The sequence below is a fragment of the Nitrospirota bacterium genome (genome assembly GCA_040755395.1).
Lineage (GTDB): Bacteria > Nitrospirota > Nitrospiria > Nitrospirales > Nitrospiraceae > DATLZU01.
The window spans coordinates 1-114,042 of record JBFMAX010000007.1 but is presented as its reverse complement, the minus strand read 5'-3'; the positions used below and the strand labels follow the sequence as shown (position 1 = coordinate 114,042).

Annotated in this window: 111 protein-coding genes, 3 tRNA genes and 3 pseudogenes (1 of these 117 only partly in view); 55 read left to right on the top strand and 62 right to left on the bottom strand. The window is 62.7% G+C overall.

Annotated elements, in window-relative coordinates:
• The 3 genes from bioF to AB1555_12255 form a co-directional block, all read left to right on the top strand.
• A protein-coding gene (gene bioF, locus AB1555_12265) for an 8-amino-7-oxononanoate synthase (protein MEW6247462.1) crosses the window boundary here: on the top strand, positions 1-831 show its 3' portion. 363 nt of this gene lie to the left of the window's left edge; 831 of the gene's 1,194 nt are visible here — the last part of the coding sequence; the start codon falls outside the window, past its left edge; it ends in the stop codon at positions 829-831.
• Between the two features lie 235 nt (positions 832-1,066).
• Entirely contained in the window at positions 1,067-2,122 is a 1,056-nt protein-coding gene (locus AB1555_12260; protein MEW6247461.1) for a type IV pilus twitching motility protein PilT, read from the top strand.
• A gap of 62 nt (positions 2,123-2,184) precedes the next feature.
• A complete protein-coding gene (locus AB1555_12255) occupies positions 2,185-3,357 on the top strand; it encodes a PilT/PilU family type 4a pilus ATPase (GenBank protein ID MEW6247460.1) in 1,173 nt (390 codons plus the stop codon).
• Positions 3,358-3,443: 86 nt separating this feature from the next.
• On the opposite strand, the gene AB1555_12250 is transcribed toward AB1555_12255, so the two are convergent.
• From AB1555_12250 to AB1555_12240, 3 genes are all read right to left on the bottom strand, one after another.
• Positions 3,444-4,022, bottom strand: coding sequence for a c-type cytochrome (locus tag AB1555_12250; GenBank protein ID MEW6247459.1), 579 nt, complete (start codon positions 4,020-4,022; stop codon positions 3,444-3,446).
• A 135-nt stretch (positions 4,023-4,157) separates the two neighbouring features.
• On the bottom strand, positions 4,158-5,033 hold the full coding sequence (locus AB1555_12245; protein MEW6247458.1) for a formylglycine-generating enzyme family protein: 876 nt from the start codon (positions 5,031-5,033) through the stop codon (positions 4,158-4,160).
• Between the two features lie 156 nt (positions 5,034-5,189).
• Positions 5,190-5,267, bottom strand: a tRNA-Glu gene (locus AB1555_12240).
• Positions 5,268-5,496: 229 nt separating this feature from the next.
• On the opposite strand from AB1555_12240, the gene glgB reads away from it, so the two are divergent.
• Positions 5,497-7,419: a 1,4-alpha-glucan branching protein GlgB gene (glgB, locus tag AB1555_12235; GenBank protein MEW6247457.1), complete on the top strand. Its 1,923-nt coding sequence runs from the start codon at positions 5,497-5,499 to the stop codon at positions 7,417-7,419.
• A gap of 55 nt (positions 7,420-7,474) precedes the next feature.
• On the opposite strand, the gene AB1555_12230 is transcribed toward glgB, so the two are convergent.
• Positions 7,475-7,942, bottom strand: a complete 468-nt coding sequence (locus AB1555_12230; protein ID MEW6247456.1) for a hypothetical protein — start codon at positions 7,940-7,942, stop codon at positions 7,475-7,477.
• A gap of 134 nt (positions 7,943-8,076) precedes the next feature.
• On the opposite strand from AB1555_12230, the pseudogene ttcA reads away from it, so the two are divergent.
• Positions 8,077-9,022, top strand: a pseudogene (gene ttcA, locus AB1555_12225) (tRNA 2-thiocytidine(32) synthetase TtcA).
• 50 nt (positions 9,023-9,072) lie between these two features.
• Here the strand turns inward: ttcA and AB1555_12220 are convergent.
• On the bottom strand, positions 9,073-9,432 hold the full coding sequence (locus AB1555_12220; protein ID MEW6247455.1) for a hypothetical protein: 360 nt from the start codon (positions 9,430-9,432) through the stop codon (positions 9,073-9,075).
• Between the two features lie 192 nt (positions 9,433-9,624).
• On the opposite strand from AB1555_12220, the gene AB1555_12215 reads away from it, so the two are divergent.
• Positions 9,625-10,050, top strand: coding sequence for a hypothetical protein (locus AB1555_12215; GenBank protein MEW6247454.1), 426 nt, complete (start codon positions 9,625-9,627; stop codon positions 10,048-10,050).
• A gap of 29 nt (positions 10,051-10,079) precedes the next feature.
• On the opposite strand, the gene msrA is transcribed toward AB1555_12215, so the two are convergent.
• Both msrA and AB1555_12205 read right to left on the bottom strand, forming a co-directional pair.
• Positions 10,080-10,637, bottom strand: a complete 558-nt coding sequence (gene msrA, locus AB1555_12210) for a peptide-methionine (S)-S-oxide reductase MsrA (GenBank protein MEW6247453.1) — start codon at positions 10,635-10,637, stop codon at positions 10,080-10,082.
• An 81-nt stretch (positions 10,638-10,718) separates the two neighbouring features.
• Entirely contained in the window at positions 10,719-11,033 is a 315-nt protein-coding gene (locus AB1555_12205) for a PilZ domain-containing protein (GenBank protein ID MEW6247452.1), read from the bottom strand.
• Positions 11,034-11,618: 585 nt separating this feature from the next.
• On the opposite strand from AB1555_12205, the gene AB1555_12200 reads away from it, so the two are divergent.
• The gene (locus tag AB1555_12200) at positions 11,619-12,881 is read left to right on the top strand and encodes a DEAD/DEAH box helicase (protein ID MEW6247451.1); all 1,263 of its coding nucleotides are present in this window, start codon (positions 11,619-11,621) and stop codon (positions 12,879-12,881) included.
• A 33-nt stretch (positions 12,882-12,914) separates the two neighbouring features.
• Here AB1555_12200 and AB1555_12195 read toward each other — a convergent pair whose 3' ends face one another.
• Positions 12,915-13,298, bottom strand: coding sequence for a hypothetical protein (locus AB1555_12195; protein ID MEW6247450.1), 384 nt, complete (start codon positions 13,296-13,298; stop codon positions 12,915-12,917).
• A 461-nt stretch (positions 13,299-13,759) separates the two neighbouring features.
• Here AB1555_12195 and AB1555_12190 point away from each other — a divergent pair, with 461 nt between their 5' ends.
• Positions 13,760-14,434 (top strand): TonB family protein, encoded by a 675-nt coding sequence (locus AB1555_12190; protein MEW6247449.1) that lies wholly within the window; start codon positions 13,760-13,762, stop codon positions 14,432-14,434.
• A gap of 44 nt (positions 14,435-14,478) precedes the next feature.
• Here the strand turns inward: AB1555_12190 and AB1555_12185 are convergent, their stop codons facing one another.
• Positions 14,479-14,898, bottom strand: a complete 420-nt coding sequence (locus AB1555_12185; protein MEW6247448.1) for a hypothetical protein — start codon at positions 14,896-14,898, stop codon at positions 14,479-14,481.
• A 168-nt stretch (positions 14,899-15,066) separates the two neighbouring features.
• Between AB1555_12185 and AB1555_12180 the strand changes: the two genes are divergently transcribed.
• Positions 15,067-15,546, top strand: coding sequence for a hypothetical protein (locus tag AB1555_12180; GenBank protein ID MEW6247447.1), 480 nt, complete (start codon positions 15,067-15,069; stop codon positions 15,544-15,546).
• Positions 15,547-15,594: 48 nt separating this feature from the next.
• Positions 15,595-16,137: a hypothetical protein gene (locus AB1555_12175; GenBank protein MEW6247446.1), complete on the top strand. Its 543-nt coding sequence runs from the start codon at positions 15,595-15,597 to the stop codon at positions 16,135-16,137.
• Positions 16,138-17,417: 1,280 nt separating this feature from the next.
• Here AB1555_12175 and AB1555_12170 read toward each other — a convergent pair.
• The 10 genes from AB1555_12170 to AB1555_12125 form a co-directional block, all read right to left on the bottom strand.
• Positions 17,418-18,026: a TetR/AcrR family transcriptional regulator gene (locus AB1555_12170; GenBank protein MEW6247445.1), complete on the bottom strand. Its 609-nt coding sequence runs from the start codon at positions 18,024-18,026 to the stop codon at positions 17,418-17,420.
• Positions 18,027-18,049: 23 nt separating this feature from the next.
• Positions 18,050-18,259, bottom strand: a complete 210-nt coding sequence (locus AB1555_12165; GenBank protein MEW6247444.1) for a hypothetical protein — start codon at positions 18,257-18,259, stop codon at positions 18,050-18,052.
• A gap of 97 nt (positions 18,260-18,356) precedes the next feature.
• Positions 18,357-18,584 (bottom strand): YtxH domain-containing protein, encoded by a 228-nt coding sequence (locus AB1555_12160; GenBank protein MEW6247443.1) that lies wholly within the window; start codon positions 18,582-18,584, stop codon positions 18,357-18,359.
• A gap of 331 nt (positions 18,585-18,915) precedes the next feature.
• Positions 18,916-19,404, bottom strand: coding sequence for a PilZ domain-containing protein (locus AB1555_12155; GenBank protein MEW6247442.1), 489 nt, complete (start codon positions 19,402-19,404; stop codon positions 18,916-18,918).
• A gap of 431 nt (positions 19,405-19,835) precedes the next feature.
• The gene (locus AB1555_12150) at positions 19,836-21,056 is read right to left on the bottom strand and encodes a hypothetical protein (protein ID MEW6247441.1); all 1,221 of its coding nucleotides are present in this window, start codon (positions 21,054-21,056) and stop codon (positions 19,836-19,838) included.
• A gap of 207 nt (positions 21,057-21,263) precedes the next feature.
• Positions 21,264-22,565, bottom strand: a complete 1,302-nt coding sequence (locus AB1555_12145; protein MEW6247440.1) for an MFS transporter — start codon at positions 22,563-22,565, stop codon at positions 21,264-21,266.
• Entirely contained in the window at positions 22,565-23,302 is a 738-nt protein-coding gene (locus tag AB1555_12140) for a BON domain-containing protein (protein MEW6247439.1), read from the bottom strand. Before AB1555_12140 ends, AB1555_12145 begins: the two co-directional genes overlap by 1 nt.
• Before the next feature lie 40 nt (positions 23,303-23,342).
• Complete coding sequence (locus tag AB1555_12135) at positions 23,343-24,659, bottom strand: MFS transporter (protein ID MEW6247438.1); 1,317 nt, start codon at positions 24,657-24,659, stop codon at positions 23,343-23,345.
• Between the two features lie 32 nt (positions 24,660-24,691).
• Positions 24,692-25,783, bottom strand: a complete 1,092-nt coding sequence (locus tag AB1555_12130) for a glycosyltransferase family 4 protein (GenBank protein MEW6247437.1) — start codon at positions 25,781-25,783, stop codon at positions 24,692-24,694.
• Between the two features lie 39 nt (positions 25,784-25,822).
• Positions 25,823-26,113: a hypothetical protein gene (locus AB1555_12125; protein MEW6247436.1), complete on the bottom strand. Its 291-nt coding sequence runs from the start codon at positions 26,111-26,113 to the stop codon at positions 25,823-25,825.
• A 199-nt stretch (positions 26,114-26,312) separates the two neighbouring features.
• Here AB1555_12125 and AB1555_12120 point away from each other — a divergent pair, with 199 nt between their 5' ends.
• The 5 genes from AB1555_12120 to AB1555_12100 all read left to right on the top strand — a co-directional run bounded on the left by AB1555_12120 (position 26,313) and on the right by AB1555_12100 (position 28,912).
• Positions 26,313-26,726 (top strand): response regulator, encoded by a 414-nt coding sequence (locus AB1555_12120; GenBank protein ID MEW6247435.1) that lies wholly within the window; start codon positions 26,313-26,315, stop codon positions 26,724-26,726.
• Between the two features lie 40 nt (positions 26,727-26,766).
• Positions 26,767-27,450 (top strand): CHASE3 domain-containing protein, encoded by a 684-nt coding sequence (locus AB1555_12115; GenBank protein MEW6247434.1) that lies wholly within the window; start codon positions 26,767-26,769, stop codon positions 27,448-27,450.
• 154 nt (positions 27,451-27,604) lie between these two features.
• Complete coding sequence (locus tag AB1555_12110; GenBank protein ID MEW6247433.1) at positions 27,605-27,925, top strand: PilZ domain-containing protein; 321 nt, start codon at positions 27,605-27,607, stop codon at positions 27,923-27,925.
• A gap of 181 nt (positions 27,926-28,106) precedes the next feature.
• Complete coding sequence (locus AB1555_12105) at positions 28,107-28,430, top strand: PilZ domain-containing protein (GenBank protein ID MEW6247432.1); 324 nt, start codon at positions 28,107-28,109, stop codon at positions 28,428-28,430.
• 170 nt (positions 28,431-28,600) lie between these two features.
• A complete protein-coding gene (locus tag AB1555_12100) occupies positions 28,601-28,912 on the top strand; it encodes a PilZ domain-containing protein (GenBank protein MEW6247431.1) in 312 nt (103 codons plus the stop codon).
• A 143-nt stretch (positions 28,913-29,055) separates the two neighbouring features.
• On the opposite strand, the gene AB1555_12095 is transcribed toward AB1555_12100, so the two are convergent.
• The 3 genes from AB1555_12095 to AB1555_12085 all read right to left on the bottom strand — a co-directional run bounded on the left by AB1555_12095 (position 29,056) and on the right by AB1555_12085 (position 30,953).
• On the bottom strand, positions 29,056-29,445 hold the full coding sequence (locus AB1555_12095) for a response regulator (protein ID MEW6247430.1): 390 nt from the start codon (positions 29,443-29,445) through the stop codon (positions 29,056-29,058).
• A 23-nt stretch (positions 29,446-29,468) separates the two neighbouring features.
• A tRNA-Lys gene (locus tag AB1555_12090) sits at positions 29,469-29,544 on the bottom strand.
• A 95-nt stretch (positions 29,545-29,639) separates the two neighbouring features.
• A complete protein-coding gene (locus tag AB1555_12085) occupies positions 29,640-30,953 on the bottom strand; it encodes an adenylosuccinate synthase (protein MEW6247429.1) in 1,314 nt (437 codons plus the stop codon).
• Between the two features lie 310 nt (positions 30,954-31,263).
• Between AB1555_12085 and AB1555_12080 the strand changes: the two genes are divergently transcribed.
• Positions 31,264-31,339: transfer RNA gene (locus AB1555_12080), tRNA-Ala, on the top strand.
• Positions 31,340-31,507: 168 nt separating this feature from the next.
• Positions 31,508-33,361: an ATP-binding cassette domain-containing protein gene (locus AB1555_12075; GenBank protein MEW6247428.1), complete on the top strand. Its 1,854-nt coding sequence runs from the start codon at positions 31,508-31,510 to the stop codon at positions 33,359-33,361.
• Here AB1555_12075 and AB1555_12070 read toward each other — a convergent pair.
• Positions 33,339-33,710, bottom strand: coding sequence for a PilZ domain-containing protein (locus AB1555_12070; GenBank protein MEW6247427.1), 372 nt, complete (start codon positions 33,708-33,710; stop codon positions 33,339-33,341). The two genes, AB1555_12075 and AB1555_12070, sit on opposite strands and share 23 nt — an antisense overlap.
• A 75-nt stretch (positions 33,711-33,785) precedes the next feature.
• Complete coding sequence (locus AB1555_12065) at positions 33,786-35,078, bottom strand: replication-associated recombination protein A (GenBank protein MEW6247426.1); 1,293 nt, start codon at positions 35,076-35,078, stop codon at positions 33,786-33,788.
• Positions 35,079-35,251: 173 nt separating this feature from the next.
• Between AB1555_12065 and AB1555_12060 the strand changes: the two genes are divergently transcribed.
• A complete protein-coding gene (locus AB1555_12060; protein ID MEW6247425.1) occupies positions 35,252-36,055 on the top strand; it encodes an alpha/beta fold hydrolase in 804 nt (267 codons plus the stop codon).
• A gap of 69 nt (positions 36,056-36,124) precedes the next feature.
• Here the strand turns inward: AB1555_12060 and folE are convergent, their stop codons facing one another.
• The 9 genes from folE to AB1555_12015 all read right to left on the bottom strand — a co-directional run bounded on the left by folE (position 36,125) and on the right by AB1555_12015 (position 45,141).
• Complete coding sequence (gene folE, locus AB1555_12055; GenBank protein ID MEW6247424.1) at positions 36,125-36,772, bottom strand: GTP cyclohydrolase I FolE; 648 nt, start codon at positions 36,770-36,772, stop codon at positions 36,125-36,127.
• The gene (locus tag AB1555_12050; GenBank protein MEW6247423.1) at positions 36,765-37,214 is read right to left on the bottom strand and encodes a 6-carboxytetrahydropterin synthase; all 450 of its coding nucleotides are present in this window, start codon (positions 37,212-37,214) and stop codon (positions 36,765-36,767) included. The genes folE and AB1555_12050 overlap by 8 nt, the downstream gene beginning before the upstream one ends.
• Positions 37,215-37,374: 160 nt before the next feature.
• Positions 37,375-37,695, bottom strand: a complete 321-nt coding sequence (gene erpA, locus AB1555_12045; GenBank protein ID MEW6247422.1) for an iron-sulfur cluster insertion protein ErpA — start codon at positions 37,693-37,695, stop codon at positions 37,375-37,377.
• Between the two features lie 44 nt (positions 37,696-37,739).
• Positions 37,740-38,099, bottom strand: a complete 360-nt coding sequence (locus tag AB1555_12040) for a 2Fe-2S iron-sulfur cluster-binding protein (protein ID MEW6247421.1) — start codon at positions 38,097-38,099, stop codon at positions 37,740-37,742.
• 12 nt (positions 38,100-38,111) lie between these two features.
• Positions 38,112-39,413 (bottom strand): NADH-quinone oxidoreductase subunit NuoF, encoded by a 1,302-nt coding sequence (gene nuoF / locus AB1555_12035; GenBank protein MEW6247420.1) that lies wholly within the window; start codon positions 39,411-39,413, stop codon positions 38,112-38,114.
• 302 nt (positions 39,414-39,715) lie between these two features.
• The gene (locus AB1555_12030) at positions 39,716-40,306 is read right to left on the bottom strand and encodes a urate hydroxylase PuuD (protein ID MEW6247419.1); all 591 of its coding nucleotides are present in this window, start codon (positions 40,304-40,306) and stop codon (positions 39,716-39,718) included.
• Between the two features lie 191 nt (positions 40,307-40,497).
• Positions 40,498-41,436, bottom strand: a complete 939-nt coding sequence (mdh, locus tag AB1555_12025; protein ID MEW6247418.1) for a malate dehydrogenase — start codon at positions 41,434-41,436, stop codon at positions 40,498-40,500.
• A 97-nt stretch (positions 41,437-41,533) separates the two neighbouring features.
• Positions 41,534-41,944: a hypothetical protein gene (locus tag AB1555_12020; GenBank protein ID MEW6247417.1), complete on the bottom strand. Its 411-nt coding sequence runs from the start codon at positions 41,942-41,944 to the stop codon at positions 41,534-41,536.
• Positions 41,945-42,048: 104 nt separating this feature from the next.
• Complete coding sequence (locus AB1555_12015; GenBank protein ID MEW6247416.1) at positions 42,049-45,141, bottom strand: VWA domain-containing protein; 3,093 nt, start codon at positions 45,139-45,141, stop codon at positions 42,049-42,051.
• A 236-nt stretch (positions 45,142-45,377) separates the two neighbouring features.
• Here AB1555_12015 and AB1555_12010 point away from each other — a divergent pair, with 236 nt between their 5' ends.
• Positions 45,378-45,827, top strand: a complete 450-nt coding sequence (locus tag AB1555_12010) for a ferredoxin-thioredoxin reductase catalytic domain-containing protein (GenBank protein ID MEW6247415.1) — start codon at positions 45,378-45,380, stop codon at positions 45,825-45,827.
• Positions 45,828-45,869: 42 nt separating this feature from the next.
• Positions 45,870-47,129: a M28 family peptidase gene (locus AB1555_12005; protein MEW6247414.1), complete on the top strand. Its 1,260-nt coding sequence runs from the start codon at positions 45,870-45,872 to the stop codon at positions 47,127-47,129.
• Positions 47,130-47,206: 77 nt separating this feature from the next.
• Here AB1555_12005 and AB1555_12000 read toward each other — a convergent pair whose 3' ends face one another.
• The 5 genes from AB1555_12000 to AB1555_11980 form a co-directional block, all read right to left on the bottom strand.
• Positions 47,207-47,674 (bottom strand): glycine zipper family protein, encoded by a 468-nt coding sequence (locus tag AB1555_12000; GenBank protein ID MEW6247413.1) that lies wholly within the window; start codon positions 47,672-47,674, stop codon positions 47,207-47,209.
• An 11-nt stretch (positions 47,675-47,685) separates the two neighbouring features.
• Positions 47,686-47,982, bottom strand: coding sequence for a DUF167 domain-containing protein (locus AB1555_11995; protein MEW6247412.1), 297 nt, complete (start codon positions 47,980-47,982; stop codon positions 47,686-47,688).
• A 52-nt stretch (positions 47,983-48,034) separates the two neighbouring features.
• Positions 48,035-48,850 (bottom strand): CbbQ/NirQ/NorQ/GpvN family protein, encoded by an 816-nt coding sequence (locus AB1555_11990; GenBank protein MEW6247411.1) that lies wholly within the window; start codon positions 48,848-48,850, stop codon positions 48,035-48,037.
• A gap of 417 nt (positions 48,851-49,267) precedes the next feature.
• Positions 49,268-52,366: a PAS domain S-box protein gene (locus AB1555_11985; protein MEW6247410.1), complete on the bottom strand. Its 3,099-nt coding sequence runs from the start codon at positions 52,364-52,366 to the stop codon at positions 49,268-49,270.
• Positions 52,363-53,889 carry a phosphatidylglycerol lysyltransferase domain-containing protein gene (locus AB1555_11980; GenBank protein MEW6247409.1) on the bottom strand — a complete coding sequence of 509 codons (1,527 nt, stop codon included), beginning with the start codon at positions 53,887-53,889 and terminating at the stop codon, positions 52,363-52,365. Before AB1555_11980 ends, AB1555_11985 begins: the two co-directional genes overlap by 4 nt.
• A gap of 172 nt (positions 53,890-54,061) precedes the next feature.
• Here AB1555_11980 and AB1555_11975 point away from each other — a divergent pair, with 172 nt between their 5' ends.
• The 13 genes from AB1555_11975 (at position 54,062) to AB1555_11915 (ending at position 68,277) form a co-directional block, all read left to right on the top strand.
• Entirely contained in the window at positions 54,062-54,157 is a 96-nt protein-coding gene (locus AB1555_11975; protein MEW6247408.1) for a diguanylate cyclase, read from the top strand.
• Between the two features lie 2 nt (positions 54,158-54,159).
• Positions 54,160-54,507, top strand: a complete 348-nt coding sequence (locus AB1555_11970) for a GGDEF domain-containing protein (protein MEW6247407.1) — start codon at positions 54,160-54,162, stop codon at positions 54,505-54,507.
• Between the two features lie 882 nt (positions 54,508-55,389).
• The gene (locus tag AB1555_11965; GenBank protein MEW6247406.1) at positions 55,390-57,555 is read left to right on the top strand and encodes a response regulator; all 2,166 of its coding nucleotides are present in this window, start codon (positions 55,390-55,392) and stop codon (positions 57,553-57,555) included.
• Positions 57,556-57,682: 127 nt separating this feature from the next.
• A complete protein-coding gene (locus AB1555_11960) occupies positions 57,683-59,218 on the top strand; it encodes a hypothetical protein (GenBank protein MEW6247405.1) in 1,536 nt (511 codons plus the stop codon).
• Positions 59,219-59,271: 53 nt separating this feature from the next.
• Positions 59,272-59,520: a glutathione S-transferase N-terminal domain-containing protein gene (locus tag AB1555_11955; protein MEW6247404.1), complete on the top strand. Its 249-nt coding sequence runs from the start codon at positions 59,272-59,274 to the stop codon at positions 59,518-59,520.
• 74 nt (positions 59,521-59,594) lie between these two features.
• Positions 59,595-60,755 (top strand): KamA family radical SAM protein, encoded by a 1,161-nt coding sequence (locus AB1555_11950; GenBank protein MEW6247403.1) that lies wholly within the window; start codon positions 59,595-59,597, stop codon positions 60,753-60,755.
• Complete coding sequence (locus AB1555_11945) at positions 60,752-61,906, top strand: 2'-deoxycytidine 5'-triphosphate deaminase (GenBank protein MEW6247402.1); 1,155 nt, start codon at positions 60,752-60,754, stop codon at positions 61,904-61,906. Before AB1555_11950 ends, AB1555_11945 begins: the two co-directional genes overlap by 4 nt.
• Before the next feature lie 11 nt (positions 61,907-61,917).
• Positions 61,918-62,328 carry a hypothetical protein gene (locus tag AB1555_11940; GenBank protein MEW6247401.1) on the top strand — a complete coding sequence of 137 codons (411 nt, stop codon included), beginning with the start codon at positions 61,918-61,920 and terminating at the stop codon, positions 62,326-62,328.
• A 112-nt stretch (positions 62,329-62,440) separates the two neighbouring features.
• Positions 62,441-63,172 (top strand): TIGR04283 family arsenosugar biosynthesis glycosyltransferase, encoded by a 732-nt coding sequence (locus tag AB1555_11935; protein ID MEW6247400.1) that lies wholly within the window; start codon positions 62,441-62,443, stop codon positions 63,170-63,172.
• Complete coding sequence (locus tag AB1555_11930; GenBank protein MEW6247399.1) at positions 63,156-64,052, top strand: TIGR04282 family arsenosugar biosynthesis glycosyltransferase; 897 nt, start codon at positions 63,156-63,158, stop codon at positions 64,050-64,052. Before AB1555_11935 ends, AB1555_11930 begins: the two co-directional genes overlap by 17 nt.
• The gene (locus AB1555_11925) at positions 64,049-66,091 is read left to right on the top strand and encodes a diguanylate cyclase (protein ID MEW6247398.1); all 2,043 of its coding nucleotides are present in this window, start codon (positions 64,049-64,051) and stop codon (positions 66,089-66,091) included. Before AB1555_11930 ends, AB1555_11925 begins: the two co-directional genes overlap by 4 nt.
• A complete protein-coding gene (locus AB1555_11920; protein ID MEW6247397.1) occupies positions 66,088-66,822 on the top strand; it encodes an SDR family oxidoreductase in 735 nt (244 codons plus the stop codon). Before AB1555_11925 ends, AB1555_11920 begins: the two co-directional genes overlap by 4 nt.
• Before the next feature lie 153 nt (positions 66,823-66,975).
• Positions 66,976-68,277 carry an IS1380 family transposase gene (locus AB1555_11915; protein ID MEW6247396.1) on the top strand — a complete coding sequence of 434 codons (1,302 nt, stop codon included), beginning with the start codon at positions 66,976-66,978 and terminating at the stop codon, positions 68,275-68,277.
• Positions 68,278-68,354: 77 nt separating this feature from the next.
• Here the strand turns inward: AB1555_11915 and AB1555_11910 are convergent, their stop codons facing one another.
• The 4 genes from AB1555_11910 to AB1555_11895 all read right to left on the bottom strand — a co-directional run bounded on the left by AB1555_11910 (position 68,355) and on the right by AB1555_11895 (position 71,551).
• A complete protein-coding gene (locus AB1555_11910; protein MEW6247395.1) occupies positions 68,355-69,104 on the bottom strand; it encodes a transglycosylase SLT domain-containing protein in 750 nt (249 codons plus the stop codon).
• Between the two features lie 535 nt (positions 69,105-69,639).
• The gene (locus AB1555_11905) at positions 69,640-70,614 is read right to left on the bottom strand and encodes a hypothetical protein (protein ID MEW6247394.1); all 975 of its coding nucleotides are present in this window, start codon (positions 70,612-70,614) and stop codon (positions 69,640-69,642) included.
• A gap of 224 nt (positions 70,615-70,838) precedes the next feature.
• Positions 70,839-71,162: a glutaredoxin domain-containing protein gene (locus AB1555_11900; protein MEW6247393.1), complete on the bottom strand. Its 324-nt coding sequence runs from the start codon at positions 71,160-71,162 to the stop codon at positions 70,839-70,841.
• Between the two features lie 104 nt (positions 71,163-71,266).
• Positions 71,267-71,551: a BolA family protein gene (locus AB1555_11895; GenBank protein MEW6247392.1), complete on the bottom strand. Its 285-nt coding sequence runs from the start codon at positions 71,549-71,551 to the stop codon at positions 71,267-71,269.
• A 714-nt stretch (positions 71,552-72,265) separates the two neighbouring features.
• Here AB1555_11895 and AB1555_11890 point away from each other — a divergent pair.
• The 4 genes from AB1555_11890 to AB1555_11875 all read left to right on the top strand — a co-directional run bounded on the left by AB1555_11890 (position 72,266) and on the right by AB1555_11875 (position 76,942).
• On the top strand, positions 72,266-72,700 hold the full coding sequence (locus AB1555_11890) for a response regulator (protein ID MEW6247391.1): 435 nt from the start codon (positions 72,266-72,268) through the stop codon (positions 72,698-72,700).
• A gap of 128 nt (positions 72,701-72,828) precedes the next feature.
• Positions 72,829-73,878: an ATP-binding protein gene (locus AB1555_11885; protein ID MEW6247390.1), complete on the top strand. Its 1,050-nt coding sequence runs from the start codon at positions 72,829-72,831 to the stop codon at positions 73,876-73,878.
• Positions 73,875-76,346 (top strand): ATP-binding protein, encoded by a 2,472-nt coding sequence (locus AB1555_11880; GenBank protein ID MEW6247389.1) that lies wholly within the window; start codon positions 73,875-73,877, stop codon positions 76,344-76,346. Before AB1555_11885 ends, AB1555_11880 begins: the two co-directional genes overlap by 4 nt.
• The gene (locus tag AB1555_11875) at positions 76,343-76,942 is read left to right on the top strand and encodes a DUF3365 domain-containing protein (protein MEW6247388.1); all 600 of its coding nucleotides are present in this window, start codon (positions 76,343-76,345) and stop codon (positions 76,940-76,942) included. The genes AB1555_11880 and AB1555_11875 overlap by 4 nt, the downstream gene beginning before the upstream one ends.
• 119 nt (positions 76,943-77,061) lie before the next feature.
• Here AB1555_11875 and AB1555_11870 read toward each other — a convergent pair whose 3' ends face one another.
• Positions 77,062-78,132, bottom strand: a complete 1,071-nt coding sequence (locus AB1555_11870) for an AI-2E family transporter (protein ID MEW6247387.1) — start codon at positions 78,130-78,132, stop codon at positions 77,062-77,064.
• A 140-nt stretch (positions 78,133-78,272) separates the two neighbouring features.
• Between AB1555_11870 and AB1555_11865 the strand changes: the two genes are divergently transcribed.
• A complete protein-coding gene (locus tag AB1555_11865; GenBank protein MEW6247386.1) occupies positions 78,273-79,106 on the top strand; it encodes a 5-formyltetrahydrofolate cyclo-ligase in 834 nt (277 codons plus the stop codon).
• Positions 79,107-79,121: 15 nt separating this feature from the next.
• Here AB1555_11865 and AB1555_11860 read toward each other — a convergent pair whose 3' ends face one another.
• Both AB1555_11860 and AB1555_11855 read right to left on the bottom strand, forming a co-directional pair.
• The gene (locus tag AB1555_11860) at positions 79,122-79,580 is read right to left on the bottom strand and encodes a polymer-forming cytoskeletal protein (GenBank protein ID MEW6247385.1); all 459 of its coding nucleotides are present in this window, start codon (positions 79,578-79,580) and stop codon (positions 79,122-79,124) included.
• Between the two features lie 69 nt (positions 79,581-79,649).
• Positions 79,650-80,330 (bottom strand): outer membrane beta-barrel protein, encoded by a 681-nt coding sequence (locus tag AB1555_11855; GenBank protein ID MEW6247384.1) that lies wholly within the window; start codon positions 80,328-80,330, stop codon positions 79,650-79,652.
• 459 nt (positions 80,331-80,789) lie between these two features.
• Here AB1555_11855 and AB1555_11850 point away from each other — a divergent pair, with 459 nt between their 5' ends.
• Entirely contained in the window at positions 80,790-81,209 is a 420-nt protein-coding gene (locus AB1555_11850; GenBank protein ID MEW6247383.1) for a hypothetical protein, read from the top strand.
• A 532-nt stretch (positions 81,210-81,741) separates the two neighbouring features.
• Here the strand turns inward: AB1555_11850 and AB1555_11845 are convergent.
• From AB1555_11845 to AB1555_11800, 10 genes are all read right to left on the bottom strand, one after another.
• Entirely contained in the window at positions 81,742-82,293 is a 552-nt protein-coding gene (locus AB1555_11845; protein ID MEW6247382.1) for a DUF3106 domain-containing protein, read from the bottom strand.
• Positions 82,290-82,598: a hypothetical protein gene (locus tag AB1555_11840; protein MEW6247381.1), complete on the bottom strand. Its 309-nt coding sequence runs from the start codon at positions 82,596-82,598 to the stop codon at positions 82,290-82,292. Before AB1555_11840 ends, AB1555_11845 begins: the two co-directional genes overlap by 4 nt.
• Before the next feature lie 120 nt (positions 82,599-82,718).
• Positions 82,719-83,090, bottom strand: a complete 372-nt coding sequence (locus tag AB1555_11835) for a hypothetical protein (GenBank protein MEW6247380.1) — start codon at positions 83,088-83,090, stop codon at positions 82,719-82,721.
• Positions 83,087-83,686 carry an RNA polymerase sigma factor gene (locus AB1555_11830; GenBank protein ID MEW6247379.1) on the bottom strand — a complete coding sequence of 200 codons (600 nt, stop codon included), beginning with the start codon at positions 83,684-83,686 and terminating at the stop codon, positions 83,087-83,089. Before AB1555_11830 ends, AB1555_11835 begins: the two co-directional genes overlap by 4 nt.
• A 28-nt stretch (positions 83,687-83,714) precedes the next feature.
• A complete protein-coding gene (locus tag AB1555_11825; GenBank protein ID MEW6247378.1) occupies positions 83,715-84,167 on the bottom strand; it encodes a hypothetical protein in 453 nt (150 codons plus the stop codon).
• Between the two features lie 97 nt (positions 84,168-84,264).
• Entirely contained in the window at positions 84,265-85,113 is an 849-nt protein-coding gene (locus AB1555_11820; GenBank protein MEW6247377.1) for a transporter, read from the bottom strand.
• 77 nt (positions 85,114-85,190) lie between these two features.
• Positions 85,191-85,478 (bottom strand): hypothetical protein, encoded by a 288-nt coding sequence (locus tag AB1555_11815; protein ID MEW6247376.1) that lies wholly within the window; start codon positions 85,476-85,478, stop codon positions 85,191-85,193.
• A gap of 383 nt (positions 85,479-85,861) precedes the next feature.
• Complete coding sequence (locus AB1555_11810; GenBank protein ID MEW6247375.1) at positions 85,862-88,705, bottom strand: EAL domain-containing protein; 2,844 nt, start codon at positions 88,703-88,705, stop codon at positions 85,862-85,864.
• Between the two features lie 145 nt (positions 88,706-88,850).
• Complete coding sequence (locus tag AB1555_11805) at positions 88,851-92,384, bottom strand: PAS domain S-box protein (GenBank protein MEW6247374.1); 3,534 nt, start codon at positions 92,382-92,384, stop codon at positions 88,851-88,853.
• Positions 92,385-92,527: 143 nt separating this feature from the next.
• A complete protein-coding gene (locus AB1555_11800) occupies positions 92,528-94,828 on the bottom strand; it encodes a PBP1A family penicillin-binding protein (GenBank protein MEW6247373.1) in 2,301 nt (766 codons plus the stop codon).
• 212 nt (positions 94,829-95,040) lie between these two features.
• Here AB1555_11800 and AB1555_11795 point away from each other — a divergent pair, with 212 nt between their 5' ends.
• The 11 genes and pseudogenes from AB1555_11795 to AB1555_11745 all read left to right on the top strand — a co-directional run bounded on the left by AB1555_11795 (position 95,041) and on the right by AB1555_11745 (position 103,344).
• Entirely contained in the window at positions 95,041-95,403 is a 363-nt protein-coding gene (locus AB1555_11795) for a hypothetical protein (protein MEW6247372.1), read from the top strand.
• 137 nt (positions 95,404-95,540) lie between these two features.
• The gene (locus tag AB1555_11790; protein ID MEW6247371.1) at positions 95,541-97,016 is read left to right on the top strand and encodes a sensor histidine kinase; all 1,476 of its coding nucleotides are present in this window, start codon (positions 95,541-95,543) and stop codon (positions 97,014-97,016) included.
• Between the two features lie 10 nt (positions 97,017-97,026).
• Positions 97,027-97,689, top strand: coding sequence for a response regulator transcription factor (locus AB1555_11785; GenBank protein ID MEW6247370.1), 663 nt, complete (start codon positions 97,027-97,029; stop codon positions 97,687-97,689).
• A 143-nt stretch (positions 97,690-97,832) separates the two neighbouring features.
• On the top strand, positions 97,833-98,306 hold the full coding sequence (locus AB1555_11780) for a DsrE family protein (GenBank protein ID MEW6247369.1): 474 nt from the start codon (positions 97,833-97,835) through the stop codon (positions 98,304-98,306).
• Positions 98,307-98,322: 16 nt separating this feature from the next.
• Positions 98,323-98,844, top strand: a complete 522-nt coding sequence (locus AB1555_11775) for a TlpA disulfide reductase family protein (protein MEW6247368.1) — start codon at positions 98,323-98,325, stop codon at positions 98,842-98,844.
• A gap of 52 nt (positions 98,845-98,896) precedes the next feature.
• A pseudogene (locus tag AB1555_11770) lies at positions 98,897-99,034 on the top strand (cytochrome c biogenesis protein CcdA).
• A gap of 107 nt (positions 99,035-99,141) precedes the next feature.
• A complete protein-coding gene (locus tag AB1555_11765; protein ID MEW6247367.1) occupies positions 99,142-99,276 on the top strand; it encodes a hypothetical protein in 135 nt (44 codons plus the stop codon).
• A 56-nt stretch (positions 99,277-99,332) separates the two neighbouring features.
• Positions 99,333-100,583: a sulfite dehydrogenase gene (gene soxC, locus AB1555_11760; protein MEW6247366.1), complete on the top strand. Its 1,251-nt coding sequence runs from the start codon at positions 99,333-99,335 to the stop codon at positions 100,581-100,583.
• Positions 100,576-101,181 (top strand): cytochrome c, encoded by a 606-nt coding sequence (locus AB1555_11755; protein ID MEW6247365.1) that lies wholly within the window; start codon positions 100,576-100,578, stop codon positions 101,179-101,181. Before soxC ends, AB1555_11755 begins: the two co-directional genes overlap by 8 nt.
• A 115-nt stretch (positions 101,182-101,296) precedes the next feature.
• Entirely contained in the window at positions 101,297-102,832 is a 1,536-nt protein-coding gene (locus AB1555_11750; protein ID MEW6247364.1) for a DegQ family serine endoprotease, read from the top strand.
• Between the two features lie 47 nt (positions 102,833-102,879).
• Complete coding sequence (locus AB1555_11745; protein MEW6247363.1) at positions 102,880-103,344, top strand: SRPBCC domain-containing protein; 465 nt, start codon at positions 102,880-102,882, stop codon at positions 103,342-103,344.
• 174 nt (positions 103,345-103,518) lie between these two features.
• Here the strand turns inward: AB1555_11745 and AB1555_11740 are convergent, their stop codons facing one another.
• The 3 genes from AB1555_11740 to AB1555_11730 all read right to left on the bottom strand — a co-directional run bounded on the left by AB1555_11740 (position 103,519) and on the right by AB1555_11730 (position 105,679).
• Positions 103,519-103,956, bottom strand: coding sequence for a hypothetical protein (locus AB1555_11740; GenBank protein MEW6247362.1), 438 nt, complete (start codon positions 103,954-103,956; stop codon positions 103,519-103,521).
• A 450-nt stretch (positions 103,957-104,406) separates the two neighbouring features.
• Entirely contained in the window at positions 104,407-105,357 is a 951-nt protein-coding gene (locus AB1555_11735; GenBank protein ID MEW6247361.1) for an NmrA/HSCARG family protein, read from the bottom strand.
• A 151-nt stretch (positions 105,358-105,508) separates the two neighbouring features.
• On the bottom strand, positions 105,509-105,679 hold the full coding sequence (locus tag AB1555_11730; GenBank protein ID MEW6247360.1) for a hypothetical protein: 171 nt from the start codon (positions 105,677-105,679) through the stop codon (positions 105,509-105,511).
• 257 nt (positions 105,680-105,936) lie between these two features.
• Here AB1555_11730 and AB1555_11725 point away from each other — a divergent pair, with 257 nt between their 5' ends.
• From AB1555_11725 to AB1555_11710, 4 genes are all read left to right on the top strand, one after another.
• Positions 105,937-106,269, top strand: a complete 333-nt coding sequence (locus AB1555_11725; protein MEW6247359.1) for a hypothetical protein — start codon at positions 105,937-105,939, stop codon at positions 106,267-106,269.
• A 116-nt stretch (positions 106,270-106,385) separates the two neighbouring features.
• Positions 106,386-107,237: a hypothetical protein gene (locus AB1555_11720; protein ID MEW6247358.1), complete on the top strand. Its 852-nt coding sequence runs from the start codon at positions 106,386-106,388 to the stop codon at positions 107,235-107,237.
• Between the two features lie 64 nt (positions 107,238-107,301).
• Positions 107,302-107,625 carry a hypothetical protein gene (locus AB1555_11715; GenBank protein ID MEW6247357.1) on the top strand — a complete coding sequence of 108 codons (324 nt, stop codon included), beginning with the start codon at positions 107,302-107,304 and terminating at the stop codon, positions 107,623-107,625.
• 319 nt (positions 107,626-107,944) lie between these two features.
• Entirely contained in the window at positions 107,945-108,511 is a 567-nt protein-coding gene (locus tag AB1555_11710) for a hypothetical protein (GenBank protein MEW6247356.1), read from the top strand.
• A 112-nt stretch (positions 108,512-108,623) separates the two neighbouring features.
• Here the strand turns inward: AB1555_11710 and AB1555_11705 are convergent, their stop codons facing one another.
• A complete protein-coding gene (locus AB1555_11705; GenBank protein MEW6247355.1) occupies positions 108,624-109,841 on the bottom strand; it encodes a hypothetical protein in 1,218 nt (405 codons plus the stop codon).
• A gap of 411 nt (positions 109,842-110,252) precedes the next feature.
• Between AB1555_11705 and AB1555_11700 the strand changes: the two genes are divergently transcribed.
• Positions 110,253-110,558, top strand: coding sequence for a hypothetical protein (locus AB1555_11700; GenBank protein MEW6247354.1), 306 nt, complete (start codon positions 110,253-110,255; stop codon positions 110,556-110,558).
• Between the two features lie 83 nt (positions 110,559-110,641).
• On the opposite strand, the gene AB1555_11695 is transcribed toward AB1555_11700, so the two are convergent.
• The 3 genes and pseudogenes from AB1555_11695 to AB1555_11685 all read right to left on the bottom strand — a co-directional run bounded on the left by AB1555_11695 (position 110,642) and on the right by AB1555_11685 (position 113,382).
• Positions 110,642-111,058 carry a response regulator gene (locus AB1555_11695; GenBank protein ID MEW6247353.1) on the bottom strand — a complete coding sequence of 139 codons (417 nt, stop codon included), beginning with the start codon at positions 111,056-111,058 and terminating at the stop codon, positions 110,642-110,644.
• Positions 111,059-111,219: 161 nt separating this feature from the next.
• Positions 111,220-111,531 (bottom strand): PilZ domain-containing protein, encoded by a 312-nt coding sequence (locus AB1555_11690; protein MEW6247352.1) that lies wholly within the window; start codon positions 111,529-111,531, stop codon positions 111,220-111,222.
• 747 nt (positions 111,532-112,278) lie between these two features.
• Positions 112,279-113,382: pseudogene (locus AB1555_11685) on the bottom strand (IS5 family transposase).
• Positions 113,383-114,042: the final 660 nt, after the last annotated feature.

The window sequence follows — 114,042 nt, the reverse complement described above, 5'->3', positions numbered from 1 at the left end:
ATCCCGGCATTGATCGGGTCCGGCGGGCTCATCTTGGCCGATCGCTTGTGCCATGCCAGCTTGATCGACGGGTGCCGTTTGAGCGGAGCCGACTTTCGCGTGTTCCGGCACCGCGACATGGAGCATCTCGAATCCTTGCTTCGGCGTCGACCGGCGGGACGACGGACGCTGATCGTTACCGACGGTCTGTTCAGCATGGACGGCGACTTGGCTCCTCTGCTCGACCTCGCTACGCTGGCGGAGCAGTATGGGGCACAGATCCTTATCGATGACGCCCACGCCACCGGCGTAATGGGCGAGCGCGGTCGCGGTTCGCTGGAACATTTCAGCGTCGAGTCGCGCATCCCGTTCCATATGGGCACGCTCGGGAAAGCGCTGGGCGGGATCGGCGCCTATGTCGTCGGGCCAGCCCCGTTCATCGACTATCTGATCAACACGGCTCGGTCTTTCATATTCACCACTGCGCCGCCACCCGCCAGCGCCGCCGCATCAACAGCCGCGTTGACGATCCTCGAGACGGAGCCCGAGCGGCGCGCACGCCTGTGGGCCAATCGCCGGCATTTCTCTTCCGGGCTGCGATCGCTTGGCTTCGACACGGCCGACAGCCTCAGTCCGATCATCCCGGTGCTCATCGGCGAAGCCGAGCGCGCCCTCGCGATGGCTCAGAAACTCCTCGAATATGGCGTGTACGCTCCGGCGATCCGGCCCCCGACCGTCCCCAAAGGAACGAGCCGGATCAGAACCACGGTGACCTCCGAACACACGAGCGAGCAGCTTGACGCCGCGCTGGAAGCTTTTCGGAAGGCCGGGAAAGATTTGGGCTTGATCTGACTCGCGCTTTTCACCGCCCCTCACGCCGTCCTCCGTCGACGGTCCCCGATGTGCCCCGTTAAAGGCGCATTGGCTTGTGTCTATTTTCTTGCTTTCTGAAATCGATGTGGCATGATGGCCACAGGTTTCCGACCGTTCGAAGGGCTATCCGCTCCAACAACTAACAACAGATCATTTTTTCATCTCGGGCAGTCGTTATTCTGCATTCGATCCGCCAGGGAGGAGGGTTCGGTTCATGGATATTTCGCAGTTACTGACGTTTGCCGTCAAAGAAGGCGCCTCGGACTGTCATCTCAGCGCCGGCGAGCCGCCGATGGTCCGGATCCACGGAGACTTGAAGAAACTGGACCATCCGCCGTTGAGCATGGAGGAAGTCCACGCGCTCGTGTACGACATGATGAGCGACGTGCAGCGCAAGATCTTCGAAGAGCATCGCGAATGCGATTTCTCCTTCGCGATGGGCGACATTGCGCGCTTCCGCGTCAACGTCTTCCTGCAGAACCGCGGTTTGGGAGCCGTTTTCCGAACCATTCCGACGGAGATCATTCCGCTCGAGAAACTCGGCATGCCCCCGATCATCCGGCAGCTCTGCGACAGAGAAAAGGGGCTGATCCTCGTCACCGGTCCGACCGGGTCCGGCAAGTCGACCACGCTGGCCGCGATGATCGATTACCTCAACAACACGTTCGAGGGGCATGTCATCACGATCGAGGACCCCATCGAGTTCGTCCACAAGTCCAAAAAGTGCCTGATCAACCAACGGGAATTGGGCGTGCATACGCTCTCGTTCGCCAACGCCCTTCGCTCGGCTCTACGCGAGGACCCGGACATTATCCTGGTCGGCGAAATGCGGGACCTGGAGACGATCCAACTCGCGCTGACCGCGGCCGAGACGGGACACTTGGTGCTGGCGACCCTCCATACGTCGAGCGCGCCCAAGACCGTCGACCGGATCATCGACGCGTTCCCGCCGAACCAGCAGGCGCAGGTCCGTGCCCAGCTCGCCGAAACTCTGGAAGGCGTGCTGACGCAGACGCTGCTCAAGAAACGAACAGGCGGCCGGGTCGCGGCGGTCGAGATCATGGTCGGGACGACCGCGGTGCGGAACCTCATTCGTGAGGCCAAGCTCCATCAAATCCCCGGCATGATGCAGGCCAGCCAGAAGGACGGGATGCAGACGATGGACATGGCCTTGGTCGAACTGGTGAACCGAGGCTTGGTGACAAAAGGCGAGGCGCAGTCGCGGAGCATGAACCCGAATCTGTTCAACCAACCCGGGGCGACCGCCTGAGCGTCGGCGCCGCGACCGGTTTAGCAGCCGCTCGCGCATAACGGATTCGTCGGAGGCGGAGCATGGATATTCGCAGCTTGCTGAAGGTGATGGTGGACCGGGAAGCATCGGATCTGTATCTGACGGTCGATGCTCCGCCGGTGTACCGCATTCACGGCGTCACCCAACGGACCGACGCCCCGCCCTTCACGAACGAACAGCTCGAAGCCTTGGCGCTGGCCTTGATGCGTGGACAACAGCGGGGCGAGTTCGAAGAAAAGATGGAAATGAACCTGGCGCTCTACTACAAAGAATTGGGGCGCTTCCGAGTCAACATCTTCCGCCAGAAAGGCAACGTCGGGCTCGTCTTTCGGCTGATCAAGGCGGAGATTCAAACCGTCGAGGAACTGCAACTCCCGCCGATCATCAAGGACATCGCCATGACCAAGCGCGGTCTCGTGTTGGTCGTGGGCGCCACCGGATCCGGTAAGTCAACCACGCTGGCGGCCATGATCGACCATCGGAACACGATCGCGCCGGGGCACATTGTGACCGTAGAGGACCCGATCGAGTTCGTCCACCAGCACAAGAAGTGCATTATCACCCAGCGCGAGGTCGGCTTTGACACGCATTCGTTCCAGAACGCGCTCAAGAACACGCTGCGGCAGGCTCCGGACGTCATCCTGATCGGAGAAATCCGGGACACGGAGACCATGGAAGCGGCCATTACTTTCGCGGAAACCGGCCACCTCTGTTTGGGCACGTTGCACTCGAACAACGCCAACCAGGCCATCGAACGCATCATGAACTTCTTTCCGGTCGAACGGCACGCCCAGATCTATCTCCAGCTTTCGCTCAACCTCCGCGCCATCATTTCCCAGCGGCTGATCCCCTCGCTGGACGGCAAGCGAGTGCCTGCGCTGGAGATCATGCTGGACACCCCGCGCGTCAAGGACCTCATCAAGAAGGCGCAAGTGGACACGCTCAAGGAGGCGATGGAACAGGGAATCGAGGAAGGGTGCCAGACCTTCGATCACGTACTGTTCAATCTTTACAAGTCCGGCAAAATCAGCATTGAGCAGGCGCTCATCAATGCCGACAGCGCCAACAACCTGCGGCTGAAGATCAAGCTGGAAGGCTTAAAGGGCGAGGAAGCGCTCGCCGCCCTGCTGGATAAAGACAAGGAGGGGAAGGACAAAACGTTCCAGATCCAGGGCATGTCTCCGTCTTCGCCGAGCCCGCTCCGTAAACGCTGAGAGATAGGGCAGCCTTTCATTCGCCTTGGTCACTTTCCGTCGTGGTTGCTTCACCACACACCTTCCCGACCACGGAGAAGCTGTTTTCACCCCTTGCCAACCCGGCCGGCTGCCTGGATTTGCTCCAGGTAAGCCGCGATCTTCTCCACCGCCCCGGCGCTGAGCTTTTGTCCGTACCAGTTCGGCATTGTCCGATCGGGATAACCGGGCACCACGTAGACACTCGGCGAGAGGATCGACTCGATGATGTATTCCCGCACCGTCTTGGCCTTGCCGCGATACTTCGGATCGGCCAGCCGGTCAGGACCTGTGGCTCCCAGCAGCAGCTCAGGCCCGACCCGGCCGTTCGCCCCCGCGATGCCGGGAATCGTATGGCAGACCACGCAACCCGCTTTCACAAACAAGTCCTGGATCGGCTCTTCCCCGGTCACCAACGGCACAGCCTCGGGCGAGAGCAGGGGTGCAGCTTTGGCCCGTTGGGGCTCGGATTTGGATTTCGACGGAGTCGGGCCGGAACGTCCAAGCGCGAAGACCGCGGTCAGCAAGACCACACCGACGATGATGGCGGTCCAGGCCCTCTCGTTCGAGAGAGCCCGTGACTCCGCCTCCTCGTCATCGGAGGAAGACGGCTCTGGCGGTTCCTGATCGGATTCGGGATTCGACATGATCCAGGGAGACAGGTGTGAACCGAGTGATGGACTCGCCGGCTGGTTTGCCGTGATCAAAGCGCCCGCGCGGCCTCATCGCGCCTCTGATCACGTATGTAAGCGGTTCGGCCCGCGGACAGCCTGCTTCCGTCCCTATTGTTTCTCCGCATCCATGGCGCAACGGAACCCTGTGGTGCGATCATGGAAGTCCGGCTCGGCAGAAAAGCGCGCGGTCGTGCGGAGCTTGCGCGGAATGTCGTACCAACTCCCGCCTCGATAGACCTTTCTCTCCCCCGCCTCGGGCCCGGTCGGATTGTCCTTAGGACTCTTGGAATAGTACTCACGGTCATACCAATCGGCAACCCACTCTGAGGCATTCCCAGCCATATTATAGATCCCATAAGGACTCCGGCCCCCGGTTTTGGGAACCAGACCCGTGCGAATGTTGAATCCCTCCACGCCATAGGTCACCGGCGCCAAGGTCACCGGGTAACTCACCCAATCCCCCCGATTGTAATTCGCCAGATCGGGAAATGTATGCACGTCCCCCCACGGGTAACGGCGGCGATCGGTCCCCCGCGCAGCCTTCTCCCATTCGGCCTCGGTCGGCAGTCGTTTGCCGGCCCACTTACAGTAAGCCTCCGCATCATACCACGTCACATCGATCACAGGCCGGTCCGGCGCTGTGGTCACCGCGTCATCGTCCCACAAAGACGGCGGATCGTGCTTAGTATCCTGTAGAAACTTTGCGTAACGCTCAATCGTGACCTCGAATTGATCAATGTAGTACGCAGGTAGACACACCTCGTGTTCGGGACTCTCGTTCGGAAAACCTTGGGTCGGCTCGGCGCCGATGTTGCTCGTCCCCATTGGGAAACACCCAGCCGCGATCAGGACCATTGGGGCGCTGTCTTTCCCTTTTGGCACCGGTTCCGGAAGGGTGGCGGTTTCGTCGCTCTTTGTCTGCGCATCCTGCGAAGGGCCGGCGCCCATGGCCAAGACGCCAGCGACCAGTACGGCCGGAATCAAACCGCTGCTCCACCTTGGACGCATCATCAACCTCCCGCGAGCCGCCGCGGTGCGGCTTTCCGACCCTCTTGATGGGATTCAACCCCGATCAATCTTCCCCCCTGCTCCCTGACGAGACAGAGAACCGATTGCGGTCCGTACAGAGCGAGAACATTTTGGCGTCCCCAACGGGATTTGAACCCGTGTTGCCGGCTTGAAAGGCCGGCGTCCTAGGCCAGGCTAGACGATGGGGACGCATGCGCGAGGCTTCTTTGAGAACCGGGTATCTGTTTATCACACTCGAGACTCGAGTGTCACTAGCGCCCAGTCCCGGTCTCCACACCGAACGCGCGCAGAGAAGCGGTGGCGGCCGCGGAAGCGGCGAAAGAAAACATCGAGGTTGACGATGGACGGCCGGGACGATAGGCTACGATATGCCAAGACCGCCTCACATCACATTACATTCGAAGCACGAGGTCGATCCGTGAGCCATCAACAGCGAACAGCCGCCGCCTTCACGCTCCTCGCCGATGACGACTTGTACCTCTTCAACGAAGGCACGCACTTCCACCTCTACGACAAGCTCGGCGCGCACCCCGCCGTTGTCGACGGCATAGACGGGACGTATTTTGCGGTCTGGGCCCCGGATGCGGAGCGGGTTTCGGTTATCGGGAACTTCAACGGCTGGAACCAAGACAGTCACTTCCTGCATCTGCGCGACGGATCCGGTATCTGGGAAGGCTTTATCCAGCACGTCGGCAAAGGCACGCTGTACAAGTACCATATCCGCTCCCGGCACCATGGTTATCGGGTCGACAAGGCGGACCCCTTCTCACGGTTCAACGAAGTCCCGCCCAAGACCGCCTCGATCATCTGGGACCTCGACTACGTCTGGCATGACGATGAATGGCTGCAGACCAGAGCGCGCCGGAACGCCTTCGACGCGCCGATCAGCATCTATGAAGTGCATCTTGGATCCTGGATGCGCATTCCCGAAGAGGGCAACCGCTCTTTGAGTTATCGCGAAGCGGCCGTCAAGCTCGCCGACTACGTCCAGCGAATGGGGTTCACGCACGTCGAGTTCCTGCCGCTGATGGATCACCCGTTTTTCGGTTCTTGGGGCTACCAGACCACCGGCTATTTCGCGCCGTCCGGTTGCTTCGGGACGCCGCAGGACCTCATGTACCTGATCGACGAATTGCACCGACACGGTATCGGCGTCATCCTCGACTGGGTGCCGTCGCACTTCCCGACCGACGAACACGGACTCGTCTATTTCGACGGCAGCCATCTCTACGAACACGCCGATCCGCGCCAAGGTTTTCATCCCGATTGGAACACCTGCATCTTCAACTACGGTCGCAATGAAGTCAGGAGCTTCCTGATCAGCAGCGCGCTCTTCTGGCTGGAGAAATATCACGTCGACGGGCTCCGTGTGGATGCCGTGGCGTCCATGCTGTATCTGGACTATTCACGGAACCCGGGCGAATGGATTCCCAATCCATACGGCGGCCGGGAAAACCTGGACGCGATCAGGTTTCTCCGCCGTCTGAACGAAGAGGTGTATCGGCGTCATCCGGACGTCCAGACGTACGCGGAGGAATCGACCGCATGGCCGGCGGTGTCGCGCCCGACCTACGCCGGCGGACTCGGCTTCGGCATGAAATGGGACATGGGCTGGATGCACGATACGCTCGAGTACATGGCCCTGGACCCGATCTACCGGAAGTATCAGCACAACAATCTCACCTTCCGCATGCTCTATGCGTTCCATGAAAACTTCGTCCTCCCGCTCTCACACGACGAAGTCGTGTATGGGAAAGGCTCGCTGCTCGGCAGAATGGCGGGCGACGACTGGCAGAAGTTCGCCAACCTGCGTCTGCTGTTCGGCTACATGTTCGCCCAAGCCGCCAAGAAGCTCCTGTTCATGGGCGGCGAATTCGGCCAGTGGCGCGAGTGGGCGCACGACGGGAGCCTGGATTGGCACCTGCTTCAGTACGCGTCCCATCAGGGATTGCAAAAATGGGTGGCGGACCTGAACGGCGTGTACCGGCGTGAGCCGGCGCTCCACGAGCGGGACTTCGATCCGGCCGGCTTCGAGTGGATCGACTGCCACGATGCGGACGCCAGCGTCATCAGCCTCTTGCGGCGCGGGACGTCCACCGACGAGCTGATCCTGGTCGTGTGCAATTTCACGCCGGTGCCGCGAGTCCACTATCGGATCGGCGCGCCGCGCGGGGGATTCTGGAAAGAACTGCTGAACAGCGACGCACGGGAGTACGGCGGAAGCGGGATGGGGAATCTCGGCGGGACGGAGGCCGATCCGTCGCCGCTCCACGGTCGTCCCTACTCGCTTACGCTCATCCTGCCGCCGCTCTCGGCGCTTTTCCTCAAATCCACCGCCTGAAGGGCGGCCCTCGGCCGTTGCACGAATCCTGTCCCGACGATTCTGGCGGCGCTTCTCACAACCGGCCGACGCGCGAGAGAAACGCCGGCATGGCGTCCCAAATATAATCCACGACCGAGAGGACGTAGGCGCGGGCGGCGTCGAGATTCTGTTGCCAATCCGGAATCGCTTCGTGCAGATCCAGAACCGGCTCTTCCTTCTCATAGCACACCTGATTGAACAGCAACGCCTCCCGCCCGAAGGATCGGTGGAGGACGTCCCGGTGGTCGAGGCCCATCGCCACGACCAGGTCTGCACGATCAAGCAACTCGCGCGTGACTCTCCGTTGCCTGTGTGGGGAGGGATCGATGCCCTTTTCCCACAACCGGCCGCGGATCAACGGATGGATCGGCTGAGGCTGCGCCTCGATCCCGGCCGACCCGATCATGGAGCGCAGGTCCGGCTCGATCCTGGCCTTTACGGCATACTCAGCGACCACGCTGCGGAAGATGTTCCCCGTGCACACGAACAAAATCGACTTCACATCTCCTCCCTTTTCCCGTCGGCAGAGGGTACAATAGGACCGACTCATCGCCTATGCTGACCCCGGCGAAACGGAACACACGGACCGTCGCTCCTCTGGACGGGCTGACCGGCGAGGCCGAGACGCTGCTCATCCGCCTTTGCCGGCTGACGGGCCAGGCCATCGCCGATTACGCTATGATCGAAGACGGCGATACGGTCATGGTCTGCATCTCGGGCGGCAAGGACAGTTACGGCCTGCTCGACATCCTGCTCGCATTGCGCAGCCGGGCTCCCGTCCGCTTCGAGCTTGTGGCGGTCAACCTCGACCAGAAGCAACCGGGTTTCCCCGCCCACGTGTTGCCCGAGTATCTCGCCAGTCTCGGCATACCCTATCACATCGAGGAACGGGACACCTATTCAATCGTCAAACGCCTGATCCCTGAGGGCGAGACCACCTGCTCGCTGTGCTCGCGGCTCCGGCGGGGCCATCTTTATCCGTCTCGCCGCCAAACTCGGCGCGACCAAGATCGCGTTCGGCCATCACCGCGACGACATTCTGGAGACGCTGTTTCTGAATCTCTTCTACAACGGGAAGCTCAAGGCCATGCCGCCGAAGCTCCGTGCGAAGGACGGACGCCACCTCGTGATCCGCCCGCTGGCCTATGTGAAGGAAGCGGATCTGGCTCGGTACGCCGAATTGCGGCGGTTTCCCATCATCCCCTGCGATCTTTGCGGTTCGCAGGCGGATTTAAAACGCAAACAGGTCAAGACGGTGTTGCGCGAGTGGGAGCAACGATTTCCCGGCTGCGGCGACAGCCTCTTTGCCGCGCTGGCCAATGTGCTGCCTTCCCACCTGATGGATCGTCGGCTTTTCGACTTTGCCGCACTACCCGCCGCATTGCCAGAAGTGAAGAGCGTCGCGCTCGACGAAAACGAACCCGCAGTCCTCACCGCTGACGTAGGCCTCGCGCCAGGGAACCCTTGCCCGATGTCGTACCCGGAAAGAGACGAGCGGCGGACAGTGGACAGCGAGGAGAAAGAAGAAGCAGGGCGCAGACGCCGGACACGCTCACTGCCCGAACACACGCCCGCGCCCTGACGCTTTACTGGAGACCGTGATGATCCTCGGCAAAAACCGATCGCTCGGGTTCAACCGGAAGCCTTTTCGTATTGCTCCTTGAGCAGGCGCAGCATGGCATCGACGCTCGCGCGCGCCTCCTTACTCATCCACTTGGAGCCGTCCGGCGCGTTCTCGACTTTATAAATTTCGCGCATGATGTTATCGCGCGTCTGCATGAGATCCAGCAGCGCCGGCGAGAATCCCTTGTCCTTGAGCTTGTCGATGAGGCCGTCTACCTTGCGGATGATTTGATCTACCTGAACCCGAAAGGCCTTCGGATCGGCGGGGAGATTCTCAACCTTCAGTTCATCTGCGAAGGCGGCGCCGACGGACAACCATCCGATCACGGCAGCCGTGACAAACAACTGTCCATATTCCTTTCTGGCCATGCAATCCTCCTTTCTGCAAGCTGGCCGATCAGCAAACGCCGGAGAACATAGGCGCACAATCGAACCTGCTCGGGCTCTCATGGGGCCCGGCGGGCGAAAATGTACCTCTCTCACTCGGAGAAAGTCCAGCCCCTCCCACGTCTTCGACAGGCCTGGCAGGACCATGGGTGGGTGTGGCAAGCTTCTCGGCATATGACTTCCCCCAGCCAAACCGGACAAACGGACCGATCCTGGCCACCGTTGTGGTCGATCGGCCTTGCCGTCGCGATCATGCTTATCGTGCCGTTCATCCTCTATTCGATCGCGCCCGAAGGTCCCATCCGGGAAGGCGACACCGTCTTCGCCAACGGTCGGCACAAGGTCGAGCTGGCGGACCCGGCTCCCTATCGGCAGGCAGGTTACGCCCGTTCATGCGTGATCGAACCGCGCGATCCCCTGGTGGTTCTGCGCCGTCCGTCGGACGGCACGATCCGCGCCCAGGTGCAGGGCAAGACCAAACTCGAATTCCCCTTCTGTCCGCCGCAAGCGGAAATCGTCGTCAAGCCTCAGCAGGTGTTTCAGAAGCCCGACTTGTTAAGCGACCTTAAGGACAGCATGGTCGAATTGTTTGCCCGATAGGCGACCTGAGGCGCGCGCCGAGCGATGTATTACCCTTTCAGCTTGGCGGCGAACTGCCGGCGGAACTTGGCGACCTTCGGCCCGATCACGTACTGACAATAGCCTTGCAACGGGTTGCGGACGAAATACTCCTGATGGTAGGCCTCGGCTATGTAAAAGGTCGAGGCCGGCACGACCTCGGTGACGACGGGACGATCGAACACCTTCTCTTTGGTCAGCGTCGCGATCACGTCTTCGGCGATCGCTTTCTGATCAGGTGAATGGTAGAAGATCGCGGACCGGTATTGCGTGCCGACATCGTTACCCTGGCGGTTGAGCGTGGTCGGATCGTGAACGGCGAAGAAGATCTCGAGCAGGTCGCGATACGGCACGACCTGTGGGTCAAACGTGATCTGCACCGCCTCGGCATGGCCGGTGCGGCCCGTGCATACCGCCTCGTAGGTGGGATTCGACACGCTTCCCCCGATGTAGCCGGACTCGACCGACGCGACGCCTTTCAGTTGGTCGTACACCGCTTCCAGACACCAAAAACATCCACCGGCCAGCGTGGCGATTTCCATTCCTGACCCAACCGGTCCGTCAACCATTCTCACCTCCGAAACATGTCGGCCGCTCGGATCGAGTCTTACGACGAGCCTCCAAGCCTTTTCCGAGAACCGGCCACGCCGCTAATGGGATCGTCCGAGTACATCCACGACGCGGCGCAGCCGCTCTTGTTCCTGCGCGCGCAGGGTTCTGAACTCCACGCCGAATTCCGTGCCCGTCGCCCAACGGACCTCGGCCACATCGATCGCGAGCGGCACATACTGCTCAGGCAAATGGATATGTAACGAGAGGAACGTCCCCGGTGTCACGGGTTCCTCACTGACAACGGTGCACCCGCTGACCGAAACACAGGAGACCAATCCGCCTCCGGCCACACCCGGCCCGGAAAAGGACACCGGCCATTGCACGTCGAAACGGGGATTCTCTCGTTCGCCCATGAGCATCTTGCGCCGTAACCCGACCGTCAGCAACGTTCAGCCGACCTTGTCCTCATCGAAGAATGGCAAGCCAGGCCGGTGTTGCGGAAGTCAGTACCCAAACAGAGAAACCCGAACACGGCAAGGCTAGGCCTATAGAGAAACCGTGTCAAGGACGAGAATCGCGCATGGAGTGAGCCGGATAGGCGAGAAACCTCCTGTCACCCAGCGCTGCGTATCCGGCTCCCCTCAGACCGTCACGCGGAATCGGCATCCGGCGAACCGCTCAAGAGAGCGTGCCGGTCGGCTTGTTCATTATCATGGGTGCCGCCGTGGCCGGGATCGTCATGTATAACGTCTGGCAGCTCAGCCAATCATGCCCCCTTGCACGGCTGACATAGCGAAGCATTTGACATGGGGACGATTCTCCTGTAGGGTAGGCTTCGTCATGGTCGAAACGGTCCGGCGCTCGTGACGCCTTCAAGATTCCGGACCCCGCGATCGCATCGCGCTCAGATCCTCTCCGGAGCGGATTCCCTTCCGGTTCTGCTTCCCTCGATTTTCTGATCCCGTGCTCATGCGATCCAACCAGAAAAGGATACTTCTATGTCCACCTCTGCTCAGCTTCCTTCTCCTCCGCTTACCTTTGATGCCCTCGGGTTGCCTGCCCCGCTCCTGCGGGACCTGCGCAGCGCGGGCTTGACCGAACCGACTCCGATCCAGGCGCGGGCCATTCCGCCGGCGTTGCGGGGGCGAGACGTGTTGGGCTGCGCGCAAACCGGCACAGGAAAGACCGCGGCGTTTGTCGTGCCGATGATCGCGCGGCTGGCCGACGGGCCCAAGGGCCACCCACGCGGCTTGATCTTGGCGCCGACCCGGGAACTGGCCTTTCAGATTCAGGCGACCTCGGATCGGCTCGGCCGGTCCAGCCGGATTTTCGCCGCTCCCATCGTCGGCGGCAGCGACATGCAGGCCCAGGTGCGCGGTCTGCGCCAGCTCCCCGATATTCTCGTGGCGACGCCCGGCCGGCTGTTGGACCACCTGTGGAACGGGACGGTCCAGCTCTCGCATCTCCAGATCGTGGTACTGGACGAAGCGGATCGGATGCTCGATATGGGATTTGCGCCGCAGTTGAACCAGATTCTCGATGCGCTGCCGGAGCAGCGGCAAAGCCTGCTGTTTTCCGCCACCATGCCCGGTGACCTGAGTGATCTCGCGCGAATGTCCCTGAGAACCCCGGAGCGTGTGATGGTCGCCAGGTCGGCGACCCCGGCCGCGGGCGTGGCGCAAACGCTGCACCACACGACGCCCGAAGAGAAGACGCCGCTCCTTCTGTCCTTGCTCAAAGACCAAGACGAATCCGTCTTGGTCTTTACCAGGACCAAACATCGCGCCGATCGCTTGGGGCGTACCTTGGAACAAGTCGGCCATCAAGTGGCCGTGCTGCATGGGGATCGCCGGTTGTCCCAACGCCGCACAGCCTTGGAAGGGTTCCGTCGCGGACGGTATCGGATTCTCGTCGCGACCGACATCGCAGCCCGCGGTCTGGACGTGGCCCATATCGGCCATGTCATCAATTACGACCTGCCCCACACGCCGGAAGACTATGTGCACCGGATCGGGCGCACCGGCCGGATGAAGGCGATCGGGCGCGCGACAAGCTTCGTCACAATCGAGGATACCCGGCACATCCGGGCGATTGAACACCTCTTGGGACAACCGGTTCCTCGAGCTGAAGGGAGCGCCGCCGGACCCCATCCCCGTCCGGCCAGCAGGCCTCTCCAGCGAGAACACGTTGCCGGCCACAACGTCACATGGCCGGGTCGATCGGAGGAATTCAGAAAGGGCCGACGCCGGGACCGACCGTAATCCTATCGGAGCATCACGTCCCGTCCCTCGCACTTAGGGCAAGGAATGCCGGGTCGAAGGGGCGTTGCCGTGTTCGTCGAGGAATGACAGGCTCGAGGGGCCGTCCTTGGGCACACGCAGGATTGCGCGGGCTTTCCCCTTGCTGTCGTAGAGAATCAGGCTGGACGTACCGGTTTCATCGACCCGCAACAGTCCGCGGACCTTGCCTTCTTTGTCGATGAGCCGAAACTCCTCCGCTTCGATGACCGACGGCGTCGCGGTCGTGGGCGCCTCGCCTTTCAGCTTCTGCGAGGAAAGCGACTCGGTTGTGCGCAAGTCCCCGGTGGTCTTCTGAACAGCTGCCGGCCCCGGCGCAGGCAGTGGCCCCGAGCACCCGGCCAAGCAGGTTCCCGCTCCGACGGCGAAGATGAACGCCAAGCCAGACACCATCCCCGTCGGGGCATGTGGTTCTCCGCCAGCCATCAAACCCGGCGACCGCTGTGTCTCTCTTCGCTTCGCCACAGCTTGTTCTTTACCGCACCCTGAGGCTGGAAATCACGCAGGAAATGATTCGGCGCCCATTATCCTGCTTGACCCCGCCCGCCATTTCGTTCAGACTGCGCGCCGTGATGCTTCCTTTCGATGGTCGACGATCGGCCGGTCCCGGATCGGGCCCTCTCAGAAACCGGTACAGGATCCTTGCATTCAGATTCGCGACAAGTGTCCTTCTCTCCCTCTGGATCGTCTCAGCTTGGACCCAGGACGGTTACGCCCAGCCGTCAAGTCACTGGCGAATCGAGATCCAAGCTCCGGACGCCAGAGGATCTCTGCCGACGGGAAGCAGCCTGACTCTTTTTCTTCACGTCAGCGGGGGATCACCGACGCAACCGGAAAGCTTGGTGGCGATCGTCGAAGGCCCATCTCTTCCCAAACGCCTCTATCCGCTCGTACCGGACGCACAGTCGGGCGACTTGTCGACCACTGTGGAGGTTGAGGTGGCCCCGCCCGGCGCCATAGGCGAGCCGCCGAAAGCGATTCCCGTATCCGTCATGATCGCGCGCATAAGGGGAATGGAATTAACCCATATCGGGAAACGAACGGTGTATGTGACCTTGGGCGCCCCGACCACCGGTAGCGTGTCGCTTGCCGGGCCGCCATCCGAATCAGTCCCGACGCGGCCTCACGGTCGCCCTGCGGGATTTCGCGGCGAGCCGACGGCTCAGACCGCGCTCGCACAAGAAAGTGTACGAGAAGAAAATCTTGTGCGCCCGTCTCCGCTGAATGGCAGCCACGCGTATTGGAAACGAGTGAACGATCTCATCGGCGTGAGCCTGCGGGAGAGGATGTCCGCTCAACTGCCGTCACGGGCGCGACGCAATCCGGCGGTTCGGTTCCGGCTGTTTGCCAACGGCGAAGCCCAATTGATCCAACTGGAACGGAGCTCTGAAGACCCGCGGATCGACGAATCCGCCATGTTGGCGGTCATCGATGCGCATCCCTTTCCGCCCTTCCCCGAAGACGCCGCCGATCCTTATCTTGACGTGCACGTTGTGCTGCCTGTGCTGGCTCCTTGATACACGCCCCCCGGTTTGAAGAACTCCCTCCACCGGGACTCACGTCAGCGTCCGAGGTGTTTGATCTCCGCAGCGAGGGCATAGGATGTCCAGCGGTCGCGCCCTTTGATGATCGTCACCTCCAGCGTGGCCTGAATCTCGGCCTCCTTTCCGTTCAACACCGGTAAATCCGCACGCGGGCAGCCGTGAACCACATGGACAGGGATGGCGGCGGTGCCGTCATCCAGCATGAAGATGCAGGCATCGAAGACCGGGCCCGTTCGCCCCAGATAGGGAGGGAGGGCATGAAAGTCCCGCACGACGCCCTGCACGGTCACCTTGCGGAGATGAAACGCGTCGAGATCCCCGAGCACGACATCAATAGGCACCGGAGAAGCCGCGAGCGACTGGACCGCACATGCGATGGACAGGACGATCCACCACCACGCCACGCCGGCCGATCCGAGCAGGAGAAACCGTTTCATAGATCATAGTCGTTTCGATGCTCCAGGAGTAAAGCAGAACGGAGGGAAAAGGTCCAGATGGGTCCAGGTACTCGCCTTCAGGCATGCGAATCGAGTAGGATGCGCGAAGCACATCCACCGTGGCCGAACGCGCCACGGCCAAGGGCCGACGACCGGAAAGGACCCTCTATGAGACGCTCGAATTCCCGTTTATGCCCCTCCGCCTGGTGGCTTACCGCCTGCTTCATCCTCGCCGGCTGCGCGCACGACCCGTATCAGGCGCGCACCGACCAGATCAAAGCTCACGTGGAAGCGTTTTACACCCACTTGAAGGCCGACCGCGTTGAGGCTGCGATCCACGAGAACGAACAGATTGAAACGCTGGCAAGCCAACTGGGAGAGACGATCCGGAGCCGAACGCAGCAACCGGGAGTTAATCGGATGACCCGCGAGTGGGCGCTTGTCAAGACCGCTAACGAGACGGCCGCCCAGAACTGGCTGGCCCTTGGACAGTACTTCGCCATCAAAAAACGCTACGACCAGGCGCGTGCGGCCTATCAGCGGGTCGTCGACACCTATACCGGATCGACTGAACGAACCTACCGAGAACAGGCCGCCAGAGCGCTCCGCGACCTGGACATCATGAGCCCATCGGCCGCACAGCCATGACAATGACCGCCGCGGCCGGCTGGACTGATCGGACCGCCTGACACACCGATGCGCGCGATTCTCCCCCTTCTTTTCGCCTGGCTGTCGCTCGGCCTCTGCGGCTGTCTCCACACCATCCACGTGACGCCGGAGCCCGGGACCGTTGAGGGCGACCCGATTCCGCTTTCGTTGAAGGTCGACGTCACGGGATTTGCCCTGGAAGGCGCGGACCACATGCCTGGGATCGGGCTGTTGGAATGGACCTGGCGGGATTTCCGGCAAGGGGTGATCACCTACATCGAGAAGCGGCGCAGCTTCCGCAGCGTGGGAACGGACCGGGCTGATCTGACGTTGTCGATCAAGGCGGCCCTCACGATGCGATCACGGGACAGATATCTGTACATCCTGCGATTGGAGGCCGCGCTCTCGTCCGCCAAGAACACCGTCATTGCCTCTTATGCGGTCGAAACGCAGGCCGCCGGCTCGTTCGCGCGATGGACGACCGCCTCAGATCGGGATCCGATCAACCGGGCCTTGCAAAAAGCCCTTGACGAACTGCTGACCAAGATCGAAGCCGATCGTCCTCTGGTGCTGGCTGCGAACCAGTTTTAGACGCTGGCAAAATTCAGGACGGCTCCTGGATGTGCGAGCGAAGACAAAGCCGGTGGAGCGAAGGAATTGTCCTCATCGGCATGTCGGATTGCTGAACCCGCTCCCGTTATGCACCCATGCCTGAGTCCTCCCTCAAAAGGATATGTTCCCCTCCTTCGTGGAGTAGATTTGTCCTTTGGCGATCGGCTAGCTTCGGCCCTGGCAAGACCAGCGATGAAACGGTTCCTCATACCCTCGCACGAAGCTGACGTGCCCGGCCGCCGAACAGGCCGCTGATGCCCACGAAATCGATGGGGAGCGTGCAGATGGGGACGCGCCTTCCACAGCGACGCCGGATTCCGGAGGGATTCGCCCTCATCTGTCCAGCTCCCCGCCAGGTCTGGACAAGACACTGTCCCGAATGCGGCCGTTGGCTCCGCAAAGACGATCCCCAAGCTCCATGGAGCTGCGTGTGCGGCTGGAAGAGTTGTTGAGACGTTCTTCAACGCGATGAGGTCGGGATGATGACAGCCATATCGCTGCAGGATCTGAGAGCCGGATTCTTCCTGATGATCAGCGTGGTATTTTTGACCGTGATTTGTCTTCTGGCGGCCTGCTCTACCGTCACACGACCGGTTCGCTGGTGTGAACGGCGCAGGAGAAGAGCCGAGTAACAAACCGTCGGCCTCGACGGACGCGTCACAGCCTATCTGCGCACGATCAGCCTTTTCCATCGCATGCCCGGGTTATGCGGATTCGGCTGGGGGCGGGGGCAATCCCACGCCCACGGCTCCGCATGCTAGCCCGCATTATTCACGAAGGCTTCTACTGCAACCGCGGATACGCTGTTGCGACGGGCGTGCTCGCCACTCAGTCGGTCAACGTACTGTTTCAAGTACGCTTCCCTCCCTCGTGGCTGCGCTTGCCCGTCTCACGACGCGTCTGCGCGGTTTCGTCACGAATCCTCGTGAATAATGCGGGCTAGCGCTTTGAGGAGCAAGGGTGCAGCGCGGTCAGGCTGACGCCGAGCGCAAGACCCGCGATGAACACAGTGGCGAGAGCAAGCGGGCCCAGCCCGTCGGGAAACGCCAGGGACCGCCGACGCCCGGGAGAAGAAAAGAGCGAACCCACATGCGCCTCTCCGCCCAGCCACATGCCGCGCGATGGCTCTTCAAGCGGAACGCCTTCAGGGGTCTGTCGGGACTGAGACTCTGAGCCATTCATAGCGATCGCCTCCCGGCTGCGCGTGCGGACCGGCTCTCTGGCGCTTCGTCCTCCGGATCGGAACCGCCCGGTGTTCGTTACATCAACGCCTGAAGGCTTCGCTCGAGCAGGGCCTGAATCTCTCCGCGACGCCGTTTCAAATCCCCTGTCTTGTCGAACAACAGATAATAGGTCAACAGTCCGGAGGTGTACGCCGCCAGGGCCGTGGCGAGCATGCGGTTGGTGGCGCCTTTGCCGTTCAGCGCGGGGCGCAGCAGATTCCCGAGGCGATCCAAATGCTCGTCATAGACCGCGCGCAGGTCCTTGGCCGATTCCGTCGTGAGCTGAAGCAATCCCCGGACCTGATGGAACAACAACAGGTATTCCGGATGTTCCAGGAAAAAATCCAACCTCGCTGCGATGATCTTGCTGAAGAGCTTCGGTCCGGGTTTGGCGCCGCGCGAGGCTTCTTTCGTTTTCATGAGGAGCAGGTCTAAGCCTTGCTGGAGCAGGGCCTGGAGAAGCGCCTCTTTGGTCTCGAAGTACTTATAAAAGGTCCCCTTGCCGATATCGGCGCGCTCGGTGATATCCTCGATTTTCGTCCAATAGATGCCTTTCTCGGAGAAAAGCGCCAGGGCGACATCCAGCAGAGCCTGCCGCGTGCGCGCTTTCCGACGCTCCACCCGTGACGATGCCGCGGGCGCCATGCTCCGGGCCTCCGGTTCCGCTTTCATGAACATGCCGTCATGTACAGCCGCCACCGACGCTTCGACTTCAGCGGCTCAAGTTCTCCGATTTCTCGATGGCGCAGGATAACAGGATCGACGACGGCTCCGCAATTGACGCACCGCCATCCCTGGAAGTCCAGTTCGCCTCGGTCGTCCAGAAGATCGGTGAAATAATCCCTCGTCATCCAGCCTCGACATCGTGTGCATCGCATCGTGTCCTCCCATGAATAGGGCCTTGTCCGGATGAGGGCCTCTCATCCGGACACAGACCGCCCTGATGAGTTCAGGTCGGCTTTCCCGCTGCAGCCCTCAGGCCACCAAGCGTTTCCCGCGTTCGACGACCCGTCCGAGAGCTTCTCTCGCATCGATCGCCATGCACCCGGCCCGTTCACTCACGTCTTCCACCAGCGATCGCAGTTGTCGACGTGTTCTCGCGCCCGATTGCGGGGCCAGTAACAGGCCTGCTCCGACGCCGACCAACAGCCCGGTGACGAACGTCACGCCGCCGGCCGCAACGTATCTGGTTCGGTTGTTCATGATCATCCCCCCTTTCCGATCTGGCGTTAACTGGCATGAGCGTCGTGATTGCCCAACCCGTTCGAATTCCTTTTTGAATTCCTTAGTGGAGTCCGGTCCACATCATGTTCGAACTCTCCAGACATTAACTCTCTCCGTTCATCGCAGCGGCTACACTTCGCTTCCAACGTGCCGTTCGGCCCGGTCGTACAGGAACGAAAGACCAGGTAGTACCGCCGCCACCCGCACAGGCGGCAGGGCTTGCCTTCCAACTCCCTCAGGGCCGGCCAACTTTTCCTGTGGACGCGGCCGACCCGCCCTAGCACCGATTCCGTTCTTTCCATGATGGCCTTCATGCCGCGCCCCTTTCTTCCTGTTGCTCTTGACCCGCCAACTGGACTGCCTCGCGGTGCTGGAGCCACCGCACGGGCATGATTTCCAGGAATCGCACACCCATCCCGCGCGCGTATCCGAACTGATCGGGCTTGCGGCAGACCCATGCCACGGTTCCTACTCCCTTCATCCGCTCTGCCGGACGATCAGACGGTGCAAAACTCAGCTCGACTTCCGCTCCGACAGGCAACAAGTCGGCCCCCTCGATAAAGACCCCCTCTCGGGAAGCCCGAGCTGCCCGACCTTCCCGCCATGCACCGTCTTGTGATCGATAGCGAACCTGTACACGGGTCTCTACCCGGAACTCTGCCTTGTCCTGCACAGACTCCCAAGCCATGGGACACGCTTTCCTGCCGGACTGATCAACGAGCCAAAGAGCCTTTCCTTCGTCGTCGAAGGCGAACCATGTCCGATCGAGCGCTTCCGCGCGAAGCATTGCATCCTTCATGAGTCCTCCCTCCTCTCTGAACGACAAGACGCCGAGCAAGCACCGGCATTGTGTTAGACCAATTATCCAATAGTGACCTATAACTCATTTATGACCTATTGGTCATATTTATACACTTGGTCGCTTATCCTGTCAAGCCCGTTCTTGCGGGCCGAGGCATATTCTGCAAACAGTCCCGCCAAGAACGCTCGGGCGCATGACTCCTGATTGGTTTTCCGCGTTCGGCCGGATGCAAGGACCATTGCGGGAACCAGCGATAAGCCAAGGCAGCAGACGCACCGAATCTCGCGGACTGGCCCACCATATCGGTCCATGACGGAGGTAGAGAACTGAAGACCGGCGGCGGCTCTGAAGCGCGTGGGCAGAGACTGAAGGAAATCCTCAGGACCGCGTCCGAGAGGTCAGAAAGAATAGATGCCGAGTACTTGCGGTTATTTGGCGATCGTGATCGGGAGCGTCGGAATCCGCCCGACATCGGTGACGGTCATTTGGAACAACTGCTGCAGCAGGCTGAAGGCTTCCCGGTTCCACGTACGCAACGGTTCTTCACCGTCATCATGCGCCCCGACGCTGTACCATCGCGCGCGCAGTTCCACGGCAAAGGCGGCGTGCCGAGGTCTGGTTGTCGTCTCGACGATTTTCAACGTCGAGACCGGGTTGCGCAAGACCGGACCGGTGCGCTGATCCTGGTCCACTGCAAATTCCGGCTCCTCCGCGATCCCCCGCGCGACGAACCCGAGAATCGCGCTGAAGCTTCGAAGCTTGATCTGGCCTCGCCACGGGTAATCCCCGCCGGGGAACCCCGGACGAATGTCGACAAACACGTAATTGCGCGGATAGCGAGAAGCCGTCTCGTGAAGCCGCCGGCGTTCATGATTAGGCAGCTTGGCCGGATCGTAGTTGCTGATCGCCATACGCCCGACGACCGTCTTGCTCAGGATCGGCCTGCCGTCCGCTTCATTCGTGATCCATCGGTAGCCCTTGTCCAACGCCTGTGCGGTCAACGGATGGTCTGGGGGTAACGGCCAGTGCTCCTCGTGTTCGAGTGGTCCGACATGAAGCTGCCGAGCGAGATTCAGAGCGGACAGATGCAGGACCCGCCGGCGGAATTCCGCGTACTCCTCGGGGCGATGCGGCAAGTTCAGAAGAAAGGTCCTCTTGCCGTCTTGCTCGATACCGATCCCGCGCGCCATGAGCCGCAACACGATCGCGGGCTCGACCCCTTGACTGATGAGAAATTCGAACTTGGTCTCGTCCATTGGCGTCAGGATGCGGCGTGTAAACTCCTCGCCCTGGATGGGAATAATGCTCACCGTCGGGTTCTCGGCTACGCTCGCACCCAGATTCAGCGTATAAAAATTCCTTGTGATGTCCGTCCCGCCCCTGTTGAACAGTTGGGCCCCTACACCGGCGTTCGTACGGAAGTCGAACGTGGCGGCAACATTGGACACCGCGGTGAAATGAACGGGGAGGCCTTGCCTGGCCCTGGCGATATTCAGCAGCAACATTTCGGATTCGACCTGGCTGACTGTGTGGTCGTATTCCAACACCGCGCGGTGCATGGCGACGGGAGAGAGACATCCAGACAGAGCCCCCCACAGCAACAACGCCACAGCCGTTCGTGAACCGGGTCCAGCGAACACGCGTTTCACTCGCCCTCTCCCGCTTGACTGCCGGACATCCCGACCAGGGTACAGCCCGTGTGCGTCTTTGAAGATTGGCCGGATATCCCCATGCCGATCGAATACGGGGAACCTCTCGCCCTTCCTCGCTTCATGGCACGCATGAGATCTCCACACGACGGACGTGGCGAGACCGTCTTAGCGGCCGACGGCGCAGATGATGCCGCCCATGAGCCATCACCGTGAGTGAGCCAGGAGGCGCCTGAAACGACTCACGAACAGCGCGGTGACGAACAACACCAGACCGATCCCCTTCACGCTCGTCGATTCGCCAAGTTCTTCGGTGATCCATCCGAACGCGCCGATGCCGGCGATCGCGGACGTCATCGCGGCGGTTTGATAGAGGCCCAGGACACGCCCGACCATCTCGATCGGCGAAATCTCTTGCACCACGCCCCACGCGACCGGTGTGAGCGCCCCCATGCCGCACCCGACCACCGCCATCAGCGCGCCCGCCGCCAGTGGATCGCGGACCCACACCAGCACACAGATCGCCGTCCCGCTGACCGCGCTGGTCCACGCAATCAGCGCGATCCGACGCGGCAGACTCCATTCCGTCCACCAGACCAGCAGGATCGACATCGCGAGGAGGCCGCCGCCCAGCGTCGACCATAGGTAGCCGACCTCGACCGGACCCAAATTGAGCAGTTTCCTGCCGAACACCGGAAACAGGGTAGTCAGGGCGCTGGTTCCGAACGTGTACAGCGCCGCCGTCGCGATGAGCCACAGCAACGCCGGCTGCCGGCCCAGGACGAACCGCACGGCCTCCATCAAGTCTTGCCGCAACGCCGCGGCGGGCGGTCTTTCGGCAGGCACGACGGACAGACGCGGCAGGCGGACCGGCAGGAGGCACGTGGCTGACAACAGATAGGTCACCGCATTGATGCACAGAACTTCCTGCGAACTCGACAACGCGATCCCGATCCCGCTGAGCGCCGGCCCCATCACGATCCCAAGGCTCGTCGTACTTTGCAGGAGCGCGTTGGCCGCGGTGAACTGCCGCTTGGCGACGATGGCGGGCACCGCCGCGATGAGGGCCGGGCCGAAGATCGCCGTCGCGATGGCGTGGAGCAGCACCAACAGATAGAGCACTTCGACCGTGAACGACTCGACCGAGATCAGGCAGGGGATCAATCCGATCAGCAGCGCGCGCGAGATATCCGAGGAAACAAGGAGGAACTTCTTGGGCCAGCGATCCACGAGAACGCCGATGACCGGCCCCAGGACGATCGGGGGAATGGTCTGCAGCAAGCCGATCACCGTCGTCTTGATCGGCGATCCGGTGATCGAATAAACGAACCAGAGTAATGCCAGCTTGGAGACGCCGTCTCCGACTTGCGAAACCAGTTGACTCAGCCACACCAGACCAAAATCCCGCGTACACAGGAGCCGCTGAGCACCAACGGCGGTGATGTGATCGTCTGCGGAGAGGACGGCGCGAGAGGCGCAAGTCACCGGTGTGAAGCTGTGTCCGGGCATCACTCCTTTTCTTCGATGCGAACCTTGTCCGTCTGCACGGCCTTGACGCCGGGGACCAGCCTGGCCGTTTCGGCCGCTTCGAGAATAATTACCTGGAATCGTACCACTCCCGCAAGGATTACGACACCATTTTCCGTCTTCACCTCGAAATTGGCGGCCTTCAGGGTCGTACTCTTGGCGAAGCGCTCCTTCACGTACTGGGTGATCACTTCATCCCGCTTGCGGGCGAGCGCCTGCTTCAACTGCGGCACGACCTCCAGCTTGTTATTCACCGACGCGACGCCGTCCACCGATTTGGCGACTTCGGCGGCCGCCGTCTTTTCGGCCTCATCCGTCACTTTTCCCGTGAGCGTGATCTGATGGTCGCTCTGCTCTACGTCGATGTCGTACGGGAACAGTTGCGGCGTCGCCATCAGCGCGAGTTTGACCGTCAGAATGAGCGACGTTCGGGGTGTTTTTGAGGGTTCCTTCGAGGGAAGCTCTTGCGCAGCCGATTCCTCCTTCTTCGCCGGTCGCTCTTCCGGCTCCTTAGATCGAGGCGGTTCGGCGGGTTTTGTCGGCAGGGTCGGTTCTTTTGGCTCCTTCTCAGCGGGCTTCTGCGCCTTGGTCGGCGGTTCACCGGCCGGCTCCTCGGCCGGAAGCAGTGCCGCGGGGATCAGCAGCACGCCGCAGATCGCGATCGCCGGATAGAGCCGTCGGGGAAAGAACAGCGAGAAGACGTGCGATCGACGCCGCATCGAGTGAATCACCGTGGCAGCCCGCCTCACCGCCTGGCGTCTAGCGGGCAAGAAAAGGCGCCGGGGAAGATGAAGTGGGATCCTCAGCCGACTGCCGCCGGCTGAACAGTTCCGCCACGGCGGCGGTTGCGAGCAAGGTCAGACCGATGCCCATCAAGCTCGCCAAGGGGCCGAGGGAATCGGCCGCCCATCCGAACCCGGCCATGCCTGCCATCGCGGTTGACATCCCCCCGGTGCTGAACGTGGTGAAGACCCGCCCGAGCAGCCGTTCCGGCGTCAGTTCCTGAAGCATCGCCCAGACGAGCGGCGTAAACATCGCCGTGCTCCCGCCGATTACGACGACCAGGGCGGCCGACACGATGGGCAGATCGACCAGTCCCAACCCGCAGACTGCCAGACCGGCGACGGCCAGAGAGCCGGCGATCATGCGCAAGCGCTCGCGCAGTTCGCCCGGCTTCAGCCAGGCCAACGAGACCGACGCCGCCAGCATGCCGACCCCCAGGGCCGACCAGAGCCATCCCATCCCGACAGGGCCAACCTGCAGCAATTGCTTGGCCACTACTGGGAGCAGGAAGACAAACGCGCTGGACCCCAGCGTGAAGAGCGCGGCGGTCACCATCAGCAGGAACACGGTTCGATGTTGCAGAAACACGAACCGGAACCCGACCTGAAGTTCCTGCAACACCCGCTGGGTTTCAGCCCGCGCCCCAGTCGGCGTGCCCGACTCCCGCATGCGGATCGGCATCAGACACAGCGCCGAAACAAAAAAGGTCGCCGCATCGACATACAGCACATTCTGCGCGCCGATGAGCGCAATCCCGACGCCGCTGACCGCCGGCCCGACCAACAGTCCGACGTTGGTCGTGCTTTGCAGCAGGGCATTGGCGGCGGTAAACTGGGACCGTGGCACGATGAGCGGGATGGAGGAAGCCAGAGCAGGACCGAAGATCGTGGACACGACCGCCGTCACAAACACCAGTAAATACAGGCGCTCCAACGTCAACGCGTCACACGCGTACAACAGCGGGATCAGCAGGATCAGCACGGTGCGCACCAGGTCCACCGCGATCATGACCGGTTTTTTGGGCCATCGATCCAAGTAGACGCCGATCAATGGACCGAAGAGCAGCGGTGGGAGGGTCTGCAACAATCCGACGACCGTCATCTTCAAGGCCGAGCCGGTCAACGTGTAGACGAACCACAGGAGCGCAACCTTGTTGAGGCTGTCCCCGATCTGCGAGATCGCCTGTCCGGCGAACAGCAGCGTGAAGTCCTTCGTTTTCAGCAGGCGCCAGCCGGAAGGACCGCGCTGATCGGGCTGGTGAACGGTCGAAGCGCCTATGCTCCTACGCATCATGGCTAGATTGCGGGATTGGAATGCCCAGCGGCTCATCCAATCCGTTCTCGACTCCGCGTGAGGGTCGAGTCCCCGCCGTGCAATGCAATTGATCCTACTTCCTCGCTGAGCATCTGCTCATAGACGTCGAGGTAATCGCGCACCATCCGTTCGACCGTGAACCGCTCTTCGAACGCCTGCCGGCACCGGCGTCGATCGAGGAACCGAACTCGCTCCACCGCCGAGACCATTTCTTCCAAGGAGTCGCTGACGAACCCGGTCAGGCCGTCCTTAATGAGTTCCGGAATTGAGCCCTGACGGTAGGCCAAGACCGGTGTGCCGCAGGCCAGCGCCTCGATCAGCACCAACCCAAACGGCTCGGGCCAATCATAGGGCGCCAGCATCGCATACGCCTGGCCCAAAAAGTCGTTCTTCTGATCGTCCGTGATCTCCCCGATGTACTCGATCAGGGGATGCGCCAGGAGCGGTTCGATTTCGGCGCGGAAATATTCGCGATCGGCCGGATCGACCTTGGCTGCGATCTTCAACGGCATGCCGACGCGCTTGGCGACCTCGATCGCATGGTCCGGCCGCTTCTCCGGCGCGATACGTCCCAGGAACGCCAGATAGCGTCCCGGCTGCGGATGGTAGCGATAGAGGTCGCGCGGTACGCCGTGATAGACCGTCGCCTGCCAGTTGGCCCACGGCAACGGCCGCCGTTGGGCGTTCGAGATCGAGACCAAAGGCATTTCGGCATACTCGCGGAATACCGGTTCGAGTTCCGGCAGATCGAGCCGTCCGTGCAATGTCGTGACCACCGGCACGGGGCAGCGCCGGGCCAGCGGGAACCCCAGAAAATCGAGATGCGAGTGAATCAAGTCGAAGTCGCCGGGCGATCCGAAAACCCGCTCCAACTGAAGGATCAGCGGCGCATCGCGGTTAAAGATACCCGTGTTCAGGCGCAGGGCCTGGTGACAGATCGGTTCCAGCTTCGCCGTCGTGACGGAATCCCCGCTGGCGAATAGCGTCACGTCATGCCCCAATCTGACCAACTCTTCCGTGATATATGACACAATACGTTCGGTCCCCCCGTAGAGTTTCGGGGGCACACTTTCCCACAACGGCGCTACCTGCGCGATTCTCATTCCCTCGCTCCTTTTCAGTGAGTTGACGGCCGCCACGTCCTACTTCGCGGGCTTGATCGAGAGGGCACGCCCGTCCGGCATCATTTCCACTTCCACCTTTTCGCCCGGAACGACCAGCCGCTCCCGCTTGGTTTCCTTATTGACCCGCAACCGCACCAGCCGACCGAAGACATCCCGCACCACGTACACCTCCCCCTTGATCGACAGTAGATCCCCTTTTATGACCTGCGGGGAGGCCGCCGGCTGTGCAGCCGCCATGGGCACACTCGCGGATATCTCTGCGCCCATCACGAAGATCGACGCCAGCAACCACAGACCAAACCCTTTCATGGCGCTACCTCCCTCACCTCGCTTCGGAAGGTGACTCGGATGCCGAGTCGCGCCGTCACCATATCGTCGCCGGCTTAGAAATACCCCTTCGACAGGCCCGGACCCAATAGACAAAAACCTGACCTGCGAACGAATCTTGTCCAGTCCTCTAAGCCCCTGAGGTGGGGTAGGCGTAAGAACAGTGAAAAAGGAGGGCGTCATGGACGGATACGGCAAGAGAATCTTGATCGTGGACGGTGACGAAAGCTCACGACACATGCTGTCGTTTCTGTTGGCGAACGAGGGCTACAACGTCCATATCGCCAATGACGGGCTCGAAGCCTTGAGCGAAATGAAGAAACGGCGGTTCGACGCCATCATTACCGACTACCGCCTCCAGAGACTCAACGGGTTGGAATTGCTGGCTTTGTGCCGGGTGGTGTGGCCGGAAACGCCGATCATCATGGTCTCGCGCGATTCATCGGCCCTTGGCCCCCAAGCGGTTGAACGGGGCGCTGTTGCGTGGGTCCGGAAACCCTACGACTCGCGCACGTTACTGGAACTTCTCGCCTCCGCCGTGGAGACAGCAGAGTCCGGGCGAGGCTGGAAGTCCAAAACCAGAATCGCGGGATGAGGGAGCGTTGAAGCATGATCAAAAGAGGAGGTGCACGACCATGCCGAAGCGGGACCTGATGCTCCTGCTCGGAGCTTCCCTGTTGCTCAGTCTCAGTGTCGCTGGTCAGGCCGAATTGATCGAGCGTTGGCGAGACGCCTTGGACGAGCAGCACCGCCGGACCTTGATCCGGGAAGACCTGTTCAAGCTTCAACGTCTCACGGCGGAGGCGGAAAGCGGTTTCAGGAGCCATGTGGCGACCGGTCAGCGGGTGTCGTTGGACCCGCTCGGCAAAGCGGAAGAGCGACTCAGACCGATCCTCGATCACTTGCTGGAACTCTTGGCCGATTCTCCACCGCTGCAGCATCAGGTGCGGACGCTCGGCCTCTGGCTACTCGACCACCTGCGGCACAGACGATGGTTGGCCTCTCAGATCGACGCCGGCCTTCAATCCGAGGTCATCTCCTCCTTGCAGCGAGGAGAGGCATTGGCCCTGCTGCTCGCGATCGAGAACGCCTTCCGCGAGCTTGAATCCAGAGTCGATCACAAGTTTGCGGACGCCGAACTGGAAGACGAGGAGTTTCGGAGGCAGATGCTGCGAGGTCTGCTGCTTGCCGAGTGCGGCATCGTCGTTGCGAGCGGGGTTACAGGCGGTCTTCTCGGCCTTCTGTTTCGGCGGTTCTCCCGCGCCCGCGCCAGCCGCACGGATCAACGGATCGCCGCGGTCGGCCACGCCGCGTCCTAGCGGCCTCCGCCGGTCGGACTGTCCCTCAGACTCCTCCGGTGCCACGCACTCCAGGCTTGACTTGGCTGAAAGCCCGGCCTAGCTTAGGTGTCGCCAAGCGCCGTTACGGGCAGAACCTATGTCGAAAGATACCCACTCGGTTCGAGGACGGTCCATGGAGGGGCGCCATAGCCTGAGAATTCCGATCCGAGTCTCCGCCATCTTCTCAAGCGGGCATGGCCTGGGTGAAGGAACGGTCTTTAATATTTCCACACCCGGCTGCGCGATCGAGAGCAAGAAAGCGCTGCGGGTCGGCGACTATGTTCGACTCAACGTCTACCTACCAGACGAGCGCCTGTTGCAAAACGTGCGTGCCGCCGTCCGGTGGGCTCAGGGTCAACGATTCGGAGTGGAATTTCTGCGCCTCTCAGAAGAGGAACAAACCCGTTTGTCCCGCCTAGTCTCGGATCATACCCGCAGCAAAAGTCGATCTTAGTCGTGTGAGAGCTTCTCGTTCGTTGACGGACGATTGCTGGACCCTTTCCCGGTATTTTGGCTTACCTGTTCCCGGCCTGCCGACACCGTATCCTGTTCAGATTTTGGGAAAGTTCTTGATCGCTCGTTCGACAACAGCCAGAATAGGGACAGCCGGTTCCGGTCCAGGCTGTGAGACAGGCATGATTCTGCGAAAGGAACAGCGGTTTCCGGTCTCGTTTCGTGCGGTCTTGACCAGCATCAAGACACAGGAAAATTCCGGGATGGTGCTGGATCTGTCACCAAGCGGATGTCGTGTACACAGCCTTATGTCCGTGTTTACGGGCATGCAACTCGGACTACGCCTGCACTTGCCGGGACAGGACCCTCCTATTTACATTGACCGAGGAACGGTCCGCTGGGCCCGCGGACAGGAATTCGGCGTACAGTTCACAGAAATAGCCCCTCATGAGAACAGCCGGCTTCAGGAGGCTGTCCAAGCCCTTAAAAATTCCTCTCAAACTTAGCTCTCTCGCCTCACCAGAATTACGGAAACCCAAACATTATTGAAGATTTAGAATTTTACGTCCTATCGCCTTGCCCATCTTTGGAGGTACGCTCTATAGGTGATGCGCCTACGTACAGATTCGGCTACGGTTTGCTAGGAAGGTCGGCAACGGTGGCAAACGTGGCAAACATGGGCACGCGCAAGGCGCGCCGAGTACGGCTGGTCTGCCGAGTTTTCTTTTTCGGGCAAGGCGATTTCGAAGGAGAAGGGAAAGTCCTCGATCTCTCGACTTCGGGGTGCCTAGCCGAATCGGAGGTTTCGGTGACGCCGGGGATGGAATTTCAACTTTCGCTGTTTCTTCCCGACCATCCGTGGCCGCTCAGGGTGGAAAAGGCCGCCGTCCGCTGGACCCACGGCCGGTCCTTCGGACTGGAGTTCGTCGCTCTCCGTCCAGCCCAACGGGAACGGCTGCGCGCGATCGTTATGAAGGCGAAAGCGTGACACTTATCTGAGCGATTGACGACCAGTCGATACAGCTCCGTCACCCCAGCGACTGACTCTGCGCTTTTGGGAACCACAGGACCCCGGTTTCGACCCACTGCGAGAGCGCCGGGACCGTCGCACCAGAGTCTTTCTCAGCTCCGCTAGCGATCGAAAACCCGTAAAATCTCACGGACCTTGCGCACCAGCTCTGCGCCGGTGAACGGCTTCGGGAGGAAGGCCACCTCAGGTTCTTCGGCAAAGCCGCCTTTCACGATATAGTTTTCCGATAGATAGAGGATACGCGTCTCCGGACTGAGAGCATGGACTTTGGTGGCGAGTTCCAAACCGTTCATGGCCGGCATGAGCATGTCCGTAATCAGCAGATGAATCCGGCCCTGGTGTTGGTGGAAAAGGCGATACGCCATTTCTCCATTCTTGGCGAGCAAAACCGTATAACCCAGCGGGGTAAGAGTGTTAAAGATGATCGTCCGAATCTCGGGCTCGTCGTCAACCGCCAGGAGTGTGCCGGACTCTGAAGAAAAGGAGCTCATGGCCGGATCTTTGTTGCTGCAGATGGTGAGCCGCCTGGGACTCGAACCCAGGGCCCTCGCCTTAAAAGGGCGATGCTCTACCGACTGAGCTAGCGGCTCACCTGCGGGAAGAGTTCTTCGTTACCCGTCAACGAGCATTCGCGCCACTGAACGGGTCAGCGCAGCAGCATCTTACCATTGACGGATCGGCCAGGCTAGCGCGGCCGTTTCCGGCTTCTGGCGGTCAATGGATTGCGCAGGATGATCGTCTGGTCGCGCTTGGATCCGGTGGAGACGATATCGATTGGACAGCCCGCCAGTTCTTCCACTCTGGTTAAATAGCGCTTGGCCTCTGCGGGCAACTTTTTATAGCTTGTCATACCGGTAGTGGAACTGCTCCAACCGCGCAGAGTTTCATAAACCGGCTGGCATTCCGTCAAGGCTTGCAGGTCGGCAGGCATCTCTCGGTGTAGCCTGCCGGCGTGCCTGTAGCCTGTACATATCTTCAACTCCTTGCACCCGTCCAGCACGTCGAGCTTGGTCACTGCCAAAGAAGCGAGGCCGTTGACTTTGGCCGCGTATCTGACCAGGACACCATCAAACCATCCGCACCGGCGCGGCCGTCCGGTCGTCGCGCCGAATTCCTTGCCACGCTCCTGCAAGCCGGACCCGACCGCGTCCGTCAGTTCGGTCGGGAACGGCCCGCTCCCGACGCGCGTCGTATAGGCCTTGGCGACCCCGAGGACGGCGTCGATCCTGGTCGGCCCGACGCCGGTGCCGGTGCAGGCGCCGCCCGCCGCAGCGCTGGACGAGGTGACGTAAGGATAGGTGCCGAAATCGACATCGAGATGCGTCCCTTGGGCGCCTTCGAACAACACGGTGTGTTTCTCGTCGATCGCCTTGTTCAGAAGCGTGACCGTATCGGTGATGTAGCCTTTCAGCCGTTCGGCATATCCCATGTATTGCTGGAACACCTTTTCGAGCTGGAAGCCGTCCACCTTGTAGAGCCGTTCCAGAAAGCAGTTGATCTCGATCAGGTTTTCCTCCAGCTTGCGCCGAAATAACGGGGGATTCAGCAGATCTCCCACCCGGATGCCGATGCGGGCCATTTTGTCGGCATAGGACGGTCCGATGCCTCTCCCTGTAGTACCGATGCGCCGCAATCCCCTTGATTGCTCCGAGGCCTTCTCAATAGCCTTGTGATACGGCAGGATCAAATGGGCCCGCTGGCTGATCGCGAAATTCTTGTCGATCTTGATGCCTTTGGCCTGGAGTCGATCCATCTCCGCGATCAGCGCCTCTGGATCGACCACCACCCCGTTGCCGATGATGCACAGCGTTCCTCGGTACAGAATACCGGAGGGAATCAAATGAAAGACAAACGTGTCCCGCTGGTTGACGACGGTATGGCCAGCATTGGATCCGCCCTGGTATCGCACCACCACATCGGCGTCGCGGGCCAGGATGTCCACGATCTTGCCCTTGCCTTCATCGCCCCATTGGGTTCCGACGACGACCAGATTGCCCATCCCTCTCACCGATTCGCGTTCAGCCCCTCGAAAAAAAGAGCCCTGACCGCACAAGATCAGAGCCAAAAGCGGCTCATCCTATGGACGGCCCTCCCCGTTTGTCAAGCCGCGTTCGCTCCGCTACGCGAGGCGGGAAACAGCGCGCTGGTTTCCGCTTCTCCGTCCATCATCTCTCATGTCCGTGCACGACAGCGCGCCCGGTGAAGGGCGCCGCCTTTCCTTGACTGCCCAGAGACCGCGTGTTAGCATGCGCCCAGCTCGTCAACTAATCCAGAACTCATCGCTTATCACTCACAACTCAAGATGGGGTGGGGCTGTGGCGCAGTTGGGAGCGCGCGTGAATGGCATTCACGAGGTCGCCGGTTCAATCCCGGCCAGCTCCACCAAACCGAGCTTGCTCGTACCGTCGGCTACTCATCGGTTTCTCAATTGATGCCAACGGATAAGACCTTTAATTTCGATCTTGTCTCTCATCAACCAACCTCCGGTCGAGCCGGGGTCATCCTTACCATACCATCATTGCTGCGTAGGAAAAGACCCGCCCTGATTGATTCATGCTTCAGATCGAATCCGTCAGTAAGCAATATGCCGCGAAGATCCTGCTGAAGGACGCGTCGGCGCACCTACGGCCAGGCACGCGCGTCGGCCTGGTCGGTCCGAACGGCGTCGGAAAGACCACGTTGTTCCGGATGATCCTCGGAGAAGAATCTCCGGACAAGGGCGCCATCCGCAAGCGGCCGCGGTTGCGCATCGGATACCTGCCACAGGAACTCGAGGCGATCACGGGCAAGAACGTCTTGGACGCCGCCCACCGCGACCAGTATCCCGAACACGAGGCCAAGCGCATCCTGTCCGGACTCGGCTTCAGCGAGGCGGACTTCAACCGGCCGGTCGACGCCCTCTCGGGCGGGTATCGCATGCGCGTCGCCTTGGCGCACCTCTTGTTGTCGAATCCCGACGTCCTGTTGCTCGACGAGCCGACCAACCATCTCGACAAACCAACACAAGCGTGGTTCGAAGACTTTCTCTTGCGCTCGAAGATGACCCTTCTGGTCATCAGCCATGACACCAGATTCCTGGACCGGATCGCGACGCATATCTGGGAGATTCGCAACCACACGATCCAGGAATACCGAGGGAACTATACAAAGTTCCGCGAATTGCGGGCGACCCGCGACGCCCAACGGGAGTCCTCCGCCAAACGGCAGGAGAAAGAAATCGCCCGTGTCCAGAAGTTCATCGACCGATTTCGCTACCAGGCCAACAAAGCGAGCCAGGTGCAGTCCCGCATCAAGCAACTGGAAAAGATCAAGCTCATCGAACGGACGCGCGACTCGAAACGGGTGCGATTCAAATTCCCCGTCCCGCCGGCGAGCGGCCGGCAGGTGCTCGAACTGCAGGGAGCCGCGAAGAGCTACGGAGAAAAAGTGGTGTACCGGTCGCTCGACTTTTCGGTCGAGCGCGGGCAGCGAGTGGCGCTGGTCGGCGAAAACGGGGCGGGCAAGAGCACGTTGCTCAAGATGCTGGCAGGCGTCCTGCCGTTGGATAAGGGCACGAGGACCGTCGGCCACGGCGTCACCCTGCACTATTTCGCGCAGCATCAGGCCGAGGCGCTCAACCCGGAACACACCGTTCTGGACTCGCTGGCCGAGATCTCGAAACAGGCCGAGATGAATTTCCTGCGAGGGATCGCCGGAGCGTTCCTGTTTTCGGGACCGGACCAGAAGAAGCCCATCAAAGCGCTGAGCGGCGGCGAGCGCAACCGCGTCGCCCTCGCGCGAATGCTCGTCGAGCCGGCCAATACGCTGTTGCTGGATGAGCCGACGAACCACCTCGACCCGGCCTCGGTGGACGTGCTGACCGACGCCCTCACGGAGTTCCCCGGCACCATCATCTTCATCTCCCATGACCCGACGTTCCTGACCCGCGTCGCGACGCGAGTGGTCGAAATCGAAGACGGTCAGGCCAAGAGCTATTTCGGCGACTACGAGTACTACCTCTGGAAAAAAGCGCAGGAGCTGGAATCGATCAAGGAAACGCGCGAAGAACTCGAAGAACAGGACACGGGACGGACCAGAGCGGGAGCGATCGGCGTCACGGCGGCCATGGCGCCGAAATCCAACGCCAGAGACCGGCGCGAACTGTCCAAGACCCAGGCCAGACTGGAAAAACAGGTGGCGCGCGCGGAGGCCGAGATCGCCGAGATCGAGCGAAAAATCCGGACGCGCGATCAGGAACTAGCCGATCCGGTCCTCTATCAGGATTTCACCCGGTGGCACGATCTGCATCTGGAACAGGAAACCTGGAAAAAGGATTTGGAGCGACTGACGGCTCGGTGGGAAAAGCTGTCCGAGGAACTCGACTGCGTCAAGCAGACGCCGGGGGCTAAGGCGACGGCGCTTCCTTGAGGGTTTCTTCAAGATAATAGTACAGCCAGCGGTTTTTCTCTTTCGTCACCAATTCATCCCAGACCACGCCGATCAAGAAGCCTTTCTCCCATGGCTTGACCCACGCCACGCTTCCGGCAAGCCTTTCCTGCTGCTCCACCCGGTCAGGGTCCAGAAACGCCAACGAGACGGTCACCTTCTCATTGACCGGCAACCTTTCCTTGGCGTGCAGCCCGGCGCCGATCTTATTGACATTGTCCAGGACGGCGGTGACGCCCTTGCCTCCGCTCCTGGGGGTGATGTGGGCGGACCCCACCAGCGTGGCCCGGACGTATTTCCGACGCTCATTGGGTGTCGCGACCGATCCCATCGTCTTGACTCCTCGGCGTTGCCCTTAAGTATAACCGAACAGGATCGTTTGTCCACAGCCAATTTCGGGCCCCGGTCAAGGCGGTTTGGGCCGGTAATATTGCCTGCCGCGGAGCCGTTCCGGCAGATGAGCCTGCTCGCCTTTGGCTGCCGGATCGCTGTGCACGTACCGGTATCCCTGCCCATACCCGAGATCCCGCATCAGCGAGGTCACCGCGTTCCGCAAGTGGAGGGGGACGCCTAAATTGCCGAATTCCCGCGCGTCCCGAAGGGCTTCAACCAGGCCGACGTACGAGGCGTTGTCCTTCGAACAGGAAGCCAAATACGTGGCCCCCTGGGCCAGATTGATCTGAGCTTCCGGCAAGCCGACGCACTCCACCGCCTGGAAGACCGCCGTGGCGACGACCAGGGCGAGAGGGTTGGCGTTGCCGACATCTTCCGACGCGAAAATGACCATGCGCCGGGCGATAAACTTGGGGTCTTCGCCCCCCTCGAGCATTCGCGCCAACCAATAGAGGGCTCCGTCCGGGTCCGAATCCCGCAAGCTTTTGATAAAGGCCGAGATGAGATTGTAGTGTTCTTCCCCGGCCTTATCGTAGCGGAGCGATTTCTTGAGCAGCGCCGACTCCAACCCTTGCTCGTCGAGCAGCCGGCGTCCGCCAGGACCTGGCGGCGTCTGGGTCGCCACGAATTCCAACGCCGTGAGCAAGGACCGGGCATCGCCGTTCCCGAATCCAATCAACCGCCGCTTGGCTTCCGGCGTCATGTCGATCTTGAGCTTTCCGAGGCCTTGTTCCTCATCGGCCAGGGCCCGTTCCAGGATGCGGGCCATTGCGTCATCCGACAGGGATTTGAGGACGACGACCAGGGAGCGCGAGAGGAGGGGCGCGATCACTTCGAACGACGGGTTCTCCGTGGTGGCACCGACCAGAATGATCGTCCCGCGCTCCACGTGCGGGAGAAAGGCATCCTGCTGGGCCTTGTTGAATCGATGGATTTCGTCGACGAACAGAATCGTGCGCCGGCCGTGGAGCGTGCGTCGCTGTTCCGCGGCCCGGATGATTTCCCGCAGTTCCGGAATCCCGCTGGTGACCGCGGAAAACGGAACGAATTCCGCCTTCGTGTGGCGAGCAATGAGATGCGCGAGCGTGGTTTTCCCGGACCCCGGAGGCCCCCAGAAAATGACGGACGAGAGCTGATCCGCCTCGATCGCGCGCCGCAACGGTCGATCCGGCGCGACGATCTCCTCCTGACCGACGAAGTCCGAGAAGTCCTGCGGGCGCATCCGCTCGGCGAGGGGCGCCGGCACGACATCCCGCTCAGCCGAACCGGAAAAGAGATCGCCTTCCTGATGCCGTGGATTGGCCATAGGTTCACACGATGAGCGATCAAATTGTATACCTCCGGAAGAACACCCGTAAATGGCGTTGACAGACTCGGGAGCGCCTGTTTCGGTCTTAGCCTCTTGACGAGCCTGCGATCTCTTGATAGGGGAAACACTGCTCAAGAGCGACCGTTCACGATCAACGAAAGAGCAGACCAATGATTGTCGAGGTCAACGGCGTCCATCTCGCCTGCGACGACCGAGGCACGGGGACACCCATTGTGTTTCTCCATGCGTTCCCCTTGAACCGGACCATGTGGGCGACTCAAGCGAGCGCCCTGTCGAAGCGGTTTCGAGTCATCACCGTGGACCTGCGCGGACATGGTGAATCGGACGCGCCGCTGTGGCGGTACACACTGGACCAGTTCGCGGACGATGTCACCGCGCTCTTGGACCAACTCTCCATCCGGCAGGCGGTCATGGTCGGGTTGTCGATGGGAGGGTACATCCTGTTCGCCATGTACCGCCGCCATCCGGACCGGATTCAAGGGTTGATCTTTGCGGACACGAGGGCCGAAGCCGACCAGCCGACCCAAGTGACCTGGCGGTTCAATCTGGCGCAGAAGGTCTACAAGGAAGGACCGAAGGCGGTCGCCGACGAGATGGTTCCCAAACTCCTCTGCCCGTCCACCGTGCAGAAGAACCCCGCCTTGGCCGAGCGGGTGCGGGCCATCATCATGAGCACGCAGATCAGCGGAATCGTCGGTGACCTCATGGCGATCGCGGAACGGCCGGACTCCACGCCGCTTCTGAGCACCATCATCTGTCCTGCACTGGTATTGGTCGGCGATCAGGATATGCTGACCACGCCGGAGGAGAACAAACGCATCGCCGATGGAATCGCCGGCGCTCGGCTGGAGATCATTCCCGGCGCCGGCCACCTGAGCAACATCGAGCAACCGGAGATCTTCAATCGAGCGGTGACGGCGTTTGCGGAAAGGATTGGGGGGAAGAAATTCTGAATTCTGAATTCTGAATTCTGAATTCTGAATTAGCAGCGTGCCGATTCAGCGTGGACACATCAGCGCGGCTCAGTCAGGGTCCCCGACGCTGCCCCGCCGGATGAGCTTGAGGAATTCGTCACGCGTCTGCTGCTGGCTCCTGAAGACCCCCAGCATGGAACTGGTCACCGCGATGGTGTTCTGCTTCTCGACGCCGCGCATCATCATGCAGAGGTGGCGGGCTTCGATCACCACCCCGACCCCATGGGCGTTCAGCTTCGACTGCAGGGTCTCCGCGATCTGCACCGTCAGCCGTTCCTGCACCTGGAGCCGCCGGCTGAAGGCGTCCACGACGCGCGGGATCTTGCTCAGGCCGACCACTTTCTTATTGGGGATATACCCGACGTGGCACTTTCCGAAGAACGGCAGAAGATGGTGCTCGCAGAGGCTGAAGAAGTCGATGTCCTTCACGATCACCATCTCGTCATAGTCGATCGGGAACAGCGCGCCGTTGAGCAGCCGCTCGATGTCCTGCTGATAGCCCTGCGTCATGAACCGCAGGGCCTTCGCCACCCGTTCGGGCGTCTTCAGGAGCCCGTTTCTCCTCGGCTGCTCGCCGAGCATGGCTAATAGATCCACCACCAAGGCCTGGATCTCCTCAATCTCGGCCGGACGCCCGTTGGCGCGAATGGCCCGGCTTCGTCCCGCTCGTCTCACCGTCGATAGACGATCACTCATGAGTCACTCCAGTCACCGTTGCCCGGGACACTTCCGGTCCGGTGTACTCGAAGTAGTTGTCGCGGGTCTCGATGACCCCGACTTTCTCGAGCCGGCCTTGAGGGACGCGTGCGACCAGCAGGTCCCAGATCAGCATGGCGAGATTCTCGCCGGTGGTCGTGCGGCCGGTGAATTCCGGGTCTTGATTCAGGTCCCGGTGGTCGAAGCGCTTCACGATCGTGTCAATCACCATACGGTCCAACTCCCGGAGATCGATCACGGCGCCGGTTCGAGGATCGATCTCGCCCGTCACCGTGACCAGCACGACGTAGTTATGCCCGTGGCCGTTGGGATTATTGCATTTCCCGAACACGGCCCAGTTCTCTTCTTCGGACAGGCGCTCGGTGTGCAGCCGATGCTGCGCGCAAAACCGATACCGCCGTGTGACGCTGGCTCGATCCATGACCAAGCGCTTGCTCGTCGTCAGTCGTGAGCAATCAGCCACGAGATAAAAAGAATCGGGCCGGAATTGCACCTCCTACGGAAAGGCAACTCCGGCCCCTCTCTCGAGTGTCTCTTCACTTCAGGCTGACGGCTGAATGCCGAGAGCTGACCGTTTCTCCTCAGGCGCTGAACGAGCTGCCGCACCCGCAGGTGGTCTTGGCCTGCGGATTTTTGATGGCAAAGCCGGACCCCTGCAGGCTGTCGACGTAATCCACTTCCGCCCCGCTCAGCAGCGGCGCGCTCTGCGAATCCAGAATGACCTTCACGCCCCCCTTCTCGATGACGGTGTCGTCATCGGACAGTTTCGACTCGAAAGCCATGCCGTATTGATACCCGTGACATCCGCCGCCGCGGACGTAGATCCGCAGACCGACCGTGTCCTTCTCTTCGGCCATCAGTTCCTTGATCTTCTGCTCGGCCACCGGCGTAATGGTGATCATTGTTCTCCTCCCTCTATGATCCCCTGTAGTCTATCACACCTTCTTCATGGAAGGCTGCATTCGTGATCGCTCGACCGTGCGTCCCGCTGCTGAGACGACGGCGACTCCCATTTCGATTCCGGCACCCGCACGACCACATCGCCCAGCACCCGGGCCTGGCACCCGAGGCGATGCCACGGCTCCGACAGCGCCTCCCGATCCAATAGATCCTGCTCGTCGAAGTCGATCTCGGAGAGATTTTCGCCGCCCTCCTGCACCTCGACCCGGCAGGTCGTGCAGGAGGCGTTGCCGCCGCAATCATGATTCAGGGGGAACCCGAGCGTCTGAGCCGCTTCCAGCAGCGTCATGTTGGGTTCCACGTCGCCGCTCTTTCCCTGGGGATGCAGGAACGTCACACGCGGCATCGACGAACTTCCTCACGCACAGGAGCCGATCCCGGCCGCCACGGGCCGATAGGGACACCGCTGCAACCGGATATGCTCCTCATATTCATGCCGGAACAGCCGCAAGCTGCTCTGCACCAGCACCGCAGCCCCGGTCACCAAGGTGCAGTACCCCGTCCCTTTCACGAATCCGCAGAGCTGCAACAGGCTGTCGAGATCTTTCTGAGTTCCTTCGCCCCGCTCTACTTTGTCGACCAGCGTCGCGAGATTGATCGTGCCCATGCGGCAGGGCGGACACTGACCGCAGCTCTCGGTCTTGAAGAAATTGGAAAATTTCAGCGTCTGGGCCACCATGCAGGTCGTATCGTCCACGACGATCACGCCGGCCGAGCCCAGTCCGGTTCCGGCTTTCTTGAGAGAATCGAAATCCATCGGCAGGTCCAGTTGGTCGGGCATGACCATCGAAAACGCCGGGCCGCCTGGAAACACGGCTTTCACCTTTCTCCCGCCCGGCACCCCGCCTCCGCACTCCTCGATCAGTCGCCGAATCGTCGTCCCCATCGGCATCTCGTACACGCCCGGCCGGTTGACAGCCCCGCTGAGCGAGAACAACATCGTGCCCGGACACTTCTCCGTACCCACCTGGGTGAACCAGTCGGCGCCGTTTCGGAGGATGCGCGGAATATTGCAGAGCGTCTCGACGTTGTTCACCAGCGTCGGCTTGCCGTAGAGCCCAAAGTCGGTCGGATAAAACGGCGGCTTCTGGCGAGGCATCGCCGGCCGGCCCTGCATCGACTCCAACATGGCCGTTTCTTCTCCCGCAACGTAACTCCCATGACCGGCAAACAGCTCGATCTCGATGTCGACGCCCTTGCCGAAGATGTTCTTGCCCACAAACCCGCGTTCCCTGGCCTGCGCGATGGCCTTTTTCAGGTTCTCATGCTCCTCCTGATATTCGTGGTTGATATAGATGAACGAAGCCTTGGCGTTGACCGCATACGAAGCGATCAAACATCCCTCGAGCAGTTGATGGGGAGCGTGTTGGAGGAGATACCGGTCCTTGAAGGTCCCGGGCTCATGCTCGCCGGCATTGCAGACGAAGTAGCGTTCCTTGATGCGGTGGTGAAGAACCTTGTCCCACTTGGTGCCGGTCGGGAAACCGGCCCCGCCTCGGCCGCGAAGCCCGGACCGCTTGATCTCTCCGACAATGTCGTCCGGCTGCAGCTCGGTCACACACTTCCGCCAGGCCTCATACCCTCCGACTTTCAGATAAGGGTCGATCTCCCACGGCTTCCCGTTGAGCTGTTGCAGCACTCTCGGTTCCGCAGCCGTCACCAGGTTCCTCCGGAAGAGTCGAACGAGAGGCTCACTATACGGCCCGCTTACCCGGCTCGTCAAGCCAAGGGCTGGCGAATAGGGCTGATTCTCAAGGAGTTAGGGCCAGGGACCTATGTCCGGATGGGCACTTCGGCCGTACACCAGGCGGCGGTTCTACGGATGGCCGTTATCAGAACCGTAACCACCTCACGGTTTGCGGCATGATCCCGCGCAGGCAGCGAATGAGACTTCGAGACCGGACTCGACGCGATTCGGCCGTACCCGCCCGCCGGTCACTCACAGGGATGATCGCGACGGACCTATTTGAAGTGGCTGGCGGCCGCCATGAAGAACAGCATCGGAATCGAGAGCATCACATTGATCCGCGAGGCATAGAGCGCCTTCTTGGCAACCGCCGCCATTTCCGGAGGGGTCGGCTTGCCGGTCTCCGCGGACTCCTTGGTCCACTGGATGATCTTCTTCTGGCACGGCCAGATGATCGCGTGGACGTTGATCATCATGATCAATCCCAGGAGACCGCCGATCCATATCGCCTTGTCGCCGGTGCCCTCAAGGGACGGGTGCAAGTAAAAGATCAACGCCAGCCCCGCCAGCACGGTCACGGTCGCGCCGTGACGGAACCAGTTCAGCGCGGCCGGCATCAACCGCGGAATCACGACCCCTTTTTGGCCGGCGTCCAGCGATTTCAGGAAGCCCGCGTTGATGAAGTTGAAGAAGTACAGAAGCCCGATCCAGGTGATGCCGGCCAGGAAATGAAGCCAGCGGAAGATCTGCTCGAACCAGGCTCCACCGTCCGGCATGCCGACCATCGCCAGCCATATCCCGACCAACGCGATCGTCAGCGCGAATCCTACGGCCATCGTCTGGTAAGGATTTTCGAGGAATGTCATATCGTCCCCACCCTTCGGTTAACTGCTAAGCCGAAGTGTCTACTGCAAGCCGAGCCGGAATGTCAAGCGGCGGAAGGAGCAGGCAATGGTCAACAGTCAAGCGTCAAAGGGCTTACTGCACCGGCCAAGCCTATCCGTTGACCAATGACTACTGACCATTGACGAATGACTATTGACCATTGAGCTCATGCTCAGGTCAGGAGGCGGTCCACGACCCCGCAGAGTTCACGCACGGCGGTCGCGGAAGCGTGCAGCGCCGCGCGTTCTTCGGCGGTCAGCTCGTATTCGACGATGGCTTCGGCTCCGTTTCGTCCGAGCTTGACCGGCACCCCGACCACCACGTTCTGCAGGTCGTATTCGCCTTCACACAGCACGGCGCAGGGCAGGATGCGCTTCTGGTCCTTGAGAATCGCTTCGACCATTTCGACGACGGACGCCGACGGCGCATAATAGGCGCTGCCGGCCTTCAGCAAATTGACGATCTCCGCGCCGCCGTCGCGCGTCCGTCGAATCAACGCTTCCCATCGCTCTTTAGGCAACTGTTCAGTGACCGGGCGTCCCGCCACGGTCGTATACCGCAGCAACGGCACCATCGTGTCGCCGTGCCCGCCCAGGACCATCGCCTGCACGTCCGTCCCGGCGACGCCCAGTTCTTGGGCGATGAACGACCGCAACCGCGCCGAGTCTAACACCCCGGCCATGCCCAGGACGCGGCTTTTGGGAAACCCGCTGACCCGCCGAGCCACATGCACCATCACATCCAGCGGATTGGTGACCATGACCAGAATCGCGTTGGGGGACCGGAACGCAACCTCGCGCACGACCGATTGCACGATCTTGGTGTTGGTCGCCAGCAGTTCGTCGCGGCTCATGCCGGGCTTGCGCGGAACACCCGAGGTGATCACCGCGACGGATGAGCCGGCCGTTTCGTCATACCCGTTGGTGCCGACGACGCGGGAGTTGTAACCGCAGACCGGGCCGGCCTGCGTGATGTCCAGCGCCTTGCCTTGGGGAACGCCTTCGACGATATCCACCAGCACGATGTCATAGCAATTCTTCTCCGCCAGCCGCTGGGCGACCGTCCCCCCGACGTTCCCCGCCCCGACCACCGTCACTTTCGTTCGAGCCATGTGCACTCCCCGTTAATCGTTAAACGTTATTCGTGAACGCAAGAGACCCGGTTTTCCTCGATGAACGGTTCACGGTTGACGGTTAACGATTAACGTTTTAATGTTCCTCATGCCCCGTCCATCCCCCGACTTTGAAATTGATCGTACAAACGAAATTTTCTCCGTCGTAGAAGTTCACCTTGATCTTTTTCTTGCCGTACATCTTGGCCAGAAACTCTTCCGGGTGATCGATCAGTTCCTGATACGCGCCGGGTGCGTACTCGCCCAATTCGACAAAGCTGACGATCATGCCGGTTTTGACTTCCTGCAGAATTTTCACCGAGCACCGAGGATAAATTTCCCAGAACTTCGCGTCGATTTCTTCGCGGGTCGGCTCCCGCCGTTCCTCGCCGGGCTTGACGTCCCGGTTCGCAAACTTGGCCTGCCGCCGCACATAGGGGTACTGGTGGCCGGTAAACAGTTTGTAGAGCCAGCCGGGGACAGTGGGTTTTTCCGAGTGGTCTGGCATTTTGTGACCCGAACTCAACTGCTCGGCAAGCGGTGCGAGGCGAGGAGCACGGGATATGCAGAAGGCGCTTCGGATCGACACCTCTCGCCTCTTGCCTAATCCCGCTACGCAGTCAAGCGCCGATAGATCATCGGCAGCCGTTCCGGCAGCGTTTCGATACGGTCGATGACCAGAAACCGCACGTCGCCGTACAGCCGGCGCACGTAGGCGTCGGCTTCTCGATCGACCGTAATACAAAACGGTTCGACCCCGCGGACACGGGCCTCCCGGAGCGCCGCCTTGGTGTCCTCCAGCGAGTAGTCGTCCCGGTACCCGTCGTCCAGCGGTCGGCCGTCGTTGATGAGAACCAGCAGGCGGGTCTTGGCGACTTGCGCCAGCAGCTTCCGCGTGGCATGCCGAATGGCCGCGCCGTCTCGATTCTGATGAAGCGGCATGATCCCGCCCAAACGATGCGCCGCCCGTCCGCCGAGCGGCTCGCCGAATTCCTTGAGAACGAAAAACTCGACCTGAAACCGCCCGCGACCGGAATAACCGTACACGGCATACTGGTCACCCACCGCGTCCAGCGCTTCGCACAAGAGTACGAGGCTCTCTTTCTCCACGTCGATGATGCGCCGGCCGTCCGCGAGCTGCCGACTCGTCGACCCGCTCATGTCGATCAGGAACGCGGCGGCGACCTGCCGCTCCCGCTTTTCGCGCCGCATGTAGACGCGCTCCGACGGCTCCGCGCCCGCGGCCACGTCGGCCATGCGCCGGACCGCCGCATCCAGATCCACCTCGTCCCCATCCGCGCAGCCCGGCACGCGACGCAACCCGGGCGGGCGTAGGCTTTCGAAATAGCGCCGCAGCAGCGTCACGCCCGCCCGATGGGCGGCCAGAGTCTCTTCGATGAAATCGGAGGGACCGTCGGCGGCCTCCCGCTCCACGACCTGACACCAATTCGTCCGGTAGTCCTGAATCGCGGCATCCCACTCGTGATACCGGAACACGCGACCGCCGGCCGCATGAACGCCCGTAGGCTCCCTCTGCTCGTTCTCGGCCAGCAGCCACTCCTCCAGCACTGACGGCCAGACCTGACCGGGCATCAATCCTTCTCCGGTGGATTCCCTGCGCGGCGCTTCCGAGGAGCGGCCCTGTCCCATCGCGTCCGCCGGGCCGGCCGAGCCTGTAATTCCGCTCACTGCCATTTCCGCGTCGCCTTCGGAACCGTCCGAGGAGTCGGCAGATTCCCCGCCTGCCCCGCTTCGATCCGGCACCCGATCCGGATTCATGGCGCCTCGATACGCCCAATTGGTCACCGGCCGATAGGCGCCCGTCATCTCCTCGGACGCCTTCGGTCCCGCACCCTGATCCGGCTGCGGCGCGGAACCTTCACCGGCCTCGCCTTGAGAAGATGTCCCCACCATCTCTTCCAAGAGCTCGTACACTTGGTGCGCTGCCCGCACGACGTCCTCCGCCGTCGCTTCCGGCCTGAGCACGCGTTGGCAAAGCCGCCATGCCCGCTCGACGATCTCCGCCACCGGATCGGGAATCCTGACGGTGCCGGGCTCGGCGGTGGTGAGCAAGAGCAGCGCATCGACGACCAACTCGCGGACCGACAATCCGTGCCGGAGCGAGCGAGTCGTTGCCGCCTCGCGGGCCAGGCGCGCGAGATCGCGGCTGAGTCCCGGATATTCCCGCCGTAGCAAATATTCGACCCGGGCATCCTCCAGAATCACCCACAAGTCCCGGATGACGCCGGGCTGCGGATAGAGATCGAAAAATTGCCCTAGGTTCTGCGGGGCCGGCGCGACAGGCGCGACGGGCTTTTCCGGCACGTCTCGCTCGTCTCGCGAGTCCCGCCCGTCTCGTCGGCGGACTTCCTCGACCAGATCAGCCAGCGCCCGGATATTCAGATTGTAGGTCCCGAACTCCAGATGTCCCGCTTCGTGCGCCGTCATCACGTGATACAGCCGGATGTTCTCCTCTTGCGTCGCGCAACGCCGCTGGATCGCCGGCAAGGCAATGCTGCGCCCATCCGCCTCGACCGTCGCGCGGATCGGCTCCTGGTCGGTCCCGCCGGATTCCGGCAATGCGCGGATCGTCACGTCGGTCCCGCAGAGCGCTTTCGCGAACAACTTCAGCGAGCGGGCCACGGACCGGAGCGGCACCCCGCTCATCGCCTGTTCCGCCGACGCCAGCGCCTTGACCGTCTCCAGAGCGAAGTAGGCCCGCCCTCCTTCCGCACTGTAGTCCAAGGTCTCCATGCCGGCCTTGAACCAGTTCTCAAACTTGATCCCGGCGTTGGAAACATCGCCGATCAGGGTCGCCAGCTCAGGCGCGCGACGCAGATAGGCCAGCGCCGCCTCGGCATCTCGTTCCCCGACCAATGCGCCGTACCGCAAGATCCGCAGCCGCCAATCCGGATCGGGAAGACGCCGCATCAACACCGGAGCCTCCGCCAGAAACGCAATCGCCGCACCGGGCGAGCGGTCGGCGAGCAGCGAACCGAGCGCGACCACGGCCTGCCTGACGGGAGGATCGTCGAGATCGCTGAGGATGGTCGGGCTGGTCCGGAAGAATTCCAGCGTGCCCAGATAGTCGGTCTTGCCGAGGCTGTTCTGCGCGATCAGTTTCATCCCGAAAGCGACCCACGCCCGGAGATCGTCGGGCCTGAGAACCCGGGCGACTTGCGGGCTCTGCCGCATACACTCGATCCCCACGACGTAATCCACGCGGGCCAACTCGGCGCCGATCTCGCCCCAGGCGCGCAACTGATCAGCCGGCAATATTCTCGTCAGCTCCGGCGCGACCCTGATGAATTCCAGCGCCACGTTCGGATCCTGTTCGGCCGATTCCAACGCGACCTCGAGCACATGCGCGCGCGCCGAGTCCGGTTCAACGGCGCGGAGCAGCAGGGGGCTTTCCTTGAAGTACCTCATTGCCGCCGCGCCGGAGGACCCGGCTATGGCGATCCCGAGATCCAGCCACGGTACGGCATGATCGAGACAGCCGCGGCGCAGCAACTCCGGAAACGCCTCGATCGCGGACCGCGCGACCTTGGGCGAGACCTCCTCCAGTTCATCGAGCAAGACCAACGCGGCTTGCACCGAATCGGAACGCCCGGCGGTCTTCGCCAGGGCCTCGACCAGCTCGACGGCGGTCGCCCGGCCGAGTTGATCGGTCAATCGCTCGGTCAATTGTTCGTTCGGTGCCATCTCAGTAACCAGCCTTTGCAGGCACGAGCGGAAGAGTTTGATGGGCCCGCCTCCGCCGCCTCTTGCCTATCGCCACTCGCCTTCCTACGGAAGTGACGGATTGTAAAGGAGGCCCTTCCGCTTGTAAACTACGCGCTCGCGTGCTGGCGCGAGGCGAGGGGCTAAAGGCGCCGGGCCACGAGAAAAGATTGCCGGCCTACCGGCCATTGCCTGTTGCCTATAGCCTAAGGAGACCCATGGGAGATCCGACCCAGGAAAGTCTGGACAAGATGTGGAAGTTCGTGCGGGGGTTCGCGGAAAAGAGCGGAACGAGGTTTCATCCCAATCCCGCCGTGACCGAAGCGGTCGTCAAGGGCCTCGCCGCGCACGTGGATGAACTGGGAAAGCCGCTCTGCCCATGCAATTTCTACCAGGACAAGCAAGCGGAGGCCAAGCTGCGGCGATGGATCTGCGCCTGCGATGAGATGCAGATCTACAAGTACTGCCACTGTCTCCTGTTCGTGCGGGAGGACGGCATGCCGATCACCGAGTACCTCCCGGAGGACCACGAAGGCCGACAGGTCTACGGTCTGATCGGCGACCCGACTCCGGACAAAGGTCGTGCGCTTCGTCATAAGGCACAAACGCAGAGCGAGCCCGGTCGGGTCCAGATGTCCGCCGCCACCGAGCCTGGGCCGAACCCTTGATCAACGTCCCGCCCCTTCGCCGCGGCGGGGAGGACCCTCAGCGTGCTCCGGCTCCGAATCACGCCGCGCCTCCTCCTTGCCGGTTTCATGCTGTACGGGCTCGCCATGGCCGCCGTCGATCCCAAGAGTCTTCCCGTCGTCAGCGATCTCGCCAAGCGATTGAAAGCCCACGTTGACTATCTGGCCGGCCCCGAGCTCGCGGGGCGAAAACCGGGCACCCTCGGCCATCGGAAGGCGGCCGTCTACATCGAGGCCCGGTTCCGGGAAGCAGGGCTCGTCCCCTTGGCGTCTTTACACGGATACCGGCAACCGGTCTCGACGACGTTGGGAGACAACCTCCTCGGCGTTCACCCTTCGACGCCGCACCATCCGGCGCCTCGGTGGATTCTCATCGGGGCACACTACGACCACTTGGGCGGCCGATACCTGGGCGCCGACGACAACGCGGCTGCGGTGGCGATCCTGATCGAAACCGCCCGGACTCTGCCGTCTCTCCGGGCACACCAGGTGCTGTTCGCCGCGTTCAATACGGAGGAGCCCCCTTATATCCGCACGTCTCTCATGGGATCGCAACACTTCGTCGGCCATCTCCCACCCGAGATCGGCGTCCTCTCCAACGTGCAAGCCGCAATTATCATGGACCTCATGGGCGGAGCGCACTGGGCGCCGTTGCAGGAGACGGTCTTCGCGGCGGGAGCGGAAAAGAGCCCGGCGCTCTACCGGCGGCTCAAAGAAGCCGCCGGTCGTGAAACGTTCAACGTGAAGCGTGAAGCGTCCCCGCTTCACCCCGGCCTCTCGCCTCTTACCGTTCTTCCCGTCGGCCTGCACCTGGTCGAGGAGATCCCGCTGCTGGGTCAAGTCGCCTTCAGCGACTATGACGCCTTCCGGAACGCCGGAGTCCCGTTCGTGTTTCTCTCGGCGGGCCGTACGCCGCGTTATCACCAGCCGTCCGACCTGCCCGACACGCTCCACTATGAGCGCATGGCCGCGACGGTCGGTTGGCTGCAGGCCTTTCTTCAAATGATCGATCAGGACCGAGAGCCATATGGATTCGACGCCGATCGGCTGGTCTTCGCCGACGAAGTGGCGAGCTTGCGTCCGCTCATCTTGCTGGCCGCGGACGAGCAGAGCAAGATTCCCGGCACGTCCGCCCTCTCGCTCTGGAAATTGAAGCGGGACGTGGAATGGTTGGAGCGGGTGAACCCCGACAAACCGTCCGAGGACGACATCACGCGGCTGGAACGGGTCTCCATCCGCCTCCAATGTCTTCTGGCCGACTTTCCCGGCTGCTTTTTGTTGTGAGCGCACGCGGCTGAAAGGTTTCGGTGGTTCGCGCGACGGGCGCGACCCGCGAATTCCGCCCGCTCGCGCGACGCTTGCTACTCCCATCCGACGACCTCGTACCCTTTTTCCTTGAGGCACCGATCGACAAAGCGGCGATAAGTCTGATTCGGCTCACCGTCGTCCGTGAACGCGTGCCACAACCCGGTGAGGAGACCCCACACCGCGCCGCTGGCCGCGCCGATGGCGGACCCGCTTCCTGCCGCGCCGACCACCGCGCCCCCCACCGCCCCGCCGGCGGCGCCGATCCCGGCGCCGACCGCCGTGCTGCCTGCCACCTCTCCGGCTTGACCGGCCCCCGGCTCGGCCCCCGCAGCCTCCGCCGACTTCTTGCACTCATCGATGTCCCGTTCAGCCGCCTCCCGGCCGACGGTTTTGAAATGGGAATCGGGATAAAGGATCGGTTGAGAGCCGGAGCAACCGGCAAGGCCGACGACTGCGGAAACCGCCAACAGACTCAAGTGTTGGGCGAGGAAAAATCCGATGTGGCGGGCGGGTCCGCTCATGTTCGCACGTTCTAAAGCCCGAACGCTTGGCGGACTTTCACCGCGCTGACACCTTTCAACACAATCCGCTTACGCCGTCCGGCCGCCCCGGAACCGATTTCGACGGCGCTCAACGGGAGGCCGAACGCCCCGGCGAGAAACCGGCACACTTCTTCATTGGCCGCGCCCTCGGCCGGCGGCGCGGCGACTCGGAACTTCAGGGCATCCCCGTGAAGCCCGACGTACTCGGTCCGAGACGCTTTGGGCTGTACGTGTACCAGAAGAATCGCCCCTGCAGGGCTATCCTTCACGATCGCGGGAGAACTCACGGGAATAGCAGCGTCGCTCCCTCTCGCCGCTCGCCTCTAACCTCGCGTTCTTTCAGAAGATCGCCTTCACCACTTCCTGAATGCTCCGCTGCATATCCGGATCGTCGGTGATCGGGCGAATCACGGCCGCGTCGCAGGCCTGCTCGGGCGGTACGCCTTGCCGGATCAGCGTCCCCGCGTAGATGAGGAGCCGCGTGCTCACGCCTTCTTCCAACCCGTGATTCTTGAGATGGCGGACCTTCGCGCCGAGCGTCACCAGTCGCTCGGCCGTCTCCCTGTTCACACCCGCCTCGTGTTCGATCACCCGGGTTTCGATGTCGCGCGCCGGATAGTCGAACTCGATCGCCATGAACCGCTGCTTCGTGCTTTGCTTCAATTCCTTGAGCACGTTCTGGTAGCCGGGGTTATAGGAGATCACGAGCATGAAGTCGTCGACGGCCTCGACGATCTGGCCTTTTTTCTCGATCGGCAACAATCGACGGTCGTCGCTCAACGGGTGAATGATCACCGTCGTATCCTTGCGCGCCTCGACGATTTCATCCAAGTAGACGATGGCGCCGTGTTTGACGCCGAGCGTGAGCGGGCCGTCCACCCACACCGTCTCCTGTCCTTTTAAGAGGTACCGCCCGACCAAGTCGGAGGCGGTGAGGTCCTCGTGACAGGCGACGGTGATGAGCGGGCGGTTCAAGCGATACGCCATGTGCTGGACGAAGCGCGTCTTGCCGCAACCGGTCGGGCCTTTGAGCATGACCGGCATCCGGTTCCGCGCCGCAATCGTAAACAGCCCGATCTCCCCGCGCACCTCCGCGTAGAACGGCTCCTCCCGCACCCGATATCGATCGATGTCCAACTCCTGGCCTTTGTGCATGGTTCGATCCGCGTTTCCTGAACGCCTGCGTCGTTTCTCGCCTCACCGGCCGTCGTCTGAGAGCGAAGAGCGCAGCGCTGCCATGAAAATAGGCGCGGGGCTAGCGGCCCGAGGCTAGAGGCCGGAGTCCCCCCCCTCGCCCCGAGCCCTTCGCCTCTCGCCCAACCGTGATGTTCATCCTGCAGGGTGGCCGCCTTGCGGTCATAACGACTATTTGCCGGCGGCCGCTCTTCGCTATCCAACCTGGCGCCACCATAAGCGGAACACGGGGGGAAGATCAAGCTTACAGCTTGATCACTTATGAATGTTGAATGATGAATTATGAATTGTGGAGCTTATGCGACGGAAGGGCCTTGCCTTGTCAATAATTCAGCATTCAACATTCCTCATTCATACTCCCACATTCCTAATTCCACATTACTTCGCGGCGCCATCGAGCACTTCGCGCACCTTCTGCGCGAGGGCGTTCGGAGTGAAGGGCTTCTGCAGGAAGGCCGCGTGAGCGGCCACCCCGGTTTGCGAGAAGATCGGATGGTCCGGGTAGCCGGACATGTACAACACCTTCAGCCCGGGACGGACGGCGGCGAGGTGTTCGGCGACCTCCGGCCCGCTCATCTGCGGCATGACCACGTCCGTCAGCAACAGATGGATCGGCCCCATGTGCTTGGCGCCGGTCAGAAGCGCCTCGATGCCGTGCCGGGCTTCCAGCACGGTGTAGCCGTGCAGCTTCAACGTATTGTGCACCAGCCCCCTCACGCCTGGCTCGTCTTCCACCAACAAGACCGTTTCCTTGCCGCGGGACTCGCCGGCCGCTCCGGCGCCCGCCTCCGTCGCGTCTGCGGTCTCGTCGACGCGCGGGAAAAAGATTCTGAACGTGGCCCCATGCCCCGGTCTGCTCTCCACGGAGATATGAGCGCCGCACTGCTTGACGATCCCGTAGACGGTCGAGAGTCCGAGTCCCGTTCCCTTGCCTTGCTCTTTTGTGGTGAAGAAAGGCTCGAACAGATGCGATTGCGTCTCCTCATCCATGCCGCAACCGGTGTCCTTGACCGCCAGCATCACGTACGAACCGGGATCGACCGATTGGGAATCCCTTCCGGGCTGGTCGGCGATCTGGACGCTGCGGGTTTCAATGGTCAGGGTTCCGCCGGTCGGCATCGCGTCGTGCGCGTTGACCGCCAGGTTCATAATGACCTGCTCGATCTGTCCGGGATCGGCCTTGACCATGCCGACGTTCGGATCGAGCACCGTGCAGAGCTGGATGAGGTCCTCGCCGATCAGCCGTCGCAGCATGGCTTCCATGCTCGACACGACCACGTTGAGATCCACCAGCTTCGGCGCGACGAACTGGCGCCGGCTGAAGGTGAGCAACTGGGCGGTCAGGCTCGCGGCGCGATCGGCGGCCTTCTTGACTTCCTCGACGTCCTTGCGCAGCGGATCCGTCGGATTCAGGCGGGTCAGAATCAGATCGCTGTAGCCTCGGATGACGGTCAACAGGTTGTTGAAATCATGCGCGACGCCGCCGGCCAGTCGGCCGATCGCCTCCATCTTCTGCGACTGCCGCAATTGGGCTTCCGTTTGTCGAAGGGCCTCTTGCGCGCGGGACCGCTCGACGAACTGGCCGATCTTCAGCCCGATATCGGCCGCCATCTTCAGCAGTTCTTCGTCGGGCTCCCGCACCTGCCGGCTGTAGAGTTCGATGACGGCCTCGACGTCGCCGCCGACGTGAACGGGGAAACCGAACGCGCCGTGCAGACCGACGGTGCGGGCCGACACGGCGCGGGGAAAGTTGGCGTCGGCCAGTACGTCCGCGATCCATGCCGGGTTGCCGGCGGCCCAGACCCGGCCAGGGAGCCCCACACCACGCCTGAATGTTTGCAGGGCGGTGGCCGTCACGAACTCGTCGGCCCGCAAGGCCGGCGAGACCCAGAGATCGAGACAGCGCAGTTCGTCGGTGGAGCGGTCGACCTGCCACAGTACCCCCAATTCCCATTCCAGGCTTTCGCAGAGCGCCTGCAGGATCTTCGGGGCGGCGCCTGCCAGCGTGTGGCATTCGGACAGCGCGCGCGTCACGGTGTACTGCGAGGCCAGGCGGCTCTCCGCGCGTTTTCGGGCCGCGATGTCGCGCACAAAGGCGCTGAAGATGGTGGCTCCCCCTACGCGCGCCGGCGCGATCGCCAATTCGACCGGGAACTCGTGGCCGTCGCGGTGGCGCGCCATGACCTCCACCCGCTGGTTGAGGAATCGACTTTCTCCCGTGGCAAGGAACTGCTGCATCCTCTGCTCATGCGCCGCCCGATCCCGCTCGGGGAAAATCACGGCGGACAACTGCCGGCCGATGACTTCCTCCCGTGTCCACCCGAAGAGATGCGAGGCCAGCGCGTTCCAATCCGTGATGGCGCCGCCCGCGTCCGTGGTGATCACCGCGTCGAGCGCCGTGTCGACGATCACCTGGTTACGTTCCTGGCTTTGCAACAACGCCGTCTCCGCCGCCCGCGCCCACTCGCTCTCCTGCCGCGCCTGTTCGTATTCGGTCCGCAGGCGGCGGGTCGCCCACAGCAACAACCCCAACATCGGAAACCACACGACCAATCCTGCGCCGCCCAACTTCCACAACAGTCCATGGATCGGTCCCAGGATGCGGTCCCGATCGACGCGCAGCAACACCGTCCACTGCGGTCCCGCTCCATCCTTATCCCCTCGCGTCCGGGCATATCCGGTGACGACCGGGACGTGTCGCCGCAGATGCTCCTCTTCGACATACCCCGAGCGGCCGGACTCGCTGAGCCGGGCGGAGGGCAGACCGAGCCGCCGCATGTTGACCCGCCCCTTGTGCGCGAGGTCGGAATCGAGAAAGGCTTCGCCCCGGGCGTTGAGGAACTGATATTCGATCGGACCCCGCCCGCCATTCCCGGCTCGAAAGGCGACCACCGTCTTGGTCGCGACTTCTTCGAGAGCCGCCAATCCGACTCGCGTCGTCACCACGCCGCCAAAGTCCCCGGACGGTCCGAGGATCGGAGCGGAGAAGGCGATCGCCTCGACTCCGCCGACCGATTCATACGGCTCCGCATCGCCCACCACCGGTCCGCGCCGATCCCGGGCGTCGAGGAACCAGTCGCTCCGTCCATGCTCCTGCCCGACCAAGCCGGGTTCCGTCGAAGCCACCAGCCGGCCATGCTCGTCGGCGACGCCCAACCAGAGATACGCGGGGTATTTGGCCTTCATCCAGCGCAGATACCGATCCATGTAGTCCGATCGCCGAGCCTGCTCGCTGAATGCGCGCGCCATCATTTCGACGTCCGCGGACCGCTCAAACAGCAACCGATCCAATTTGTCGGAGATCTCGGAGGCGGCCAGACTCAAACTCTCGCCGGTCGCCGTTACCAGCCGCGCTTCCAGAACATGCAGGGCTATCGCCGCGATCACCAACGCCACCGCCACCATGACGAGAATGAGCGCGGGCAGCCAGGCATAAGGTCTGGATGTCCCGGCGGCATGCGTCGGCGCGGATGTCATCGAACGCTCGCAATCCAGTTGGGGAGCAGTCGATCGGGGTGGTACGCACGCTTGGATCGAGCCAGACCGGAGAGACCGGAATCGTCCATCGTGTTGACGAACTCGTATCCTTGCCGCAGCGCGTGACGGCAAAACTCGCGGAACACCCAGGCCGCCAACCCGGGAACCGTTCGATCGGTCACTTCGGCCCATACGCAGAAGACGGCCGGAGCGAGCCGATAACCGAACGTATAGGCGCGAACGGCGCCGTCGATCCGCGCTACTGCGCCGGTCAAGCCCAAGGCCTCTGGATGGCCCAGCATCTCCCGATGGGCGGACGCCGAATCGGCCAGCATCTGCGTCGCCGTCCAATCACGCTCGGCACGCTGTTTTTGCTTGCTCCAGTCGCGGAACAGCGCCTCGCAGGCCTCTCGATCGTCCGCGCGATAGGGCTCGAAGCTGACGCGCCCCGGATGCTCGCGTTCGAAGCGGTTGCAGGCGGCCCGCTGTGACTTGTAGCGATCACCCGCCAAGCGCGCCAGGTCCGACGTCCGGTAGAGATAATCCGGAGGCTTCGCCCACAGGCGATAACCCCAGGACTCCAGTTGCGGCGCGAGACGCGCCGGCACATTTTCAACGCGTGTCGCCGACGATCCGCCGTTGCGCTCCCGCATGAACTCGAAGGCCGCATCCAACGCCGGCTTGAGGGGGCCTGGGCCGAGCGGCGGCAAGGCGAGAAAGATTCCGTCCGGCGATTCGGCGAACAGGCACAGATGTCCCTCCAGCACGGCCCATCGACAGGGAAGTAAGGCGCGCCAGACAAAGTGATAGGCGAATGAGCACGCAGCCAGGGGGGCGTCGTCTGCCGAGAGTTCCGAGGACGCGAGGGCTTGCTCGACGCGCTGACGGTCCGAAAGGGTCAGAGGGCGAGGGGCAAGAGGCGAGGGGCGAGGGGAAAAGGCGCTCTTAGCCTCCAGCCTCACGCCTCGTGCCTCGTGCCGCTCGCGAAGGCGCGCCGTCAGCCTCGGCAGCGGGCGAAGGATCACGACATCCTCCTGGAAGGGGCCGATCAGGCGAGGATGTCGGGCGAACGTGTCAAGGATGTCCTCGCGTTCGATCAACGACGCGATGCGGCCGGCATAGGCTTCCAACGTAAGGGGTTCCGCCTCACGCTTCACGTTGAACGCTTCACGAACAACTCCCCTTGCCTCTGGCCTCTCGCCTGATAAAAAGGGACACTTCCTATCCCATCCCAACACCACCTCGCGATGGTGCGCATCCCATAGAACGGCCAGGGGATAGATCTGGCAATCCAACGGACGCGCCTCGTAAATCCGGCACTCCGAGGTGGCCGGATCGAAGGCCGGGCAGAGGTAGCCCTCGCCGGCAGGGTTGGGCACGACGTTGACTTGACATCCGTCCTTTGCAGGAAAGTGCGCAGGATCGATCCCTCTCTCGGCGGCCCGGCGGATCTCCTGGTCCGTGAAGTAGGGCCGAAGAGCGCTGTCTGGTTCGGGGAACCGGCAACAGACCTCGCAACTCAAACAAATCCGGCTCGGGACAAACTGGGGAAGGGAAATGATCGGAAGCGAGCGATGCTGGCCCATCACCAAGACCCAAGTGAGTTACGGTCATCATACGACGCGAATCTGATGGCCGCAAGGAACCTGCCGATCTTGTAGGTCCTTCCACAGCGGTCTCAGAGCTCGGTCCGGTTTGCCGCCCTCGCTGCTCTTTCTCGACATCGATGACTTTGAGCTCATCAACGATCGGTTCGGCCACACGGCAGGTGACCAGGTGCTGCGTGAATAGGGGTGGGTCGTCGACAGCCAGCGGCAGGCGGAACGCGGTCGCCGCTGCGGCCGCGCGAGCCACTTCGCCGCCCGATACGGCGGCGAAGCGTTCGCCGTTCTCCTGCCGGACACTCCGCTAGAGGGCGCTGTCTCCTGGCCGAGCGGCTGCGGCATCGCGTCACGACGTTGCAGTTGTTGCCTGAACTGGTGTTGCTGGCCGGCCCCACGTTCACTCTCACCTGCAGCATCGGAGTCGCCTGTTTCCCAATCCACGCCGCCATGCCTTCCGAATTGATTGCCGCCGCTGATTCAGCCGCGTACGCGGCAAAGAACGCGGGCAAGAACTGCGTGCGAGTCTTTTCACATTAGTCCCCTGCTTGGGCGTTGCCGCGCTGATTATTCCATCATATCACCTACGTCGCAGTTCTAAGTCCATGTAGCCCTTCCCAGATGTCCCACGGGATGCGACAGTAGACCACGCCCAGCGTCCACTGTTCTTGAAGGAATCATTCGTTGCGACCTCTGAAGTCGCCGGAATGTCAACCGGTCCTGCTCTACGGGCTGCGCCGATATCACGGCCAGGTCCCGGGTGCCGATCCGGGGGAGGGAGGCGACGGCTTCGGCCTTCTCGCCTTCCAGAGTCGCGTGCTGGCTGTCGCGCCCCGCACATCTCAATGGAAGTCGCCCGCCAGCAGTTCAGGCGCGCTTCACCTCTCTGGTTGTGAGCCTTCCTGGGATATCTCATTCCGCACGTGGGCCATCCTGCAATCTGGTCCGTTCGTGATTCTGGACAGCCTGCTGTCTCGCCCGGAGCTTCTCGCCCACGACAACGGGATCAGATTCGACATGCCGTTGTCCTACCGCGCGCCGTTCTCGACGGCCGTACGGACTTACCGAACCTGCAGGGGCGCGGGGTGCGACTTCGTGGACGGGTCCGGCTTCCCCCGGCGGCAGGAACAAGAATGCCCATCCGAGTCGCGTTCCTTCTGGAGTAGTCCCGCCCGTGTCCCTTCGAGTCCGTCTCAGCCGCTTGAAAGAATGGTTCCGGTTCCCTCAGTGGAAATCGCTCTCTTGTTCGGGCTCTTCCCGAGGCCACGCGCAGTATGAACTTCAAGGAATCAGGGTGCGAGAGAAGGGAGAGAACGCCTCATGTTCGTTTCGCTTTGGAGCCTTGTTCCCTCGCGAGTCGCGATTGACCTCACTCAGCTTGGTGGGATGTTGCGGCGGCCGGCGTGGTCAAGTGCACTTGACATGTCCTCGCTCCTTGTCGCATCCGCGGGGCTGCTCGCCCTTGCAACCGCGGCCTTCGCCTTCCGCTTGGTTCTTCGTGTCAAACGGCAGGCCAGCGAGCGCGTTCAATCCCTGGAGCGGCTCCGGAACGGACTGGAGGAATTGGAGAAAAGGGTGCAGGAGCAGCGTGCGGAATTGGTCGCTGTCAACCAAAAGCTTGCCGAAGAGCGTTCGGAACGGGCGCACATCCAACAGGCGCTTGAGGCGAGCGAGGAGCGCTTCCGGTTAATTTCGGAAGGAACCAATTTCGGCATCTTGGATTGGGATTTGCGCACAAACCAGGTTTCTATTTCTCCCTCCTGCGAACATCTGTTAGGCATCGACGGCCATCGAACGTGCGCCAATTGGCACTCCGAATGGAAGTCTCGTTTGCATCCAGATGACAGTCTCCGAGCGTTGGAGATTCTGGACAGCCACTTAACCGGTCGATCCACCCGCTATGAGGATGAGTTCCGAATCCGGCAAGAGGACGGTTCCTTTCGGTGGATTCAGGCCCGAGGCCTTGCCGCGAGCGACGGATCGGGTTCCCCCTATCGAATCGTTTGCGTGTATGTCGATGTGACGGACCGCCATCACCTCGAGGCCCAGTTCCGCCAATCCCAGAAGATGGAAGCCATCGGCCATCTGGCCGGAGGAATCGCGCACGACTTCAATAATCTCTTAACCGCCATCATCGGGTACAGCGAACTGACCTTGAGCAAGTTGCCTCAGCACGATCCTGTGAGGAAATACGCCGAAGAGATCAGGAAAGCCAGCGTCCGCGGATCTCAACTGACCAAGCAACTCCTGACATTTAGCCGGAAACGGTTGGACCAGCCGGTCATCGTGAACCTGAACCAGGTGGTGGCCAACGCGGAGAATCTCTTTCGACGCCTCATCGGCGAGGATATCGAACTGGCAACAAACCTGGACCCCGCACTGGGCCAGGTAAAAGCCGACCCGGGCCAGATCGAGCAGATGCTCATGAACCTGGTCGTAAACGCACGCGACGCCATGCCGGAAGGCGGGCGGCTGCTGATCGAGACGCTCAATGGTGGTGCCGAAGGGTTCCCCTTGACCGTCCACAGCAGCCCGGTTCCCTCGGTCATCTTGCGGGTGTCCGATACAGGGATCGGCATGGATGAATCGGTCAAGTCCCGCATTTTCGAGCCCTTCTTCACAACAAAGGGGCCAGACAAAGGCACCGGCCTGGGGCTCTCCACGGTGCAGGCCATTGTTCGCCAGCACGGAGGGTCCATCACCGTCGAAAGCGAACCGGGAAAAGGCACTACCTTCACCATTGCGCTGCCTCTCGCAGATCGGGCCGGAAATCCAGCATTTCCGATAGTACCAGTCGACGGACTACGAGGCGGGAGCGAGACCCTGTTGCTGGTGGAAGACGAAGAAACGGTCCGCGAGGTAATCGGAACGACTCTGCGTGCCGAGGGATACCGGGTGCTGGAGGCGCAGGATGCTGCTGAGGCGCTCCATCTCTGCGAACGGAACCCGTCTCCGATTCATCTGCTCCTGACCGACGTCGTGCTACGGGGCATGAACGGACGGCGCCTTGCCGAGCGCCTCGCCGCGCTCAGGCCTGGCCTCAAGGTCCTCTACATGTCTGGTTATCTGGACGACACTGTCCGCACTCGCGGTATCGCAAGCGCCGACGTCGCGTTCCTCTCGAAACCGTTTAACCCCCGGGAACTCATCTGCAAGGTGCGCCAAATCCTGGATGTGGAGCGGGACGTTCCGGCGCGCGTGCTCACACGGACCGGCCTCGCACCTCGAATTCTCGTGATCGACGACGACGAACAGATACGCGAGATGCTCCGAGCCACGCTGGAAGGAGCCAGCTTTACGGTGACAGTCGCCCGCAACGGACGGGAGGGGCTTGCCCTCGCGCAAGACCGAACCTTCGATCTGATTCTCACCGACATGGACATGCCGGAATTGGACGGACTGGAAACGATTCAGCAGTTGAGGCGGGTCGAGCCGCAGCCGAAAATAGTCGCCATCTCTGGAGGCGGACAGATCGATCCGGAGTTCTATTTGGCTCTCGCCCATCATTTGGGCGCCGTGCAAACGCTCGCCAAGCCGTTTTCCCCGAACGCGCTGCTCGCCACAATCCGCGCTGCGCTTGGCCCCTGAATCTCCAGCTCACAGGCGCCGCCGCTCTTGTGCGAGTCAAAGCGCGCATGGTACGATCCCTCCGGTCTTTTCCGGCGCCGGGAAGGCTTGCCGGAATAGTCAGATCGTGTGACCGAGGGAAAGATCGTTGGCGCCAACTCGGAACCTGTCCCATTCCGTCTCCGACATCGCCCATTCTCGCTGCATTGTTATCCGCAACACCTTGATCCGTGAAGGCTTGTACAGCGTCTCGCCAGACAGCGCCGTCCACGACTTTGGCCGAACACCAGCCGTCGCGAACACCTGGCGCATCGCCCCGGAGCCATTTCTTCTTTCCCCCGAGCAAGTCGTCTTCTTTCGATCGCTGGGCGATCACTTGCTCGCGTTTTTGCGCACATTGAACCGGCTGTACCTCGAAAGCGCCCGCGGCACGCAACCGGCCTGGGTGGCCAGATACCTCGACCAGGGCAAGCCGGAGTCCCTGATCGCCTATGGCCGTATGAAGCGGTTTCGCGATGCGTTGCCAGCGGTGATCCGTCCCGACATCATTCCGACTCAGGACGGCATGATCATCACCGAATTGGATTCCGTGCCCGGGGGAATCGGGCTGACCGCGTGCTTGTCCCGGGTGTACGCCGATGTCGATCGGTCCCCCAACCAGCCATCAGCGATCCGCCATCAGCCGTTAGCCCTCAGCGACCAGCGTTGGGAGATCGTCGGCGGGCGAGACGGGATGCTCGACGGGTTCGGGTCGATGCTGCGGGCGCTGCAGGGAGAAACACCCGGTTGGGTCGCGATCGTCGTGTCCGAAGAAGCGCGCGAGTATCGGCCGGAGATGCAGTGGATCGCCGCGCGCCTGCGCGAGCGAGGCTTCGAGATCTCTTGCATCGAGCCCCGTCAGGTGCGGTTCACCGAAGAGGGCCTGCGGCTGGCCGATGAAGCCGGCGGACACCCGATCGCGCTGATCTACCGGTTCTTCGAACTGTTCGACCTCAAGAACATCCCGAAAGTCGAACTCATCATGTACAGCGCGAAGAAACGCCGGGTGATCGTCACGCCGCCGTTCAAGCCTGCGCTGGAGGAGAAACTGGCCTTCGCGCTCCTGCACCATCCGGTGCTCGCCCCGTTCTGGCGGAGGGAACTGGGCGAAGAGACCTTCGCCTCCCTGTCGGCGCTGATGCCGCGCACCTGGATTCTGGACCCGGCGCCCGTGCCGCCGACCGCGGTCATCCCCGGCCTTGCGCTCAACGGTCGGGCGGTGAACGACTGGCGCGAGCTCGCCGCCGCGGGCCAGAAAGATCGGCAGTATGTCGTCAAGCCGTCCGGTTTCTCGGAACTGGCCTGGGGCAGTCGCGGCGTGTTCGTGGGCCACGACCTGCCGCAGTCGGAATGGGCGGCGGCGCTGGATCGCGCGCTCGCCGCGTTCCCGACGACGCCCTATGTCCTGCAGGAATTTCACAAAGGGCGGCTGTTCGAGTCGTCGTATCTCGATCCCGCCACGGACGACGTTGTCCCCGTGTCGGGACGCGTGCGGTTGTCGCCGTATTATTTCGTCACCGGCGAGGAGGCGGAACTGGCCGGCATCCTGGCGACCGTGTGCCCACCCGACAAAAAATTGATCCACGGCATGAGGGACGCGATCATGCTGCCGTGCGCGATGGCGCGCGGGAGCAATTCTGAATGATAAACGAAATTCGACGCCCACAATTCATCATTCATAATTCCTAATTCATAATTATGACCCTATACCACGTTCACTGGTGTCCGGAATGCGCGGTGGTCCGGCGGAAGCTGGACGAGTTGGGCGTGGCCTACGAAGATGTGGTGGTGCCGGATTTTCGGCCGATGCGCAAACAGGTCTACGAAGTCTCCGGCCAATATTATGTGCCGGTTCTCAAAGACGGCGACACGGTCTTGACCGAGACCGGGGACATCCTGGCATATCTGGAGGCCAACTACAGCAAGCAGCGGATAGCCGGTAGCTGACAGCGGATCAGCTCTCGCTCCGATCCGTGCGCGATTCGCTATCGGCTATTTGCTATTTGCTCATGGGGTCATCGATGGAAGACTGGAGAAAGATTCTCGCCGAGAGCGTGGTGAAGCCCAAGGACCTGGCCGAACGGCTCGGCGTCGACGAGAAAGAGATCGAGGCCGTCGTCGGGGAGTATCCGATGCGGATCACGCCGACCGTTATGGCGATGATCAAAGAACCCGGCGATGCGATCTGGAAGCAGGTCGTGCCGGACATCGCCGAGATGGCCGACGCGGACGCGGAGGACGATCCGCTCGAAGAGGATGTGATGAGCCCGGTTCCCCATCTGGTCCACCGCTATCCGGACCGTGCGCTCCTGATGGTCACGAATCAGTGTCCGATCTACTGCCGCTTCTGCACCAGAAAGCGGCTCGTGGGCAAACCGGGATTTCTGAAGAAAGGCGAACTGGACCGGGCGATCGCCTACTTGCGGGAGCACACCGAAGTCCGGGACGTCATCCTCTCCGGGGGCGACCCGCTCCTCCTGCCCGATCACCTGCTGGAGCGCGTGCTGAAAGCCCTCCGCACGATCCCTCATCTGGAGATCATCCGGATCGGCTCGCGGGTGCCGGGGACGCTGCCGCAGCGCATCACGCCCAAGCTCTGCGAGATGATCAAGAAGTACCACCCGATCTACATGAACCTGCATTTCAACCACCCCGACGAACTGACGCCCGAAGTCAAGGCGGCCTGCGGCATGTTGGCCGATGCCGGCGTGCCGCTCGGCGCGCAGACCGTGCTGCTGAAAGGCGTCAACGACGATCCGGAAATCATGAAGCGCCTCGTGCATCAACTCCTCCTGGCCCGCGTCAAGCCGTACTACCTCTACCAGGCCGATCTCACGAAAGGCACGAACCACTTTCGGACAAGCGTGGAGACCGGGCTCCATATCATCCGGGCGCTCCAGGGCCACACGAGCGGAATGGCGGTGCCTCACTTCGTCATCGACGCGCCCGGCGGCGGCGGCAAGATTCCGCTGTTGCCGGCCGACTACCTGGTCCATCTAGACGAAGACGGCGCGGTCCTGAAAAACTACGAACGGAAGATGTTTCACTACCCGCAGCCTCCCCTCTCCCCTGAGGAAAGAGGGAGGGGGGAGGGAGTTCGCCGCGAACTGCCGATGGTCGGCGCGCACCCGTCGTTTGCCGCTTGTGGCGACGGGGCCGACGGAGGCCTCGACGACCTGTGAAACGGCCGGCCCGTCTGAACGGCATTCTGCCCTATCAACAGATCAAGCAGTTGATCGCGAGCCGAGCGATCCGATCAGAGACGCCGATCGAGGACCGGCAGATTCAGCCGGCCAGCCTGGACCTGCGGCTGGGACGCAAGGCGTACCGGCTCATCAGCAGTTTCCTGCCGGAGTTGTCCGAGATCACCAGCCGGCTCAACGTCCTGGACTTCTACCAGTCCGATCTCGTGATGTACGAGATGGACCTGACGGGCAGCGCCATTCTCGAAAAGGGTCACGTTTACCTGGTCCCCCTGCTGGAAAGTCTGAAGTTGCCGAAGGACCTCAGAGCCAGGGCCAATCCCAAGAGCACAACCGGCCGGCTGGACGTCTTCACCCGCGTCGTGACCGACCTGACCGCCGGCTTCGACGAGGTCCGCCCGGGGTACCACGGGCCGCTCTATCTGGAGGTCGTGCCGCGTTCCTTCGCCATCAAGGTCAGGACGGGCTATTCCCTCAACCAGATCCGGTTCGTTCGCGGGCAAGCAGCGGTCTCGGATGCGGCGCTGAAAACGCTCCACAAATCCGAGCCGCTGCTCTATCACAACCAGCCGACCGGCAAACCTGTCGCCGGCCGCGACCTGCGGACCGATCGGGGCCTCTTCCTCCGCATCGATCTGAAGGGCGCGGACCGCGGCGAAGACGCGATCATCGGCTACCGAGCCAAGAAAAACAGCCACGTCATCGACTTGTCCAGGATCGGCTACTACGCCGCGCTCGACTTTTGGGAGCCGATCCATAGGCACCGGCAGGACAGTCTATTGCTCGAACCGGAAGAGTTCTACATCCTGGCGTCCAAAGAACGGATCCGGGTTCCGCCCGGCTACGCGGCGGAGATGGTGGCCTATGAAGCCGCCTGCGGCGAACTCCGCACCCATTACGCCGGGTTCTTCGATCCGGGATTCGGGTATGGCCGGGGTGAATTGCACGGGACCCAGGTGGTATTGGAAGTGCGCCCGCACGATGTGCCCTTCCTGATCCACGATGGACAAACCTTCTTCAAGGTTGTATATGACAGGATGCTGGAGACCCCGGCGCAGGTCTATGGGTCGGCCCTTGGCTCGTCGTACCAGCGACAAGGCCTCACGTTGAGCAAGCACTTCAAATCTTGAAGGCGGCGTCCATGACCTCCGAGCACCGCCCCGACGAGCGTCCCTCCACGACTCCGACTCAGCCGCGGCGCGATCCCGAGAAGGAATCCGAGGGCGAGCATCCGACCCACGTGGCCGGTATGATGACCGGCACCGTCCTCATGTTCATCGGGTTCCTGAACGTGTTCCTCTCCATCAGCGGAGGGTTCGAGATCAACGTCGTGCCGATGATCATCTACTTCGGCGGCCTCGCCATCTGGGCCGGCTCCGTCATCGAGAATCCGACGTTCCGCTACAGCATCGTGACCGCGGCTGTCGCGGTCGGCTTGGCGTTCCTCCACTATGGCGAAGTGCTGTTTTGGCACAAGCAGGTCGTCTTTTGGTCCACCGTCGCCATCGTCACCTTCTTCATGTTCAAGACCGCTCCGCCGGATAAGCGGTGACACGGGTCAACGGTCATTGGTCAAGGGGTCAATGGCGACGGATGCCGGAGGAGCCACGTTGATCACCGTTGACGATTGACCATTGACCTCCCGGCCTCCAGCCAGGCAGCCGATGACGATCGCCGTCGTCATTCCGACCTTGAACGAAGAACAGGCGCTTCCCCGCACGCTCTCCCACACCATCGGACTCGGGTTTGACGAAATCATCGTGGTCGACGGCGGCAGCGGCGACCGCACGCGGGAGATCGCCAATCAGTTCGAAGTTCGAAGTTCGAAGTTTCAGGTCGCAACGTCGAACCTCGAATCTCGAACGCAGGTCCTGCTGTTGACCTCGCCTCCGGGTCGCGCGCGGCAGATGAACCGCGGAGCGGCGGAAGCAAAAAGCGACGTCCTGCTGTTCCTGCACGCCGACACCCTGTTGCCGCGCGAAGCCAAAGACGCGATCCTCGACGCGCTGCGCGACCCGGCCTGCATCGGCGGCCGGTTCGACGTCCGGTTCGACCGCGACTCGCGCCTCGGTCGCGCCATCGGCACAATGATGAATCTGCGGTCCCGTCTCACCGGCATTGCGACGGGCGATCAGGCGATCTTCGTCCGCAGGACGGTCTTCGATCGGTTGGGCGGGTATGCGGACATTCCGCTCATGGAGGACATCGACTTCACCGACCGGCTCAGGCGCATGGGCCGGGTCGCGGCGTTGTCCGCGACGGTCGTGACGTCCTATCGGCGCTGGGACGCCTGTGGTCCCCTTCGTACGATTCTGCTGATGTGGACGCTGCGGTTGCTCTATTGGCTCGGGGTCAACCCTCATCGCCTCAAGGATTTCTATGTCGCGGTCAGGTAAACCGTCTCGTGACGAGTCACGCGTCACGCGTCACGAGAGAGAAAATTCGCCGCATCCCTCACCCGTCACGCATCACGCGTCACGTGTCACGCGCGCCGACAGCGCCCTGATCATCTTCGCCAAGGCTCCGATTGCGGGCCAGGTCAAGACACGCCTCTGCCCGCCGTTGACGCCCGACGAAGCCGCCAGCCTGCACGGGAGCTTCGTCCTCGACGCCTTGGAGCGCAGCAAGACCGCGATCGCCAAACACCGCCTCCCGCTGGACCGCTCCCTGGCCTGCGCGCCGTCCGCCCGGCACGTCTTCTTTAAGATTCTGGAGGAACGGCACGGAGTGAAGCTGTTGGATCAGGTGGGCGAGGACCTCGGCGCCCGCATGACCCACGCGTGCTCGACGGTGTTTTCATCGGGATACAAGCAGGTGCTGCTCGTCGGGACGGACGTGCCATCGCTTCTATTAGACACCTACCGTGACGCGCTGACGCTGCTTGCAGACCACGATCTGGTGCTGGGGCCGGCCTGCGACGGAGGCTATTATCTGATCGGGTTAAAGCGACCCGCGCCCGAGCTGTTCGCGGATATTCCCTGGTCCACCGATCGGGTGCTCGACCTCACGCGGCAGAAGGCCGATCGGCTCGGATTCAAGACCGGGCTGTTGCCCGCCCAGCGCGACATCGACACGATCGATGACCTGCTGGCTCTGATCGAAGAAGCCGGCATGGGGCGAGAGGTACGAGGCATTACCCCTCGCCCCTCGCCTCTCGCCACGAGCCTGTCGCCTCGCACGAGAGACGCCCTGGAGCTCATTGCGCAACGTCTTCGGTCCCGTCTGCCTCAGTCGCAAGGGAAAGCCGGCACCCGGTCGATGGGGAACCCGCCATGACGCCGTTGCCCTCTCCTTCCGAGCCTCTCGCGACACCCGCCGCGCCGGATCTCCTCGGTTCGCGCCACTGGTCGGTCACCGCCAAACTGCTCCTGCTCCTTGCCCCGGTCTTGATGCTGTTGCTGGTGATCGTCGCCTGGTATCTGCCGGGACGGCAGAAGGTCCGGTTGTTGGAACAGCAGGTCACGACGGCCGGAGAGGCGCTGCTCGCACAGGTACGGACGGAGCGTCACGCCTACCTGACCGGCGTCCTCCCGCGCCTGCTCAAGGCCGGCGCACTGGTCCCGGCCGACTATCACCGGCTGGCCTCCGCGCCGCCGCTCCCCTCCGCACTGATGCAGGATGTCACCGACATGATGGTCCTGACCCCCCAGTCCTACCGCCTCCGACTGATCAGCCCCTGGCCGATCAACAAAGAGCACGCCGCGACCGACCTGTTTCACCAGGAGGGATTCCGGTTCCTGGCCGAGCACGGCGACCGCATCTACAGCCGGCGCGACACCCTGGGCGGCACGGAAGTCATCCGGTTCCTTGCGGCCGACCGGGCCATCCTCCCGAACTGCGTGAGCTGCCACAACAGCCATGAGGCCAGTTCCAAACGCGACTTCCGCCTGAACGGCGTGATCGGCGGGATCGAACTGATCATTCCCATCGATGCGCCGCTGCGGGCGGTGAAGCGCGACCAGTGGATCCTGCTCGGCGCCGGTCTTGGCGCCGGCGTCCTCATCCTCGGCCTCGTGATGTTCGCCACGCGTCACGTGGTGACGACGCCCCTCAAGCACCTGGGCGCCCGCATGCGGGACATCGCCGGGGGCCGAGGCGATGTCCGCGAGCCTTCGCCTCTGACGGAATGGACCGACACCGCCATGGGAGAAGAGGTACGGACCGTCTGGCGCGAGTTCCGGCGCATGCACGAAACTATCAGCATGAACCAACGTGAGCGCGCGCAGGAGCTCCAGCGCCAGGCGGACGCGTTGACGTTGCTGAACCGCCGCTTGATGGAACTCCACGAAAAAACGCAGGTGATTCAGCAGGCCATTTCGGAGGAAGAGGTCTACCGGACACTCAGCCACACCTTGCACCAGGCGCTGCCGCTGCGCCAAATTCTGATTCTCCGGCTGAATCGATCGGAGGCCCATCTGGAACTGGTGTGGTCGTCGCCCAAGCGGGAGGACCTGCGCGTGGATTCGTATCCCGTGTGGGACCGCCCATCGCACTGTCCGGTCATTCGGGCGGGGCGTGAGTACAAGGTCGAGGACGTGACGCAGGGCCTGACCTGTTCCTTCAGTCTCTCGAACGACGGGCCGGGCTCCTATTGGTGCATCCCGCTGGTCATGGGCGGCCACACCATCGGCGTCGTGCATCTAGCCGGTTCGGTCCCACGCTGTTGGACGGACGAGACCCGCCAGTGGGTCGAGGCGCTGGTGAGCGTTGCGGCGCCGATGATCGGACATATCCAACACCTGGAGCGCGCCAAGCGGCGGGCGTTGATCGACGAACTCACCGGCGCCTATAACCGGCGGTTCCTGGAAGAATTTCTGGCCAAAATGATCCTGCCGGACGAACGCCGCAAAGGGCAGATCGTGAGCCTGCTGATGCTGGACCTCGACCATTTCAAGCAGGTGAACGACACCTATGGGCATCAGGTCGGCGACCTGGTGTTGAAGTCCGTCGCGGCTACGCTCAACCGTGCGCTCAAGGAAAGCGACGTATTGGCCCGATACGGCGGCGAGGAATTCACGGTGGTCCTGCCCCAGACGGACACCCAGGGCGCCGCGGCCGTAGCCGAGCGCTTGCGGATCGCGGTCGCCGGTTTGTCGCTCCGCCAACTGGCGCCGGCGGCTCCCGATCACATCACCGTCAGCGTCGGCGTCGCCACCTATCCGACGCACGCGCGTTCGGTGCCGGACTTGATCCGCGCGGCCGACGAGATGCTCTATCAAGCAAAGGCAACAGGACGGAACCGGGTTGTGTGCGCGACGGCCGGACTCCGCGCCGTCCCCGACAAGCCCGGATCACGAAGGGAGGATGTGTCATGAACACCCGCGTCGCACTGATTACCGGAGGCGCGAAGGGCATCGGCCGAGCCATCGCCCTGGACCTGGCCGCCCAACACTGGGCCGTCGCCCTCTGCTACCGGACCAGCGAAGCCGAGGCCGACAAGACCCGCGCCGGCATCGTCGAACGCGGCGGCCAGGCGTTAGCCGTCCGGTGCGATGTGTCGGACCCGACCGCCGCCAAGAACTTCGCCGCCCAGGTCGAGCAGCACTGGGGACGGATCGACGCATTGATCAACTGCGCCGGCCCGTACCATCGCGTGAACCTGTTCGAGGAAACTCCGGCGGGGTGGGAAGAGATGTTCAGCGGCAACCTGCATCCGATCTTTTATCTGGCTCAAGCGGTGGCGCCGGGCATGAAGGCGAGAAAATCCGGCCGCATCATCAATTTCAGCATGGCGAACGCCGACCAGATGGCGGCTCAGCCGGACGTGACGGCGCATTACATCGCGAAGGCGGGCGTCCTCATTCTGACCAGGACCCTGGCCAAGTTACTGGCCCCGCACGGCGTTACCGTCAACGCGATCTCGCCGGGCTTCATCGACTCCGGCAGCGCCCCGCCGGAAGAACTGGCCGGCATGGTCAAGCGCATCCCCGCCGGCTACGTCGGCACTGTCTCCGATACCGTAGCGATCGTGCGATTTCTCTTATCGGACGACGCACGCTACGTGAACGGGGCGAATATTCAGGTGAGCGGAGGCTGGGGAATCTGACGCCGCGTGGGACGCGGCGAATGATGAATGTGGAATTATCCTGAATCCTGCGTCAATTGATGAACAGACCGTTTTCTCAGCCACCGTCTATGCTGTCAGAGCCCGGTACTAGGGGATTGAGTGAAAGCTACTTTTTCAGTCGCTGTCACTCCCATGCCCCGGGGACCTCGAAAGCTGACGATCAGGTTTGGCACGACGACGCTGACGCATTATGGCGGCGTGTATCTCTTGCACCGGTTCTTGTCGCGCATCGGCTTCAAGGACGCGATCGCCCGCCAACTCCGAGTGACGCAGCGGAACAATCGTTACAGCGTCGGCCAAATGCTGCTGGCGTTGCTCTATCCGATGATCCTCGGGCTGGAACGCATCGAGACGACCCAGTTGCTGCGGCAGAACGGCGTGTTCCAGTACCTCACGGGGCTGCACGCCTATCCGAACCCGTCCACGTTGCGGCGATTCTTGCTGCGCATCGCCCCGACAGCCCTGCTCCAACTGCGCGCGGTGCACGATCGCTTCCTGGCGCGCATGATGGCACGACCCAACCGGCCGACGCGGCTGATCTTCGATATCGACTCCACCGTCTTGGTGGTCTATGGCAACCAGGAGCACGCCCGGGTCGGCTACAACCTGATCAAGCGCGGCCGGCCGTCGTACCACCCGCTGCTCTGCTTCGAGGGGCGGACCAAGGACTTCTGGCATGGCGAGTTGCGGCCGGGCGATGCCCATACCGCCAGTGGAACCCGCGACTTGCTGGCGGCGTGCTTCGGGAAGATTCTGGCGGGGGTCCGGTTGGTGATTGTCCGCGCAGACAACGGGTGTTACGCCCACACGCTGGTCGAGTGGCTCGAAGCGCAGCGGGCCCGGTTCGTGATTGTCGCCCGTCTGACGGCCCCGCTCAAACGCAAGCTGGTGCATCTGCGGTATGTGAGCCCCAGCCGTGGCATCGAGGTGGCCGAGTTCCGCTATCAGCCCATTCGGTGGCCGCGGCCCTCTCGCGTTGTCGTCGCCCGCCGACCCCAGTCCGAAGAACCGAGCGAGCAACTGACACTGGTCAAGCTTGGCAAGTATCACGACCAAGTCTTGGTCACGAATCTGCCGTTGCAACCGCTGAACCTCTGGCGCTTCTCCAACGATCGCACCGGGGTGGAGTTGCTCATCAAACAGCTCAAAGGGGATGACGCCCTAGGCAGCATCCCCACCCGCCACTTCATGGCCAACGAGACGTATTTCCATCTGCTTCTGTTAGCCTACAACCTGATGAATTGGTTCAAGCGGCTCTGCCTGCCGCCCGAGTTTCAGAATGCCACGTTGCAGACCCTTCGGCACCACATCCTGTTGATGCCGGCTGTGCGTCGTCGAACGGACAATCGACCCTGCTTGGCCTTACCCGCCAGTGGCGCTCGGGAAACTGCCTGGCAATATGCCCTACACCAGATCGAGAGACTCAAACTCTAAAGGCAGCACTTTTCACGCAGGATGCAGGTTGAATAGCCATACGGTCATATGGCTACACGGCGGGCGAGAGGAGCAATTCATTCCTTTTCGCCGGCCGCCAGGCGGGCGAACTGGCGTTTCATTGCGTTGACTCGGGTGAGGTAGCGGCGGACGTCGTGGTCGCCGCATTGCTGCTTGGGGGTCAACCGGAAGCCGCGCTTGCCATAGGCTTCGCCCGCCCCGGCCCCGCAGAGGTGAATGATCGCCGCCAGATCCTGCTTCTGCTGGAGCGCAGCGGCCTTCCGCCGGTGCGCCGTCGCATTCGCGACAGCGCGGTCCAGCAGGGCCGCGGTCAGCTCGATGGCATGGCTCGGCAGGACGCGGGTGTAAAGGCTGTTGAACCAGCACGATCTCATGTCGTGCCAGGGGCCGTCCTCGACCACCACGTGATTGTGAATGCAGTAGCGCTTCGCCTCGCGAAACGTCGCGTCGGTGATCTGATACATGCCGACCGCGCTCGATGCAGGTTTGTAGACTTCGAAGGGATTTTGCGCCGGCCGCGCCCGCCAGTACGTCCGCGCGACAGGGTTGCCCCCGCCTTCCACCTGGGCGAGCGCGGCCAGCAGCTCCGGCGTGATGACGGCGGTGGAATGTTCGCGGAAGAGCGGCCCGTATTCCCGCCACGTCTCGGCCGGGCTCTTGGTCAGCGCGGCATCCATCGGAAAGAACAGTTCGGTCGGCTTGCGGATCACCTGATACACCCAATTGACGGCCAGGCATGCCACCAGGATAACGGCCGCGCCCACGAGAACTCGGACCGCAATCGGCGCGGCCCGGAACGCCCGCATGACCCGCCGGCACGACCGCGTAACGCGCTTGGCCGCAAGGCGAACCCGGCGTATGCGCCTTCTGAGAGAAACAGCTCTGCCGGCATGCGAACGTGACTTAGCGGCCATGAACTATTATCCCTCAGCTCCACCCACCGGCCAAACAGCGGCTCCCAACGAAGCCCCGCAAACAACAAACGCTCATCATTCATGTCTCGGATGGAACGAACGCACGGCGAAGCCACAACCTCAGATCTTCCTTACTTCACCTCAGCCGGGCTGGACTGCTGGAGCGGGCATCAGAGCCGATTTGTGCTCCGACCGTTGCCGAAGCGAAACGGCCCGCTCCAAGCGGGTGGTGAGGGCGCACGGCGCGATGAATAAAGAGCGCCAAGCCTGTGCGCGCCGCCGAGTCGGTGAGGCGGCCGGTGTCGTGCGAAGTTCCGTTCGACGGATAGTCGGAACGGAACAAGTTCCGCAACCAAGTGGAGCTGAGGCTTACGGCGGACCAAAACGGCTCTGGCCTCAAGCAAAGGCAGTCCAGCCCGGCCTGTCCCTACCGCCATTGCAGCGATGCCGGCAAGGCCGAATAGATGTCGTAGGAGATCGCGAAGCCGTAGGTCGGTCCGTAATCCTGACGATTCAACTGGTCGTTCCAGGTTTCAAACGTGAACCGCCTGATCCGCACCGCGGCGGTCCAGAAGCGCTCTTCCAACGCGTTGCCTTTCAAGTCAGCGAAGAGGCCGGAATCGATGGTCGCGCCGATTTCGATCTCGAAGAACGGAGACCCGTCGGCGCCATCGTAGATGCCCCAACTGATCGACCCCTGAGCTAGGTAGGATTCCGGCGAGACCTGGCGAAAGGCGGCGCCTGAATACAGTCGTCCGTACCGCACCATCCCGGACAGATGAAACCCCTTCAGCCAGCCGAGAACCGGAATTGCCTGTTCCCATGACGTGGGCAGCGCCCACGACCCGATCGGCGCGCGGCGGAACCCGGCGCGCGCGAATCCTTCATGATAGAGGCTGCCGGTCGAGACCCCGGCGCCGGCAAAGAGTCCCTTCCGCCACGCTCCCAGATCGATCCAGCGCGTGAGGGAGCCGTCGATCATGAAATCGGTTTCTTCCCGGAGCCGGCCGATCGGCACCTTAGGAATTCCCCAGACCGTGTCATGAATGAACTCGTTCTGTAGATAACCGGTCGGCTGGTTTCCCGTCGGGCCGGCGCCGACGGTCAGATTGGTGCTCCAGTGCTCCCAGCGCCTCCAGTGTTCGGTCCAACTGATGGAAGCGAAGTTGAACCCCATCGTCTCCCTGATATTGTTGAAGCGTCGCCCTTCGCCGTTAAATTCGGTGAACCGATTGAAATTCCCCGTGAGCGCCAGCGTCGGCGACTGGTCCGGATAGGCCAGCGCGCCCCAATGCACGGCGGGGGCTCCCGTTTCGGCCTGAGCCGCGGCGGCGCTCGCGAGCAGCCCGACTCCCAGCATCAGAAGCCCGAGCCGTCGATCCAAGAGACGCCTTTTCAACACGGGTTCTCCTTCACCGCTTCTCTCAGTGGAAACAGTGCCAAGCAACAGCCGTTCCGCTGCAATGATAACAGCGCAGCGGAACACGCCGTAGAACAATCCTGTTTGATGAAACGCGAACGGTCGGCGCGGGAAGCGCTCAGCCGATGCTGAGCGCGAAGGCTGAGTGCAGAACTGGGAGTGCTGAACGCGCCATGCGGTCTATTCAGACTTCAGCGTTGAGGATTTTAACGGCCGAACGCTTTCTTGAGCAGCGGCTCGACCTCCCCCTTCTTCTCCATGGGATCGAGAATGTCGGTATCGCCGTAGAACTGGCCGTCGATGAAGACCTTGGGGAGCGTCGGCCAATTGGTCATCTTGGTCAAGGCCTCGCGCTTGGCGGGATTCGACAGCACGTCGATGACTTCGTAGGGATAGCCGTACTTGTCGAAAAATTGCATCGTCTCGCGGGTGAACCCGCACATGGGCATCGTCTTCGTCCCTTTGCCATAGATCAGAATCTTGTGGGTTTTGATCTCGCGCTGGATTTCCTCTTCGATCGGGTCGCGCATGTTCACCCTCCATCAATCAGCCGACAGCGTGCAGCCGTCAACGTACCGTGATCAGCTATCAGCCGTCGGCTGTCAGCTATTAGCTATCGGCTACCAGCTATAACTCACGTTTCATCCGTCGTCCGAGCGGTGATCTCCAACGCATGGATCCGGCCGTCCTTCATCGGCGCCGCCAGGGCCTGGTACACCATGCGATGCCGGTCCAGCAGGTTCTTGCCCTTAAAGTGATCCGACACCACCGTGATGACGAGATGGTCCATCGTCCCGGTGCGATCGGTCACCGACACCATCGCATCCGGCATGATCTGCCGAATATAGTTGGTCAGCGCGTCCTGCGTGATCATCGAGCCCGAAGGAACGACGTAAAAATACTCCACTCCCCTCGGCAAACGCAATTCCCCGCTCTGGAAATAGCCAGCAGCCAGTAGCGAACAGCTCTGAAATAGCGAGTAGCGGGTAGCAAATAGCTCTGATCTATGACGAGCTATTCGCTGCTAGCTATTGGCTAGTTTCATGCTGCCGATCGTCCGAAAGGCCCTCAGGACTGTTATCGAATCGTATACGCCGGGGTATCGATTTCGATACGCCTCGCCGCGCACTCCGGAAGACTGCGCGCAGAGAAGGCGATCGTCGCACCCGTTCGAACCTTCTCGAAAATCTTCAGCTTTCCGGCGCGCCCCGGTCATGACCGTCATCAGGCCTGGTGCTGGTACGGATGTTGCGCGTGTCGAGCTGCAACAAGGTCATGACAGGCCGGCGGGAGGTTGGACCATGACGCTCACGATCGTGACGGCGATCGCGCTCATCGCGGTCGGAATGGTGTTGGTTATCCGAAGCATCTGGTCACGGTAGCCACGCGACTACGCCGGCGGATCGGTCGTCACGGTGCCTCGGGCGCGCGTGGGCGATGGTGCTTTTCGCGCGCGCATGGCTGATCTCAACCAGCGGCCCAGGCCAGTGATCCAACGTCTCGCTGTAAGTTGCGGAAAATCTGAATCCATCCGCCCGGATGTGCGACGGCATCGATGTTGCGACGTAAGACGACGACGCTCGAGTCGGGTCGGGCAGCGGCGCAGTGCACCTCAATAGACAAGGAGGATCACATGACGGAGTACAAAACGGATCTTCTTTTCGGTTCCTCAACCGGCAACGGCCGCATCCTCGTGGTCGATGACGAACCGGACATCCGAAAAGTGGTGCGCATGACCTTGCAGAAGGCCGGCTACGACGTGCTCGAAGCGGAGAACGGCGAGAAGGCCATCGAAATCATCAACACGGGCGAAAATCGCGTGATGTTGGACGTCGTGATCTGCGACATCCGCATGCCCAAGATCAACGGCGTGGAAGCCATCGCGTACTTCCGGAGAGAATACCCGCGCGTTCCCCTGATCGTCCTGACCGGCTTCCCCGACACCGACATGGCGACGTCACTGATGAGAGACGGCGTGGTGGACTACCTGGTCAAACCGGTGGAAGGCGACAAACTGAAGGCCGCCGTCGCCCGCGCCATGGAACAGCGGGAGATCGCGCATCTCTGACGAGTCGCTCTCTCCCTGATCCCTCCCCTTCCGGAGGAGAGACGGTTTCTCCTTCGGAAGGCGACGGGGCGGCGCAGGAAGTCCCGGCCTTCGGCACGTCTCCGGGTCGGCGAACAAGCGTGCGCGCGATGGCTCCATCCCACACCACGAAGGTGGCCATATTGGGCGCCGGCAAGGGCGGGACCGCCCTCCTGGATCTGTTGCACCAGGTTCCGGGCATCGTCATCGTCGGGATCACGGACAAAAATCCTCTGGCGCCCGGCCTGCAACGGGCGAGGGACCTGAACATTCCGGTCACCGACGGAGTCCGTGATCTCATCGCGAATCACGGCGTCGGTCTCATCCTGGACGTCACGGGGGACCCCGAGATGGAGCGGTTCGTCCTCGCCCACAAGGGTCCCGGCGCCGAAGTGCTGAGCGGCGCGGTCGCCCGACTGCTCTGGACTCTGATTCAACACCAGACCAAACTGCAGACCGAGCTTTTCCATGCCGAGAAGCTGGCCGGAGTGGGCTCGTTCGCCGCCGGCATCGCGCACGACATCAACAATCCCTTGCAACTGATCCTGGGCCTCGCCGAGAATCTACTCGAAGAACAGGACCCGGCGGTCGTGCGGGAGCATGCGCGGGACATCATCCAGGCCGTCAACCGCACCAGCGCGATCTGCCGCGATCTCACGCGCTACGCAAGGCGATCCGTCGGCGAAGAATCCGCGCGCGTCGATCTGAACGCCAAGCTGGACGAGGCGCTGAAGATCGCCCGCCATGCCGTCGCCTTTCAGGACATCACGGTGGTTCGGCGCTATGCGCCCGAGCCGATCGTGACGGGGAACCCGGACGAGCTGTTGCACGTCTTCGTGAACCTGATCTCCAACGCCGTCCAGGCCATGGAGCGGGGCGGCACGCTCACGCTCCGGACCGGCCGCGAGAACGGAGTCGTGACCGCCAGCGTGTCGGACACCGGCTGCGGCATCCCGCAGGACTTGATCGGGCGGATTTTCGAGCCGTTTTTCACGACGAAGCCGCCGGGGAAAGGCACAGGCTTGGGCCTGTACAATGCGAAGGCCGTCGTGACCAGGTTGCACGGCAAGATCCACGTGGACAGCCGCGTGGGTGCCGGCTCGACGTTCCGCATCGAGCTCCCGCCGGCCGAACCGGTTCCGCCGGAGAACGGACCATGATCCGTGACGGACCGCTCACAGGACGCCGCCTCCGCTGGGGGTTGAAGGGCAAGCTCATCCTCTCCATGCTGTTGGTGGGCGTGGTGCCCCTCTTCGCCGGCCTCCTCATGGCCTTCCTGCAGGGTTCCCGCGAGATCCGCGAAGTCAGCGGCGAAAGCTTCAAGGCCCTCGCCACCGAGACGGCCCGGAAGCTCGATCTCGTCGTCGGCGAGGAGATCGCCCGCACCTCGCGCATCGCGATCGATCCCGTCATTGTGGCCGAATTGGAACGGCGGCGGGACCGGATCGAGTCCCTTTCGGAAGACCAGGCGCGCGCGGCGCTTGAGGCGCAGGCCGCCCGGTGGCGTGCCCGCGACCCGGCTTTGATCAAAGACATCACCGACAACAAGCTCGCGCGACTCCTGCGCCAGCACTACACCGGCTCGAACAGCGATCCCGGCCAACCCTTGCCCGAAGCCGTGCGTTCGGCCACCAAGGCCCTGTTCCTCACGGACAAGATGGGCGCCCTGGTGGCAAGCCTGAACGCGGACGCCCCGTATGCGAACGGCGAGGCCGCGTGGTGGCAGGGCGCCTTCAACAAAGGCGTCGGCACCACCTACATCGAAGACGTCGCGTTTGACGACCGCATCGGGACCTACGTCTTCACCCTGTCGGTGCCGGTGATGGACAGCATCCGCTACGAAGCGATCGGCGTCCTGCACCGCGTCCTGGACGCGAAGGAATTCTTCTCGCCCTCCGTCTCGCCGATCCGGTTCGGCAAGACCGGCCACGTGATGCTGATCGACAGCCGGGGCATCGTGATGAACTGTCCGATCCTACCCACCGGCGTGCGTCTGGCGGACACCGCGCTGATCCCGCTCGTCACGCCGCTTTCGCCCGGCTGGGTGAACGCGCCCAGCGACGGGCACGGCGGCCGGACGTCGTCCATCATCGGCTTCGCGCCGCTGCCGGAAACGAGCCGGGCCACCAACGGCTCCTCCGACACCGCCTGGCATACATTCGTCTGGCAATCCTCGAGCGAGCTGTTCGCGCCCATCCGCCATCTCTTCACCTGGCTTTCCGTATTCGGTCTGGTCGCCGTCGGGCTGCTGATCATGCTGGGCTCTTTCGCCGCCGGCCGGATCGTCACCCCGGTTCGCCAATTACAGGAAGCGGCGCGGTCGATCGGTCGGGGCGAATTGCGCGATCGGCTCACCATCCGGACCGGCGACGAGCTTGAAGATTTGGCCGAAGAGATCAATCGGATGAACGCCCAACTGGAAGCCGCCTTCGCCGGATTGACCACCCAGGTGGAATTGAAAAGCCAGGAAGTCCAGTACCTGCAGAAATCGACGGATCAGATCCTCGACGCCGTGCCGACCCCCATCATCATGGTCGACCAGGCCGAGCAGGTCCAATACATGAATCGAGCCTGTAAGGACGCGTTCACGCTTGCGGAAGACGACGAACCGCGCCCGACCACCCTGTTCGACCTGCTGCGCGTCAACCCGTCCGTGCAACAACGGCTGCGCCAGGAACTCCTGAGCGCCGGCAACGGGTCGTTGCAGAAGACCGGCGCGCCGGACATTGGCCCGTTGGGCGAGGCCCGCGACCCGCTTGCGCCCGCGCTGGCCCATTCGGCGCGAGGCGGGCGGCGCGAACTCCAACTCGGCCGGCACCTCTACCGGTACGAATGGTTCAGTCTGGGCGGCCGTCCCGGCGAGGGCCGGCGGATCGGCCTCGTCCTGCGGGATGCGACCGAAGAGAGCCGCCTTCAGGATCAGCTCATTCAGGCGGAGAAATCCGGCAGCCTCGGCGTGCTCACGGCCGGCATCGGACACGAATTGAACAACCCGTTGTTCGGCATTCTCGGACTCGGCGAGGCCATCCAGGAAGAGACGGACCTGGGCCGGATCAAAGCCTACGCCAGAGACATCGTCGAGCACGGGCGCCGGATGGCCGCCGTCATCCGCGATTTCGCCGGCCAGACGATCCGCGAGGCCAAGGACCAGCGCGTGCCCGTGGACGTGAACGCGCAGCTCGATCAGGCCTGGGCGATCGTGCAGAGCGGGTCCGAGACCCTCGGCGTCGAGACTCAGAAATACTATCAGCCGCACCTGCTCGTCAGCGCCCTGCCCGACGAGCTCCGCCAGGCGTTCGTCAACGTCCTGGCCAACGCCGTCCAGGCCATGCGCGGCAAGGGCTCGCTGGTGCTGCGCACGGAACGCGACGCGTCGGCGATCACCATCATGATCCGCGACACCGGCCCGGGTATCCCGCACGAGCACCTGACCAAGGTCTTCGATCCTTTCTTTACCACCAAACCGCAGGGCGAAGGGTCCGGGCTCGGCCTCACGATCGCGAAGCGCATCGTCGTCAAGTTCGGCGGCGACATCCGCCTGGAAAGCGTGGAAGGGCAGGGCGTCACCTGCTGGATCACCCTTCCCGCCGTCGACGCCCCCTCGCAGAAGGAGGAACGGACGCCATGAACGGGTTCAGGAGAGCGGGCGACGGCTGCGCGCTCGCCGCCGTCGTCGCAGCAGGTCTCGGTGTCGCCGCCGTCGCGTTGCACGCCAAAGACGCCGGCAGCCTTCCGGCCGGCATCCCGCCGGAAAAAGTCGCCGATTACGTCCACTCGGTGATCCAGGCGGATCGCACCATTTACACGACGATGGTCGTCAATCGGATGCAGGAGAAGGGCATCGTGAACGCCGAAGAACATTGGGAGCAGAACAACGCGCTTCCCTTGCCCGCTCAGTTCCTCCAGCATTCCGGCAAGCTGGTCGCCGAAGGCGGCGGCGGAATCCGCTACCGGTTGATCAGCCTGTGGCCGATCTACCAACGGAACGCGCCGGCGACCCCGCTGGAACGCAAGGCGTTGGAAACGGTCAGCGCCCAACCGGACCGCCCGTTCACCGGCATCGTCACGAGCGGCCGCAAACGATATTTTCAGGCCGTGTACGCCGACCGCGCCGTCTCGAAGGTCTGCGTGAGCTGTCACAACAGCCACCCGTTGAGCCCCAAGCGCGACTTCAAGCTGAACGACGTGATGGGCGGCATTGCGATCACGATCCCGCTGGAGTAGTTTCGGAATCGTGAGGCGTGAAACGTCAGGCGTGAGACGCTGTCGCTAACAGAACGTGCGGTCAATGCACGAGCACGTCCGTTGCTCTGCATAACGGCTCACGCCTCACCCCTTACGCCTCACGAATGTTCCAGAGAATGGTATTCCTCGCGGTAGATCTGGAGGGTCGTGATCAGCAGGCCAGCCAGGATCGGGCCGAGAAAGATGCCGATCACGCCGTACAACGCGAGCCCGCCGAGCACGCTGAACATCAAGAGAAAGACCGGAATCTGCGCTCCCTGCCCGATCAACACGGGCTTGAGGATGTTATCCACCATGGTGACGACGCCGGCGCCCCAGGCCAGCATCACCAGCGCCTTCCCGACCGGCCCGACCCAGAAGAGATACAGCGCGACGGGCACCCACACCAACGCCGTTCCCCCGAACGGCAACGGCGCAAGCAGCATCGTCAATGCCGTGAGCACGACCGGAAACGGCACGTTGAGCGCCCAATACGCCGCGCCGGCCAGGAGCCCCTGAGCGACGGCGGTCAGCAACAACCCCTTCACCACCGCCCGAACCGTTTGATCCAACCGCAGGAAGATTTTCTGCTTGTGCGCGGCGTCGAGTGGAATGAGTTCGTACGCGGAAGACAGCCATCGTCTGCCGTCCTTGAAGAAGAAAAACAGGGTGACGACCATGACCAGAAAATCCGCGACGAGAAGGAACACGTTCCGGATGAGGTCACTGACCTCATTCACGAGAAACTCGCTCACCGTCCTCGCGCTGGAGAGGAAGAACGACTCCAGGTTCCCCTGCTTCGTTTCGGCCTGCCTGATCGCCTCCCTGAGCAGGTCCCCTCCGATCGGCAGCCGCGCCAACTGGTCGGGCAGCCGTTCGATGCCGCCGGACACGATCCAGCCCCGCACCGCCTGTTCCGCGCCGCGCGCTTCCTTGACCAGCATCACGCCCAGGAGCAGCAGCGGCACCACGACGAGCGCGATGATGGCCAGCGTCAGCAGCACCGCGGAGAGGGTCTCCCTGCCTCGCATCCAGGATGACAGCCTCGCGTGAATCGGAAAGGTCAGGTGTGCCAGAATGATCGCCCACAGGATGGGAAAGAGGAACGGGCGGAACATCAGCGCGATCTGGTACAGCAACAGCACCAGCACGGCGAAAAAGGCGAGCGAAAAGAGTTGTTGTCGGGTCATGGGGCAATCGTATTGCGGGACGGGCGTGACTGGCGAGACAAGCGCGAGTCGCATTTCGCGCCGGTCGCGCGAGTCCCGCTCGTCCTCACCGGAGCAACGGGTCGCGGCCGAAGGCTCCTAGATAGCAGAACGGTCAGGCCTTGTCACGAACCTTGGGTGCGCAGCGATTTGCGACGAAAGCCGACGCGCGGCAGGCAGTCTGGGATCGGTTGCAGCAGAACGGGGCGGCCCGCTTCCCGTTTCCTCCGCACGGGCGCATTCCCAATTTCGCCGGCGCAAAAGAAGCGGCGCGGCGCCTGTTCGAGCTGGAGCCGTGGAAGACGGCCAAGCGGATCAAGGTGAACCCGGACGCGCCGCAGCGGTACGTCCGCGAAGAAGCGCTTCGCCGGGGGATCGTCGTGTTCGTACCGACGCCGCGCCTGCGGGCCGGCTTCACGCGGCTCGATCCCGCTGAGATCCCGGAAGACAAGATCGCCGAGGCGGCGGCGCTCTCGACCAGCCGGGCATGGGCGGAAGAGGTGCCGCTGACAGACCTGCCCAGGCTGGATGCGATCGTGTGCGGATCGGTCGCCGTCACGCGCGAGGGGCGGCGTTGCGGCAAAGGCGAAGGCTACAGCGACTTGGAATACGCGATCCTCCGCGAACTCGGCCATCCGCCGGTGCCGGTCGCGACCACCGTTCATGACCTGCAGCTCGTCGACGAGTTTCCCCGGAACGAGACCGATCTTCCGCTCTCGGTCATCGTTACCCCGACGCAGACGATTACCGTCACGGACCCGCCGCCTCCGCCCGCAGGCATCGCGTGGGGCCGGTTGACCGAGAACGACTTCGAGGACATGCCGATCCTGGAGGACCTTCGCCGTTTGAAGAGAATCCAGCCGACTCTGTTTTCCACCGGACTGGCGTCGCGCACGCTTTGGGCCGGACGGAGCGGCCGTGGCCGCACGAATGCCGGTCGAAAGAAACGACGATAAGACGGGGGGCGCGCGTCAGAGATCGGACCGCTTCTCGGAGACGGCCGGAGCTTTGCTGCGGTGGGCGGTGAGGTCGTGCACGTTGCCGGAGGCTTGCGGCGACTGGTCGGTCCAGGGACAGGGCCCCATGTCCGAGAGCCCTTGGAAATAGGCGCCCTCCTCGATCGAGAAGATCGGCGCGCGCACTTCGCCGATCAACACGCCCGGCTTCAGCAGTTGCACCTTCTCCGTCGCGTTCACGTTCGCCTTGACCTTGCCGCTGCTCACGAAGGTGCCGGTGTTGACGGTGCCCCGCACGATGCCCTCGTCGCCGACCACCACCGTGCCCTTGGTGTGAATCTCGCCTTCGAGGAGCCCGTCGATCCGCACCGTGCCGTCGACGCGGATTGCGCCTCTCAGCTCCACGCCGCGCGCCAGGAACGTGATGTTTTCTTCGGACGGAGGAGGTCCGTTCTTCTTCCTGATAAGGTCCACCGCCAACGCTCCCCGTGCTTCCGGCTCGCCCCTGACCGGCCGCCGACGGGCCTATCCTAGCACGATTTCTTAGAAGAAGTGATAGGAAATCCCGATCACGAGGGTGTGCGCCTGGTAATCGCTGATCAGTCCGTTTGCAGATCCCGGCCCGTTCGTATCCAGATCGCGGAATCGGAACGTCGCGCGGTCGTACTTGTATTCGCCGAATAACGCGACTTCCTTGCTCACGAACAACCGCGCCCCGCCGAGCAGATGGAAACCCGGAGCCGAATCCGTGTCGCGGGCGAAGGCCTGGGTCGCTTTGGCGAAGTACACGCCCATGCCCAGACCGGCATAGGGCTGGAAGCGTTCGCCCGGGTAGCGACCGATAATGCTGAAGGCCAGGGTCGTCACTCTGGTCAGCGCCCCGACGACTCGGGAATTCGAGGAGACTCCGGCCGCGTTCGTCCGGGTCGCATCCTGCCCTTCGAGATGCGGCGTCGTCGTGTAGAGGTCGGCTTCAAATCCCAGCCACTTGGTCTGTTCCAGGAAATAGCCGACCTTGGCGCCGTAAGTGAACGAGTTGTTGAGATCGAGGTCGGTGAGACGGATATTTCCTCCAACTTCCCTGACTCCGCCCAAATCCTCCGGAATCGTGAACCCCAACTGTCCGCCGACGTACAGCTCGGCCGACGCGGGCGAGGAAGCCGTGACAGGTATGAGCGTCGCCAGCGCGATGAGGAGGACAAGACCGACTCGGTTCGCTTGCATGGGAGACCTCCTTGCGAGACCGATACATAGAAAATAGATGCCACAACGCCGGGGCCCGCCTCCGGTCGCGACGACGGGCCGTACGTACCACGCAGCAAGGTGGATGCCACCCACGTCACCTCCCCATCTTCGCGGGAAAACTCCATGAGCATACGCCGCCTCCGGCCTCGCAGGACAAGAGGTTTCACGGTCCGTCGTAAGACGGATTCTGCGTCGTGAAGGCACGCATCGCGGCGGCGCCACGGCGACGACTGTATGAAATCGCCTCTACACCTGTCAGCTTCGTGACACAGTCCTCGACGGCTTCCTCCGCCCCACCACAATATAATATAGGCGGACACGCGCGCCTCCATGCGGCGCCGGAGCGGTCGGCGAGAAAAATCGCGTGACACCGCCGCTTCGTTTCTGGTATCGTCGCGACTCATTTTGCCTTGCGATCGAGAACCGGGAGGTGGCGCGGTGGCGCGATGGAATCAGGAGACGTTCTGGCAGCGGAGTCTGGGCGTGGTCTTTCCCTGCGTCATGGTATCGATGCTCATGGATCGCGAGCTCACGATCACGTTGCTGGACCTGTGGGAAGATCCCTCGCCATGGCGCATGCTGTTCTTCGTCTCGCTGGCGTTCCTCATCGTCGGGCTGGCCAGGAATACCGCCCGTCTGAGAACGCTGACCGAGCGACAGGCGGCCGAGGTCGGCTCGGCGTCGCGTCCGGCCGATCACACGGACCGAGCGCCCGCGACACACCTGCATCCGGATCACGATCCGAGCCGGGAGCCGGTCCGCTGCGACCGCCCGGTCCGCCCTCATCGGAACGGCCATCTTCGTCCGCGCCACGCTCATCCGGTCGCAACAAGCGACCCGGACGGCCGCCGTTCCTGACCGGAAACTTTCCTTTCCTCCTTCACCGTACTCCGGTGCACCGCTTCCCCGCGCACTCGGGTGGGTCCCCTTTGCTCCGCCCCGTTCTCACGGGGCCTCGGCGCGTCATCTCGGCTGTGCCTCAGCGCCCCGCCTCCCTCTCCGGCTCTTCGACCCCTCGGGCAATGAACACCGTCAGGCATGCCACGAGCCATCCTCAGTTGAGACGCTTCTCCGACCCTCCGCGCCGGCCGCACACACCGTGTGTCTGACCGGCCGCACAGGGACTTTCCTTCACTGTCGGATTGCCGGTTCGGATCAGCGTGATCCTGGCCAACCGGTTCGCCCCGGCTTTCGCCGAGGATCCGTCGCCGGGACCCATTGCTTCCGGAATGCAATGGGTGCCCCGCGCAAGTGGGCGCCGGCCAGGAGGTTTGACGCAAGTCCTTGGGATTCCACCCCTCGAAGGTCTCACACAACGCGTCCGCCGGGTACCCATTGCGCTTCCCGTCGCAACGGGTGGAACGTCACGAATCCTCGTTCTTCATGCGGGCTAGCGTACCGGACGAGAGGGACGTGGATGCATCGGCCGCTCGGGCCGGGGAAGAAGGGGTCGAGTGTCGGACGAAGGAGCACGTCCGCCGCCGAACTCCCGACGGAGTTGTCGGCGCAATTCGCGCCGCTCGTCCGGTGACATGGTGCGCCACTGCTCGCGCAGCGCCCGGCGCCGTTCGGGCGGGAGGGATTGAAACCAACGCTTCGCCTCACGGATCGCTTCCCGCTGCTGCGGCGGCAAGCGCCGGAACCGCTCGAAGCGTTCCCGCCGGCGCTGTTGCTCGTCCGGCGGCAATTGCCGCCATTGCTGGAACCGCAGCCGCGCCTCCTCGCGCTCCGACTGACTCATGTTCATCCATTGCCGCGCGCCGTTCAGCAAACGGTTCTGCCGTTCAGGTGGCAATTGGTCCCATGTCCCGCGGAACCGTTGGAGGATCTGTTGCTCATCGGGCGCCAACCCGTCCCAGGGAACGGCCGTTTCTTCGGATTGCGCCACGGCCGGCAGCGCCAACAAGAGCAGAAGGAGCAAGAATCTCAGGCCGCGTGTCATGGTTCGTTGTTCTCGCCGTGCAACCGAGGCTCGGTCGAGGCGCCGGCCGGCGAGCCCGGCTCGATTCGTTTCTTCCTGCGTCGATCGCGAAATTCCCGTTCCCGCGAGGTGTCCGGCCGGTCTTCCATCAAGAAGGCGGGCAGTTCCTCGTCCTGTTGAAACGGATCCACCCATGTGCCGTCTTCCGTCCGCCAAGAACCGAGAAACTCCAGAAAATCGGCCTCAGGAAGGGAATCAGCCTCCCGAGGTGCTGCGTCGGAGACCTGAACCGCGACCACCAGCAGAATGTTGAAAAAGGCCCCCAACTGCGTTCTCGTTGCGCGTCTCCCTGCGACGTACGGCAAAGAGCACACCTCAGTCGCCGCGCTCCTGCGGCCTTGTTGGTTGACCTTTTTGAACATCCTGACAGGCAGAGCCAGAGCCACTTATCCAGCGGTCGCGGTTTCGGCCAACCAGCCATAAAAGTCCAAGTCTTCAGACAGTTCGAAGTTCTCCCCTGAAGTGACCAACTCCAGATCTTCGAGAGGGGGCAGAGGGTTGGGATTCGGCGCACCCGACCTTCCCATCCATAGCGCAACGGCCAGCACGGCCAGCGACGCCATCGCGAACCCGCCGGCCCATCGTAGAGAGGCGATCGGGAATCGATCGGACGGACCCCCGCCTTCCTCAAGCGCGCGCCGGCGAGCCAGCCGGAGCCGGGAGCACGTATCCGGATGGAGATCCGCGAGACTTCGCTCCAGCACCTGCTTCGCCTGCGCCACGAGCCGGGTGTCCGGCTGCTCGTTCTCGGGCTTCATGGCCAATGGTCACCCAGGTTTTTTCTCAAGCTATGCACGGCGCGGGAATAGTGCGTCTTGACGCTGCCTTCCGAGCAACCCATCGCCGCCGCGGTCTGTTTGACGTCGAGTTCTTCCCACGCCCGCAGGAGAAACGCTTGTTGTTGCCGCAAAGGAAGCTGCCGGATCGCCGTTTCAAGCGCGGCATAGGCCCGCTTCTGCTGGACCTGCTCGTCGAGCGGCCCGGTCGAGCCGTCCGGGATCGCTTCGATCGGATCCTCCTGCGCATCGTCATCGGATGGCCAGAACCAGCGTCGCCACCGCTTGCGCACCTGTGTCCGTCGATACCAATCGCGGATACGGCTCTGCAAGATCCGGTGGAACAGCGGTCCCCATTCCGACGCATCGCGCCTCCTATACCGCTGGACGAGCTTGAACATCGCGTCTTGGACCAGGTCCATCGCCTCGTCCACATCGCCCGTCGCAATCTCCGCGATGCGGAACGCGCGTCGTTCGATCCCAGCCAGAAACTGTTCCAATGCCTGGGTGTGATCCAGAGACGACCCCCTCCCGCCCAGACACTGCAGGCCGGGACGTATCGCGGGGTGGCCGATCATCGATCCCTTCCAGCCACCCCACGCCGTTTTACCGCACCCTCGCCGGACGACCGGCTCCCGGGACACGATCGATGCGCCGATCAAACCGGCGGTCGATCCGGTCCCCGAGACGATCCAGCCGATTCTCGATCCGATCCCCCTTCCGGTCAAGCCGGTTTTCGATCCGATCGCCTCGACGATCCAGCCGGGTTTCCACCCGATTGCCCTTCCGGTCCAACCGCTCGGCTCGTTGCTCGTTCCCCGCTGCTCGGGCCCGTTCCGCCGCCCGATCGAGACGGTCGTTCACGGCATCCCCTCGGCGGTCCAATCGCTCATTGACGGCATCCCCCCGCCGGTCGAGCCGTTCGTTGATCCGATCTCCCCGGCGATCCAGGCGCTCATTGATGCGGTCTCCCAGATCGGTCGCGTCGGCATACGCCAGGTACGGCACCGCCGCTACCGCCGCCACGATCATGACCATTCCCCATCCCTCCGTGCGCATGTTCAGTACCTCCTGTGTAGTCGTGGTGAAGATGAATCGGAAACCTCCTTCTTGCCCAAGAAGAACGCATCACCCGCTGAAGGGTTGACGCACACCGTCAGAAGCGGATGGAGACGCCGCCGGTCAGCCCGTAGTCGGGCGCGCCGTCGGAGAGCCCGACCGTCGTCGAGACGTTGACGCGGAACGCCGAGGCGACGCGATAGTTCGCTCCCACCAAGACATCTCGGGGGTTGGGCAAGCCGGAGATGATCGCGCGCCACTCTTCATACGACACGCTCACAAAGAACGCATCCGTGACGTAGTATCCCAGCCCGAGATCGTAGATCCATTGGTTTCTGAGCGTGACGCCTTCCGGTTGTCCGATCACCGTGAAGCCTGCGTCGGCAAAGACGAGCCAGTCGGGCAAGATTTCTTTCGACATCTCGATCCCACCCCCTTCGTCGAACTCTCCTGTGCCCAACCCGATCTCGTTGTTCGCCGTCGGGAATTTGACTCGCGCGGTGATGGCCACCATGGGTGCCAGCTCGTCTTCTTCCAGAACGTAGTAGCGTCCTTGGAGCACGATATCCCCAAGCCCTTGATTGTTGACGACGGCGGGCAACGTGAAGGTTCTGCTCCGGCCCAAAATGGTGACGGTTCGCCTAGGACAGGTTCCCCCCGTCCGATTGGGCAGACCGTTCACCAGCGTGACTCGGCAGTCGCCCGTGACGCTCACGAAGGGAACCGTCAGCGAGAGATCGCCGTCGGCGAACAACCGTCGGATGGTCATCGGCACGGAGAGGATGCTCGTCGGCGAATCCGTACCGTAGGTTCCCGTCGAATAACCTATGGAGAGACTCGTCATCCAGTCTTGCTCTTCGCCGCGACTCACCGGACAAACAAGCCATTGCGCCGCCGTCAGCACAAAAAGCAGCGCCGGGAGTCCGGCAACGCGCGCCTTCATCATCCGGCTGACTCAACCTTCTTCATCGGCGCTCCCCTCGGTGAACGTACAGGAACCGCTCATCTCGCCCACTCGCCCGTCTACCGATGCCGCGCCCCCTGCCGATCATGCTTTTCCCGAAAGATGTTCTTCGACGCTCGGTCTTGCGCCCCATGGATGCGAGCCCGCTCTCGCTTCGTCACCACACCGTCGGCCTTCGCACGATCTTCCATCCTATTGATCTGCTCCTGCCGCCGCTCCAGTCTCGCCGCTTCCCGCTCCGTCAATTGCCCGCCGGCAATGCCCTGATCAACCCGCCGCTCCTGATTAGCCTGCCGCCGATCGATCCCCGGTGTGTCGCTCTGCGCGAGGACGACGGACGCAACCATGACAATCCCTAGCGCTGCTCCAACAACGATGCCTCCCATGGCTACCTCCAGTGATAGGGTGACCACACCGTCCTTCGTGAGGTTGGGAACGCACAGATGGATGAACGGTTGACGCCCTTGCCTTCTTGGGCTCTTCGGGCAATGGTGTGGGTTGTTCTTCACCCTCTCCCATAATGGGAGAGGGTGAGGGTGGATGACCCGGTCCTGGTGCGGGAGATAGGGATAACCGTTATATTTTCAGGCGGTCCGACCACTACGCTGATCGCATTCAAGCCCTGCCTATTCCCCCTCACCTCAGCCCCCTTTCACCGGGGGAAAGGAGCCAGATAAGGGGAAAGCCGACGGCTGATAGCTGACGGCTGACGGTTATTTTCAGAGCAGGGTTAATAATGCGGGCTAGCGCTCTTTTCCGCTCCGCCTTCGGCCCTCAGAATCCCCGTCATCGCCTCCGCCGGGATCGGCCGGTAGAAGTAATAGCCCTGCAATTCGTCGCACTGCTGGTCGCGCAAGAACGCCGCCTGCGCCTCCGTCTCCACGCCTTCGGCGATCACCGTCAGTTTCAGGCAGCGGGCCAGCGTGATGATCGTCTGCACGATCGCCGCATCGCTTCGGTTCGTCGTGACCTCGCGCACGAAGGATTGATCGATCTTCAACGTGGTGATCGGCAACTGACGCAGATAGCTGAGGGACGAATACTCCACGCCGAAATCGTCGATGGAAATGCGGATCCCCCAGGCGGAGAGCGCGCGCAGCATCGATACGGCGCGCTCCCGGTCCTGGATCAGGACGCTTTCCGTCAGCTCCAGTTCCAGCCCTTCCGGCGCCAGGCCGGTGTCCTTGAGCACCGGCTCGATCAGATCGATCAGGTTATGGTGCTGGCAGAGGCTGCGCGACAAGTTGACCGCCACCCGCAGGTACGGGAATCCGCCGGCGCGCCAGGCGCCGACCTGAACGCAGGCGGTTCGCAAGGCCCACTGGCTCAAGGGGACGATCAGGCCCGATTCCTCGGCCAGCGGGATGAACGTGTCCGGTCCGATCGGTCCGCGCTCGTGGTGGTGCCACCGGACCAGCGCCTCCACCCCGCTGATCAGGCCGGTGCGGGCGTCGACGAAGGGCTGGTAATACAGTTCGAATTCTCCGTGGTCCAACGCATGCCGCAGGTCGGCTTCCAGATTGAGCCGCTCGACCGCGCGGGCGTTCATGTCCGGCGAATAGTACCGGAAGGTGTTTTTCTGCCGCTTGGCCGAGTACATCGCGACATCCGCGTTCTTGATCAGACTCTCCCGGTCGGTCCCGTCGCCCGGATACAGCACGATCCCGATACTCGCTGTCAGCACCAACTCGTGTCCTTTGAGCCGGATCGGCTTGGCGACGGCGTCGAGAATCCGTTGCGCGATCCGCTCCACGTCCCGCGCGGAGTGGATGCCCTCCAGAAGAAACGTGAACTCGTCTCCGCCCAGGCGGGCGACGACGTTGCCATCGCGGTCGGACGCCGACGGCGCGGAGGTGTCGCCGGCGTCCTCGCCGCCGACACGCGCGACGGCGTCGGTTTCGCGCACGCAGCCGGTGAGCCGGTTGGCGACGATCTTCAAGACCGCGTCGCCTTCCACGTGGCCCAGCGTGTCGTTGATCAGCTTGAAGTTGTCGAGGTCCAGGAACAGCACCGCGACCGATTTTTCGATGCGGCGGGCGCGCGCGATCGCCTGCGCAAGCAGTTCCATGAACAGGCGCCGGTTCGGCAGACCGGTGAGAAAATCGTAGTACGCGGCCTCCGTGAGCCGGGCTTCCGCCTGTTTCCGCTCAGTGATGTCGCGGATGATCCCGCTGAAACACGTGTCGCCGCCCGCTTTCCACATCGACAGCGAAAGTTCCAAGGGAAACTCCCGCCCGTTTTTCCGCAAGCCGTTGAGCTCGATCGTCTTTCCGGCGGCCCGGCGCTCTCCGGTCGCGTAAGCCCGTTCGAGCCCCTTCTGATGGGCCTCCCGATACCGCTCCGGCATCAGCATCGTCAACGGACGTCCCATCACTTCGTCTTCGGTATACCCGAAGATGGCCTCGGCGCCCTTGTTCCAGAATTGGATTCGGCCGCGGCCGTCGGCCGAGATGATGGCGTCGGAGGCCGATTGCGCGACCGAGTAGAACCGCTCTTCGCTCGCCCGCAGGGCATCCTCGGCGCGCTTGCGCGCCGTGATGTCCCGGGCGACGCAGACGATGCCGACGGCGCGGCCGGACCGGCCGCGCTTGACGGATGCGGACACGTCGAGGGCCACCGGCTCATCCCGCCCGTCGCGATAGGCGACTTCGTAGTTCATGTTCTGGCCGGTGCGGAGCAGCATCTGGAGACGTTCTGCCGGAAGGAAGTCGGCGCTGATCGCGGCGACGGGCGCGCCCACGATCTGCGCTTCCGTGCGACCGAACAGGCGGCACGCCGCCTGATTGACCACCTGCACCACGCCCTCCTGATCGAGCACTAACAACGGATCCGCCACCGTTCGGATGATCTGATCCGCAGCGAAAGCCGGCGTGAGATCGACGAGTTGGTAGCGCCAGATGGCGCGCTCGACGAAGAGCAGCCAGCCGACGAGCGCCGCATACCCGAAGGGATACAACTCGACGCCGTATTTAGGCAGGTAATCCACCCAGGACAACGAGGCGATGGCGAACGCGATCAGAAACCATTGCACCCGGTTACGGTGAACGCCCGGCTTCGCCTTGCGATATTCGTTCCAGTAGTACCGCAGGCTGATCAGCGACATCAGCGCGAAGAACGCGGTGAATGGTGCGCCGAGCCGGCCGTACTTCGGGTAATAGCCCCACCAGTACCGATCGACGCCGCTGATCAGGTCTTCCGTCCAAAGCGCCGTCGCCGAGAAGCCAGCGGACAGCACCCACCCGGCCCACACGAATCCCTTGCGTCGTTGGTAGAGGCGTAGAACCGAGACGGTAAAGTGATAGACGGCCGAACAGACGAAGGGGATGCCTAGGTAGGCCGTCCGCGCCCACCAGAGCGCGACCGCTTTCTCCTCGGCGCAGTACATCCACGAAAAGGCGAAGAGCCACACCGTAACGGTCAGGGTCATCAAGCAGTACAAGACGCTTTCCCGGGACGCGCGCTCCCGCAGGAGGACCAGCAGACCGAGCGACGCCAGCGCCGTCGAGCTGATGAAGGTCGGGAGCGCATACAGGCTCAGGATGTAGTTGGCGGGATCGAAAATCTCGGCGATCATCAGCCCCGTCCGGAGAGAGCGCCCGGCGAAGAGATCGACGGCGCGCTACTGCCGAAAATACCCGTACTCGCCTGAGAAATCGACGAAAACCAGAAATTTCGACGGGCTACCGGAGGCAGAAAGGAACGGAGGAGGGACCGGAGCCTTAGCCCTCGGCCGACAGCACTTCTCGGATTTTTCTCAGCAGCGCTTCCGGCGCATAGGGTTTCTGGATGAACGCGTCGCTGCGGTTCTGCACGCCGTGCCGCAGGACCGCGTCATCCGTGTAGCCGGACATGAAGAGGACTCGGATTTCCGGCCGCTTGGCGACGACCATCTGCGCCAGTTGCCGCCCGTTCATCTCCGGCATCACCACGTCGGTCAACAACAGATGGATCGGCCGGTGGTACGCCTCGCAGCGGGCCAAGGCTTCGGCGCCCGACGCGGCTTCGAGCACTTGATACCCACGGCCCGCCAACAACTCCTTCAGAAACTGGCGGACGAAGGGCTCATCCTCCACCACCAGGATCGTCTCGGATCCGGTGAGGACCTCGGCCGGGCCGTCGAGCGCCCGCACGTCCGCGACCGGCGACTGCGCGCGCGGAAACCGGATGGTGAAGGTTGTGCCCTGGCCCGGCGTACTGTCCGCGGTGATCGTGCCGCCGCTCTGCTGCACGATCCCATACACCGTGGCAAGTCCCAAGCCGGTGCCCCTTCCCAACTCTTTTGTCGTGAAGAACGGTTCGAAGATGCGGGCCAAGGTCCCGGCGTCCATGCCGGACCCGGTGTCGTGGACCGTGAGCTGGACGGCGCCGATGCTTCCGCCGTCCGGCCCGTCGCCTTTCGGCCGTTCTTCCCGGGCGTTCGCCGTCTCGATCGTGAGGACGCCGCCCTGAGGCATCGCGTCCCGCGCGTTCACCGCCAGGTTCAGCACCACCTGTTCCAGTTGTCCAGGATCAGCCGTGACCGGCCACAACCCAGGCTCCAGTCGGGCGACCAACCGGATGTCTTCTCCGATCACCCGTCGCAGCATGCCCATCAGATCCGTAAGCAGCGCATTGAGGTCCACTGTTTTCGGTTGAATGACCTGTCGCCGGCTGAACGCCAGCAACTGCTGCGTCAGCGACGCCGCCCGCTCCGCCGCCTTGAGAATCTCCTCCGCCTGGTGCCGCTTCCGATCGTTCTCCGGCAAGTCCGTGACCAGCAGCTCGCTGTAGCCACGGATCGCGGTCAGCATGTTGTTGAAGTCGTGCGCCACCCCGCCCGCCAACCGTCCGATCGCCTCCATTTTCGTCGCCTGCCGCAATTGCTCTTCCAATTGCTTCCGCTCCGTGACGTTTCCCAAGACCGCCATAATGCCGTAAATCTTCCCCCTTGAATCCCGCAAGGGCGCGGCGGACAGGTTCACCTGGATCAGCGTGCCGTCTTTTCTCCGCCGTTCCAACTCCAATTGGAACAGCGATTCGCCGCGCAGCACCCGCTCGAGCAGAGTCCGGAATTCCTCCCGCTTGTCGTCTGGCACAAAGGGGACCAGGCGGCCGACGACTTCGGCTTCGCTCCAGCCGAAGATGCGCTCCGCGGCCGGATTCCACATGGTCACGATTCCACCGGGATCGATAGCGATGACGGCCACCGGCGAGGCCTGCACAATCGCCTGGAGCCGATCCGTGAGTTCTCGGAGTTCCTCCTCCGCTTCCTTGCGATCGGTGATATCGGTGGAAATGCCGCAGACGCCGAACGGCCGGCCGGATGAGTCCAGCAGAGGGAACTTCACCGACAGGTAGGTATGGAGCTGCCCCTCCTGGACGGCGGTTTCCTCGTATTCGATCGCCTTGAGGGTCGAGAGCACTTCGCGGTCGTGCGCCCGATAGACCTCGACCTGCCGGCCGGGAAACAACTCGTCGTCGCTCCTGCCGACCGTTTCTTCGTGCGTCCGGCCGAATACCTGCTCATGACGGCGGTTGACGAAGAGATACCGGCCGTTCAGATCCTTCGCGTAGACGACGGCCGGCGTATGATCCAGCATCGCCCGCAGCAGCTTCTTGGTCGCGCGCAGTTCCTCTTCGACCGACTTCCGATCCGTGATATCGGTGATCGCGCCGGCCATGCGGACCGGCCAGCCCGCTTCGTTCCACACCGCTTGGCCGCGCGACCGAAACCACCGGTACGTGCCGCTCTTCGTCCGCAGGCGATATTCGATGTCGTACGGTTTGCGGCGTTCCAGATGCGCGCGGAGGGCCAAGGTGACCCGGTCCACATCGTCGGGATGCAACAGGGTGACAAACGACTCGAAGGTGCTCCGTAGCTCGGACTCGTGATAGCCCACCAACTCCCTGAACCGTGGCGACCAGTATTCGGTGTTCGTCAGGATGTCGCGGTCCCACAGGCCGTCGGAGGTGCCGCGCACCGCCAACGCGTACCGTTCCTCGCTCGCCCGCAGCGTTTCCTCGGCCCGTTTCCGCTCACTGATATCGTGCATGATCGTCGAGAGATATTCGAGCCGGCCCTGGCGATCCTTGTGCGCGATGATCACTTGCGACACGGGGATCTCGGTTCCGTCCGGACGTCGCAGCGCCGTCTCCCCGCGCCAGATTCCGTCGCGCATCGCCGCCGGAACGCCTTCTTCGAGGACGAGCCTGGCCGCCCAAGCCGGGTGAAAGTCGGGGATGACCGTCTTCGTGATATCCTCGTCATCGCTGATCCCGCACATTCTTCGACCGGCCGCATTCACGTACAGTGCTCGTCCTTCCAGGTCGGCTGTGCCGACGAAGTCCGACGTAGCTTCGAGGATGGCGGCCAGACGCCGTTGCTCCTGCTCCGCTTGCCGGCGAGCCGAAATGTCGATGATAGATGCGAGGACCTGGCGGCCTGTGGAGGTCTCCAGCGGGGCCAGCCCGATCTCGACGGGGAAAACGGTCCCGTCTTTCCGAAGACCTGACAGCTCGCGCCCAGGACTCATCAGCCGCGTGGACGGTGCGGCGAAGTACTCAGCGCGAAAGTCGGCATGCGTTCCGCGGGCATCAACGGGCACCAGCATGTCGATCGGCCGCCCGACCAGCTCGGTGCGGCTGTATCCGAACTGGCGCTCCAACTCGGCGTTCACCAGTCGGATCGTGCCGGTTTCATCCACGATGACCATGCCGCTCGGAGAAGATTCCACCAGCACCCGGAACCGCTCTTCGCTTTCTCTCAGGCCGGCACAGGCCGCGAGGAGTTCCCGGTTGGTCAGCTCCTGCTCCGCCAATGAGGCCAGATCGCGCAAGACCCGCAGATCGGCTTCGCTCAACTGTCGAGGCCGGCGATCGATGAGGCAAAGCGTACCCAGTGTACGGCCGGCGGGATCGGCAAGCGGCCATCCCGCGTAGAAACGAATCGCGGGCTCGCCGGTCACCAGCGGATTGTCGGAGAAGCGGGGATCGACCCGGGCGTCCCGGACCACGAACGCCTCGTGGCCGAGGATCGCGTGGCCGCAAAACGAAATCTCCCGGGGAGTCTGCGCGACATCGAGGCCGGCGCGGGATTTGAACCACTGCCGTGAAGCATCCACCAACGAGATCAAGGCGATCGGCACGTCGAAGAGGCGTTGCGCGAGACGCGTGATGCGATCGAACCGTTCCTCCGGCGGAGTGTCGAGGATGTGGAGCGCGTGCAGCGCGGCCAGGCGCTGCGCTTCATCAGGAGGAATCGGCGGAGGAATCATGCGGATCTCACGGAACTTTCCCGTTCAAATGTCCACGAAGATGCGACAACCTAGCCCATTCGTCAACGATTCAGTCGTTTTCCGACAGTCTTTGCGCGGCGTCGCATGCGAGAAAGGCGAGAAGCGCGCGGGCGGCTGAAGGATCAGAAGAAGCTGAAGGTCCGTTTGATCCGGTCCCAAAAACCTTCGCCGTGCACTTCGCAGTAGACCGTCGGCTCGGTGCCTTCGATGAAGACCTCCGGCGTCCGCTCCGGACACTTCGAGGTGGCGAGCTGGCCGGTCTGCGGATCGATTTCGCGGGTCACCACGCCGGACGGCGCGGTGAAGTCGGGAGAATTGGACGGAATCACCTGGCGGGCGAACTCCGTCCAGATCGGCAGCGCGGCCTGCGCTCCCGTGAGGCCGAGCGGCTGCTCATCGTCGAACCCGACCCACACCCCGATCACGATGTCCGGCGTGTAACCGACGAACCAGGCGTCGCGGTACCCGTCGGTTGTGCCGGTTTTGCCGGCCACGACGCTCTGCAGTCCCATCGCCCTCGCCCTGGCCGCGGTGCCGCGATCGAGGACGCCTTTCAGCAGCGAAGTGACCACATAGGCCGCCTGCGGCGACACGGCCTGGCGCCGATCGGGCAGCGCGTGCCACAGCGGGTCGCCGTTCGGCGCCGCGACGGACCTGATCGCCGACGGCGGCGCCGCCAGCCCGTTGTGCGCCAGCACGCCGAAGGCCGCGGTGATTTCCAGCAACGAGACCGCGGAACTGCCCAACGCGAGCGACAGATTGTCGTCCAGCGGGCTCTTGATCCCCAGATCATGCGCCGTGCGAATGATGCGCTTGGCGCCGACCGTCTGAGCGACCCGCACCGCCGGCACATTGAGGGATTGTTCCAGCGCGGCCCGGATCGTCACCGTGCCGTGGAACTGGCGGTCGTAGTTCTGGGGCGACCACGGTCCGGCCGGCGACTCGAACGTCACCGGCGCATCGAGGATGAGGCTGGCCGGCGTGACGGCGCTCGGCCCGGCGTCCTTCGTCGTCTCGAACGCGGCCAGATACACGAGCGGCTTGAAGAGCGATCCGGGTTGCCGTTTGGCCTGCACGGACCGATTGAACTGGCTGGCCCGATACTCCCGCCCGCCGACCATCGCCAGGATGCCGCCGGTCCTGGGATCCAGCGCCACCAACGCGCCCTGCAGCGGCAGGTCCGCGCGTTTCAACTTGGGATGGACCTTCTCCAGTCGCGCGAGTCCGTTCTGGAGGACCTCGCCGGCGATCCGCTGCAGGATGGGATCGAGCGTGGTATAGACTCTCGTCCCGTCGGGCAGCGCCGCGTCGGCCGTTTCCTCGGACTGTCGGAGCACATAATCGACGAAGTACGGCGCGTCGGCCAGACTGTCCTGCGGAGGCGACACGCGCACCGGCGTATTGACGGCGACCTTCCACTGCTCCTCGGTGATCCGGCCCGCCTCCCGCAGTCGGCGCAGCACCACATCGCGCCGTTGTTTGGCCAGCCGCAGGTCCCGCACCGGCGAATAGGTGTTGGGGCCCTTGATCATGCCGGCGATCAGTGCCGTTTCCTCGATCGTCAGATCGTGGACCGATTTTCCGAAGTACCGATGCGCCGCCTCGCCCACGCCGTAGATGGCGACGGATCCGGCCTGCCCCAGGTAAATTTCATTCAGGTAGCTCTCGAGAATCTCATCTTTCCGATACTTGGCCTCCAGGACCAGGGCGGCGATCGACTCCTTGATCTTCCGCACGAAGGTCCGCTGCGGCGTGTAGAAGAGGTTCTTGGCGAGTTGCTGGGTGATGGTGCTGCCGCCCTGCACGACCTCCCCCTTCACGAGATTAGCCCAGACGGCCCGCCCTACCGCCACTGGGTCGATGCCGGGATGCGAGTAGAAGCGGTGGTCCTCGACGGCCAGCACCGTATCGATCACCGGTTTCGGGATCGAAGCGAGCGGAAGCCATTCGCGCACCTGGCGCGACTCGCCGCGGACGCCGCTGATGAGTTGCGGCTCGAGCGAGACCGGGAAGATCGGCCCCCCGTCGACCAGCGACAGGATCTCGACCACGCGGCGGCCGTCCAGCGTCAGACGGATAGGGAGGGCTGGGGCATGCGTGTCAGGCTGTTCGTGGAGGTGGATGTCGAGGGTCTGCTCGGTGACGCGATACTCGCCGGGCGCGAGGACCTCCGAGGAGGCCGGACGGTAGCCGAGCCGGTGGAGGCGTTCGACCAGCCGGACTGCGTCGATATCCTGATCGGGCTTCAGGAGAAACGGGGCGCCGTAGATGAGCAGCGGCGGGTGATCTTCGCTTTTGGGGAGGCTCAGGCTGGTCGACAGATAAAATCCATAGAGGCCGAAGCCCAGAAACGCCGAGACGCCGCTCCACACCAGCAGCGCGATCCCGCGTTTCATCCAATGCACCAGGTTGGTCAACTTCATCAACCTCTCACGGCCTCACGATACCCGGCGGCTGCATGGCGCGTCCCGCATCCGTGATCTCAGCCCTGACGCTTATCGCTCTCGACCGTGACCGCCTCCCCGCCCCTTGTCTCCATCCCGGAAACTGCTACACTCCGCAGGTCCGCGCGCGGCGGGTCGGCTCGATCGACAGGATACGCCAAACGCCGTCGAAAATCACGGAAGGAGAGACCATGAGGACGACGATCATATCGGTCCTGCTGATCCTGGAAGTGCTGGCGGGTTTGGTCGGCTGCGCGGAGAGCCGCGATCCCGGCGTGGCCGGAATCTATCAGACCTGGGACGATGTGATCGATCGATGGATCGGGAAGCAGAAGACTGATTTGTACTACGAACTCGGGCCTCCGAATCTCCATCCGAAGGAGCTGGACGACGGAACGACCGAGATGGTGTGGGATATGACGATCGATCGGATGCCCGGGCAGGCGGATGAATATCACACTCTACCGCTCTATAGCGGCGTGAACTGCCAACTCGTGTTCGTTTCCAACCGCGAAGGGATCATTACCGCCGGCCGCCGCATCGGCTGCGACTAAAAAAGCTCCTGACTTTGTTCCCATCAGCCTTTGCATGAGGCCAAGCAACGGGTGCTCCTTGCCCGTCTCAACGTACCCACACAGGGCCCTCGCCGCAGAGGCGGAAGGCCTTCCAGTCCATGGCAAGAGATCGTATAGTGATCGGCATACGCTGGGCGCGTTCCCTGGCACAGAAATCCTTAATCCCCGTGACCGGTCACCCGATCCTCTCGCAGGCGATCCTTGGATTCGGCGCCATCGCTGCGGTGCTGGCAAGCGCGGTCCTGTCCGCGCTCCGGCCGGATTGGCGTTGGCATCACGAGCCGCTGCACTCGACGATGGAAGCGTTGGGAGGATTGGCCGCGATGGCGATGGCGACGGTCCTGTTGCGACGACGCGAGGAGCGGGGCGGCGTAAAATTCCAAGCCTTGGCAATCGGCTTCCTGGGAATGGGGATTCTGGACACGTTTCATGCCATGGTCCGGCCGGGAAATGCGTTCGTGCTCCTGCGGAACATGGCCAGCCTGCTCGGCGGCGCCGGATTCGCGTTCGTCTGGGCTCAGACCTCCGAGCGCCTCCGGGTGCGGCGCCCATGGCTGCCGTGGGCCGTCGCAGTCGGCGCGCTGATCCTGGGCGTCTCGGTTCTGGTCTGGCCCGACCGGATTCCGGACATGATCCGCCACGGCGAGTTTACTCCGACGGCGGTCGCGCCCCAGAGCCTGGCGTGCCTGTTCTTCTTCGCGGCGACCCTGCGTCTCCTCCACGATTACCGGCGCTCCGGCGAACCGGAAGACTATCTGTTTGGCTGCCTCGCGCTCTTGTTCGCTCTGGCCGAGTTGGTCTTCATGTATTCGGTGCCCTGGGACGCCCGTTGGTGGTTCTGGCACCTGTTGCGCCTGAGCGCCTGTGTTCTGGCGTTGGGCTATGTCGCTCGCCGGTATCTTCGCACGATCTCCGATTTGGAAGCCTCCCTGGTCCGGACGAAACGCGCCGAAGAGACCCTGCGCCGGAGCGAGCGGCAGCTTCGGCAGGCGCTGGACGACCGGGAGCGGATGGCCCAGGACCTGCACGATGGAGCCATCCAATCGCTCTTTGCGACCACGCTCAGCCTGGAACGGTCCCGGCGGCAGGCGGCGATCGATCCGACCGAATCGGTCCGCCAACTGGATTCAGCCATTGCCGATCTCAAATCGGTGATTCGTGACCTCCGCGGGTACCTGGTCGGACCCGAGCCGCCGCTCTCCGGCGGACGCGAGTTCGAAACGGCATTGAATGCCCTGGTCGCGACGATGGAAGGGCCGCACCGGATCCATTTCGATGTGCGGATCGACCCGGCCGCCGCGGACAGGGTGACGCCGGAACAGGCCGCCCATCTGCTCGCGATCGCGCGGGAAGCGATGAGCAACTGCCTGCGGCATTCGGCCGCCCGCACCGGGACGGTGTCGCTGCACCTGCATGACGGGAACGTGAGGCTGATCGTGGAGGACGACGGCGCGGGGTTTCAGACGGGCGCGGCCCACAAACAAGGGCACGGCTTGCGGAACATGGACGCCCGCGCCAGGAAACTCGGCGGCCGGCTGGCGGTGCATTCCGAGCCGGGGCGCGGAACGCGGATCGTCTGCGACGTGCCTTAGGAGGTGTCCCATGCCTCGACCTGACACGAAGCCGATCCGGCTGCTGTTGGTGGACGACCACCAGGTGCTCCGGCTGGGGCTGCGCACGTTGTTCGCCGAAGCCGGCGGATTCCAGGTGGTCGGTGAAGCCGGCACGAAAGCGGCCGCCGTGACCGAAGCGGCGCGCCTCAAGCCCGATGTCGTGTTGATGGACGTCCGGCTCCCCGACGGCAGCGGAATCGAAGCCTGTCGCGAGATCCGGGCGGCGCGCCCTGAGACGCGGGTGCTCTTTCTCACCTCCTACGCCGACGATGACGCGGTCCTGGCCACGATTCTTGCCGGCGCCGACGGGTTCCTGCTCAAAGAAATCGGCGGCGAGGAACTGCTTCGCGCGGCGAGGACCGTGGCCGACGGACAATCGATCCTCGATCCGGCCGTGACGGAACGCGTGCTCGCGCGTCTGAAATCCGTTCCGGCCACGTCGCACGGCGAGAAGCGCGACGCGCTCTCGCCGCAGGAGGAACGCGTACTCGCGCTGGTGGCCGAAGGCAAGACCAACAAGGAGATCGCGGTCGCGCTCAACCTCAGCGAGAAAACGGTCGGTAATTACCTGGGTAACGTCTTTCAGAAGCTCCACGTCACGCGCCGCGCCCAGGCGGCCGTCTACTACACCCAACGCCGTCCGAAGATCTGACCAGAGGAGTTCTCCCCTACCCGCCAGGGGTATAATTGTTCCGCCCGCCGGGGTACCCTCCTCTACCCTCCTTCCGTTGCGCATGAGTACGATGCGCGCACGAGTCGTCGCTCTTCACGGATCATCACCCAAAGGAGGAAGCCATGATCGCCACGTTCCCCTGCAAGCTGGCGCTCGCGTCAATGCTGTCGGTCGCCTTATTCGCCCTCACCGCGGTCCCCGACCCGGCGCAGGCGGCGGACAACCCCAAGAAGGAGAAAGTCAAAGTCCTGTACCACGTGGACGGGAAGGACCCGGAGGTCGCCAAGTACGCGCTCGCCCTCATCAACAAGCACATCGACGCGGAGGGCGGGCCGGAGAACATCGACGTGGAGTTGGTCGTGCACGGACCGGCGTTGGAACTGTTCGAGAAGGACAAGATGGACCCAGAAATGCAGAAGCGATTCGACCAGATCATCGAGAAAGGCGTGCACGCGGAGATGTGCCAGCTGTCGATGAAGGTCTTCGGCAAGACGCTGGACAATCTGGCCAAGGGATTCGTCGCCACCTTGCATCCCGTGGCGGTGAAACGTATCGCGGATCTGCAGCGACAGGGCTACCTCTACATCAAGCCGTAAGGAGGAGGGGGAGAGCATGCGACGGATCAGGATCGGTCTCCTTGGTCTGACGATCCTGTGGTCCGGCCTCGGCGGAGGCCTGATCGGAAACGGAGCAGGCATGGCCGAAGCGGCGCCTTCGGCCGTCCCGCCGTTCGAGCTGGTGACGTTGGCCGGCGAGGTGTACAGCCACGAAACGATCATAGGCCGGCCGACGTTGTTGGTGTTCTGGGCGCCGTGGTGCAAGGTCTGCCGACGCGAGCTGCCGAGCCTGGGCGACTTCTATCAGCGGAGGAAACCGGCGCGGCTCCGTGTGATCTCGATCGGGTTCGCCGATACGAGAACCAACGTCGAGGCGTTCGTGAAAGCCAGGCCCGATACGTTCGTGTTTCCCACGGCCTATGACGAAGATCGATGGACGGCGCAGGCCTTCAACGTCAACGCCACGCCGACCTCCGTGCTGGTCGATGCTCAGGGGCACATCGTGCTCGTGTATCGCGGCGCCGGCATTCTCCAGAACGCCAAGTTTCGGGAGTTCCTGTCCGCGTTGACCGAGTGAAGACCGCGGGGGTCGCGCGGACCCGGCCCCCGTCTCCATCAGCGCCTCCCTCATGATCGATTCGCTGCCGCACACCTCGCTCGCGCCCGCGTTTCTGGCCGGTCTGCTGTCCTTTCTCTCCCACTGCGTGCTACCGCTGGTGCCGTCTTATCTCATGTCGATCACCGGCTTGTCGCTCCATGAACTGACGGACTCCGAGGAGCGACACCGGCGCCGCACGGCGATCATCGTCAACTCGCCCCTCTTCATCGCGGCTTTTCAGCCGTGTTCGTCGCGCTCGGAGCGTCGGCCAGTCTCATGGGCCGGGTTTTCGCAGACCATCAAGCGCTCATCCGGAAAGTCGGCACGACGCTCATCGCGACGATCATACCCTCCTCACCTGCCCTCCTCGAACGGTACGGGATCGGCGTCGATCTCGGAACGAACGATTGACCCGCTCCTCCGCGGCAATCCATAATCGGTCTCCATCAACCGATGCGAGGTGATCGATGGGGCGCTTCCTGGATGAGGATGTTCCGCATGCCGATAGCTCCGCTCGGCCGCTCAGCCGCCGGGCCTTCATCGCCGGCGCGGCGACCTTTGCGGGATTGACGGCCGCCCGCTCCCTTCTGCCATCGGCGCACGCGAAACCCGCGGCTCCGGAGGACCCGACGAAGGTGCCGGGCGCCCCGCCCAGCGCGTATGGCCGACGCTCCGCGTTCGAGCAGGCGAGGCGGCTGGTCAGATCCGCCGTGTCCCTGACGCCGCACCAGTCGCTGCACGGGATCATCACACCCAACTCTTTGCATTTCGAACGGCACCATAACGGCGTGCCCACGATCGATCCGGCCAAACACCGGCTGCTCGTGCACGGCCTGGTGGAGCGGCCGCTGGTCTTCACCATGGACGATCTCGTGCGCTTTCCGTCCGCGTCGAGAGTCGTGTTCATCGAATGCTCGGGGAACTCGGCCGGAGAATGGATCGCGCCCGTCGGCCGCACCGTCCAGGAAACCCACGGCCTCCTGAGCGCCGGCGAATGGACCGGCGTGCCGCTGGCGACCGTGTTGGCCGAGGCGGGTGTCAAGCCGGACGCAACGTGGGTGCTCGCCGAGGGCGGCGACGCCGCGGCCATGACGCGCAGTCTGCCGCTCCACGAGATCCTGGAAGAAACCCTGTTGTGCTACGCACAGAACGGCGAGGCGCTGCGGCCCGAGCAGGGCTATCCGCTCCGGCTGGTCATTCCCGGCTGGGAGGGCAACACCTGTATCAAGTGGCTGCGGCGCCTGAAACTGGGCACCGCGCCGTTCATGACCCGTGAAGAGACATCGCACTATACGGACCTCATGCCGGACGGGACCGCGCGGCAGTTTACCTTCGTCATGGAGGCCAAGTCGGTGATCACCAGCCCGTCGGGCGGGCAGCGGATTCGGCCGGGTTTCGTGGAGATCCGCGGGTTGGCCTGGAGCGGACGAGGACGCATCACGTCGGTGGACGTGAGCACGGACGGCGGGCGCTCGTGGCGGCCGGCGCAATTGCAGGAACCGGTGTTGCCCAAGTGTTGTACGCGCTTTCGGTTTCCCTGGCGCTGGCAGGGGCAGGAAACGATTCTGCAGAGCCGGTGCACGGACGAGACCGGCTATGTGCAACCGGCCCGCGCCGACCTGATCGCGGTGCGCGGCGTGAACTCCGTGTACCATTACCATGCCGTTCAAAGTTGGCGCGTGTCTCGCGACGGCACGGTGACGAATATCCATGTCTAAGCGCTCTCCTCGCTCCTGTCGGAGGAAGAACAACTCGCCACGCGTCGTGCTGCGAGGAGCCTGCCTCATCGCGGCAGCCGCCGCGACGGTCTCGGCCTGGGTCGGCGCTTCTTTTCCGGACGACCCGTCCTCCTATGGCCTCGGCCGCCCGGCCACGGAAGCGGAGATTCGCGCCTGGGACATCGATGTCTCGCCGAGCGGCGACGGCCTCCCGCCCGGCCGCGGCACTGTGAAACAAGGCGCCGCGGTCTTTGCCAAGAAGTGCGCCGCCTGCCACGGCCCGACCGGCGTCGAAGGACCGCGCGATCGGTTGGTCGGCGGGCAGGGCACGTTGACCACGTCGCATCCGATCAAGACGATCGGCAGTTACTGGCCTTATGCGACGACGCTGTTCGACTACATCCGTCGCACCATGCCCTTTTCCGCCCCGCAATCGCTGACACCCGATGAGGTGTATTCCGTGGTCGCCTGGCTGCTCTATCGCAACGGCATCGTGGACGAGCACGCCGTGCTCGACGCGCGCACGCTACCCGCCATACAGATGCCGAACCGGCATGGGTTCGTTCCCGACCCGCGCCCGGATCTGCCGCGCCGATGAGCGCGATGCGCCGTCCTTCGCGAGCGAGATGTTTCTCGCATCTTGACTAAGAAGCCCGGAAGGTTAATAAACTGACTTAGACCGGCCGCATGTTCGAGTGAGGAGGAACAAGCGCATGTCTCTGCCTAGATGTTCGGCCACGTATCGCTCGCCCCGGAAAGGCCTCCCCAGGCTCCTGTTCCTCGGGCTTTCGGCGGCCCTGCTGGTCGTGCTCGGCTGTTCGCAAGAACAGGAACCGCCGCCGCTGCCTTCGACGCCGCCCGCGGCGGTGGCCGCCCCGGCTCCCGCGCCGACCCCCGTCGCCACCGCGCTGCCGACCGCGGGGATTCCGTCCAATGAGACCTTCATCGCGGTCGCGAAAGCCGCCCGCGCATCCGTCGTGAACATCTCCTCCACTCGGAAAGGCGACGGCGGCGAGCAATTCTCCAATCCGTTTTTCGACGATCCCTTTTTCCGGCGCTTCTTCGGGGAAGAATTCGAACGCCGCTTCCGCATTCCGAAAGAACGACGCGAACAGGGCTTGGGCTCCGGCGTGATCGTGACCCCGGACGGCTATATCGTCACCAACAACCATGTCGTGGAAAAGGCCGATGAGATCAAGGTTCTGTTAGGGGACAAGCGCAGCTTCAAGGCCAAGCTGGTGGGCACGGATCCCAAGACCGATATCGCGGTCATCAAGATCGACGCGACCGATTTGCCCACGCTGGCGTGGGGCGACTCGAGCCGACTGCAGGTCGGCGAGCTCGTGCTCGCCATCGGCAACCCCTTCGGCCTGAATCAGACCGTGACCATGGGCATCATCAGCGCGGTCGGACGGGCCAACGTCGGCATCGTCGATTACGAAGACTTCATCCAGACCGACGCCGCCATCAACCCCGGCAACTCCGGCGGCGCTCTGGTCAATCTGAAAGGTGAGTTGATCGGGATCAATACGGCGATCTTCAGCCGCACCGGGGGCTACATGGGCATCGGGTTCGCCATTCCCAGCAACATGGCGATGAGCGTGATGAACAGCCTGATCAAGCACGGCAAGGTCGTGCGCGGCTGGATCGGCGTCTCGATTCAGGAACTCAATCAGGATCTCGCGAAGCAATTCGGCGTCTCCGACACCAAAGGCGCGCTGGTGGCCGACGTGATGGAGGACAGCCCGGCATCCAAGGCCAAGCTGGAGCGCGGCGACGTGATCCTCCAGTACAACGGGACGACCATCAACGACCCGGCCCATCTGCGCGCTCTGGTCGCCGAGACATCGCCGGGCACGCAGGTGACCATCACGGTGCTCCGCGACAAACAGGAGAAAGAGATCAAGCTGATGATCGGCGAGCTGCCGAAAGACCTCGCGAAGGCCTCGCGAGGCTCCTCGGAAGGCGCGAAAGGCGAGCACGCGCTCGCCGGAGTGACCGTGGAACCGGTCCCGTCCGGCTCCGGCCGCTCCAAGAGCGGAGTGCTGGTAACGGAAGTCGAACCCGACAGCCCGGCGGAGCGCGCCGGCCTGCGCGCCGGCGACATCATCCGTGAGATCAACCGCAAGCCGGTGAAGAACGTCCAGGACTTCGAACGGCTGACCGGTCAGCTCTCGCCCAAATCGCCGGTCCTGCTCCTGCTCAGCCGCGGCAACGCGACCATCTTCCTGTCCATTTCTCCGGGATAAGATAAGGAGAGCGTCTCGGCCCTCGCCTATCCGTTGGAGGAATCGAGATGGCCGACCAGCCCTTCGCCTCCAACACCGCGCTCCGGATCACCCGCCGGCTCGCGGCGCCGCGCGCCAAGGTCTTCCACGCGTGGACGGACCCGGAAACGCTGAAGCGCTGGTTCGCGCCGTCGGACGACTACTCCACTTGGCAAGCAGAAGTGGACCTCCGCGCCGGCGGAACGTACCGCATCCAGATGAAGGCGCCCGACGGGGCGATCTATGCGGTCAAGGGCACCTACAAGGACGTGCAACCGACGGAACGGCTGGTGTTCTCCTGGTCTTGGGAAGGCTCGGGCTGGCGTGGGCTCAAGGAATTCTATGAAACGCTCGTCACCGTTGAGCTGCGGACGGTCCCGGCGGGCACCGAGCTGACGCTGACGCACGAGTTTTTCCCGACCGCCGAAGAACGAGACAGACATCGGTCCGGCTGGACGGGTTGCCTCACCCGGCTGATCGAGGCCTTGGCATGAAAATGCGGAGTCTGTCACCGACCAGCCGGGTACCCGTTGCTCTTTTCCGATTGCAACGGGTCGCGGCCGAAGGCTCATGGGGACCGTGAGTAGAGGATGGCAGCCGCAAGGATCACCGCGGATCACCCGCGTGATCAATCGAAGGATGGCATACCGGAATGGGACCTCACGGCGTCAGAAAGGCGGTCCGCCGTTTTTCCACTTCCCTTTGCCTTTGGGATGGCCTTTCTTGCCTTTAAATTTGACCTTGTGCTCGTCGTAGAAGAGATATGGCTTGTCCGTCTCCAGTTCGAGGCTCACGTAATCGCCCGTGTCGATCACCACGGAAGACGGCAACTGTGCGGAAACCTGCCACGTCCCGCCGCTCATGTAAAAATAGGTTCCGGTACTGACGTTGAGGTACACACCCGCGGCCGGGTAGTAATAGTATCGATAGGCCGCCTCCTTGGCGCGCCGCCCATGCGCGGGGGCCCAGGGCGGAGGTCCGCCGCCACGAGCGGGAGCGTCACCGCCGATCGAGACGCCGACGTTGACGTTCGGACGCCGCCCGTCGTCCACTGCGCAACCCGCCAGCAGGAATCCCGCGGTCGCTACCAGGATCATATTTTTCATGGCATTGCTCCTTGATCGTTGCGGATGGACAGTCCCGCGCCTCAAGACTCAGGGATAGTCCCAAACGACAGGCCTGGGGAAAAGACGGCAAATGTAGTGCCGCAGGAGGGTTAAAAGGTCGTCAAAGGAAGGGGCTGTCGCCGCTTGCAACGAACTGCATACACAACAAGTGGTTTTTGTTTTTCAGCCGAAGCCAGATCGAGATATCGCTGCTCGACCGGTCCGGTCTTTCCCTGACGCATTTTGTCGCCGGGGCTACAAAATTGTCCCCGCGCACGGTCGTGGCACATCGCACTTCGCGAGCGGTCCTTGAAGAAGGAACTGCACGAGGGTTCGGCTCGCCCACGCGGATGGAGAAACCTCAGCCCTCTCCCACCGGAGGCAAGGGAAGGAGCGCCGGGGTGAATTGACGGTTATTCACCCAAAATGGGAAAAGAGTCGGTCCCTTCCCTAGCCAAGCGGAATGCGGGTCTTGCTGTGAGCCAACCACTGGTCGAAGGTTTGCACGGCAGGATTGAGGACGCGGGCGACGGCGGGATCGCGCGCGCCGCAGAAGACGTCATTAAAATCGCGCTTGAATTGGAACATGTTGCCGAGATCCTCGGCCCCGGGGAATCCGAATCCGCGATACGCCTCGGGCGTCACGGCGTTGTAGCGCACCTCCTGCCCCAGCGCCTTGGTAAGCTTCGCGGCCATCTCCGCGCCGGTCAGATGCTCGCCGGCGATGCCGACCGTCCTGCCGACGTACTCCCGGCCTCGTTTAAGGATGCCGAGGGCGCACTTCCCGATGTCTTCGGCGGCGATGCCCGGTAATTTCTTGTCGCCCATCGGGAGAGTGAACATCAACGTGCCGTCCGGACCTTTCTTGGGACCCATGCCGAAGTGAATCAGATTGTCCCAGTAGAATGAAGTCAACAGGAACGTCGTTGGCAGGCTGAGATCAGTGAAGACCTTATCGGCTTCGCCTTTGGCGTCGAAGTGCGGCACCTTATATTTGCCCATGAGCGTGGGCATGCGGGTGTCGGTGAGCGGGACCCACTTCCGCGTGTCTTCAAGCGTGGACCAGATGGCGTGTTGGACCCCCGCGTGCTTGGCTGCCTGCGCCATGTTCCGTGCCTGGGCGAATTCTTTCTCGGGAGAGAAATGCTCCCAGAAGTTGGTGACGCAGAACACCCCGTAGGCGCCGGAGAACGCCCGCTTCAGACTCTCGACATCGTCGAGATCGGCGGCGACCACCTCCGCGCCCAGTTTTGCCAACTCTTTGGCCTTGTCCGAGTCCACCTTGCGCGTGAGCGCCCGCGCCGCAAAACCCCCGTTCTTGTCGTTGACGATCGCGCGGACCAGTCCGCCGCCCTGCATCCCCGTCGCCCCTACCACCGCGATGATTTTCTTGTCAGCCATGACGATGAACCCTCCCCGCGACATTGTACGTACGCCTGTCCTCGCGTTCAACCATCCCTCCTTGGATCATGCACGCCCATCCCATACCGCGACAATCAACTGTTCCGTTCGGCCCGGTTCGCCGCGGTCAGGCGATGAGCAGACCGCCCATCTATTTATTCAGACGGTCGAGAATCCCCAGCAAGATCGCCTTTCGCTTCTTCAGGTCTTCTCGAAACTCCTGATTCTCTGTATCGGCGATCTCGGCTCCAAGGTCGGAAACCGCGCCGTTCAGCGCCCACACCAAGATCTCCTGCTCTTGCGGTTCTAAAGCCAGTTGCATGATGGGCCTCCGTTGAGCACGTTCATCCGGCGAGCGAACTCGCGGCCTATTGTATCGAGTTTGGACGGGGACGGTCACGCGAGCTGGAGCAAGGATTCCCCCGCGCGACCAACAGCTTGCCTTGCCGGCCGGGTTCGCCGGTTCCCGTTCGCCTCTTCGATCGTCTCGAATGGGATCCCCTGTATCTGCGTTCTCCAGCATGGTATAGTGAACCGCCTGTCTCGTTCCCACCCTCCCATAGATAGATGGAGGCCACCATGCGATGGGTCGCGCCTCTGCTCTTCCTTGGTTTGGTCATCAGCATCTCCGCGCTCGCGCAGCCGGCGCAACTGGGTCCTGCCGGTGACTTCCGGGTCGACGATCGGCCTGGAACGGCCCCTATGGTCGGACCGCCGGGAGGGCCGAGTCCGCCCCCGGGACCGACGCTCTTTCGCGACTTCATCGGCGCCAAACGTCCCGACGAGATTTTGAAAAGCCTCGACAGGGATCTCGGCAGGGGCGCGCCCGAGGGCCTCGGGGCACCATCGGGCGGGCGGTCCCTTGACCTGGAAAAAGATCTCCGTCCCTCCGCCGACAAATTTTTCAAATGACTCGTCGCGACCTCGTCCTTCTTCCCCATTGACGCAATCGGCAGGAGTGAGTACCATTTTGCTCCGTCCGACTTCCCAGACGGCCTCCGGGGGACGGGGCAGATGAAACATTCGCTATGAAACCCGTTGGCGTCGGTTGGTATTCTCAGCTTTTCATCCTTCTCTGGATGTCGATCGGTTTCTGCGGTCTCGCCGCTTCGGCCCCGTCGCCTTCCTCGTCTGAAACCTTCGTCGCGACCTTTACGGCCGAAGACTATGGGTTCGACGGCCCCGCGGTCTTGCCTTCCGGCATGACCGCCGTCCGGCTCGTCAATCACGGCCGCGAACCGCATCACATTCAACTGCTTCGCCTAGAGGACGGCAAACGTCCGCAAGACCTCAACGCGGCATTTCTGGGGCCTGTGCTTACACTCCCTTCCTGGGCCAAGCGAGTGGGCGGACCGAACGGGGTCGAACCCGGGGAAGAGGGTGAGGCTGTGGTCTATCTTGCCCCGGGTTCTTATGTGCTCATCTGCACGATCCCGGCGCACAATGGGATGCCGCATGCGGCACTGGGCATGCGGAAGTCGTTGCAAGTGATCGAGAGAGCGGTTTCGAAGCCTGCCTTTTCCGGCCACTACCATCTGGCGATGCACGATTTTGATTTCAGCCTCGTGGAACGCATCAGGCCGGGACGTCATACCTTTTATACCGTCAATCGCGGAAGTCAGCCGCATGAAGTCAGTCTCTTCCGGCTCGCGGCGGACGCATCGCCCGATCAGATTGTGTCCGCATGGACGCTGGGCCACGGCGTTCCATTGCCGGGAAAGCTGGTCGGAGGGATCACGGAGTTGGAGCCCGGCGCAGAGGGCGTCTTCACCGCCACGTTATCTCCCGGCCGCTACGCCCTGATCTGCCTGTTCCCGAATCCCCATATCCCGGATTCCCATGCCAGGAAAGGCATGGTCCTGGACTTTACCATTCGATAGCAGCCCCCGACGACAAAGCTGATCCAACTCGTCAGCCGGGACGGATTCGCCTGCATCGCCGCGCGTGCGGCAGTTCTGCTTCTTCCGCCGCGACGACTGCGTCTTCGTGGACGGCGAATATCTGATTCGCAACGTGCCGGGCCGCATTCTGTGGCGCCTGCTTACGCAATACCGCCAGGAAGGCCGATCCGAGTTCACCAACCGCGAGCTCCGGATGGATTCGTGGCTCGGCCTGCCCGAGATCAAGGACAACTTGGAAAGCCGGCTGATCCTGCTGCGCAAACGAATGGAACAGAAGTGTCCGGATGTGCGGCTCGTCCCGCGCGGCCGCGGCCGCTTCGCCCTGGAGACCGACGTGGCGTTCGAGCTCTCGGAGAAGGAAGGTTGAAGCTCTGCGAAGAGCGACGCTCCGCGTCTCCATCCGTTCTCTCCCTTCCAAGCTATAGTCCAAATGTCCCAATAATCAGCCGCTTACACGTTTCGGCCGCGTTGGGGTTGTTTAGCCACGGAGTGCTCGATAAGGTGAAAGGGTGATGCGTTTTCGCATTCGTCATCTCGGTGACCACGGGTTTTGCCCACAGCCCTCCTTGACGAGGCACGCACGACGGATACGCAATGGCGCGGCGCCACGCACTCCGGCAAAGTCGAAGATAAAATGATAGACGATGCCGACCCTGTCGCAATGGTAGGAGAAAGGAGGACTCCCCATGCCGAAAACGATGGACCGATCAATCTTCCTGTTCGCGATCGTGTTCTCGATCGCGACGGTTGCCATGGGTTCCACCGGATCGTATGCCGCGCAATGGCTTGCGCCGGCGTCAGCCGACCGCGTGACCGCCGATTGGGTCAAGCAGATCCAGACGGAGCTTGCAGGCGAGCGGTTCAGAGACTTGTTCATGGGCATTCCGGCAGATCCGCCGGTGCCGGCGATTCTGCACCTGCTCAACCAAGCGAGCCAGGCGCTGGCCGACAATAACCAAGAATACGCCAAAGCCTTCATCGCCGACGCCATCCGGATTCTGGATCGCGGCGTCGTCAAGGGCTGGTACAGCCCCGGCGATGTCGAGCCGGTGAAGGCGATGATCGTGCAGAGGGCGCAGGCGGCGTTGGAAGGGAAAGCCTTATCCGGCGTGACGAACCCGCGCTGGACCGGCTATACGGACCGTCAGCGCCTCGGCCTGACGGATACCGCGGGCGAGAGACAGCATGCCGTTTTCCCCGAGGCCACGCAGAGCGCACCCGCCCGGAGCAAGGAGACCGGGCAGAAACAATAAGTGGAGTTGAGCAAGGCGCCGCGCCCGGCGCATCGGGCCGATTGCGTGAGGCCAGGTCCTGCGCAATCGGCCCGGCGCCTTTCCCGTACTCTGCCGCGCGCCGCTATCCCCCTCACTTTGGCGCGGTGCTCGCGTCCTGGACCACGTGCCCTCGCATGGACTTCTCGACAATGTTGTGCTGAATTTCGAGAGCGATGACGCGGGCAAGCTGATCCGCCGAGAGGGCCCCCATCGGCAGGCCCTTGGTGTCCGCATAAAACGGGTCGTCCGGAGCCGCCGTCCGGTAGGTGTTGATCAACACCGCAGCCGGTTGAATCGGATGTTCGCTGTTCCCCACCAACACGGCCTTCTCTTCCGGAAGCACCCGGGTGCGCGTCGCCCAATCCCGCTGATCGATTTTGACGAACGCGACGTTCCAAACTTTGCCATTTAGCAGGCTGCGGACCGCCTTCGGCGTGTGTTCCGCAAAATACGGGTCCCGCACGATCTTCTGCAGGGCCTCACGGACCCGAATGTCATACAGCTTGATCGTGGAGTCGGGATTGCTCGGCGGAACCAGCGTGGTAGTGCCGACTTCGTAAAACGGTTGCCCCTGCAAGCTCTTCAAGTCGTCCACGGTTCTCAGATACGTGTCGAACAGTCGGCGAAGGAGGCGTTCCCGCTCTTCCCCCGACATCTCCCGAATCTCATTGTCCGTGCGGATCGGAGCATGTCGGAGGTCGCGTTCGACCGAGACGGTTTTGGGCTTGGGAGCGGTATCCGCTTTGCTGACGACCCATTGGAACTCCCTGGCCAGGACCGGAACCAGTTCGTCGGGATGCCCCAGATAGCCCTTCTCCTTCAATGACGACGCGCTGATCAACAGCTTGACCCGGCCTGGATCTTTCGTGCGGGCGACCAAAAACGCAAATTCCTTTCCGTCCCGATTCACCACGGCGGGTTCCACGACGACTTTGTCGAGCGCGTCTTTCTTCAAGGCTTCATCGAATCGCGCATAGTCGCTCCGATGTTGCAGCATGACGGTGAAGGCCTCGACGACGGTCCGGACGGCCGCCTCGACGTGGGTCTGGTCAAGCCTCCCGCCCGCCGGCGTCGCGTTTCCCGTATCCAGGAAGACCCGAAAGGACGCGCCCGGGATCGCATATCCCGGCCCGGTTGGCTCATGGGTTTCTTCCTCCGCATGACCCATATGGCCCTGATGGCTGGCGTGCGTCGGCAGTGCGACCAAGGCCACCCACCCTAACACCAAGGCTGGAAGGGCTGTATGTCTGATCCAAGGGCCGACATTATCACCGTGTTCCCGATTGTGGTTCTGTGCGATCTGCTTCATGTTCTCCTCCTTCGACGAAGGACTCCTCGCCAAAGCAAGGCCGCAAGGGGTATTCTACACCTCCACGTTCTGAAGTGAACGACCGAAGAAGGAGCGTTCGGGGGAGTCTGAGGCGGATGGCAACAATTCGCCGAGAAGGTCAGTGAAGTGGGGCGGAGCCTTGGCAGGCGGCGGCCGCGACACTCTGTTCAAACAACGCAGGTCGCGCCCCGTGAGAGGAGTGCGCTCTGCTGGATTGGGCAAACCACGGCGCGTGCTGGGTGACACCAATAGCCGCTTGGAGTAGACTGAAGCCGGAATCCTAGGGGGATCGCGATGGCGGACAGAAAATACGGCCAGCGAGGGTATCGGGAATCCGAAAAGGAGGGAAGAGGAAAGCCCGAGGGGCCATCTACGTCGCGGACGCCCGCGATGCTTCCGAGTCGAACCGTCGTCCGCTGCGCAGACTGCGGAACGCAACTCCCCTCGTTGACCGATGCGCTGGGCCAATGTCCCAAGTGCAAAGCAGAGCTGCATGCCTGCCAGCAATGCGCCCACTTCGCTCCGGGCCAGCGGTTCGAATGCACCCAGCCGATCCCGGAGCGCATCGCCGACAAGCGCGCGCGCAACGAGTGCACCTTCTTTTCGCTGCGCGTCACGGTCGAGCGGGAAACGTCGTCAGGCTCAACGGACCCTGAAGCCGCGCGGCGCGCGTTCCAGAATCTCTTCAAGAAGTAGTGAGCCGGGGCGGCGTCCCGCCGCGCGTCCGGCGACGCGTTTCTCAGGGAAGGTCCTCGCCCTTGTCTCGTCCTTCCCCCTGGTCACGAGCATGTATCCGCCAGCATCTCCCGTACTTTGGCGGCCAGGACGTCGGGACCGAACGGTTTCTGGAGAAATCCCGATCCCGATATCGCGGCGATCCGAACGCTGCCTTCCGGCACCATCCCGGACATGAACAGAACCCGCATGTCCGGTCGGAGAGTCCGGAGTCGTTCGGCCAATCGAGACCCGTTCATTCCGGGCAGGACCACGTCGGCGATGAGCAGATCGATAGGGTCGCGATGCATCTGCGAGACTTTGATGGCGGAGTCGCTGTCCGCCGCGAACAGCACCGTATAGCCAAGTTTGAGCAGCGCGTTCCGCGTAAGGTCGCGCAGGGTCTTGTGGTCTTCGACGAGGAGAATGGTGCCGACTCGGGGCGGCGAACAGATCGTTGATGTGGCTTGTTTCGAGTGCATGTCTGACACCTCTCTTGTTTCCTTGTCGGAACGAGACTTGTTCTCCACGCACAAACGAGCGTCGGCTGGTTCGCATGCTCAGGCTCCGGCCCAACCTGCGCAGCCGTCCTCCGGGCGGCCGGGCGGCCGGCAGGATACAGCCCGGGGCGGACTCGTGTCGATCACATCAGCCGACACAGACGCGCTTGGTCCTCCGGACGCAACCCCGTGAAGGAGACTCCGAATTCCGGTTGCCGCGACCATCGGACTGTCGCACCCTTCACGACAAACGGCGCGATTTGATTCGGCAGCGCGATCTGCAGATCCAGACGCGCCCCTGGGAGAACCGGCGACGTGCTGTGCATGCGACACCCGCCGACCGAGAGGTCCAGCACGACGGCATCGAGTGCCGCCTTGTCGCCCGTAAAGATGTGCCCAAGGTAGCAAACCGGCACCCGCGGAAATTGGCGCCGCTCCAATTGACGCCGCTCCATGGTTCCAACCTCGCTCTCCCTGCGGAAACGAAGCTCGGTTCGGTAGGGGAAAGGGCAAGAGGCGGGCCCGGACGTGTCGGCAAGAATAGACCACTCGAGGGAACCAGTGGTCAAATGCTCGGTCTTGATACGAAAATCGGAAGGGCACAGCCATCCGGCTGGCGAACGCAACCGGCTTCTAGGACAAAAATCGGCATCGGCTTGCCGCATGGATTTTCCTTCATGCCGGTGACGGAAAAGAACACGGCCTTGAGCAGTCCCGATGCTCGTCGACCGCTCGCAGCCGAGATCCCCGTGTTGGGCCGCGCCTTGCCTCAGGTCCCTATCGCTAAAATCGGCTCCTTGAGCTGTTTTCGGCCATTCCAAGAGATCGCGGCAGCCGCGAGGCGCCCCTCAGCGAGTCTCCCTATCTCCCCTGCGTCCCAGAGGTTCAGCTAAGCTGTGCTCCCTAGTGCGTGGAACGCGCCCATGACAAGCCCGTCGCCCAATATCAGCGTATCCGCGTTGCGGCCGTTTCTGCGGTCCCCGCTAGAAACGACTCCCGGTACCTTTCTATCCCCGGTACCTTTTTATCCCATGGATCAAACTTGAGTACTACTAGCAGGATGTTGAAAAACCCCCTTGCACGACGACAATTTTCCCTCTTCACGATGAACTGGCAACGGCTTCACGTCGGCCGAGGGAGCCTGGCTGTCGTCTTGTGGCTTGTTGGTGATCACCAACCATGATCGTTCCCCTTTGGGGAGATCAGGTCACCGGCGCTGCCGCCCGCAACTTGCTGATGCGGAGCAGGTGGTACGCGGCGCCGACGAGAGAGGCCGCATGCTGCGTCCGGGCGAGGCCCCGAAAGCGGGTGCTGCGCAAGCCACCGAGCGTTTTGCACCCGCCGAAGCTTGCCTCCACGCGCTGGCGGATCCGTTGGCTCAGCGCGTAGCCCGCCGTGCGGGTGGTCCGGCCATCAAGGCCCGGCGTGCGCCGTCCCGCCACCTGCGCCAGATGCGGACGAATGTGGCGCCGGCGCAACTGGCGCACGAAGTCCGTGCCATGATAGCCCTTGTCCGCCCCAAGCGTGCGAGGGCGAATCCCCCGCGGGCTTGGCGGCGCAGCCTGGCCAGCGCCATCTCCCGTTCGACCGTCCCCGTGGCCGGCGCGATCGGCCCCTCCACGCACAGGCCGTGCCGATTCTCCATCACGACATGGCCGGAGAAACAGCGCGTGGCTTCCTTGCCTTGGCCCTTCCTTGCGGGCCAGGCGGGCTTCCGGGTCGGTCGTACTCTGATGCGTCGCATTCGTGCGCCGTTCCCCCTGGAAGGCTACCGTGGGATTGCCCGGATCGTCTGGGGGCAGCGTCGCGGCGGGGGCCGCTTTGGGGTTCACGCTCTTGAGCGAGGCCCAGGCCTCAATCAGCGTGCCATCCACCGTGAAATGCTCATCCGAGAGCAGCCCCTCGCGGCGGGCGGCGGTGACCACCGCATCAAAGAACCGCTGGGCCACCTCGTGCCGGAGCAGTCGCTCACTGTACTGGCTGAACGTGCTGTGATCGAACCCCGGGTCATCGAGACTCCTATCCAGAAACCAGCGGTACAGCCTGTTGTCGGTGAGCTCCTCGCAGAAGAGCCGGTGCCCGCGGATGGAGAACAGCGCGATCAACAACTCGCTCTTCAGCAACCGTTCCGGCGGAATCGATGGCCGCCCGGTCGAGCTATCCATCTTGTCAAAGGTCCGCTCCAGGGTTGCCAAGACGTCGTCGGCTTTGGCCTTGATCGCTCGCAACGGATGGGTGGCTGGCACTCGGGCTTCTGGGGACACATAGCTGAAGAGGGCCTGCTGGGGATCCACCTCACCGCGCATCGTTCTCCCTCCTGGTCGTGTGAACGGCTGCATGGTGATAATACCTAGTCAGGCCAGAGTCAAGGGGTTTTTCAACAGTTTGCTAGGGTTCCGTCCAGTCATCCAACAGGAGCGCGGCCTGATCGACTTGTCAGCACCGCTGGTGGCTGTTATTCCATTCGGCGATTGAACATCCTTTTCCGGAAAATGAACATTCCTTTCCGGTGATGCCTTCCTGTATCCTGTAAATGATATTGAGAAAAGATTTCAACTACAACACCAAGTATCTGAAATAATGTTGTATGACTCGGTCCAAAATGCCGCGGCCTGATGATTACCGAACGACTCTTTAAATACTACGGCCCTTCGAACGGATGGCGATGCATCAACTGCGGATGGCAGCGGGTCGAGTCCGCGCATGCCCCGCGGCTGGGTCACGCCATGGCGCCTGGTCACCGTGACACCCGACCGCGCCCGAGGGGAAACTGACATGCGCCGCAACACAGGCGCTAGCGCGCCCCGCTTTCGAGGGCCGGCTTTGGTCGCCGGCACATTTGTCAACTTTCATCTGAAAAGGGACCCTTTTCTTTCATCTGAAATTCCCCCCCCTCCTGGGGCTAAGTGGTTGATGTTTTGTCCGACCTCTGGGTCGGGTCGACCCGAGATCGTTGGTCCTAGGCC

What these genes read in the sequence shown, in the direction of transcription:
- AB1555_11870 (MEW6247387.1), bottom strand. Translation starts at nt 78,132, where the DNA reads ATGACCCGACAACAACTCTTTTCGCTCGCCTTTTTCGCCGTGCTGGTG.
- AB1555_11880 (MEW6247389.1), top strand. Translation starts at nt 73,875, where the DNA reads ATGATCCGTGACGGACCGCTCACAGGACGCCGCCTCCGCTGGGGGTTG.
- AB1555_12125 (MEW6247436.1), bottom strand. Translation starts at nt 26,113, where the DNA reads ATGAAAGGGTTTGGTCTGTGGTTGCTGGCGTCGATCTTCGTGATGGGC.
- AB1555_12065 (MEW6247426.1), bottom strand. Translation starts at nt 35,078, where the DNA reads ATGGCCAATCCACGGCATCAGGAAGGCGATCTCTTTTCCGGTTCGGCT.
- AB1555_12115 (MEW6247434.1), top strand. Translation starts at nt 26,767, where the DNA reads ATGCCGAAGCGGGACCTGATGCTCCTGCTCGGAGCTTCCCTGTTGCTC.
- AB1555_11780 (MEW6247369.1), top strand. Translation starts at nt 97,833, where the DNA reads ATGATCGCCACGTTCCCCTGCAAGCTGGCGCTCGCGTCAATGCTGTCG.
- msrA (MEW6247453.1), bottom strand. Translation starts at nt 10,637, where the DNA reads ATGGTTGACGGACCGGTTGGGTCAGGAATGGAAATCGCCACGCTGGCC.
- AB1555_11735 (MEW6247361.1), bottom strand. Translation starts at nt 105,357, where the DNA reads ATGGCTGACAAGAAAATCATCGCGGTGGTAGGGGCGACGGGGATGCAG.
- AB1555_12075 (MEW6247428.1), top strand. Translation starts at nt 31,508, where the DNA reads ATGCTTCAGATCGAATCCGTCAGTAAGCAATATGCCGCGAAGATCCTG.
- AB1555_11830 (MEW6247379.1), bottom strand. Translation starts at nt 83,686, where the DNA reads ATGATCGGCCACCCCGCGATACGTCCCGGCCTGCAGTGTCTGGGCGGG.
- AB1555_11900 (MEW6247393.1), bottom strand. Translation starts at nt 71,162, where the DNA reads ATGCGCGACCCGATCGAAGAGGAAATCCAGCGCGAGATCAAAACCCAC.
- AB1555_11940 (MEW6247401.1), top strand. Translation starts at nt 61,918, where the DNA reads ATGACCTCCGAGCACCGCCCCGACGAGCGTCCCTCCACGACTCCGACT.
- AB1555_11800 (MEW6247373.1), bottom strand. Translation starts at nt 94,828, where the DNA reads ATGAAGTTGACCAACCTGGTGCATTGGATGAAACGCGGGATCGCGCTG.
- AB1555_12220 (MEW6247455.1), bottom strand. Translation starts at nt 9,432, where the DNA reads ATGGCCAGAAAGGAATATGGACAGTTGTTTGTCACGGCTGCCGTGATC.
- AB1555_11890 (MEW6247391.1), top strand. Translation starts at nt 72,266, where the DNA reads ATGACGGAGTACAAAACGGATCTTCTTTTCGGTTCCTCAACCGGCAAC.
- AB1555_11990 (MEW6247411.1), bottom strand. Translation starts at nt 48,850, where the DNA reads ATGCACAAAGGCCAGGAGTTGGACATCGATCGATATCGGGTGCGGGAG.
- AB1555_11855 (MEW6247384.1), bottom strand. Translation starts at nt 80,330, where the DNA reads ATGCAAGCGAACCGAGTCGGTCTTGTCCTCCTCATCGCGCTGGCGACG.
- AB1555_11745 (MEW6247363.1), top strand. Translation starts at nt 102,880, where the DNA reads ATGGCCGACCAGCCCTTCGCCTCCAACACCGCGCTCCGGATCACCCGC.
- AB1555_12205 (MEW6247452.1), bottom strand. Translation starts at nt 11,033, where the DNA reads ATGGGCGAACGAGAGAATCCCCGTTTCGACGTGCAATGGCCGGTGTCC.
- AB1555_12100 (MEW6247431.1), top strand. Translation starts at nt 28,601, where the DNA reads ATGGGCACGCGCAAGGCGCGCCGAGTACGGCTGGTCTGCCGAGTTTTC.
- AB1555_12215 (MEW6247454.1), top strand. Translation starts at nt 9,625, where the DNA reads ATGACTTCCCCCAGCCAAACCGGACAAACGGACCGATCCTGGCCACCG.
- AB1555_11815 (MEW6247376.1), bottom strand. Translation starts at nt 85,478, where the DNA reads ATGGTTGCGTCCGTCGTCCTCGCGCAGAGCGACACACCGGGGATCGAT.
- AB1555_12110 (MEW6247433.1), top strand. Translation starts at nt 27,605, where the DNA reads ATGGAGGGGCGCCATAGCCTGAGAATTCCGATCCGAGTCTCCGCCATC.
- AB1555_12040 (MEW6247421.1), bottom strand. Translation starts at nt 38,099, where the DNA reads ATGCCGCGTGTGACGTTCCTGCATCCCCAGGGAAAGAGCGGCGACGTG.
- AB1555_11785 (MEW6247370.1), top strand. Translation starts at nt 97,027, where the DNA reads ATGCCTCGACCTGACACGAAGCCGATCCGGCTGCTGTTGGTGGACGAC.
- AB1555_12255 (MEW6247460.1), top strand. Translation starts at nt 2,185, where the DNA reads ATGGATATTCGCAGCTTGCTGAAGGTGATGGTGGACCGGGAAGCATCG.
- AB1555_11725 (MEW6247359.1), top strand. Translation starts at nt 105,937, where the DNA reads ATGCGATGGGTCGCGCCTCTGCTCTTCCTTGGTTTGGTCATCAGCATC.
- AB1555_11875 (MEW6247388.1), top strand. Translation starts at nt 76,343, where the DNA reads ATGAACGGGTTCAGGAGAGCGGGCGACGGCTGCGCGCTCGCCGCCGTC.
- AB1555_12105 (MEW6247432.1), top strand. Translation starts at nt 28,107, where the DNA reads ATGATTCTGCGAAAGGAACAGCGGTTTCCGGTCTCGTTTCGTGCGGTC.
- AB1555_12170 (MEW6247445.1), bottom strand. Translation starts at nt 18,026, where the DNA reads ATGGCGCCCGCGGCATCGTCACGGGTGGAGCGTCGGAAAGCGCGCACG.
- AB1555_11950 (MEW6247403.1), top strand. Translation starts at nt 59,595, where the DNA reads ATGGAAGACTGGAGAAAGATTCTCGCCGAGAGCGTGGTGAAGCCCAAG.
- AB1555_11740 (MEW6247362.1), bottom strand. Translation starts at nt 103,956, where the DNA reads ATGAAAAATATGATCCTGGTAGCGACCGCGGGATTCCTGCTGGCGGGT.
- erpA (MEW6247422.1), bottom strand. Translation starts at nt 37,695, where the DNA reads ATGATCACCATTACGCCGGTGGCCGAGCAGAAGATCAAGGAACTGATG.
- AB1555_11925 (MEW6247398.1), top strand. Translation starts at nt 64,049, where the DNA reads ATGACGCCGTTGCCCTCTCCTTCCGAGCCTCTCGCGACACCCGCCGCG.
- folE (MEW6247424.1), bottom strand. Translation starts at nt 36,772, where the DNA reads ATGAGTGATCGTCTATCGACGGTGAGACGAGCGGGACGAAGCCGGGCC.
- AB1555_11775 (MEW6247368.1), top strand. Translation starts at nt 98,323, where the DNA reads ATGCGACGGATCAGGATCGGTCTCCTTGGTCTGACGATCCTGTGGTCC.
- AB1555_11805 (MEW6247374.1), bottom strand. Translation starts at nt 92,384, where the DNA reads ATGATTCCTCCGCCGATTCCTCCTGATGAAGCGCAGCGCCTGGCCGCG.
- AB1555_12060 (MEW6247425.1), top strand. Translation starts at nt 35,252, where the DNA reads ATGATTGTCGAGGTCAACGGCGTCCATCTCGCCTGCGACGACCGAGGC.
- AB1555_11690 (MEW6247352.1), bottom strand. Translation starts at nt 111,531, where the DNA reads ATGGAGCGGCGTCAATTGGAGCGGCGCCAATTTCCGCGGGTGCCGGTT.
- soxC (MEW6247366.1), top strand. Translation starts at nt 99,333, where the DNA reads ATGGGGCGCTTCCTGGATGAGGATGTTCCGCATGCCGATAGCTCCGCT.
- AB1555_11920 (MEW6247397.1), top strand. Translation starts at nt 66,088, where the DNA reads ATGAACACCCGCGTCGCACTGATTACCGGAGGCGCGAAGGGCATCGGC.
- AB1555_12135 (MEW6247438.1), bottom strand. Translation starts at nt 24,659, where the DNA reads ATGATGCGTAGGAGCATAGGCGCTTCGACCGTTCACCAGCCCGATCAG.
- AB1555_12085 (MEW6247429.1), bottom strand. Translation starts at nt 30,953, where the DNA reads ATGGGCAATCTGGTCGTCGTCGGAACCCAATGGGGCGATGAAGGCAAG.
- AB1555_12095 (MEW6247430.1), bottom strand. Translation starts at nt 29,445, where the DNA reads ATGAGCTCCTTTTCTTCAGAGTCCGGCACACTCCTGGCGGTTGACGAC.
- AB1555_11795 (MEW6247372.1), top strand. Translation starts at nt 95,041, where the DNA reads ATGAGGACGACGATCATATCGGTCCTGCTGATCCTGGAAGTGCTGGCG.
- AB1555_11720 (MEW6247358.1), top strand. Translation starts at nt 106,386, where the DNA reads ATGAAACCCGTTGGCGTCGGTTGGTATTCTCAGCTTTTCATCCTTCTC.
- AB1555_11910 (MEW6247395.1), bottom strand. Translation starts at nt 69,104, where the DNA reads ATGCGGGCGTTCCGGGCCGCGCCGATTGCGGTCCGAGTTCTCGTGGGC.
- AB1555_11965 (MEW6247406.1), top strand. Translation starts at nt 55,390, where the DNA reads ATGTCCTCGCTCCTTGTCGCATCCGCGGGGCTGCTCGCCCTTGCAACC.
- AB1555_12200 (MEW6247451.1), top strand. Translation starts at nt 11,619, where the DNA reads ATGTCCACCTCTGCTCAGCTTCCTTCTCCTCCGCTTACCTTTGATGCC.
- AB1555_11750 (MEW6247364.1), top strand. Translation starts at nt 101,297, where the DNA reads ATGTCTCTGCCTAGATGTTCGGCCACGTATCGCTCGCCCCGGAAAGGC.
- AB1555_12260 (MEW6247461.1), top strand. Translation starts at nt 1,067, where the DNA reads ATGGATATTTCGCAGTTACTGACGTTTGCCGTCAAAGAAGGCGCCTCG.
- AB1555_11765 (MEW6247367.1), top strand. Translation starts at nt 99,142, where the DNA reads ATGGGCCGGGTTTTCGCAGACCATCAAGCGCTCATCCGGAAAGTCGGC.
- AB1555_12120 (MEW6247435.1), top strand. Translation starts at nt 26,313, where the DNA reads ATGGACGGATACGGCAAGAGAATCTTGATCGTGGACGGTGACGAAAGC.
- AB1555_12175 (MEW6247446.1), top strand. Translation starts at nt 15,595, where the DNA reads ATGCGCGCGATTCTCCCCCTTCTTTTCGCCTGGCTGTCGCTCGGCCTC.
- AB1555_11955 (MEW6247404.1), top strand. Translation starts at nt 59,272, where the DNA reads ATGACCCTATACCACGTTCACTGGTGTCCGGAATGCGCGGTGGTCCGG.
- AB1555_11730 (MEW6247360.1), bottom strand. Translation starts at nt 105,679, where the DNA reads ATGCAACTGGCTTTAGAACCGCAAGAGCAGGAGATCTTGGTGTGGGCG.
- AB1555_12020 (MEW6247417.1), bottom strand. Translation starts at nt 41,944, where the DNA reads ATGCCAGACCACTCGGAAAAACCCACTGTCCCCGGCTGGCTCTACAAA.
- AB1555_11885 (MEW6247390.1), top strand. Translation starts at nt 72,829, where the DNA reads ATGGCTCCATCCCACACCACGAAGGTGGCCATATTGGGCGCCGGCAAG.
- AB1555_11845 (MEW6247382.1), bottom strand. Translation starts at nt 82,293, where the DNA reads ATGACACGCGGCCTGAGATTCTTGCTCCTTCTGCTCTTGTTGGCGCTG.
- AB1555_12050 (MEW6247423.1), bottom strand. Translation starts at nt 37,214, where the DNA reads ATGGATCGAGCCAGCGTCACACGGCGGTATCGGTTTTGCGCGCAGCAT.
- AB1555_12015 (MEW6247416.1), bottom strand. Translation starts at nt 45,141, where the DNA reads ATGGCACCGAACGAACAATTGACCGAGCGATTGACCGATCAACTCGGC.
- AB1555_11825 (MEW6247378.1), bottom strand. Translation starts at nt 84,167, where the DNA reads ATGCGCACGGAGGGATGGGGAATGGTCATGATCGTGGCGGCGGTAGCG.
- AB1555_11930 (MEW6247399.1), top strand. Translation starts at nt 63,156, where the DNA reads ATGTCGCGGTCAGGTAAACCGTCTCGTGACGAGTCACGCGTCACGCGT.
- AB1555_12155 (MEW6247442.1), bottom strand. Translation starts at nt 19,404, where the DNA reads ATGAAGGATGCAATGCTTCGCGCGGAAGCGCTCGATCGGACATGGTTC.
- AB1555_12165 (MEW6247444.1), bottom strand. Translation starts at nt 18,259, where the DNA reads ATGCGATGCACACGATGTCGAGGCTGGATGACGAGGGATTATTTCACC.
- AB1555_12180 (MEW6247447.1), top strand. Translation starts at nt 15,067, where the DNA reads ATGAGACGCTCGAATTCCCGTTTATGCCCCTCCGCCTGGTGGCTTACC.
- AB1555_12000 (MEW6247413.1), bottom strand. Translation starts at nt 47,674, where the DNA reads ATGAGCGGACCCGCCCGCCACATCGGATTTTTCCTCGCCCAACACTTG.
- AB1555_12145 (MEW6247440.1), bottom strand. Translation starts at nt 22,565, where the DNA reads ATGCCCGGACACAGCTTCACACCGGTGACTTGCGCCTCTCGCGCCGTC.
- mdh (MEW6247418.1), bottom strand. Translation starts at nt 41,436, where the DNA reads ATGGCTCGAACGAAAGTGACGGTGGTCGGGGCGGGGAACGTCGGGGGG.
- AB1555_12070 (MEW6247427.1), bottom strand. Translation starts at nt 33,710, where the DNA reads ATGGGATCGGTCGCGACACCCAATGAGCGTCGGAAATACGTCCGGGCC.
- AB1555_11835 (MEW6247380.1), bottom strand. Translation starts at nt 83,090, where the DNA reads ATGAAGCCCGAGAACGAGCAGCCGGACACCCGGCTCGTGGCGCAGGCG.
- AB1555_11985 (MEW6247410.1), bottom strand. Translation starts at nt 52,366, where the DNA reads ATGACATCCGCGCCGACGCATGCCGCCGGGACATCCAGACCTTATGCC.
- AB1555_12030 (MEW6247419.1), bottom strand. Translation starts at nt 40,306, where the DNA reads ATGACATTCCTCGAAAATCCTTACCAGACGATGGCCGTAGGATTCGCG.
- AB1555_11700 (MEW6247354.1), top strand. Translation starts at nt 110,253, where the DNA reads ATGCTTCCGAGTCGAACCGTCGTCCGCTGCGCAGACTGCGGAACGCAA.
- AB1555_12140 (MEW6247439.1), bottom strand. Translation starts at nt 23,302, where the DNA reads ATGCGGCGTCGATCGCACGTCTTCTCGCTGTTCTTTCCCCGACGGCTC.
- AB1555_11710 (MEW6247356.1), top strand. Translation starts at nt 107,945, where the DNA reads ATGCCGAAAACGATGGACCGATCAATCTTCCTGTTCGCGATCGTGTTC.
- AB1555_12130 (MEW6247437.1), bottom strand. Translation starts at nt 25,783, where the DNA reads ATGAGAATCGCGCAGGTAGCGCCGTTGTGGGAAAGTGTGCCCCCGAAA.
- AB1555_11705 (MEW6247355.1), bottom strand. Translation starts at nt 109,841, where the DNA reads ATGAAGCAGATCGCACAGAACCACAATCGGGAACACGGTGATAATGTC.
- AB1555_11810 (MEW6247375.1), bottom strand. Translation starts at nt 88,705, where the DNA reads ATGATCGCCGAGATTTTCGATCCCGCCAACTACATCCTGAGCCTGTAT.
- AB1555_12160 (MEW6247443.1), bottom strand. Translation starts at nt 18,584, where the DNA reads ATGAACAACCGAACCAGATACGTTGCGGCCGGCGGCGTGACGTTCGTC.
- AB1555_12185 (MEW6247448.1), bottom strand. Translation starts at nt 14,898, where the DNA reads ATGAAACGGTTTCTCCTGCTCGGATCGGCCGGCGTGGCGTGGTGGTGG.
- AB1555_11915 (MEW6247396.1), top strand. Translation starts at nt 66,976, where the DNA reads ATGCCCCGGGGACCTCGAAAGCTGACGATCAGGTTTGGCACGACGACG.
- AB1555_12250 (MEW6247459.1), bottom strand. Translation starts at nt 4,022, where the DNA reads ATGTCGAATCCCGAATCCGATCAGGAACCGCCAGAGCCGTCTTCCTCC.
- AB1555_11755 (MEW6247365.1), top strand. Translation starts at nt 100,576, where the DNA reads ATGTCTAAGCGCTCTCCTCGCTCCTGTCGGAGGAAGAACAACTCGCCA.
- AB1555_11820 (MEW6247377.1), bottom strand. Translation starts at nt 85,113, where the DNA reads ATGATGAAGGCGCGCGTTGCCGGACTCCCGGCGCTGCTTTTTGTGCTG.
- AB1555_12010 (MEW6247415.1), top strand. Translation starts at nt 45,378, where the DNA reads ATGGGAGATCCGACCCAGGAAAGTCTGGACAAGATGTGGAAGTTCGTG.
- AB1555_11935 (MEW6247400.1), top strand. Translation starts at nt 62,441, where the DNA reads ATGACGATCGCCGTCGTCATTCCGACCTTGAACGAAGAACAGGCGCTT.
- AB1555_11695 (MEW6247353.1), bottom strand. Translation starts at nt 111,058, where the DNA reads ATGCACTCGAAACAAGCCACATCAACGATCTGTTCGCCGCCCCGAGTC.